The 108331-nt window shown below is 69.5% G+C and carries 119 protein-coding genes, 1 tRNA gene and 4 pseudogenes (1 of these 124 cut by a window edge); 61 read left to right on the forward strand and 63 right to left on the reverse strand.

Annotated elements, in window-relative coordinates; genetic code table 11:
- Together V6S85_RS15745 and V6S85_RS15750 are read left to right on the forward strand one after the other, a co-directional pair.
- On the forward strand, positions 1 to 80 hold an 80-nt coding region (locus tag V6S85_RS15745; protein ID WP_334349648.1), incomplete at its 5' end, for a hypothetical protein.
- Positions 77 to 1054, forward strand: coding sequence for an NAD-dependent epimerase/dehydratase family protein (locus V6S85_RS15750; protein WP_334349514.1), 978 nt, complete (start codon positions 77 to 79; stop codon positions 1052 to 1054). The genes V6S85_RS15745 and V6S85_RS15750, both read left to right, overlap by 4 nt.
- 4 nt (positions 1055 to 1058) lie before the next feature.
- Here V6S85_RS15750 and V6S85_RS15755 read toward each other — a convergent pair whose 3' ends face one another.
- The 4 genes from V6S85_RS15755 to V6S85_RS15770 all read right to left on the reverse strand — a co-directional run bounded on the left by V6S85_RS15755 (position 1059) and on the right by V6S85_RS15770 (position 4522).
- Positions 1059 to 1949: an SDR family NAD(P)-dependent oxidoreductase gene (locus tag V6S85_RS15755; RefSeq protein ID WP_334349515.1), complete on the reverse strand. Its 891-nt coding sequence runs from the start codon at positions 1947 to 1949 to the stop codon at positions 1059 to 1061.
- A gap of 89 nt (positions 1950 to 2038) precedes the next feature.
- Positions 2039 to 2257, reverse strand: a complete 219-nt coding sequence (locus tag V6S85_RS15760; protein WP_116567806.1) for a hypothetical protein — start codon at positions 2255 to 2257, stop codon at positions 2039 to 2041.
- A gap of 21 nt (positions 2258 to 2278) precedes the next feature.
- The gene (locus V6S85_RS15765) at positions 2279 to 3187 is read right to left on the reverse strand and encodes a WecB/TagA/CpsF family glycosyltransferase (RefSeq protein ID WP_116567804.1); all 909 of its coding nucleotides are present in this window, start codon (positions 3185 to 3187) and stop codon (positions 2279 to 2281) included.
- A 336-nt stretch (positions 3188 to 3523) separates the two neighbouring features.
- Positions 3524 to 4522 carry an NADPH:quinone oxidoreductase family protein gene (locus tag V6S85_RS15770; RefSeq protein WP_334349517.1) on the reverse strand — a complete coding sequence of 333 codons (999 nt, stop codon included), beginning with the start codon at positions 4520 to 4522 and terminating at the stop codon, positions 3524 to 3526.
- A gap of 68 nt (positions 4523 to 4590) precedes the next feature.
- On the opposite strand from V6S85_RS15770, the gene V6S85_RS15775 reads away from it, so the two are divergent.
- The 5 genes from V6S85_RS15775 (at position 4591) to V6S85_RS15795 (ending at position 7673) form a co-directional block, all read left to right on the forward strand.
- Entirely contained in the window at positions 4591 to 5469 is an 879-nt protein-coding gene (locus V6S85_RS15775) for an isoaspartyl peptidase/L-asparaginase family protein (protein ID WP_334349518.1), read from the forward strand.
- A 90-nt stretch (positions 5470 to 5559) separates the two neighbouring features.
- Entirely contained in the window at positions 5560 to 6549 is a 990-nt protein-coding gene (gene galE, locus V6S85_RS15780) for a UDP-glucose 4-epimerase GalE (RefSeq protein WP_334349519.1), read from the forward strand.
- A gap of 55 nt (positions 6550 to 6604) precedes the next feature.
- Complete coding sequence (locus V6S85_RS15785) at positions 6605 to 7150, forward strand: SRPBCC family protein (RefSeq protein ID WP_116567796.1); 546 nt, start codon at positions 6605 to 6607, stop codon at positions 7148 to 7150.
- Positions 7147 to 7581: a thiol-disulfide oxidoreductase DCC family protein gene (locus V6S85_RS15790; protein WP_334349520.1), complete on the forward strand. Its 435-nt coding sequence runs from the start codon at positions 7147 to 7149 to the stop codon at positions 7579 to 7581. Before V6S85_RS15785 ends, V6S85_RS15790 begins: the two co-directional genes overlap by 4 nt.
- A complete protein-coding gene (locus tag V6S85_RS15795) occupies positions 7578 to 7673 on the forward strand; it encodes a DUF4166 domain-containing protein (RefSeq protein WP_243410551.1) in 96 nt (31 codons plus the stop codon). The genes V6S85_RS15790 and V6S85_RS15795 overlap by 4 nt, the downstream gene beginning before the upstream one ends.
- Here V6S85_RS15795 and V6S85_RS15800 read toward each other — a convergent pair.
- The 8 genes from V6S85_RS15800 to V6S85_RS15835 all read right to left on the reverse strand — a co-directional run bounded on the left by V6S85_RS15800 (position 7670) and on the right by V6S85_RS15835 (position 14152).
- Positions 7670 to 8593, reverse strand: coding sequence for a glycosyltransferase family 2 protein (locus V6S85_RS15800; protein WP_101716376.1), 924 nt, complete (start codon positions 8591 to 8593; stop codon positions 7670 to 7672). The genes V6S85_RS15795 and V6S85_RS15800 overlap by 4 nt on opposite strands.
- A 1-nt stretch (position 8594) precedes the next feature.
- Positions 8595 to 10571, reverse strand: coding sequence for a threonine--tRNA ligase (gene thrS / locus V6S85_RS15805; protein WP_116567792.1), 1977 nt, complete (start codon positions 10569 to 10571; stop codon positions 8595 to 8597).
- A complete protein-coding gene (gene yidD / locus V6S85_RS15810) occupies positions 10568 to 10822 on the reverse strand; it encodes a membrane protein insertion efficiency factor YidD (RefSeq protein ID WP_101713535.1) in 255 nt (84 codons plus the stop codon). Before yidD ends, thrS begins: the two co-directional genes overlap by 4 nt.
- 53 nt (positions 10823 to 10875) lie before the next feature.
- Complete coding sequence (locus V6S85_RS15815; RefSeq protein WP_116489026.1) at positions 10876 to 11337, reverse strand: iron-sulfur cluster assembly scaffold protein; 462 nt, start codon at positions 11335 to 11337, stop codon at positions 10876 to 10878.
- Positions 11334 to 11804, reverse strand: coding sequence for an SRPBCC domain-containing protein (locus V6S85_RS15820; RefSeq protein ID WP_116567788.1), 471 nt, complete (start codon positions 11802 to 11804; stop codon positions 11334 to 11336). Before V6S85_RS15820 ends, V6S85_RS15815 begins: the two co-directional genes overlap by 4 nt.
- Positions 11805 to 12053: 249 nt before the next feature.
- The gene (locus tag V6S85_RS15825; RefSeq protein WP_334349521.1) at positions 12054 to 12554 is read right to left on the reverse strand and encodes a DinB family protein; all 501 of its coding nucleotides are present in this window, start codon (positions 12552 to 12554) and stop codon (positions 12054 to 12056) included.
- A gap of 237 nt (positions 12555 to 12791) precedes the next feature.
- Positions 12792 to 13433 carry a 3-oxoacid CoA-transferase subunit B gene (locus V6S85_RS15830; protein ID WP_116567784.1) on the reverse strand — a complete coding sequence of 214 codons (642 nt, stop codon included), beginning with the start codon at positions 13431 to 13433 and terminating at the stop codon, positions 12792 to 12794.
- Complete coding sequence (locus V6S85_RS15835; protein WP_334349522.1) at positions 13433 to 14152, reverse strand: CoA transferase subunit A; 720 nt, start codon at positions 14150 to 14152, stop codon at positions 13433 to 13435. The genes V6S85_RS15830 and V6S85_RS15835 overlap by 1 nt, the downstream gene beginning before the upstream one ends.
- Positions 14153 to 14260: 108 nt before the next feature.
- Between V6S85_RS15835 and kefF the strand changes: the two genes are divergently transcribed.
- Genes kefF through V6S85_RS15850 form a run of 3 tightly spaced genes read left to right on the forward strand, consistent with a single transcriptional unit; the run spans position 14261 to position 17616 of the window.
- Positions 14261 to 14854 (forward strand): glutathione-regulated potassium-efflux system oxidoreductase KefF, encoded by a 594-nt coding sequence (gene kefF / locus V6S85_RS15840; RefSeq protein WP_165828835.1) that lies wholly within the window; start codon positions 14261 to 14263, stop codon positions 14852 to 14854.
- A gap of 3 nt (positions 14855 to 14857) precedes the next feature.
- Positions 14858 to 16819 (forward strand): monovalent cation:proton antiporter-2 (CPA2) family protein, encoded by a 1962-nt coding sequence (locus tag V6S85_RS15845; protein ID WP_334349523.1) that lies wholly within the window; start codon positions 14858 to 14860, stop codon positions 16817 to 16819.
- A 50-nt stretch (positions 16820 to 16869) separates the two neighbouring features.
- Positions 16870 to 17616, forward strand: a complete 747-nt coding sequence (locus tag V6S85_RS15850) for a DUF6065 family protein (protein ID WP_058348387.1) — start codon at positions 16870 to 16872, stop codon at positions 17614 to 17616.
- A gap of 90 nt (positions 17617 to 17706) precedes the next feature.
- Here V6S85_RS15850 and V6S85_RS15855 read toward each other — a convergent pair whose 3' ends face one another.
- A complete protein-coding gene (locus tag V6S85_RS15855) occupies positions 17707 to 18852 on the reverse strand; it encodes an acyltransferase family protein (RefSeq protein ID WP_334349524.1) in 1146 nt (381 codons plus the stop codon).
- A gap of 116 nt (positions 18853 to 18968) precedes the next feature.
- Here V6S85_RS15855 and V6S85_RS15860 point away from each other — a divergent pair, with 116 nt between their 5' ends.
- Positions 18969 to 19997 carry a LacI family DNA-binding transcriptional regulator gene (locus V6S85_RS15860; protein ID WP_334349525.1) on the forward strand — a complete coding sequence of 343 codons (1029 nt, stop codon included), beginning with the start codon at positions 18969 to 18971 and terminating at the stop codon, positions 19995 to 19997.
- Between the two features lie 27 nt (positions 19998 to 20024).
- On the opposite strand, the gene V6S85_RS15865 is transcribed toward V6S85_RS15860, so the two are convergent.
- Both V6S85_RS15865 and glmM read right to left on the reverse strand, forming a co-directional pair.
- The gene (locus V6S85_RS15865) at positions 20025 to 20177 is read right to left on the reverse strand and encodes a hypothetical protein (protein ID WP_164467283.1); all 153 of its coding nucleotides are present in this window, start codon (positions 20175 to 20177) and stop codon (positions 20025 to 20027) included.
- A 161-nt stretch (positions 20178 to 20338) separates the two neighbouring features.
- On the reverse strand, positions 20339 to 21685 hold the full coding sequence (glmM, locus tag V6S85_RS15870) for a phosphoglucosamine mutase (RefSeq protein ID WP_334349526.1): 1347 nt from the start codon (positions 21683 to 21685) through the stop codon (positions 20339 to 20341).
- Between the two features lie 207 nt (positions 21686 to 21892).
- Between glmM and glmS the strand changes: the two genes are divergently transcribed.
- The gene (gene glmS / locus V6S85_RS15875; RefSeq protein ID WP_116567774.1) at positions 21893 to 23725 is read left to right on the forward strand and encodes a glutamine--fructose-6-phosphate transaminase (isomerizing); all 1833 of its coding nucleotides are present in this window, start codon (positions 21893 to 21895) and stop codon (positions 23723 to 23725) included.
- A 27-nt stretch (positions 23726 to 23752) separates the two neighbouring features.
- On the opposite strand, the gene V6S85_RS15880 is transcribed toward glmS, so the two are convergent.
- Positions 23753 to 25105 carry a metallophosphoesterase gene (locus V6S85_RS15880; RefSeq protein ID WP_334349527.1) on the reverse strand — a complete coding sequence of 451 codons (1353 nt, stop codon included), beginning with the start codon at positions 25103 to 25105 and terminating at the stop codon, positions 23753 to 23755.
- Between the two features lie 244 nt (positions 25106 to 25349).
- Positions 25350 to 26348 carry an aldo/keto reductase gene (locus tag V6S85_RS15890; RefSeq protein WP_116567770.1) on the reverse strand — a complete coding sequence of 333 codons (999 nt, stop codon included), beginning with the start codon at positions 26346 to 26348 and terminating at the stop codon, positions 25350 to 25352.
- A 124-nt stretch (positions 26349 to 26472) separates the two neighbouring features.
- Between V6S85_RS15890 and V6S85_RS15895 the strand changes: the two genes are divergently transcribed.
- The gene (locus tag V6S85_RS15895; protein ID WP_334349528.1) at positions 26473 to 27372 is read left to right on the forward strand and encodes a LysR family transcriptional regulator; all 900 of its coding nucleotides are present in this window, start codon (positions 26473 to 26475) and stop codon (positions 27370 to 27372) included.
- 92 nt (positions 27373 to 27464) lie between these two features.
- The gene (locus V6S85_RS15900) at positions 27465 to 29333 is read left to right on the forward strand and encodes a pilus assembly protein TadG-related protein (RefSeq protein ID WP_116567766.1); all 1869 of its coding nucleotides are present in this window, start codon (positions 27465 to 27467) and stop codon (positions 29331 to 29333) included.
- Between the two features lie 81 nt (positions 29334 to 29414).
- On the opposite strand, the gene V6S85_RS15905 is transcribed toward V6S85_RS15900, so the two are convergent.
- Complete coding sequence (locus V6S85_RS15905) at positions 29415 to 30350, reverse strand: isopenicillin N synthase family dioxygenase (protein WP_334349529.1); 936 nt, start codon at positions 30348 to 30350, stop codon at positions 29415 to 29417.
- 165 nt (positions 30351 to 30515) lie between these two features.
- Between V6S85_RS15905 and V6S85_RS15910 the strand changes: the two genes are divergently transcribed.
- On the forward strand, positions 30516 to 31208 hold the full coding sequence (locus tag V6S85_RS15910; RefSeq protein ID WP_116567815.1) for an OmpA family protein: 693 nt from the start codon (positions 30516 to 30518) through the stop codon (positions 31206 to 31208).
- A gap of 74 nt (positions 31209 to 31282) precedes the next feature.
- Positions 31283 to 31789: a prolyl-tRNA synthetase associated domain-containing protein gene (locus V6S85_RS15915; RefSeq protein ID WP_334349530.1), complete on the forward strand. Its 507-nt coding sequence runs from the start codon at positions 31283 to 31285 to the stop codon at positions 31787 to 31789.
- A 9-nt stretch (positions 31790 to 31798) separates the two neighbouring features.
- Here the strand turns inward: V6S85_RS15915 and V6S85_RS15920 are convergent, their stop codons facing one another.
- Positions 31799 to 32251 (reverse strand): hypothetical protein, encoded by a 453-nt coding sequence (locus tag V6S85_RS15920; RefSeq protein WP_334349531.1) that lies wholly within the window; start codon positions 32249 to 32251, stop codon positions 31799 to 31801.
- Between V6S85_RS15920 and V6S85_RS15925 the strand changes: the two genes are divergently transcribed.
- The 3 genes from V6S85_RS15925 to V6S85_RS15935 are packed head-to-tail and all read left to right on the forward strand — an operon-like array spanning position 32250 to position 34027.
- Positions 32250 to 32411 (forward strand): hypothetical protein, encoded by a 162-nt coding sequence (locus V6S85_RS15925; protein ID WP_165828833.1) that lies wholly within the window; start codon positions 32250 to 32252, stop codon positions 32409 to 32411. The genes V6S85_RS15920 and V6S85_RS15925 overlap by 2 nt on opposite strands.
- A complete protein-coding gene (gene trxA, locus V6S85_RS15930) occupies positions 32402 to 33310 on the forward strand; it encodes a thioredoxin (protein WP_116567758.1) in 909 nt (302 codons plus the stop codon). Before V6S85_RS15925 ends, trxA begins: the two co-directional genes overlap by 10 nt.
- Before the next feature lie 60 nt (positions 33311 to 33370).
- A complete protein-coding gene (locus V6S85_RS15935) occupies positions 33371 to 34027 on the forward strand; it encodes an LON peptidase substrate-binding domain-containing protein (protein WP_116567756.1) in 657 nt (218 codons plus the stop codon).
- A 4-nt stretch (positions 34028 to 34031) separates the two neighbouring features.
- Here the strand turns inward: V6S85_RS15935 and V6S85_RS15940 are convergent, their stop codons facing one another.
- Together V6S85_RS15940 and V6S85_RS15945 are read right to left on the reverse strand one after the other, a co-directional pair.
- Positions 34032 to 34430, reverse strand: a complete 399-nt coding sequence (locus tag V6S85_RS15940) for a DUF805 domain-containing protein (protein ID WP_334349532.1) — start codon at positions 34428 to 34430, stop codon at positions 34032 to 34034.
- Positions 34431 to 34508: 78 nt separating this feature from the next.
- The gene (locus V6S85_RS15945; RefSeq protein ID WP_334349533.1) at positions 34509 to 34916 is read right to left on the reverse strand and encodes a hypothetical protein; all 408 of its coding nucleotides are present in this window, start codon (positions 34914 to 34916) and stop codon (positions 34509 to 34511) included.
- Between the two features lie 108 nt (positions 34917 to 35024).
- On the opposite strand from V6S85_RS15945, the gene V6S85_RS15950 reads away from it, so the two are divergent.
- Complete coding sequence (locus tag V6S85_RS15950) at positions 35025 to 35231, forward strand: Trm112 family protein (protein ID WP_058348402.1); 207 nt, start codon at positions 35025 to 35027, stop codon at positions 35229 to 35231.
- 15 nt (positions 35232 to 35246) lie between these two features.
- On the opposite strand, the gene V6S85_RS15955 is transcribed toward V6S85_RS15950, so the two are convergent.
- Complete coding sequence (locus V6S85_RS15955) at positions 35247 to 36500, reverse strand: UbiH/UbiF/VisC/COQ6 family ubiquinone biosynthesis hydroxylase (RefSeq protein ID WP_334349649.1); 1254 nt, start codon at positions 36498 to 36500, stop codon at positions 35247 to 35249.
- A 371-nt stretch (positions 36501 to 36871) separates the two neighbouring features.
- Here V6S85_RS15955 and V6S85_RS15960 point away from each other — a divergent pair, with 371 nt between their 5' ends.
- The 3 genes from V6S85_RS15960 (at position 36872) to V6S85_RS15970 (ending at position 39412) form a co-directional block, all read left to right on the forward strand.
- Positions 36872 to 37900, forward strand: coding sequence for an aspartate-semialdehyde dehydrogenase (locus V6S85_RS15960; RefSeq protein ID WP_116567748.1), 1029 nt, complete (start codon positions 36872 to 36874; stop codon positions 37898 to 37900).
- A gap of 153 nt (positions 37901 to 38053) precedes the next feature.
- Positions 38054 to 38971, forward strand: coding sequence for an EamA family transporter RarD (rarD, locus tag V6S85_RS15965; protein WP_334349534.1), 918 nt, complete (start codon positions 38054 to 38056; stop codon positions 38969 to 38971).
- Positions 38972 to 39082: 111 nt separating this feature from the next.
- Entirely contained in the window at positions 39083 to 39412 is a 330-nt protein-coding gene (locus V6S85_RS15970) for a hypothetical protein (RefSeq protein WP_116567744.1), read from the forward strand.
- A 169-nt stretch (positions 39413 to 39581) separates the two neighbouring features.
- On the opposite strand, the gene V6S85_RS15975 is transcribed toward V6S85_RS15970, so the two are convergent.
- Positions 39582 to 40721, reverse strand: coding sequence for a serine hydrolase domain-containing protein (locus tag V6S85_RS15975; RefSeq protein WP_334349535.1), 1140 nt, complete (start codon positions 40719 to 40721; stop codon positions 39582 to 39584).
- A 73-nt stretch (positions 40722 to 40794) separates the two neighbouring features.
- Between V6S85_RS15975 and V6S85_RS15980 the strand changes: the two genes are divergently transcribed.
- Complete coding sequence (locus V6S85_RS15980) at positions 40795 to 41706, forward strand: 2-hydroxyacid dehydrogenase (RefSeq protein WP_334349536.1); 912 nt, start codon at positions 40795 to 40797, stop codon at positions 41704 to 41706.
- A 66-nt stretch (positions 41707 to 41772) separates the two neighbouring features.
- Here V6S85_RS15980 and V6S85_RS15985 read toward each other — a convergent pair whose 3' ends face one another.
- Positions 41773 to 42621: a PfkB family carbohydrate kinase gene (locus tag V6S85_RS15985; protein WP_116567737.1), complete on the reverse strand. Its 849-nt coding sequence runs from the start codon at positions 42619 to 42621 to the stop codon at positions 41773 to 41775.
- Positions 42622 to 42766: 145 nt separating this feature from the next.
- Positions 42767 to 44158: an adenosylhomocysteinase gene (ahcY, locus tag V6S85_RS15990; RefSeq protein ID WP_116489057.1), complete on the reverse strand. Its 1392-nt coding sequence runs from the start codon at positions 44156 to 44158 to the stop codon at positions 42767 to 42769.
- Between the two features lie 362 nt (positions 44159 to 44520).
- Here ahcY and V6S85_RS16000 point away from each other — a divergent pair, with 362 nt between their 5' ends.
- Complete coding sequence (locus tag V6S85_RS16000) at positions 44521 to 46611, forward strand: AsmA family protein (RefSeq protein WP_334349537.1); 2091 nt, start codon at positions 44521 to 44523, stop codon at positions 46609 to 46611.
- A 9-nt stretch (positions 46612 to 46620) separates the two neighbouring features.
- Here the strand turns inward: V6S85_RS16000 and V6S85_RS16005 are convergent, their stop codons facing one another.
- Positions 46621 to 48114, reverse strand: a complete 1494-nt coding sequence (locus tag V6S85_RS16005) for a CYTH and CHAD domain-containing protein (RefSeq protein WP_334349538.1) — start codon at positions 48112 to 48114, stop codon at positions 46621 to 46623.
- A 107-nt stretch (positions 48115 to 48221) separates the two neighbouring features.
- Between V6S85_RS16005 and bioB the strand changes: the two genes are divergently transcribed.
- From bioB to V6S85_RS16020, 3 genes are all read left to right on the forward strand, one after another.
- On the forward strand, positions 48222 to 49250 hold the full coding sequence (gene bioB / locus V6S85_RS16010) for a biotin synthase BioB (protein WP_334349539.1): 1029 nt from the start codon (positions 48222 to 48224) through the stop codon (positions 49248 to 49250).
- 259 nt (positions 49251 to 49509) lie between these two features.
- Positions 49510 to 52263: a M16 family metallopeptidase gene (locus V6S85_RS16015; RefSeq protein ID WP_334349540.1), complete on the forward strand. Its 2754-nt coding sequence runs from the start codon at positions 49510 to 49512 to the stop codon at positions 52261 to 52263.
- A gap of 114 nt (positions 52264 to 52377) precedes the next feature.
- Positions 52378 to 53163, forward strand: coding sequence for an alpha/beta hydrolase (locus tag V6S85_RS16020; protein WP_334349541.1), 786 nt, complete (start codon positions 52378 to 52380; stop codon positions 53161 to 53163).
- A 96-nt stretch (positions 53164 to 53259) separates the two neighbouring features.
- Here V6S85_RS16020 and V6S85_RS16025 read toward each other — a convergent pair whose 3' ends face one another.
- From V6S85_RS16025 to V6S85_RS16045, 5 genes are all read right to left on the reverse strand, one after another.
- Positions 53260 to 53538, reverse strand: coding sequence for an HPr family phosphocarrier protein (locus V6S85_RS16025; RefSeq protein ID WP_058348727.1), 279 nt, complete (start codon positions 53536 to 53538; stop codon positions 53260 to 53262).
- Positions 53535 to 53939 (reverse strand): PTS sugar transporter subunit IIA, encoded by a 405-nt coding sequence (locus V6S85_RS16030; RefSeq protein ID WP_058348726.1) that lies wholly within the window; start codon positions 53937 to 53939, stop codon positions 53535 to 53537. Before V6S85_RS16030 ends, V6S85_RS16025 begins: the two co-directional genes overlap by 4 nt.
- 75 nt (positions 53940 to 54014) lie before the next feature.
- On the reverse strand, positions 54015 to 54449 hold the full coding sequence (locus V6S85_RS16035) for an HPr kinase/phosphorylase (RefSeq protein ID WP_334349542.1): 435 nt from the start codon (positions 54447 to 54449) through the stop codon (positions 54015 to 54017).
- On the reverse strand, positions 54446 to 56125 hold the full coding sequence (locus V6S85_RS16040; RefSeq protein WP_116567723.1) for an ATP-binding protein: 1680 nt from the start codon (positions 56123 to 56125) through the stop codon (positions 54446 to 54448). The genes V6S85_RS16035 and V6S85_RS16040 overlap by 4 nt, the downstream gene beginning before the upstream one ends.
- The gene (locus tag V6S85_RS16045; RefSeq protein ID WP_058348723.1) at positions 56094 to 56807 is read right to left on the reverse strand and encodes a response regulator transcription factor; all 714 of its coding nucleotides are present in this window, start codon (positions 56805 to 56807) and stop codon (positions 56094 to 56096) included. Before V6S85_RS16045 ends, V6S85_RS16040 begins: the two co-directional genes overlap by 32 nt.
- Before the next feature lie 230 nt (positions 56808 to 57037).
- On the opposite strand from V6S85_RS16045, the gene V6S85_RS16050 reads away from it, so the two are divergent.
- The 3 genes from V6S85_RS16050 to V6S85_RS16060 all read left to right on the forward strand — a co-directional run bounded on the left by V6S85_RS16050 (position 57038) and on the right by V6S85_RS16060 (position 59509).
- Entirely contained in the window at positions 57038 to 58744 is a 1707-nt protein-coding gene (locus V6S85_RS16050; RefSeq protein ID WP_116489066.1) for a hypothetical protein, read from the forward strand.
- A 67-nt stretch (positions 58745 to 58811) separates the two neighbouring features.
- Positions 58812 to 59123 (forward strand): EthD family reductase, encoded by a 312-nt coding sequence (locus V6S85_RS16055; RefSeq protein ID WP_116567721.1) that lies wholly within the window; start codon positions 58812 to 58814, stop codon positions 59121 to 59123.
- 74 nt (positions 59124 to 59197) lie between these two features.
- Positions 59198 to 59509, forward strand: coding sequence for an EthD family reductase (locus tag V6S85_RS16060; protein ID WP_334349543.1), 312 nt, complete (start codon positions 59198 to 59200; stop codon positions 59507 to 59509).
- 31 nt (positions 59510 to 59540) lie between these two features.
- On the opposite strand, the gene pseC is transcribed toward V6S85_RS16060, so the two are convergent.
- Together pseC and pseB are read right to left on the reverse strand one after the other, a co-directional pair.
- The gene (gene pseC, locus V6S85_RS16065; protein ID WP_334349544.1) at positions 59541 to 60692 is read right to left on the reverse strand and encodes a UDP-4-amino-4,6-dideoxy-N-acetyl-beta-L-altrosamine transaminase; all 1152 of its coding nucleotides are present in this window, start codon (positions 60690 to 60692) and stop codon (positions 59541 to 59543) included.
- A complete protein-coding gene (gene pseB, locus V6S85_RS16070; RefSeq protein ID WP_101716424.1) occupies positions 60689 to 61729 on the reverse strand; it encodes a UDP-N-acetylglucosamine 4,6-dehydratase (inverting) in 1041 nt (346 codons plus the stop codon). Before pseB ends, pseC begins: the two co-directional genes overlap by 4 nt.
- Positions 61730 to 61847: 118 nt before the next feature.
- Between pseB and V6S85_RS16075 the strand changes: the two genes are divergently transcribed.
- Positions 61848 to 62252, forward strand: coding sequence for a hypothetical protein (locus tag V6S85_RS16075; RefSeq protein WP_334349545.1), 405 nt, complete (start codon positions 61848 to 61850; stop codon positions 62250 to 62252).
- Here V6S85_RS16075 and V6S85_RS16080 read toward each other — a convergent pair.
- The gene (locus tag V6S85_RS16080) at positions 62249 to 62719 is read right to left on the reverse strand and encodes a nucleoside deaminase (RefSeq protein ID WP_334349650.1); all 471 of its coding nucleotides are present in this window, start codon (positions 62717 to 62719) and stop codon (positions 62249 to 62251) included. The genes V6S85_RS16075 and V6S85_RS16080 overlap by 4 nt on opposite strands.
- A gap of 103 nt (positions 62720 to 62822) precedes the next feature.
- On the opposite strand from V6S85_RS16080, the gene V6S85_RS16085 reads away from it, so the two are divergent.
- Entirely contained in the window at positions 62823 to 64094 is a 1272-nt protein-coding gene (locus V6S85_RS16085) for a pseudouridine synthase (protein WP_116567712.1), read from the forward strand.
- Positions 64095 to 64159: 65 nt separating this feature from the next.
- On the opposite strand, the gene V6S85_RS16090 is transcribed toward V6S85_RS16085, so the two are convergent.
- Together V6S85_RS16090 and V6S85_RS16095 are read right to left on the reverse strand one after the other, a co-directional pair.
- On the reverse strand, positions 64160 to 64861 hold the full coding sequence (locus V6S85_RS16090) for a CDP-alcohol phosphatidyltransferase family protein (RefSeq protein ID WP_334349546.1): 702 nt from the start codon (positions 64859 to 64861) through the stop codon (positions 64160 to 64162).
- Positions 64858 to 65238, reverse strand: coding sequence for a hypothetical protein (locus V6S85_RS16095; protein WP_116489074.1), 381 nt, complete (start codon positions 65236 to 65238; stop codon positions 64858 to 64860). The genes V6S85_RS16090 and V6S85_RS16095 overlap by 4 nt, the downstream gene beginning before the upstream one ends.
- A 71-nt stretch (positions 65239 to 65309) precedes the next feature.
- Between V6S85_RS16095 and V6S85_RS16100 the strand changes: the two genes are divergently transcribed.
- Positions 65310 to 66296 carry a phosphatidate cytidylyltransferase gene (locus V6S85_RS16100; RefSeq protein ID WP_334349547.1) on the forward strand — a complete coding sequence of 329 codons (987 nt, stop codon included), beginning with the start codon at positions 65310 to 65312 and terminating at the stop codon, positions 66294 to 66296.
- Between the two features lie 12 nt (positions 66297 to 66308).
- Entirely contained in the window at positions 66309 to 66980 is a 672-nt protein-coding gene (locus V6S85_RS16105; RefSeq protein WP_116567704.1) for a lysophospholipid acyltransferase family protein, read from the forward strand.
- A 7-nt stretch (positions 66981 to 66987) separates the two neighbouring features.
- Here the strand turns inward: V6S85_RS16105 and V6S85_RS16110 are convergent, their stop codons facing one another.
- Entirely contained in the window at positions 66988 to 67932 is a 945-nt protein-coding gene (locus V6S85_RS16110; protein WP_116567813.1) for a CPBP family intramembrane glutamic endopeptidase, read from the reverse strand.
- 141 nt (positions 67933 to 68073) lie between these two features.
- On the opposite strand from V6S85_RS16110, the gene V6S85_RS16115 reads away from it, so the two are divergent.
- The 3 genes and pseudogenes from V6S85_RS16115 to V6S85_RS26620 form a co-directional block, all read left to right on the forward strand.
- The gene (locus tag V6S85_RS16115) at positions 68074 to 68715 is read left to right on the forward strand and encodes a TMEM175 family protein (protein ID WP_334349548.1); all 642 of its coding nucleotides are present in this window, start codon (positions 68074 to 68076) and stop codon (positions 68713 to 68715) included.
- On the forward strand, positions 68715 to 69278 hold the full coding sequence (gene rsmD / locus V6S85_RS16120) for a 16S rRNA (guanine(966)-N(2))-methyltransferase RsmD (RefSeq protein WP_334349549.1): 564 nt from the start codon (positions 68715 to 68717) through the stop codon (positions 69276 to 69278). The genes V6S85_RS16115 and rsmD overlap by 1 nt, the downstream gene beginning before the upstream one ends.
- A pseudogene (locus tag V6S85_RS26620) lies at positions 69241 to 69433 on the forward strand (hypothetical protein); the annotation flags it as partial. The gene rsmD and the pseudogene V6S85_RS26620, both read left to right, overlap by 38 nt.
- A 13-nt stretch (positions 69434 to 69446) precedes the next feature.
- Here the strand turns inward: V6S85_RS26620 and V6S85_RS26625 are convergent.
- Positions 69447 to 70058 carry a hypothetical protein gene (locus V6S85_RS26625; RefSeq protein WP_442885673.1) on the reverse strand — a complete coding sequence of 204 codons (612 nt, stop codon included), beginning with the start codon at positions 70056 to 70058 and terminating at the stop codon, positions 69447 to 69449.
- Between the two features lie 155 nt (positions 70059 to 70213).
- Between V6S85_RS26625 and V6S85_RS16130 the strand changes: the two genes are divergently transcribed.
- The 6 genes and pseudogenes from V6S85_RS16130 to V6S85_RS16150 all read left to right on the forward strand — a co-directional run bounded on the left by V6S85_RS16130 (position 70214) and on the right by V6S85_RS16150 (position 75585).
- Entirely contained in the window at positions 70214 to 70858 is a 645-nt protein-coding gene (locus V6S85_RS16130; RefSeq protein ID WP_334349550.1) for an HAD-IA family hydrolase, read from the forward strand.
- A 29-nt stretch (positions 70859 to 70887) separates the two neighbouring features.
- Positions 70888 to 71175, forward strand: a complete 288-nt coding sequence (locus V6S85_RS16135) for a 4a-hydroxytetrahydrobiopterin dehydratase (protein ID WP_334349551.1) — start codon at positions 70888 to 70890, stop codon at positions 71173 to 71175.
- A 24-nt stretch (positions 71176 to 71199) separates the two neighbouring features.
- Positions 71200 to 71337 (forward strand): annotated as a pseudogene (locus V6S85_RS26630) (hypothetical protein); the annotation flags it as partial.
- Between the two features lie 90 nt (positions 71338 to 71427).
- Positions 71428 to 72213, forward strand: coding sequence for an SDR family oxidoreductase (locus V6S85_RS16140; protein WP_334349552.1), 786 nt, complete (start codon positions 71428 to 71430; stop codon positions 72211 to 72213).
- 285 nt (positions 72214 to 72498) lie between these two features.
- Positions 72499 to 73704, forward strand: a complete 1206-nt coding sequence (locus V6S85_RS16145; RefSeq protein ID WP_334349553.1) for a DUF418 domain-containing protein — start codon at positions 72499 to 72501, stop codon at positions 73702 to 73704.
- 153 nt (positions 73705 to 73857) lie between these two features.
- Positions 73858 to 75585, forward strand: a complete 1728-nt coding sequence (locus V6S85_RS16150; RefSeq protein ID WP_334349554.1) for an alkaline phosphatase D family protein — start codon at positions 73858 to 73860, stop codon at positions 75583 to 75585.
- A gap of 249 nt (positions 75586 to 75834) precedes the next feature.
- Here the strand turns inward: V6S85_RS16150 and V6S85_RS16155 are convergent, their stop codons facing one another.
- Together V6S85_RS16155 and hisI are read right to left on the reverse strand one after the other, a co-directional pair.
- The gene (locus V6S85_RS16155) at positions 75835 to 76461 is read right to left on the reverse strand and encodes a LysE family translocator (RefSeq protein ID WP_334349555.1); all 627 of its coding nucleotides are present in this window, start codon (positions 76459 to 76461) and stop codon (positions 75835 to 75837) included.
- On the reverse strand, positions 76448 to 76870 hold the full coding sequence (gene hisI / locus V6S85_RS16160) for a phosphoribosyl-AMP cyclohydrolase (protein WP_116569697.1): 423 nt from the start codon (positions 76868 to 76870) through the stop codon (positions 76448 to 76450). Before hisI ends, V6S85_RS16155 begins: the two co-directional genes overlap by 14 nt.
- Before the next feature lie 75 nt (positions 76871 to 76945).
- Here hisI and V6S85_RS16165 point away from each other — a divergent pair, with 75 nt between their 5' ends.
- From V6S85_RS16165 to V6S85_RS16185, 5 genes are all read left to right on the forward strand, one after another.
- The gene (locus V6S85_RS16165) at positions 76946 to 77830 is read left to right on the forward strand and encodes a DUF817 domain-containing protein (protein ID WP_334349556.1); all 885 of its coding nucleotides are present in this window, start codon (positions 76946 to 76948) and stop codon (positions 77828 to 77830) included.
- A gap of 209 nt (positions 77831 to 78039) precedes the next feature.
- Positions 78040 to 78333: a hypothetical protein gene (locus V6S85_RS16170; RefSeq protein ID WP_116569675.1), complete on the forward strand. Its 294-nt coding sequence runs from the start codon at positions 78040 to 78042 to the stop codon at positions 78331 to 78333.
- Positions 78320 to 78580, forward strand: a complete 261-nt coding sequence (locus V6S85_RS16175) for a hypothetical protein (RefSeq protein WP_116569674.1) — start codon at positions 78320 to 78322, stop codon at positions 78578 to 78580. Before V6S85_RS16170 ends, V6S85_RS16175 begins: the two co-directional genes overlap by 14 nt.
- Complete coding sequence (locus tag V6S85_RS16180; protein ID WP_165829047.1) at positions 78577 to 78753, forward strand: hypothetical protein; 177 nt, start codon at positions 78577 to 78579, stop codon at positions 78751 to 78753. Before V6S85_RS16175 ends, V6S85_RS16180 begins: the two co-directional genes overlap by 4 nt.
- Positions 78754 to 78945, forward strand: coding sequence for a hypothetical protein (locus V6S85_RS16185; protein WP_116569673.1), 192 nt, complete (start codon positions 78754 to 78756; stop codon positions 78943 to 78945). It begins immediately after the preceding gene.
- Between the two features lie 145 nt (positions 78946 to 79090).
- Here V6S85_RS16185 and folE read toward each other — a convergent pair whose 3' ends face one another.
- The gene (gene folE, locus V6S85_RS16190; protein WP_116569672.1) at positions 79091 to 79726 is read right to left on the reverse strand and encodes a GTP cyclohydrolase I FolE; all 636 of its coding nucleotides are present in this window, start codon (positions 79724 to 79726) and stop codon (positions 79091 to 79093) included.
- A 194-nt stretch (positions 79727 to 79920) separates the two neighbouring features.
- On the opposite strand from folE, the gene cysS reads away from it, so the two are divergent.
- Positions 79921 to 81312, forward strand: coding sequence for a cysteine--tRNA ligase (gene cysS, locus V6S85_RS16195; RefSeq protein WP_334349557.1), 1392 nt, complete (start codon positions 79921 to 79923; stop codon positions 81310 to 81312).
- A gap of 204 nt (positions 81313 to 81516) precedes the next feature.
- Here the strand turns inward: cysS and V6S85_RS16200 are convergent, their stop codons facing one another.
- Complete coding sequence (locus tag V6S85_RS16200; protein ID WP_116569671.1) at positions 81517 to 83100, reverse strand: ArnT family glycosyltransferase; 1584 nt, start codon at positions 83098 to 83100, stop codon at positions 81517 to 81519.
- Between the two features lie 188 nt (positions 83101 to 83288).
- Here V6S85_RS16200 and V6S85_RS16205 point away from each other — a divergent pair, with 188 nt between their 5' ends.
- The 3 genes from V6S85_RS16205 to aguB all read left to right on the forward strand — a co-directional run bounded on the left by V6S85_RS16205 (position 83289) and on the right by aguB (position 87766).
- The gene (locus V6S85_RS16205) at positions 83289 to 85727 is read left to right on the forward strand and encodes a TonB-dependent receptor (RefSeq protein WP_116569670.1); all 2439 of its coding nucleotides are present in this window, start codon (positions 83289 to 83291) and stop codon (positions 85725 to 85727) included.
- Positions 85728 to 85873: 146 nt separating this feature from the next.
- Complete coding sequence (locus tag V6S85_RS16210) at positions 85874 to 86878, forward strand: agmatine deiminase family protein (RefSeq protein ID WP_334349558.1); 1005 nt, start codon at positions 85874 to 85876, stop codon at positions 86876 to 86878.
- A gap of 6 nt (positions 86879 to 86884) precedes the next feature.
- Complete coding sequence (aguB, locus tag V6S85_RS16215; protein ID WP_334349559.1) at positions 86885 to 87766, forward strand: N-carbamoylputrescine amidase; 882 nt, start codon at positions 86885 to 86887, stop codon at positions 87764 to 87766.
- A gap of 72 nt (positions 87767 to 87838) precedes the next feature.
- Here aguB and V6S85_RS16220 read toward each other — a convergent pair whose 3' ends face one another.
- The 5 genes and pseudogenes from V6S85_RS16220 to V6S85_RS16235 form a co-directional block, all read right to left on the reverse strand.
- Complete coding sequence (locus V6S85_RS16220; RefSeq protein ID WP_334349561.1) at positions 87839 to 88588, reverse strand: HIRAN domain-containing protein; 750 nt, start codon at positions 88586 to 88588, stop codon at positions 87839 to 87841.
- A gap of 1 nt (position 88589) precedes the next feature.
- Positions 88590 to 89279: a HipA domain-containing protein gene (locus tag V6S85_RS16225; protein WP_334349562.1), complete on the reverse strand. Its 690-nt coding sequence runs from the start codon at positions 89277 to 89279 to the stop codon at positions 88590 to 88592.
- The gene (locus V6S85_RS16230; RefSeq protein WP_334349563.1) at positions 89257 to 89754 is read right to left on the reverse strand and encodes a hypothetical protein; all 498 of its coding nucleotides are present in this window, start codon (positions 89752 to 89754) and stop codon (positions 89257 to 89259) included. Before V6S85_RS16230 ends, V6S85_RS16225 begins: the two co-directional genes overlap by 23 nt.
- An 18-nt stretch (positions 89755 to 89772) precedes the next feature.
- Positions 89773 to 90075 (reverse strand): annotated as a pseudogene (locus tag V6S85_RS26635) (DUF6538 domain-containing protein); the annotation flags it as partial.
- A tRNA-Ala gene (locus tag V6S85_RS16235) sits at positions 90037 to 90112 on the reverse strand. The pseudogene V6S85_RS26635 and the gene V6S85_RS16235, both read right to left, overlap by 39 nt.
- 241 nt (positions 90113 to 90353) lie before the next feature.
- Here V6S85_RS16235 and V6S85_RS16240 point away from each other — a divergent pair.
- From V6S85_RS16240 to V6S85_RS16250, 3 genes are all read left to right on the forward strand, one after another.
- Positions 90354 to 90668: a YggT family protein gene (locus V6S85_RS16240; protein ID WP_116569667.1), complete on the forward strand. Its 315-nt coding sequence runs from the start codon at positions 90354 to 90356 to the stop codon at positions 90666 to 90668.
- A 10-nt stretch (positions 90669 to 90678) separates the two neighbouring features.
- Positions 90679 to 90966, forward strand: a complete 288-nt coding sequence (locus tag V6S85_RS16245) for a DUF167 family protein (protein WP_334349564.1) — start codon at positions 90679 to 90681, stop codon at positions 90964 to 90966.
- A 170-nt stretch (positions 90967 to 91136) separates the two neighbouring features.
- Entirely contained in the window at positions 91137 to 92897 is a 1761-nt protein-coding gene (locus tag V6S85_RS16250) for an ATP-binding protein (protein WP_334349565.1), read from the forward strand.
- Here V6S85_RS16250 and V6S85_RS16255 read toward each other — a convergent pair.
- From V6S85_RS16255 to V6S85_RS16270, 4 genes are all read right to left on the reverse strand, one after another.
- Complete coding sequence (locus tag V6S85_RS16255) at positions 92894 to 93322, reverse strand: very short patch repair endonuclease (protein ID WP_334349566.1); 429 nt, start codon at positions 93320 to 93322, stop codon at positions 92894 to 92896. The two genes, V6S85_RS16250 and V6S85_RS16255, sit on opposite strands and share 4 nt — an antisense overlap.
- A complete protein-coding gene (locus tag V6S85_RS16260; RefSeq protein ID WP_334349567.1) occupies positions 93319 to 94521 on the reverse strand; it encodes an FAD-dependent oxidoreductase in 1203 nt (400 codons plus the stop codon). The genes V6S85_RS16255 and V6S85_RS16260 overlap by 4 nt, the downstream gene beginning before the upstream one ends.
- Before the next feature lie 7 nt (positions 94522 to 94528).
- Complete coding sequence (gene cysK, locus V6S85_RS16265; RefSeq protein ID WP_334349568.1) at positions 94529 to 95515, reverse strand: cysteine synthase A; 987 nt, start codon at positions 95513 to 95515, stop codon at positions 94529 to 94531.
- Positions 95516 to 95691: 176 nt separating this feature from the next.
- The gene (locus V6S85_RS16270) at positions 95692 to 96819 is read right to left on the reverse strand and encodes a DNA cytosine methyltransferase (protein WP_334349569.1); all 1128 of its coding nucleotides are present in this window, start codon (positions 96817 to 96819) and stop codon (positions 95692 to 95694) included.
- Positions 96820 to 96867: 48 nt separating this feature from the next.
- Between V6S85_RS16270 and V6S85_RS16275 the strand changes: the two genes are divergently transcribed.
- Positions 96868 to 97335 (forward strand): COG3650 family protein, encoded by a 468-nt coding sequence (locus tag V6S85_RS16275; protein ID WP_334349570.1) that lies wholly within the window; start codon positions 96868 to 96870, stop codon positions 97333 to 97335.
- Positions 97336 to 97407: 72 nt separating this feature from the next.
- Here the strand turns inward: V6S85_RS16275 and V6S85_RS16280 are convergent, their stop codons facing one another.
- Positions 97408 to 97545, reverse strand: coding sequence for a hypothetical protein (locus V6S85_RS16280; RefSeq protein ID WP_162839360.1), 138 nt, complete (start codon positions 97543 to 97545; stop codon positions 97408 to 97410).
- Positions 97546 to 97631: 86 nt separating this feature from the next.
- Between V6S85_RS16280 and V6S85_RS26640 the strand changes: the two are divergent.
- A pseudogene (locus V6S85_RS26640) lies at positions 97632 to 97814 on the forward strand (hypothetical protein); the annotation flags it as partial.
- Between the two features lie 3 nt (positions 97815 to 97817).
- Here V6S85_RS26640 and V6S85_RS16285 read toward each other — a convergent pair.
- A complete protein-coding gene (locus tag V6S85_RS16285) occupies positions 97818 to 98123 on the reverse strand; it encodes a hypothetical protein (protein WP_334349571.1) in 306 nt (101 codons plus the stop codon).
- Between the two features lie 163 nt (positions 98124 to 98286).
- Positions 98287 to 98766: a cupin domain-containing protein gene (locus tag V6S85_RS16290; RefSeq protein WP_334349572.1), complete on the reverse strand. Its 480-nt coding sequence runs from the start codon at positions 98764 to 98766 to the stop codon at positions 98287 to 98289.
- Between the two features lie 76 nt (positions 98767 to 98842).
- Between V6S85_RS16290 and dapE the strand changes: the two genes are divergently transcribed.
- Entirely contained in the window at positions 98843 to 100006 is a 1164-nt protein-coding gene (gene dapE, locus V6S85_RS16295; protein WP_116569659.1) for a succinyl-diaminopimelate desuccinylase, read from the forward strand.
- 37 nt (positions 100007 to 100043) lie between these two features.
- Positions 100044 to 100964, forward strand: a complete 921-nt coding sequence (locus tag V6S85_RS16300; protein WP_116569658.1) for a glutaminase — start codon at positions 100044 to 100046, stop codon at positions 100962 to 100964.
- Positions 100965 to 101330: 366 nt separating this feature from the next.
- Here the strand turns inward: V6S85_RS16300 and truA are convergent, their stop codons facing one another.
- Both truA and fmt read right to left on the reverse strand, forming a co-directional pair.
- A complete protein-coding gene (gene truA, locus V6S85_RS16305; RefSeq protein WP_334349573.1) occupies positions 101331 to 102074 on the reverse strand; it encodes a tRNA pseudouridine(38-40) synthase TruA in 744 nt (247 codons plus the stop codon).
- Positions 102074 to 103000: a methionyl-tRNA formyltransferase gene (fmt, locus tag V6S85_RS16310; protein ID WP_334349574.1), complete on the reverse strand. Its 927-nt coding sequence runs from the start codon at positions 102998 to 103000 to the stop codon at positions 102074 to 102076. Before fmt ends, truA begins: the two co-directional genes overlap by 1 nt.
- Before the next feature lie 137 nt (positions 103001 to 103137).
- On the opposite strand from fmt, the gene V6S85_RS16315 reads away from it, so the two are divergent.
- Complete coding sequence (locus V6S85_RS16315; RefSeq protein ID WP_101716925.1) at positions 103138 to 103494, forward strand: cell surface protein; 357 nt, start codon at positions 103138 to 103140, stop codon at positions 103492 to 103494.
- Between the two features lie 9 nt (positions 103495 to 103503).
- Here V6S85_RS16315 and V6S85_RS16320 read toward each other — a convergent pair whose 3' ends face one another.
- From V6S85_RS16320 to V6S85_RS16350, 7 genes are all read right to left on the reverse strand, one after another.
- A complete protein-coding gene (locus V6S85_RS16320; RefSeq protein ID WP_334349575.1) occupies positions 103504 to 103953 on the reverse strand; it encodes a DUF805 domain-containing protein in 450 nt (149 codons plus the stop codon).
- 27 nt (positions 103954 to 103980) lie between these two features.
- Complete coding sequence (locus V6S85_RS16325) at positions 103981 to 105261, reverse strand: leucine-rich repeat-containing protein kinase family protein (protein ID WP_334349576.1); 1281 nt, start codon at positions 105259 to 105261, stop codon at positions 103981 to 103983.
- A 7-nt stretch (positions 105262 to 105268) separates the two neighbouring features.
- Positions 105269 to 106114, reverse strand: coding sequence for a 2,3,4,5-tetrahydropyridine-2,6-dicarboxylate N-succinyltransferase (gene dapD, locus V6S85_RS16330; RefSeq protein ID WP_116488286.1), 846 nt, complete (start codon positions 106112 to 106114; stop codon positions 105269 to 105271).
- Positions 106111 to 106776 (reverse strand): pyrimidine 5'-nucleotidase, encoded by a 666-nt coding sequence (locus V6S85_RS16335; RefSeq protein ID WP_116569653.1) that lies wholly within the window; start codon positions 106774 to 106776, stop codon positions 106111 to 106113. Before V6S85_RS16335 ends, dapD begins: the two co-directional genes overlap by 4 nt.
- 1 nt (position 106777) lies before the next feature.
- Positions 106778 to 107692, reverse strand: a complete 915-nt coding sequence (gene argB / locus V6S85_RS16340) for an acetylglutamate kinase (RefSeq protein ID WP_116488288.1) — start codon at positions 107690 to 107692, stop codon at positions 106778 to 106780.
- A gap of 77 nt (positions 107693 to 107769) precedes the next feature.
- Entirely contained in the window at positions 107770 to 108066 is a 297-nt protein-coding gene (locus V6S85_RS16345) for a SemiSWEET family sugar transporter (protein ID WP_116569652.1), read from the reverse strand.
- Positions 108066 to 108331, reverse strand: the 3' portion of a protein-coding gene (locus V6S85_RS16350; RefSeq protein WP_116569651.1) for a response regulator. The gene runs 199 nt beyond the window's last position; the window shows 266 of its 465 coding nt (coding positions 200-465); the start codon falls outside the window, past its right edge; the stop codon is at positions 108066 to 108068. Before V6S85_RS16350 ends, V6S85_RS16345 begins: the two co-directional genes overlap by 1 nt.

Here is a 108331-nt window from a genome sequence, read left to right on the forward strand (position 1 = left end):
TCGACCTGCGCAACGTCTACAAGCCCCACGAAATGGTCCGCCACGGCTTCACCTACGCCTCGGTGGGGCGCGGGGCGTGAGCGCGGGTCCCGTCATCGTCACCGGCGCGGCCGGCTTCATCGGCATGCACGTGGTCGAGCGCCTGCTGGACCGCGGCGAGACGGTGATCGGCGTCGACGTCTTCAACGCCTATTACGACCCGGCCCTGAAGGCCGCCCGCGCCGCGCGCCTGGAGGGCCGCCCGGGCTTTGAGATGATCCGCATGGACATCGCCGAGCACGAGGCGCTGCTGGCTCTGGTCACGTCGTCGGGCGCCAGGCGGATCGTCCACCTGGCCGCCCAGGCCGGGGTGCGCTACTCGATCGACAACCCCTTCGCCTACGAGCGCTCGAACCTGGCCGGCCACCTGTCGGTGCTGGAGGCTTGCCGCCACGGCGGCGTCGAGGCCCTGGTCTACGCCTCGTCGAGCAGCGTCTACGGCGAACGGCCGCTGGCCGGCGAGGGCTTCAAGGAAACCGATCCGGCCGAGGCCCCGGTGTCGCTGTACGCGGCCACCAAGCGCTCGTGCGAACTGCTGAGCCAGAGCTACGCCAGCCTCTACGGCTTCCCGCAGGCGGGCCTGCGGTTCTTCACGGTCTATGGCCCCTGGGGCCGGCCGGACATGGCCTATTTCAGCTTCACCCAGAAGATCCTGCGTGGCGAGCCGATCGAGGTGTATGGCGAGGGCAGGATGGCTCGCGACTTCACCTATATCGACGACATCGTCGACGGCATCGTCGGCGTGCTCGACAACCCGCCGCCGCGCGGTGGGCACGAGGTCTACAACATCGGCGACAGCAACCCCGTCGGCCTGATGGACATGATCGCCGCCCTGGAGGCCGCCATCGGTCGCCAGGCGGAGAAGGTCTTCCTGCCAATGCAGCCGGGCGACGTGCCGGCCACCTATGCCGACGTCTCGAAACTGCACGCCCTGACAGGCTACAAGCCGAAAGTCGGCGTCGAGGAAGGCCTCCAGCGCTTCGCGGCCTGGTACGCCGACTTCTACGGCCGCTAGCCCCCTACTCCGCCGCCTGCCCCGCGATCATCGCCGCGCGCATGCCCTCGGCCTGCTCGGGCGAGACGCCCATGGCCGCCAGGATCGGCGAAGGCGTGCGCGTGTCCCAGCTGCTGCGCGGCCCGATGGTGATCCCGCCGTCGACGACGATGTGCGTGCCGCTGACGAAGGCGCTGTCGTCGCTGGCCAGGTAGAGGGCCGCGGCGGCGATGTCCTCGGGCAGGCCAGCCTTGGCGATCGGCTGAATCTTGGGACCGACCTCGGCGACGCGGGCGGCCATCTGGTCGGCGACTTCACGGGGAAGACCGATCGAGGCGCCGAAGATCGAGGTGGCGATCAGGCCAGGGCAGATGGCGTTGACCCGCACGCCCAGCGGCGACAGTTCGGCCGCCGCGCAGCGGGTCATGTGGATCACCGCCGCCTTGGCCGAGGAATAGGCCAGCGGCCCGAAGCCCGCCTGCAGGCCGGCGATCGAGGCGGTGTTGATGATCGAGCCGCCGCCGCGGGCCCGCATGGCCGGCAGGGCGTGCTTCATGCCCAGCACCGGGCCGCGCAGCAGCACGGCGAAGGTGGCGTCCCAGGCCTCGCCGGTCATGTCGGCCACGCCATTGTGGGCGCCGCCGTGGCCGGCGTTGTTGAACAGGATGTCGAGCCCGCCGAAGGCCCGCGTCGCCAGGCCGATCGCGGCGGCGATGTCGTCCTCGACCGTGACGTCGCAGCGCGAGAAGCGCACGGCGTCAGCAAAGCGCTGCTCGAGGATCGCGCCCTTTTCGGCCTGCAGGTCGGCGGCGACGACCTTCGCGCCCTGGGCGACGAACAGTTCGACGGTTCCCAGGCCTATGCCCGAGCAGGCCCCGGTGACGACGGCGACCTTGCCGTCCAGACGTCCGCCCATGCGGCATCCTCCCTTTTGGCGCGCGGCCTCTGGAAGCGGGCCGCTTAGCGCGGGAGGATCATGGGACGGGCGGCCGCGAGCGGCCAGCCTTACGCTGCGTCAGCGGCCGAGGCGCGGCCGAACGGCGAACGGCCCTGCGCGGGCCGGCGGACGACCAGGCTGAACAGCAGCCACAGGGCGCACGGAACCAGCATCACCGCCCAGGCCAGGACGAGGCCGGCCAGGCCGAAGATGGCGCAGACGCGCTGCCAGGCGTTGGGCTGCTCGGTGGCGCGGCGACGCGGCTTCTTGTCGATCTTCAAACCCATGGGTCCCCCACGGACGTCAGGTTAAGGCTTGAGCGCGAGATCGGTGGCGCGCCGGTAGGCGGCCTCCGGAGGAACGGCGTTCTTCTTTTTGCCCGGCTTCAGCTGCCGCGCAAGAGCCCTGCGCGCGTCGACCATGGCCGGACCGAACAGGTGCCAGGGCTCGACGCAATAGCGGGTGAACAGCCGCTCGGGATCGGCCATCAGCCGGAACAGCCACTCCATGCCCACCTGGCCCATCCAGCGCGGCGCGGCCAGCTGCACGCCGGCCTCGTAGTCGAAGGCGCCGCCGACCGTGAAGCCGACGCAGGGGTCGAGCTTCTTGTGGTTCTCCAGCAGCCACTTCTCCTGGCGCGGCATGCCCATGCCGACGAACAGGATGTCGGGCTTGTAGGCCTTGATCTTGGCGACCACCGCCTCGTTTTCGGCCGAACCGTCCGTGACGTCGAAATAGCCCTGGTGGCTCTCGACCCGGGCGCCTGGCCAATCGCGGCGGATGTTTTCCAGCGCCTTGTCGGCCACGCCAGGGGCGCCGCCGACGAAGAACACCTTCCAGTTCTCCTTGGTCGCCCGCGCCCAGAAGTCGTTGCGCCAGTCGAGATAGGTGCAGCGATGGAAGCGGCGGCTGGCCCGGCCGACGATGCGCGCCCAGAAGATCAGCGGCACGCTGTCGACCTCGATCAGCTCGGCGGCCTTGAAGAAGTCGACGACCTGCGGGTCCTTCTGCAGCAGGTAGAGGCTGTGCAGGTTGTGATTGGCGACGATCGCGCCCTTGCCGCCCGCGATCCGGCCCGCCACGAAGTGGAAGACCTCTTCCGGGCGCACGAGATCCATCTCGCCCCCGAGCACCTTCACGCGCTCCTCGGGTCGACGGTTCATGCGGTAAGGGCGGCGCGCCTCCACGGGAAACGCGTCGCGAGCAGGAAGGAACATCTGAACGCCGCCTCCGACTATTCGAAGAGCAGCAATAGCCCAGGTGACCTAACCGCTTTGCTAAGGGACGTCCTTACCGACCGTTTAACCGTATGATTTTACTGTTGTTTCAGAACGGGACGGCAGCGGGGTGATTTGCGAAGGCTTAACCACGACCTTCCCCGTCATCCTTGCCGAAGCGTAGCGGAGAGCCGGGACCCAGGGGCCGCCCCACGACGCCGACCGAGCGGACGGGCAGCGGCGATTAACGCCGCACCCAGTCGCCTGGATCCCGGATAACGGCTGCGCCGTTTCCGGGATGACGCAGTCGGTGCGAGGCGACGTTAACGGAGCCCCCTACTCCACCGTCACCACGACCTTGCCCATGGCCTTGCGGCTGGCCAGGTGGGCGATGGCGTCGCCGGCCTTTGCCAGGGGGAAGCGTTCGGAGACGTAAGGCCTGATCCTGCCGGCGGCGTAGAGGTCCATCAGCTCGCGCACATTGGCGGCGTGACCGGCCGGGTCGCGGGCCACGGCCGCGCCCCAGAACACGCCGACGATGTCGCACGACTTCAGCAGGGTGAGGTTCAGCGGGATCTTCGGGATGCCCGACGGGAAGCCGATCACCAGCATGCGGCCGCCCCAGCCGGCGGCGCGGATGGTGGCTTCGGAATAGTCGCCGCCGACGGCGTCATAGGCCACGTCCCAGCCATTGGGGCCGCAGGCGGCCTTCAGCTGGTCGGCCAGGGCCTTCTGGCCGTCCTTGTCGAAGGGGCCGCGGGCGTAGACGACGCCGGCGTCTGCCCCGCGCGAGATGGCGAGATCGACCTTCTCCTGGCTGGAGGCGGCGGCGATGACCCGCGCGCCCATGGCCTTGCCCAGCTCCACCGCCGCCAGTCCCACGCCGCCGGCCGCGCCGAGCACCAGCAGGGTCTGGCCGGGCTTGAGGAAGCCGCGATCCTTGAGGGCGTAGTACGAGGTGCCGTAGGTCAGGATGAAGGCCGACGCCTCGTCGAAGGGCATGGCGTCGGGGATCGGCGTGCAGCGGGCGGCCTCGACGGCCAGCTTGTCGGCCATGCCGCCCCAGCCGGTGGACGCCAGCACCCGCTGGCCGACCGACAGGCTGGTGACGCCCTCGCCCAGGGCCGCGACCACGCCCGAGACCTCGCCGCCCGGGGCGAAGGGACGCGTGGGCTTGAACTGGTACATGTCCTGGATGATCAGCAGGTCGGGATAGTTGACCCCGCAGGCCTTGACGTCGATCAGCACCTGGCCGGGCGCGGGGACCGGATCGGGCAGTTCCTCCAGCACCAGGGTCTCGGGGCCGCCGACCACCTTGCTGAGCACCGCCTTCATCTCGCTTCTCCCAGTCTCTTTGTTTAGAAGGCCGACGCTAGCGCAGGCGCGACGACCGAGAAAGCCAAATGTCAAACAAACGTTTTACCCTCGCCCTGCACGGCGGCGCCGGCGCCAAGCGCGGCCATGACTACTCGGTCGAGATCGCCCACATGCGCGGCCTGATCGAGGCCGGCCGCGACCGGCTGGCGGCGGGCGCTCCAGCCCTGGACGTGGTGGTCGAAACGGTCGCGGCCCTGGAGGCCTCGGGCCTCTACATCGCCGGCAAGGGCGCCTCGCCCAACGCCGACGGCGAGTACGAGCTGGACGCCAGCCTGATGGACGGCGCGACCAGCCGCGCCGGCTCGGTGGCGGCGCTGCAGGGCTTCGCCAGCCCGATCCGCGCCGCCCGGGCGGTGATGGACCAGACCCCGCACGTGATGCTGGCCGGCGAGGGCGCCATGGCCTTCGCCCGCGCCCAGGGCCTGGAGACGATCACCGATCCGGAGACCTACTACACCCGCGCCGGCGCCTTCGAGGACAACGCGCCGCCAGGCGGGCTGCCCACCGGCACCGTCGGCTGCGTGGCCCTGGACCGGGACGGCCGCCTGGCCGCCGCCACCTCGACCGCCGGCGTGTTCGGCAAGCTGCCCGGCCGCGTGGGCGACAGCCCGATCATCGGCGCGGGCGCCTGGGCCGACGGCTGGGCGGCGGTGTCGTGCACCGGCCAGGGCGAATACTTCATCCGTACGGCCGTGGGCGCGCAGATCGCCCATCGCATCCGCTTCGGCGGCCAGGACCTGGACGAGGCCGCCGCGGGCGCCATCCAGGGCGTCGCCGAACTGGGCGGGCACGGCGGCCTGGTGTCGGTGGACCGCGACGGCAACGTCGCCATGCCGTTCGCCTCCAGCGGCCTCAAGCGCGCGGCCCTGATGCCCGACGGCACGATCCTGGCCGAAGCCTTCTGATCGAACCTTCCCCCTTGACCCCGCCCGGCCCCACGCCAAGAAGGGAGCCGGGGCAACCTGCGGACTCGTAATGGAAATCGGAGCGCGACCTTGAGCCAAGCCATCCTCGTGGCCGGCGGCGCGGGCTATATCGGCTCGCATACCTGCCTGCGCCTGGCCGAGGCCGGCTACACGCCCGTGGTCTACGACAACCTGTCGAACGGCTGGAAAAGCTTCGTCCAGTGGGGGCCGCTGGAAGTGGGCGACATCAACGACGCCGCCCGCCTCGACGAGGTCTTCGCCAAGCACAAGCCCGTGGCGGTGATCCACTTCGCCGCCTTCATCGAGGTGGGCTTCTCAATCGCCGAGCCCGGCCCGTTCTACGGCAACAATGTCGGCGGCGCGATCACCCTGATCGAGGCCGCCCGCCGCGCGGGCGTCGACAAGCTGGTGTTCTCGTCGACCTGCGCCACCTACGGCGCGCCGGTGCGCGTGCCGATGGACGAAAACCATCCGCAGGCGCCGCTCAATCCGTACGGCCGCAGCAAGCTGATGGTCGAGGAAATCCTGCGCGACATGGACCGCTACAAGGACTTCCGCTCGGTGGTGCTGCGCTACTTCAACGCCGCCGGCGCCGATCCGGAAGGCCGCATCGGCGAGAGGCACGAGCCCGAGACCCACGCCATCCCCCTGGCCATCGCCGCGGCGCGCGGCGAGCGGGACAAGTTCATGCTGTTCGGCAGCGACTACGACACCCGCGACGGCACCTGCATCCGCGACTACGTCCACGTGCTGGACCTGGCCGACGCCCACGTCTCGGCGCTGAAGTGGCTGCTGGACGGCAAGCAAAGCACGGCCTTCAACCTGGGCACCGGCGAGGGCACCTCGGTGCGCGAACTGGTGGCGGCGGTCGAGCGGCGCTCCAACCGTCACTTCCCGCTGGAGACCGTCGCCCGCCGCGACGGCGACGCCCCGATCATGGTGGCCGACAGCGACAAGGCCCGCGCCCTCCTCGGCTGGACCCCGCGCTACGGGCTGGACGACATCATCCAGCACGCCTGGGCCTGGCACGCCAACGGCGCGACCACGCTGAAGCGGTGAGCCGAAGCGCGAAAGCGGCTTTCCGGCGGGGGTGGAAACCCTCTAGCCTGGGTTCATGCATGGCCTGGCCCTCGCCCTGATCTGGCTGGCCGCGACGCCCCCGGCGGTCGCGGGGGACGGCGTGGCGGCCAGGGTCCGGGCCGGCGCCGACGGGCGCGGCGAGGTTCGGGCCGCCATCGACATCCCCGCCCCGCCCGACCGCGTGTGGCGCACCATCCTCGATTGCAGCCTGGCCGCCCGCATGACCCCCAGCGTCAAGCGCTGCACGGTGCTGGAACGCTCGCCTGACGGCCGGACCGAGACCCGCGAGCACTGGATCAAGCGCGGCCTGTTCTCGCCCATGCTCCGCTCGGTGTCGCGGCTGGAGCTGGAGCCTGGCCGACGCATAGGCTTCCGCTGCATCGGCGGCGACATCGACGACTGCGAGGGCCAGTGGCTGCTGAGCCCGCTGGACGAAGGGACCGCCACCCGGGTGGTCTACGAGAACAAGGTCAGCGCCCCGTTCGGCCTGCCGGCGGGCATGGCGGCGGCGGCCATGCGGCGCGATGTGCCCGCCGCCCTGCAGGCCCTGAAGCGCGAATGCCTGGAGCCCCGCCGATGAGCGCGCCCATCATCGGGTCCGAGCCGCTGTGGCTGTTCGACGGGGTCTGCAACCTGTGTTCGGGCTCGGTGCGGGCGGTGCTGGCCATCGACCGCAAGGGGATCATGCGCTTCACGCCGATCCAGTCGGACTACGGCCGGGCCCTGGCGATCGCCCACGGGATCGACCCGGACCATCCGGCCAGCTTCCTCTATCTCGACGGCGGCCGGGCGCTGGAGAAGAGCGCCGCGATCCTGGCCCTGCTGCGCCGCCTGGGCGCGCCGTGGTCATGGCTGGCGGCCGTGGTCGGCCTGGCGCCCAAGGCCTGGCTGGACGCCGGCTACGACTGGCTGGCCGCCAACCGATACCGGCTGATGGGCAAGCGTACGACCTGCATGGTCCCGACGCCGGCCCAGCGGGCCCGCTTCGTGCTGGAGCCGCCGGCGACATGAACGAAGGCCGCTTCCGCGTTCTGGTCGCCCATCCGTGGCTGGGCGTGATCTTCGGCTATGCCGGACGGCTGGACCGGCCGATCGGGACCTAGCCCTTGCGCAGGCGCGCGTTGATGGCGGGCCGGCAGACCGACAGGCCCAGGATCAGCGGGGCCAGCATCACCGCCAGCACGTAGCGCTGGATGTTGTCGGCCCGCTTGATGAAGTAGCGCGCCAGGCCCACGCCCTTGTGGAACTCGACCTTGACCGGATGTTCCAGGCTGGTGTGGCCCAGGTGGATGACCCGCGCGTTCGGGTGGAACAGCACCTGGCCGCCGGCCTGGCGGGCGCGCCAGCACAGGTCGACGTCCTCGACGTGCAGGAAGTAGCCCTCGTCGAAACCGGCCAGGGAGTCGAAGTCGGAGCGTCGCAGGGCGAAGCAGGCGCCCGAGATGGTGGGCATCTGGGTCGGCTCGGCCGGCAGCGGCTCGTGCTCGCGGTGGATCTCGAAGCGCTTGAAGCGCGCCACCTTCTGGCTCAGCTGCGAGAGGCTGAGCAGGGTGGTGACCGGCGTCACCTCGCCGCGACGACCGCCGCGCTGCTCGGTCCCGTCGATGTTCATGACCCGCGCGCCCATCACCGTCGGCACCGGCTGGCCGCGGAAGGCCGAGACCATGGACGGCACGCAGTCGGGCTGCAGGTTGGCGTCGGGATTGAGGAAGATCAGGTATTCGCCCTGGGCCACCGAGGCGCCCAGGTTGGCGCCCTTGGCGAAACCGACATTGCCGTGGCCCTGCACCAGCTGGACGCGCGGTTCGGTCAGGCCCAGAGCCCGCAGCATGTCGACGTCTTCCGGCGGCGAGCCGTTATCGACGATGACGAACTCGTCGACCATCGGCTCGGCCAGCACGTGGCGGATGCTTTCGACCAGCGCCTCTCCCGTCCAATAGACGACCATCACCACCGAGACCAAGGGCTTGGCGGGACGCGCGCCTGCGGCGAGCACCGTGAAGGACGGGAGAATGCTGTTCATGTCAGACCTGGACAGGCTCCCGCGTGGATTGCGGCGCGCGGGCGCGAGCGAGGTCGGGGGGCGTGGCTTCCTGGACGAGCACGGACAGCGCTTCGTCGAGCGAGAGGATCTGCTGACCCTCGCCGCCCAGGCGCCGCAGGGCCACCTGGCCCGTCTCCGCTTCCTTACGTCCGACCACCGCGATCACAGGAACCTTGGCGAGGCTATGCTCGCGAATCTTGTAATTGATCTTCTCGTTACGCAGGTCGACCTCCGCGCGCAATCCCATGGCCGTCAACCGCTCGACGACAGTGCGCGCGTAATCGTCAGCGTCCGACGTAATCGTCGCCACAACGATTTGCGTCGGCGCCAGCCAAAGCGGCAGGTGGCCCGCATAGTTTTCCAACAGAATACCGATGAACCGCTCGAACGACCCCAGGATCGCGCGATGCAGCATCACCGGCCGCTTCTTGGATCCATCCTCGGCAACGTACTCGGCGTCCAAACGTTCCGGCAGGACGTAGTCGAGCTGCAGCGTGCCGCAGGTCCACTCCCGGCCGATGGCGTCCTGGACGATGAAATCCAGCTTGGGCGCGTAGAAGGCGCCGTCGCCCTCGGCGATGACCGGCTCGACGCCGGCCAGGCGCGCGGCCTCGGCCAGCATGCCCTCGGCCTTGTCCCAGAACTCGTCCGAACCGGCGCGCAGTTCCGGACGCGTGGCCAGCGCGATGTATTTGGTGGTCATGCCGAGATCGGCATGGATCATCTGCGCCAGGCGAATGAAGCGCTCGGTCTCCTCGACGATCTGGTCCTCGCGGCAGAAGATGTGGGCGTCGTCCTGGGTGAAGGCGCGCACCCGCATCAGGCCGTGCAGGGCGCCCGACGGCTCGTAGCGGTGGCAGGCGCCGAACTCGGCCATACGCATCGGCAGCTCACGATACGAGCGCTGGCCGACGTTCCAGATCTGCACGTGGCCCGGGCAGTTCATCGGCTTGAGGGACAGGATCTCGCCTTCGACCGTCTCGCAGACGAACATGTTGGCGCGGTACTTGTCCCAGTGGCCCGAGTTCTCCCAGAAGGTCTTGTCCAGGACCTGGGGCGTCTTGACCTCGATGTAGCCGGCGCGGTCGAGGCTGCGGCGCATGTAGGCTTCGAGGTTCTGCCAGAGCTTCCAGCCCTTCGGATGCCAGAAGACCATGCCCCGGCCTTCTTCCTGCATGTGGAAGAGGCCAAGCGCCTTGCCCAGCTTGCGGTGATCGCGCCGCTCGGCTTCCTCGATGCGCTTCAGATAGGCCTCGAGATCGGCTTCCGAGGCCCAGCTCGTGCCGTAGATGCGCTGAAGCTGGGCGTTGTTCTGGTCGCCGCGCCAGTAGGCGCCGGCCAGCTTCGTCAGCTTGAAGGCCTTGCCCACGTGCTTGGTCGACGGCAGGTGCGGGCCGCGGCAGAGGTCCTTCCAGTTCCCCTGGCGATAGACCGTGATCGTATCCGTGCCCGGCAGGTCGCGGATGATCTGGGCCTTGTACTGCTCGCCGATCTCGTCGAAGTGCTTGATGGCCTCGTCGCGGTCCCAGACCTCGCGCGTGATCTTCTCGTCGCGGTCGACGATCTCCTTCATGCGCTTTTCGATCGTCGCCAAGTCGTCCAGGCTGAACGGCTCGTCGCGGGCGAAGTCGTAGTAGAAGCCGTCCTCGACGTTCGGGCCGATCGTCACCTGGGTGCCGGGGAACAGCTCCTGCACGGCCTCGGCCAGCACGTGGGCGGTGTCGTGGCGAATGGTGTCGAGAGCCTCGGGGGCCTCGCGCGTCAGGATCTCGAACTTGCGTTCGCCGGTCAGCAGGTCGGGCGTCAGGGCGCGGTCGAGGTCGAGCACCTGGCCGTCCAGCTTGATCAGCAGGGCCTTCTTCTCGAGCGACTTGGAGATGGCCGCGGCCACGTCCCGCCCCGTCGAGCCGTCGGGGTACTGACGGGAGGAGCCGTCGGGGAAAACCAGATCGATCATTCTTCACACATCCACTTGCGCGGCTCGCGCGGCGGAGGCGGCGGGTCGTACCCCCAGCCCCCGAACGGATTGCATCGGCAAATCCGTCCCAGCGCGAGCCAGGACCCCTTGGCGGGTCCGTGATCCTTGAGCGCCTGGGCCGCATACTCCGAACAGGTCGGCAGATAGCGGCACTGGCGCCCGATGAGAGGCGAGAGCGTCAACTTGTAGGCGCGCAGGCCGAAGTCGACGACGCGGTGATAAAGGCTCATGCCGGCGCTTTCGCGAACGGAGTCGGGCACTTATCGCACCCGCGAGAAACCGATCAAGCGGCGCCGGCGCGGCTAGTTCGCGTTTGGGTCGCCCCTGTGGCCTTCCGGACAGCCTCGACCGCGGCCTCGAACGCCAGAAGCGTCGATGCGTGACGGGCGGGATAGTCCTTGACCGGCTCCAGCACGGCGAGCTCCGCAAAGCGGCCCGCAGGGTGCGGACCGTTCGTTTTCAGCATAGCGGCCAGGGCGTCGCGGGCCAACTCAAGTTCGGCAAGATCAGCCCCGATCACGTGGGCGCCCAGCACAGCGGCGCTGGCCTGGCCCAGGGCGCAGGCGCTGACCTCCTGGGCGAAGTCGGCGACCTTGCCGTCCTCGACCACGACGTCGACGATGATCCGGCTGCCGCACAGCTTGGCCGTGCGATCGGCGCTGGCGTCCGGCGCGGCCAGGCGCCCGGCCCGCGGCATGTTGGCCACGAGGTTGAGGATCCTGGCGCTGTAGAGATCGTCGATCATCCGACTTCAGATGGGGCGACCGCGCGCGCTTGCCAGAGGGCCTCGGCGCGATCACGCACCGCCTCGCCCATGGCCGTGAAGGCGCTCTTCAGGGCGCGGCGCTCGTCCTTGGAGATCCACTTGACCAGGAAGCCCATGAACAGCTCGCCGTTCGAGAACGTCGCGCTCTCGGGGCCCATGTTCTCGACCTCGAGATAGCGGATGGCCGTGACGAAGCCGCCCAGGCGCTGGGAGCGCCAGTGCAGCTGCTCGAACGGCACCCAGTCCTGGACGACCGGCTGGATCACCTTGACCGGGCGATCGCCGATGGCCTCTTCCAGGGTCAGGGCGGTGCCGATCTTCAGCTGGCCGGCGGCCTTGACGTAGAGCGGGTTCCACTCGTGCCAACGCTCGAACTCGGACACGACTTCCCAGACGATCTCGGCGGGGGCCTGGACCCCGATACGGTGCTCGACGGCGCGTTTCATGCTCGCGATCTAGCACATCCAGGGGGTGGAGCTACAGGCGTGAATTGAGGGGGCGAAGTCTCTTGGCGCTCTAATCCGCCCTCCCCCTCTCCCGTCATTCCCGCCCTTGTGGCGGGAAGCCCTCCATCAGCCGCAAGGGCCGGGGGTGGCGGACTGCCAAGCAGTCCGCCGGCGCTTCACATGCGAGCGGAACCAGGGGTTCCCGCCACAGGGGCGGGAATGACGGGAGTTATGGGGTACGCTAACGCCTCAGGCCCCGGCCTCGCGCTGGTAGACCGGCAGGTCGAGCGACGGGGTTTGCAGCCCCGCCTGGCCGATCAGGTCGTGGGCCTGGCCGCGGTGATGGGTCTGGTGGTTGAAGAGGTGGGCCAGGGTCTTCCACAGCGGCCCGACCACCTCGACGCCGTCGGCCTTGCGGGTCCAGCGGAACTCGCCGGCGCAGGCCTCGTCGGCAAGGCCGGCGATGTAGGCGACCAGGGCCGCGTCCTCGGCCGTCCGGGCAGCGCGCAGCTCGGCGAGATCCGTGAACAGCAGCGTGTCGAGGCCGTAGGACGGCAACGGCGTTCCGGCCAGGCGCGCCGTCCAGATGCGGTCGGTGACCAGCAGGTGGTTGAGGGTCCCGGCGATCGAGCCGAAGAAGCCGCCCCGCTCGGCGGTGAAGGCGCCCGGCGGCAGGGCCTCGCAGGCGTCGAGCATGCGGGCGTTGGCCCAGGCGTTGTAGCCGGCCATCAGGGTGAAGTAGTCGCGCATGGGTCGGCTCCGAACGCGGGCGGGTTGCGGACGCCCGACGGGAACCCTCTCTCTTTGAGAGAGGGAGGGGCCCGCCGCGAAGCGGTGGGAGGGTGAGGGGTAACGGCTTCCCAGGACGAGGCGCCGTCAAACGCCCGCGCTAGCTACAAGGCCCGAGACCTTCCTGCAAAGGGTGAAACCTCTCACCCTCCCACACCTTTCGGCGTGGGCCCCTCCCTCTCTCTCAGAGAGAGGGAATTAGAGAGCCACCTCGAACACGGCCTCGGTCTTGGCCTTGACCTCGTCGACCGACACGCCCGGGGCCAGCTCGATCAGCTTCACCGGGGTCTTGCCGCGGTTGATCTCGAAGACGCCGAGCTCGGTGATCAGCAGGTCCACGACGCCGGCGCCCGTCAGCGGCAGCGAGCAGGCCTTCAGCAGCTTGGGCGCGCCCGACTTCTCGCAGTGGTCCATCACCACCACCACGCGCTTGACGCCGGCCACCAGGTCCATGGCCCCGCCCATGCCCTTGACCATCTTGCCGGGCACCATCCAGTTGGCGAGGTCGCCGGTCTCGGAGACCTGCATGCCGCCCAGGATCGACAGGGCGATGTGGCCGCCACGGATCATGGCGAAGCTGTCGGCCGAGCTGAAGTACGAGCTGCTATCCAGCTCGGTGATCGTCTGCTTGCCGGCGTTGATCAGGTCGGCGTCCTCTTCACCCTCATAGGGGAAGGGACCCATGCCCAGCATGCCGTTCTCGCTCTGCAGCGTCACGTGCATGCCCTCGGGGATGTAGTTGGCCACCAGGGTCGGGATGCCGATGCCGAGGTTGACGTAGAAGCCGTCGCGCAGCTCCTTGGCGGCGCGGGCCGCCATCTCGTCGCGGGTCCAGGCCATTACGCGGTCTCCTTGGCTTCGCGGGGACGCGTGGTGACGCGTTCGATGCGCTTCTCGAACCTGGCGCCCTTGATCAGGCGGTCGACGAAGATGCCGGGGGTGTGGATGTTGTCCTTGTCGAGCGCGCCGATCTCGACCAGATCCTCGACCTCGACGACGGTGGCCTTGCCGGCCGTGGCCATCATCGGATTGAAGTTGCGGGCGGTCTTTCGGTAGACGAGGTTGCCCTCGGCGTCGGCCTTCCAGGCCTTGACGATCGACAGGTCGGCGGTCAGGCCGCGCTCCATCACGTACATCTCGCCGTCGAATTCGCGGGTTTCCTTGCCCTCGGCCACCAGGGTGCCGTAGCCGGTGCGCGTGAAGAAGGCCGGGATGCCCGCGCCGCCGGCGCGGATGCGTTCGGCCAGCGTGCCCTGCGGATTGAACTCCAGTTCGAGCTCCCCACTCAGGTATAGCTGTTCGAACAGCTTGTTCTCGCCCACATAGGACGAGACCATCTTCTTGATCTGACGGTTCTCCAGCAGGATGCCCAAGCCGAATCCGTCGACCCCGCAGTTGTTGGAGATGACCGTGAGGTCCTTGACCCCCGTCTCGCGGATCGCCGCGATCAGGTTTTCGGGAATGCCGCAGAGACCAAAGCCCCCGGCCATGATGGTCATGCCGTCGAACAGCAGACCCGCCAACGCTTCTGCGGCGTCGGATTTCACCTTGTCGACCATGCTTCCTCCCGGAGCGACGTTCGCCGACTGCTCTCGCCCGCCGGCCGGAGAAATTCAAGCCTTGATGAATAAATTTTCCCGTCATGCGACCACGGTAGGCGATTACGCGTGACCAGCGACCCTAACACCCCGATCGTGACGCCCGCCACCGCCGGCGCCCTGCTGACCCTGGCGCATCCGGCGCTTGAACGCTCGCGCGCCAACCGCGCCCTGGCCAAGGCGGCCAAGGCCCTTTCCGGCGTCACCTTCCACGATCTGTACGAGACCTATCCGGACTTCTCGATCGACATCGAGACCGAGCAGCAGAAGCTGGTCGACCACGACATCATCGCCTTGCAGTTCCCGCTCTTCTGGTACTCGCCGCCGGCCCTGATGAAGGAGTGGCTGGACCTCGTCTGGCTGCACGGCTTCGCCTACGGGCTGGGCGGCGACGCCTTGGCCGGCAAGCGCCTGTTCGTGGCCTGCACCACCGGCGGACCAGCCCAGGCCTATCACGCCAAGGGCTACAACCGCTTCACCCTGGACGAATTCCTGCGGCCGCTGGAGCAGACGGCCTATCTGTGCGGCATGGTCTGGGAGACGCCGTTCGTGGTGCATGGGGCGGCGATGAAGGACGACGAGCAGCTGAAGGCCGAGGCCCTGCGCTACCAGGCGCGGATGTCGGCCCTGCTGGCCGCCGACCACGCGGCCGAGGGAGCGTAAGCCATGGAACCGTTCCTCAAGCAGACCCTCGTCTATCTGGGCGCGGCCGTCATCTCGGTGCCGATCGCCAAGCGCCTGGGGCTGGGCTCGGTGCTGGGCTACCTGATCGCCGGCGTGCTGATCGGCCCGGCCATGCTGTCGCTGGTGGGCGAGCAGCACGACGTCATGCGTTTCGCCGAGTTCGGCGTCGTCATCCTGCTGTTCCTGATCGGCCTGGAGGTGCGCCCCTCCACCTTGTGGGAGATGCGCAAGACGATCTTCGGCCTGGGCGGCGCCCAGGTGGTGGGCACGGCCCTGGCCGTGGCCGTCGTCGGCTACCTCCTGAGCCTGCCCTGGCAGACGGCCCTGGCCGTGGGCCTGGTTTTGGCCATGTCGTCGACCGCCATCGTGTTGCAGACCCTCGACGAGAAGGGCCTGCGCCAGGGCCCGGTCGGCCGCGCCGCCTTCGGCGTGCTGCTGCTGCAGGACCTGGCGGTGATCCCGATGTTCGCCCTCCTGCCGCTGCTGGCCACGGTGGCGCCCGACGCCCATGCCAGCGACGCCGGCGGCCATGGCGCCAGCCTGATCTCGCACCTGCCGGCCTGGGCGCAGGGCCTGGCCGTGCTGGGCGCGGTGGGCGTGGTCGTGGGCAGCGGCCGGTTCGTCGTGCGGCCGATCTTCCGCTTCATCGCCGAGGCCCGCCTGCGCGAGATCTTCACCGCCGCGGCCCTGCTGATCGTGGTCGGGGTCGCGGGCCTGATGCAGTCGGTGGGCCTGTCGCCGGCGCTCGGCGCCTTCCTGGCCGGCGTGGTGCTGGCCGAGAGCGAGTTCCGCCGCGAGCTGGAGACCGACATCGAGCCGTTCCGCGGCCTCTTGCTCGGCCTCTTCTTCATCACCGTGGGCGCCGGCATCGACCTGACCCTGATCGCCCGCCAGCCGCTGACCCTGATCGCCCTCGTGCTGGGCCTGATGGTCCTGAAGTTCGCGGTGATGTTCGGCATCGCCCGCATCGCCGGCGCGCAGGGCCGCAGCGCCGCCGCCGTGGCCACCGCCCTGGCCCAGGGCGGCGAGTTCGCCTTCGTGCTGCTGAGCTTCACGGTCGGGGCCGGCGTCATCGGCGCGGACCTGGCCGCCCTGCTGACCGCCACGGTCGCCGTCTCGATGGCCCTGACGCCGGTGGCCATGATCCTCTACGAGCGCATCGCCGAGCTGGCGAACGCGGCCATCCCCGACGTCGAGCCGGAGGCCCCGCAGTTCGATGAGGGCGAGCCCGACATCATCATCGCCGGGTTCGGGCGGTTCGGGCAGATCACCGGCCGCCTGTTGCAGGCCAACGGCTTCAAGTCGACGGTTCTGGACAGCGACATCGAGCAGATCGAGCTGCTGCGCCGCTTCGGCCGTCGGGTGCACTATGGCGACGCCACGCGCCTGGATCTGCTGCGCGCCGCCGGCGCCGAGCACGCCCGGATGCTGATCGTCGCCCTGGACGACCGCGAGAAGACCGCCGAGCTGGTGGAGACGGCCCGCCGGGCCTTCCCCAACCTGATCATCCTGGCCCGCGCCTGGGACCGCCGCCACGCCTACGACCTGCTGGCCAACGGCGCCGACGCGGTGGAGCGCGAGACCTTCGAGGCCGCCCTGGCCCTGGGCTCGACAGCCCTTCAGAAGCTGGGCTTCCGGGCCCACAAGGCCTTCCGCGCCACCTCGTTCTTCCGCCGCCACGACCGCAAGACCTTCGAGGATCTCAAGCCGATGTGGGGCCAGGAAGAGGCCTACATCCTGGCCTCGCGCGACGCGGCCCAGACCATGGACCGGCTGCTGGCCGCCGACCTGGCGCGCATGCGTCCGGGCGAGGCCGGCGGGGCCTGGGACACGGCCGCCCGCGACGAGGAGCTGCGGAAGCTGGCCCAGCGCAAGGGGGGCGCGGGCGGAGAAGCCGAACCGGCCGACGCCGACGGCTGGACGGGAACGCCTCCGCAGGGCTAGAGCAGGGAAAAGGGCCGGGTTCGGCGCAAGAAGCACGGGAAAGAAGCGGCATGTATCTGGAGTGCTATCCCACCGAGAGCCGGCCGCCCGAGATCGTGCCGGGGCGCCCGCAGCGGGCCTGGATGGACAACTTCGCCGACCGCCACCCCTATCGCTGCCTGCCGCTGACCATGGCCAACACCACCGGCTGGGAGATCCTGTGCCCGGTCGGCTTCGAGGCCACCTGGAACGGCGGGATCCACCAGAACGACATCACCTTCAAGAGCGACCACCCGCACCCGGGCTTCGACGACTTCGTCAAGTCGCACTTCTCGCGCGGGACGATCACCTTCCACACCGGCTATCTGTTCCGCACGCCGCCGGACTGGCTGATCTGGACCATGGGCCCGCCCAACCACATCAAGGACGGCATCCAGCCGCTGGCCGGCCTGGTCGAGACCGACTGGCTGCCCTTCCCCTTCACGATGAACTGGGTCTTCACCCGCCCCGGCACTGTGAAGTTCGCCAAGGGCGAGCCGTTCTGCTTCATCACCATGATCCAGGACAAGCCGCTGGAGACGGTGCAGCCGGTGATCCGGCACTTCAACTCCAACCCCGACATGCGCAAGCAATACGACGTCTGGGCCGAGAAGCGCGGCGAGTTCAACGCCCGCATCGCCGCCCGCGACCCGGCCGCCACCAAGGAGGCCTGGCAGCGCTTCTACTTCAAGGGCGAACTGCCCGAGGAGATCGAGGCTCCCGCGCCCAAGAGCCACGTCAACAAGCGCCGCCTGAAGGCCCCGAAGATCGGGTTCTGAGGCCTCTTCCTCTTTCCTCCCGTCAATCCCGCCACAAGGGCGGGAATGACGGGCGCTTGGGATGGCGGTATTGCTTCCCAGCTCAGCTTCCTACCCCCGCCGCAGCAGCCTGCCCGCCAGCCACCGGCGAACCGGCTCGTCATAGAGCTTGAGGCAGGCCCAGGCGATCGCCACCGCCGCCACGAACACCGCGACCCCGACCAGAGCGCCCTGGGCGGCCGGGATCTTCTTGTCCACGACCCAGCCGGTGTAGATGTAGATCAGCGGATAGTGGGTGATATAGAGCGGGTAGGACAGGTCGCCGAAGAAGCGGGCGATGCGCACGCTGGGGCCGTCGACGTCCTTCTCGCCCGCGCCGATGGCGACGATCAGCGGGAACAGCAGGATCACGCAGGCCGCCTCGTACAGGCCGTTGACCCACAGCCGCTCGGGCCCGCCGAAGCGCGGCAGCGACAGGGCCGCGATCAGCAGGACGCTGCACACCGCAAAGCCGTGACGGACCTTGATCCGCTTGCCCAGGCGCATCAGCAGCACGCCGGCGAAGAACGGGAACATCACCCGGGTCAGGCCGATGTGGACGCCGCTGAGGTTCAGCGCCCAACCGCCGATGACGTCGCCGCGCGGGCCCAGCACCAGCAGGCCAATGAGGGCCAGGGCCGACACCGCCACCAGCGCGCCGAGCCAGCGGTTCGAAAGCTTCCGCAGGCCGACGGCGTAGAGGAGGTTGGCGAGGTACTCGTAGAACAGCGACCACTGCGGGCCGTTCAGCGGATAGATCTCGCCCCAGCCGCGGATCTCGGCCGACGGGGCCATCGGGATCATCAGGAAGCCCAGCAGCATCACCCCGATCACCTGCCAGACGGTGACGGTGTCGAGCTTGGGGAACAGCGACCAGTGCTGGAAGGCCAGCAGGGCCGCCCCGATCAGGCCGCCGACGATGATCATCGGCTGCAGGCGCACCAGGCGCCGCTTGTAGAACTGCCACTGGCCCATGACGCTCCAGCGGTCGTCATAGGCGTAGGCGACCACGAAGCCCGACAGCAGGAAGAAGAAGTCCACCGCCAGGTAGCCGTGGTTGATGATCTGCTTGTGCGGGCTGCCGCCGGAATAGGCCTCGAACAGGTGGAAGGCGACAACCATCAGGGCGGCCACGCCCCGCAGGCCGTCGAGGATCACGTAATGGCTCTTGGCGGGCGCTGTGGCGTTGGTCGAGGTCGCGGCGGCGGAAGATGTCATGGGCAAGCTTCGCTGATGATGAGTCACGACGAAGCGTTGTTGGGTTTATCGTTAAACTACAACCCTCTTTAGGAACGCCGTTTCGTGGGCCTTCCAATCTCCAGGACCTGACGACCATGCAGCGCTCCAGGCGCCCCCGCGAACGGGCCAGGGTGACGATCAGGGAGGTGGCGGAAAAGGCCGGCGTCTCGGCCATGACCGTGTCGAACGTCTTCAACGGCACGGGCAAGTTCTCGGCCGGGACCCGGGATCGGGTGATGGCCGCCATCGCCGCGCTGGGCTACGTGCCGAGCTCGGCCGCCCGTCGGCTGGTCGGCGCCGCGCCGGCAAGGGTGGGCCTGCTCTATGCCGGGGTCGACAGCATGTTCATCCACGCCGTGCTGGCCGCCGCCGCCGTGGCCAGCGCCGAGCGCGGGCTGCAACTGATCACCCGCAAGGCCGGCTCGCCGGCCGAAGCCCTGGAGGTCGCCCGTTCGCTGCAGCGCTCGGGCGCCGACGCGCTGCTGCTGCTGCCGCCGTTCGACACGGTGCTGAGCGGCTGCGCCGAGTTCGCGGCGCTAGGCCTTGTCACGGCCTCGATCGCCACCGCCGCGCCCCTGCCGGACATGATCACCGTGCGCATCGACAACCGCGCGGCCTCCTACGCGATCACCGAGCGGCTGGCGGCCAAGGGCCGGCGCCGGATCGCCGTCATCGCCGGCCCACAGGACCATTCCGACAGCGTCGAGCGCCTGGAAGGCTGCCGCGCGGCGCTGGCGGCCCACGGCCTGTCGCTGCCAGATGACCTGGTGGTCGAGGGCCGCTTCACCTTCGAGTCCGGCCTCGCCGCGACCGAGCGGCTGCTGGCGCTGCCCCAGCCGCCCGACGCCATTGTCGCGGCCAATGACGACATGGCCGCCGGCGCCCTGTGGGTGGCCCATCGCCTGGGTCTGGCCCTGCCCCGCGATCTGGCCGTGGCCGGCTTCGACGACACGCTGCTGGCCACGCGCGTCTGGCCGCCCCTGACCACGGTGCGCCAGCCGATCGACCGCATGACCGGCCGGGCCCTGGATCTGCTGCTGGACGCGCTGCGCCGACCGCCCGGCGAGGGTCCGCCGGCCGACGTGCTGGAAGCCTATGACCTGGTGGAGCGCGCCTCGGCCTGAGGCGCGGAAGAACCCTCGGACCTCGCCTCAGAGGTTCAGCAGAAGCCGGCTGGCCCCGTAGGCCGTCGCCAGCCAGAACAGCGCGCTGAACGCGCCGCCGAACAGCATGGCGCGGCGGAACTCGCGGCTGTGCAGAAGGCCGGGCGCGGCCGGAGGCCGCGAACCATGCGTATGGAACACCTTGTGTTTCCTCCGTGGCTCGGCGCCGTGGGGGCTCGCGCCGTTAACCACGGGAAGACGATGTCACGAAACTGACGAAACACAACCTGAGCCGTCGCCTTTTAGGCGGGTTTCAGCCGCTTTTTCGCCCAAGTTCGTGCAGGCACACGGAATATTCGTGCTCAGACGGCCTTCACCGCCGCGGCGATGTCGCCGACCACCTTGCGCACCAGGGCCGGGTCGTCGCCCTCGGCCATGATGCGGATCAGCGGCTCGGTGCCCGAGGCCCGCACGACGATGCGCCCGGCCCCGTTAAGGCGGGCCTCGCCATCGGCGATGGCCTCCTTGACGGCCTTGGCCTCTAGCGGCTTGCCGCCGGCGAAGCGGACGTTCTCCAGGAGCTGCGGCACGGGTTCGAACTGGCGGGCCAGGGCGCTCATCGGCCTGCCGCTCTCGACCATCACCGACAGCACCTGCAGGGCGGCGATCAGGCCGTCGCCCGTGGTCGAGAAGTCCGACAGGATCAGGTGGCCCGACTGCTCGCCGCCAACGTTGAAGCCGCCCTCGCGCATGCGCTGCATGACGTAGCGGTCGCCCACCGAAGTGCGCTCCAGCGTCAGGCCCAGCCCGCCGAGCTGGCGCTCGAGGCCCAGGTTCGACATCACGGTGGCCACGACGCCGCCGCCCTTCAGCGCGCCGGCCTTGGCGAAGGCGGCGGCGATGATGGCCATGATCTGGTCGCCGTCGACGACGAGGCCCTTCTCGTCGCAGATCACCAGGCGGTCGGCGTCGCCGTCGAGCGCGATGCCGATGTCGGCGCGATACTCGCGCACCAGCTTGGCCATCGCGTCCGGATGGGTCGAGCCGCATTCCTCGTTGATGTTGGTCCCATCGGGCGTGACGCCCAGGCTGATGACCTCGGCGCCCAGCTCGTAGAGCGCGGTGGGGGCCACCTTGTAGGCCGCGCCGTTGGCGCAATCGATGACGATGCGCAGGCCCGACAGGGACAGGTGACGCGGGAAGGTCGCCTTGACGATCTCGACATAGCGGGCCTGGGCGTCGTCGATGCGCTTGACGCGGCCGAGGTCGCGCGGGGCGGCGAGACCTTCCTGCAGCCCCTCGTCCATCAGGGCCTCGATCTTCAGCTCCTGCTCGTCCGACAGCTTGTAGCCGTCGGGGCCGAACAGCTTGATGCCGTTGTCGGCGAAGTTGTTGTGCGAAGCCGAGATCATGATGCCCAGGTCGGCGCGCATCGAGCGGGTCATCATCGCCACGGCCGGGGTCGGCAGCGGGCCGAACAGGCGCACGTCCATGCCCACGCTGGTCAGGCCCGCCACCAGGGCCGGCTCGATCATGTAGCCCGACAGACGGGTGTCCTTGCCGATCACCACCAGGTGGCGGCGGTCGTCCTGCGAGCGGAACAGCTTGCCGGCCGCCAGGCCGACGCGCAGGGCGACTTCGGCGGTCATCGGGTGCTTGTTGGCCTGGCCGCGGATGCCGTCGGTGCCGAAATAGGCGCGCTTGCTCATGGTGATGGTCTTCGTCGCTGTCGGGTCGCTGTGTGAATCGGAGCGACGCCCATATAGAGCGTCTTGGAAGTCTCGTACGGACCGCGAAACGATCCGAAATGCAGATTTACGTCGCCGGTCCCTGCACGAGTGCTAAAGGCCGCGCTCGAAATATCCCGTGCTGGTAGCAATAGTCCTCCAGGCGCGTTCTACAAAGGATCATGTCCCATGTGCGGCATCATCGGCATCGTCGGTAAGGCCCCCGTCGCCGAGCGTCTGGTCGAGAGCCTCAAGCGGCTCGAATACCGGGGCTACGACTCCGCCGGCGTGGCCGGCGTGGTGGGCGCGCCAGGAAACGGCAAGGTCGAGCGCCGTCGCGCCAAGGGCAAGATCAAGGCCCTGGAAGAGGTGCTGACCGCCGAGCCGCTGGTCGCCACGACCGGCATCGGCCACACCCGCTGGGCCACCCACGGCGCGCCCAACGTCGCCAACGCCCACCCCCATCACGCCGGCCGCGTGACCCTGGTGCACAACGGCATCATCGAGAACTTCGCCGAGCTGAAGGCCGAGCTGGCCGCCGCCGGCCGCACCTTCGAGAGCGACACCGACACCGAGGTGATCGCCCACCTGATCGACGCCGAACTGGCCACGGGCCTTTCGCCCATCGACGCCTTCAAGGCCACCCTCGATCGCCTGACCGGCGCCTACGCCCTGGCGGTGCTGATCGAGGGCGCCGAGAACCTGGTGCTGGGCGCCCGCCGCGGCAGCCCGCTGGTGGTCGGCGAGGGCCAGGGCGAGATGTTCCTGGGCTCGGACGCGCTGGCCGTTGGCCCGTTCACCAACCGGGTGATCTATCTCGACGAGGGCGACTACGTGGCCCTCGACCATGACAGCGCCAGGATCTTCGACGCCTCGGGCGCGGCGGTGACCCGTCCTGTCCGGGTGGTGCCGACCAGCGCCGTGATGATGGAGAAGGGCAACTACCGCCACTTCATGGAAAAGGAGATCCACGACCAGCCCGAGGGGTGCCAGCGCACCATCGCGGCCTATGTGGACGCCCTGACCAGCAAGACCGCCATCCCCGGCGACGTCGATTTCGCCAAGCTGGAACGCATCCAGATCGTCGCCTGCGGCACCTCCTACATCGCCGGCGTCGTCGGCAAGTACCTGATCGAGCAGCTGGCCGACCTGCCGGTGGATGTCGAGATCGCCTCGGAGTTCCGCTACCGCCAGCCGGCCCTACGGCCGGGCGCCCTGGTCGTGGCCATGTCGCAGTCGGGCGAGACCGCCGACACCCTGGCGGCCCTGCGCTACTGCAAGGCCAAGGGCATGAAGAGCGCCGTGGTGGTCAACGCCACGGAGTCGACCATGGCCCGCGAGGTCGACGTGGTCTGGCCGATCCACTGCGGGCCGGAGATCGGCGTGGCCTCGACCAAGGCCTTCACCGCCCAGGTCAGCGTGCTGACCGCCATCGCCGTGGCCGCCGCCAAGGCGCGCGGGACCATCGACGCGGCCGAGGAGCAGCGCCTGGTCAAGGTGCTGCTGGAGGCCCCGCGCCTGATCGCCGAGGCCATCCACCTGGAGGGCGCGATCAAGGAGATCGCCACCGAGGTCGCCAAGGCCCGCGACGTGCTCTACCTGGGCCGCGGCCCGATGTCGGCCCTGGCCCTGGAAGGCGCGCTGAAGCTGAAGGAGATCAGCTACATCCACGCCGAGGGCTACGCCGCCGGCGAGCTGAAGCACGGCCCGATCGCCCTGGTCGACGACCAGACGCCGATCGTGATCCTCGCGCCCTATGACAGCTGGTTCGAGAAGTCGGCCTCGAACATGAGCGAGGTGATGGCGCGCGGCGGCCAGGTGATCTTCATCACCGACACCCAGGGCGTGAAGCACGCCCCCGAGGGCGCCAAGGTGGTGGTCACCGCCCCGGCCAGCGACCCGCTGGTCTCGACCCTGGTGATGTCGGCCCCGATCCAGCTGCTGGCCTACCACGTGGCCGTCATCAAGGGCGCCGACGTCGACCAGCCGCGCAACCTGGCGAAATCGGTGACGGTGGAATGATTGCACCTCTCCCAGGGGGAGAGGTGTTCAGGACGCCAGCCCCGCCAGGATCGACGGCTTCACCTTCAGGTCGGTGTCGCTGAACACCAGGTCCTCGCGGCCGAAATATTCGTGCTGGCGGCCCGCGCACCAGTCGGTGGTGACCATGGTCGGGTGGGTCTTGTCGGGACGGGTGGGGCCGCTGGCGTAGGCGAAGTCGCCAGTCAGCCTGTCGAACGGGAAGCCGCGGTCCTGGTCGGTGCGGGTGAGGATGTTGGCGAGGGTCTTTGCGTCGACCTGCGCCTTCACGATCCTGCCGTCGAAGCGCACCACGGAGTCGTAGGCGTAGCGCGAAAGCTCGCCGGCCGGCAGGCCCATGCCCAGGGTCGTGTGGCCCATGAAGCCGATATCGGCGCCGGCGGCCCTCGCCATCAGGCCGGCGACATGGCGGCCGGTGTCGCCCAGCGACAGGGCCTTGGGGATCCTGGCGACCACCGCCTGCTCTTCCGGCGTCAGCTGGGCGGCCAGCGTCGCCTTGACCCGGCGGGCCAGGGCCTGGTCGGCGGGGCCCCGCGGATCGACCACGACGCGGGAGATGCGGATCGGGTCGACCTTGCGGGCGCGGTCGATGGTCGCCACCGTCAGCGGCTGGCCCCAAGCGCCGGTGTGGACGTAGCGGCTGGTCCCCTGCGCGTGCTCGACGGTCACGTGGTTGTGCCCGCCCAGGAACAGGGTGCGCTCGGGAAGCCCCGCCAGCAGCGGGCGGTCGGCAGGCAGGCCCGCATGGCTCATCACCACCAGCATGCCGTCATCGGGCGGCGAGGCCGGCAGGTTGGCCTGGGCCCACGGCGTCGGCGCGGGAATGGCGAGGTCGGGGCGGATGGCCTTGGGATAGGTGTCGATCGAGTTGGTCGCCCAGCCGATCAGGTGAACCGGGAAGCCCAGGTCGAGCGTGGCGCGCGAAGAGGCCACAGGGCGGCCGGTGCGCTTGTCGACGATGTTGCTGACCACGGTGATGCCCAAGGCGCGGGCGCGGTCGGCGGCCGCGGCGATGTCCTCCACCAGGTCGGCGTCGTGGTTGCCGATGTTGATGACCGTCGGCGCCAGCCTGGCCACCGCCTCGAGGAAAGCCCAGTCCAGCGCGCCGTCGGTGCGCTTGGCCACCACGTTGCCGGCCTCGAACAGGTCGCCGTTCAGCAGGATCAGGCTGGGGGCTGCGTCGCGGCGGACGATGCGGCGCATGGCCTCAAGCAGGGCCGGGGTGATCCCGTAGGCCGAGTGCAGGTCCGACAGCATCAGCACCTTGGCCCGGCCGACAGCGGCGCCGGCGCTGGGACCGAAGGACAGCGTCATGGCCGCGGCCGCGCCGCCCAGCACCATGCGCCGATTGAAACCGTTCATGCCGAGCCTCCGCGAGTATCGGGGCCCTGCCTAGAGGCTGTCGGCCTCGGAGGGAACCGTCGAGACCCAGATCAGCGCGCTTTCCCCTCACTCCCGTCATTCTCGCCCTTGTGGCGAGAAACCCTGGTTCGGCTGATACCGGATGCGCCAGCGGCGTGCTGAGCACGCCGCCCTTCCTGCCCTTGCGGCTGACAGAGGGGTTCCCGCCACAAGGGCGGGAATGACGGGAGGGGTGGGAGTCCCCTCACTTCTCGCTGTCGAGGTGGGCCATCATCGCCGGGGCGTAGCGCTCGCCGGCCGCCGCGCCCTTGGGCACGGCCGCCTCGATGGCCGCGAGATCCTCCGCCGTCAGGACGACGTCGAGGGCGCCCAGGGCCTCGGCCAGGCGGTCGCGGCGGCGGGCGCCGACCAGGGGGACGATGTCGTCGCCGCGCGAGGCGACCCAGGCGATGGCGATCTGGGCGACGCTGACGCCCTTGCCGTCGGCCACCGCCCGCAGGGTCTCGACCAAGGCCAGGTTGCGGTCGAGGTTCTCGCCCTGGAAGCGCGGGGAGTAGACCCGGAAGTCGCGAGCGCCGCGCTGGCCGTCCTTGCTCCAATGGCCGCTGATCAGGCCGCGCGACAGCACGCCGTAGGCCGTCAGGCCGATACCGAGCTCGCGCAGGGTGGGCAGGATGGCGTCCTCGATCCCGCGCGAGAGCAGCGAGTACTCGATCTGCAGGTCGCAGATCGGGGCGACAGCGGCGGCGCGGCGGATGGTGTCGGCGCCAACTTCCGACAGGCCGATATGGCGGATGTAGCCGGCGTCACGCAGCTCGGCCAGGGCTCCGATCGTGTCCTCGATCGGCACGTCTGGATCCAGGCGCGAGGGGCGATAGACGTCGATGTGGTCGACCCCCAGCCGGCGCAGCGAGTAGGTCACGAAGTTGCGGATCGCCTTGGGCCGGCTGTCGAAGCCGAGGAAGGCGCCGTCGGGGCCGCGCAGGGCGCCGAACTTGACGCTGATCACGGCCTTGTCGCGGTCCTGGCCCCGCAGGGCCTCGCCGATCAGCATCTCGTTGTGGCCCATGCCGTAGAAATCGCCGGTGTCGAGCAGGGTGATCCCGGCCTCCATGGCGGCGTGGATCGTGGCGACCGCCTCGGCGCGGTCGGCGGGGCCATAGAGGTCGTCGGACATGCCCATGCAGCCGAGGCCGAGGGCCGAGACGGAAGGACCAGTGTTTCCGAGCTTGAGCGTGCGCATGCGGGATCTCCTTGGAGGCGCGGCGCGGGGGAGCGGCCGCGGGTGTGGACAAGCCGACTATGACCTTGCGCGACCTGTGCGATAATCCGACCAACGGCGCACGGGCCGTTCGGAATTTCGCACAATGGCCAGTCCCGACCTCGCCGATCTCGACGCCTTCGCCGCCGTGGCCCGGGCCCGCAGCTTTCGCGGCGCGGCGGTGGGGCGCGGGGTCTCGCCCTCGTCGCTGAGCGAGGCGGTGCGGCGGCTGGAGACGGCGCTGGGCGTGCGGCTGCTCAACCGCACCACCCGCAGCGTCACCTCGACAGAGGCCGGCGAGCGGCTGCTGGAGCGCCTGGCCCCGGCCCTCGCCGACGTGGCCGGGGCGCTGGACGCGGTGAACCAGTTCCGCGACAGCCCGACCGGAACCCTGAAGCTGAACGTGCCCATCGTGGTGGCGCGCCTCGTCCTGCCCGACATCGTCGGCCCGTTCCTGAAGGCCAATCCCGGGATCACCCTGGAGATCACCGCCGAGGACAACTTCGTCGACGTGCTGGCCGCCGGGGCCGACGCCGGGGTGCGCTATGGCGAGCGGCTGGAGAAGGACATGATCGCCGTGCCGCTGTCGGGTCCGCAGCGCTACCAGGCGGCCGCTTCGCCGGCGTTCCTGGCCCGGCACGGAACGCCCCGCCATCCGCGCGACCTGTTGTCGCTGCCGTGCATCCGACACCGGTTCTCCAGCGGCGCGATCATCGTCATGGAGTTCGAGAAGGACGGCGAGATCGTGCGCATCGCCCCCGACGGGCCGCTGATCTCCTCGTCGATGGAGCTGGAGTTGCGAGCCGCCGAGGAGGGCCTGGGCGTGATCGCCAGCTTCGAGGGTTTCCTTGCGGCGTCGGTGGCCGCGGGCCGGCTCGTGCCGATCCTGGAGGACTGGAACCCGCCCTTCGAGGGGCCCTTCCTCTACTATCCCAGCCGCCGCCACATGCCCGCGCCGCTGCGGGCCTTCATCGATTTCATCCGGGCCCGGCGGCTGGAAAGCTGAACCTTCCCCGGAAATCTCAATTTTCAGCGCGTTTGCCGCCTGTTCACCGTCGCCTGCCATGCTCGACGCGAAAGAACGAGGGGCCACCGCCGATGATCGTCCGCAGCCGCACCGCCGCCCGCCTGGGCGGGGCGCTCGTCCGCGCCGCTGCCCGCCTGCGCGGGTTCCGGTCAGACCGGCGCGGCGCCCTCGCCGTCTGGGTGGCCGTGGCCCTTATCCCGCTGTGCCTGCTGGTGTTCGGCGTCTTCGACCTCAGCCGCATGAGCGTCGAGCGCCGGCGCCTGCAGGACTCCCTTGACGCGGCCACCCTGATCGCGGCCCGCTCGACCGCCACCGACACCGCCACCCTGACCACGCTCGGCAAGGCCGCCCTGACCGCCGAACTGGGCCAGGCCGCGACCACCTCCAGCTTCGTGGGTTCGACCAACGGCAAGCAGGTGACCGGCACCGCCAGCTTCACCTTCGACCCGATCATCCTGGGCCTGATCGGCAAGGACAAGCTGACGGTCGGCGCCCAGTCGGTGGTCGTCCGCGCCGCCAACAACCTCGAGATCGCCCTGGTGCTCGACATCACCGGCTCGATGGCCGGCACGCGCATCAGCGACCTGAAGACGGCCGCCACCGACCTGGTGGACATCGTCGTGCAGGACATCCAGGAGCCCTACTATTCCAAGGTCGCCATCGTGCCCTATTCGATGGGGGTCAATGTCGACACCTATGCCGACGCGGTGCGCGGCGCGATCCCGAGCTCACCCCTGGCCACGGCGGCCTGGAACACCGGCGTGACCAAGACGGTGTCGAGCTTCACCGGCAACACGACCTCGCCCGTGGTCACCACCTCGAGCGCGCACGGCCTGGCGGTCAACGACTACGCCATGGTGTTCGGCTCCAACCAGAGCAGCATGAACGGCAAGGTGCTGAGGGTGACCTCGGTCGCCTCGACCACCAAGTTCACGGGCGCCAACCAGTCGGGCACGTCGGTCACCGCCGGTTCCAGCGGCTCGGTCTACAAGTGCCTGAACTCGAGCTGCACGTTCGTCTTCACCAGCAAGGCCAGCCACGTCTTCCAGACCGGCGACCAGCTGAAGCTGACCGGGATCACGGGCGTGACGACGCTCAACAGCGCCGTCCCGACCATCACGGCGGTCTCGGGCCTGGCCATGACCACCAACCTCTCGCCCACCGCCAGCACGAACTACGTCACCACCACCGCCGGCGCCAACGGCACGGCGACCTGCCAGAGCACTTCGCGCAGCGACATCAGCTGCGCCAACCTGAACTTCACCAACGCCAGCGGCAGCGCCAAGACCCAGGCGATCAGCACCTGCGTCACCGAGCGCACCGGAACCTACGCCTATACCGACGACGCCCCGACCACCGCCCTGGTCGGCCGCAACTACCCGGTCTCGAGCAACCCCTGCCCGGCGCCGAAGATCACCCCGCTGACCTCCGACCGCACGGTGCTCAAGAACCAGATCTCGACGCTGGACGACGGCGGCTCGACCGCCGGCCAGATCGGGCTGGCCTGGGGCTGGTACATGGTGTCGCCGAACTTCGCCTACCTGTGGCCCAGCGCCAGCCAGAAGCCGGCCGCCTATGGCACGGCCGAGACCATGAAGATCGTCGTGATGATGACCGACGGCGCCTTCAACACCCCCTATTGCAAGGGCGTGATCGCCGCCAACGCCGGCTCGGGTTCGGGCTCGGCCTCCGATCACATCAACTGCAACGCCACCAACGGCGACGCCACGGCCCAGGCCAAGGAACTGTGCACCAAGATCAAGGCCAAGAACGTGATCGTCTTCACGGTCGGCTTCGACGTCGACTCCACCGCCAAGTCGATGCTGACGACCTGCGCCACCAAGACCAGCCAGGCCTACTTCCCGGCCACCGGCGGCGAGCTGAAGACCGCCTTCAAGTCGATCGCCCAGGAGATCTCGGCCCTGCGCATCGCCAAGTAGCGGCCCCTGCCGGAGCGAGCATGAAAAAGGCCCCGTCCTCATGGACGGGGCCTTCGTCGTTTCGGAGCCGGCGCTCGCCGATCAGGCCAGCTTGATCTCGCGCAGGCGCTGCTGGAGGAACTCGTCGGCGGTGATCGATTCCGGATAGCGGTCCGGGTTCTGCTCGGTCACGCAGTTGGGCAGGGTCTTGATCTCATAGTCCGACGCGAAGTGCAGGAAGAACGGCGTCGAGTAGCGCGGCAGGTGGCGGCGCTCGGGCGGCGGGTTCTGCACGCGGTGGATGGTCGAGGGCAGGACGTGGTTGGTCAGGCGCTCGAGCATGTCGCCGATGTTGATGACGATGCAGCCCGGGGGCGGGTTGATCGGCAGCCACTCGCCGTTGCGGTCGAGCAGTTCCAGGCCGCCCTCTTCCGCGCCGAGCAGCAGGGTGATGGTGTTGATGTCGCCGTGGGCGCCGGCCCGCACGCCGGTGGCGTCCTGCGGGATCGGCGGATAGTGCAGCAGGCGCAGCACCGAGTTGCCGTTCTCGACGGTCGGCTTGAAGAACTCGCGGTCGAGCTTCAGGTAGGTGGCGATGGCCTCCAGCACCTTGCCGCCCATGCTGTCGAGCGCGCTGTAGAGCCAGCTTACGTCATGCTTGAAGGCCGGGATCTCGGCCGGCCAGACGTTGTCGGCCATGGTGGCGCGGAAGCGGTGGCCGGGCGGCAGGTCGCGGCCCATGTGCCAGAATTCCTTCAGGTCGTAGTGCGTGGCGCCCTTGGCGGTCTCGACCCCGAACGGAATGTAGCCGCGCGCGCCGCCCTTGACCCCGGCGTACTGCTTCTTGATGTCGACCGGCAGCGCGAAGAAGGCCTTGGTGTCGGAAATGGCCGCGTCGATACGATCCTGCGGCAGATCGTACTCCGACAGCACAGCGAAGCCATAGCGCTCGAACGAAGCGCCCAGCTCCTGGGCGAAGCGCGCGAAGTCCTTGCTGTAGAGGGTGAACGAGATGGGCTCGATGGCGGATGCGGACACGGTTGGCCTTCGAAGTTAGTAAGACGGGCCTTACTACACCCAACAGGCGGCGGAACGAAGGCCGTTCATTCCCCGCTCATCTGGTTTGTCGGAACTTGACCATAAACAGGCGCGTTTGCCCGGCTTAAGTGTAGCATCGGCATGAACAACGACAGGATCGACGCCATGACGACCCACAAGAACGCGTTCCGCGCCGCCGCCCTCGGGGCCCTGCTGATCGGCGCGGGCGCGATGACGGCCTGCACCACCACCGATCCCTACACGGGCATGCCGGTGCGCAACAACACCGGCACCGGCGCCCTGGCCGGCGCGGCCGGCGGCGCCCTGCTGGGCTACCTGACCAACACCAACAAGGGCGAGCAGGGCCGCAAGAACGCCCTGATCGGCGCGGGCATCGGGGCCCTGGCCGGCGGCGCCGTCGGCAACTACATGGACCGCCAGCAGGCCGACTTCCGCCGCAGCCTGGAAGGCTCGGGCGTGATGATCCGCCGCAACGGCGACCAGATCGTGCTGGTCATGCCCAGCGACGTGACCTTCGCCGTCGACAAGTCGGACGTGCAGCCGCAGTTCACCCGCGTGCTCGACGACGTGGCCCGCACGCTGAACGCCTATCCGCAGACCACCATCGACGTCGTCGGCCACGCCGACAGCACCGGCCCGGACGACTACAACCAGGCCCTGTCGGAACGTCGCGCCGGCTCGGTGGCGGGCTACCTCACCGGCCCCGGCCGCGTGCTGCCCGACCGCGTGTTCGTGGCCGGCCAGGGCGAGCGCCAGCCGATCGCCTCCAACGACACCGCCGAGGGCCGCGCCCAGAACCGCCGGGTCGAGATCATCCTGCGCCCGCTGACCCAGTAGTCGGCCGGCAGGATCGCCGTTGAAGGGGCGGGGCGGCTTGACCAGCGGCCCCGCCCTTCGCTTTACAGGGGCCCATGAAGACCCGCGCCGACCTCATCGCCTTCTTCGACGCCCACGACGTCGACCACGCCACCCTCGACCACCCGCCGGTGTTCCGCGTCGAGGAGGGACTGGAGATCAAGAAGGCCCTGCCCGGCGGCCACACCAAGAACCTGTTCCTCAAGGACGCCAAGGGCCAGCTGTGGCTGATCTCGGCGCTCGGCGAGACGGCGATCGACCTGAAGAAGCTGCACCACGTGATCGGCTCGGGCCGGCTGTCGTTCGGCCCCGAGACGATGATGGTCGAGACGCTGGGCGTCACCCCCGGCTCGGTCACCGCCTTCGGCCTGATCAACGACCAGGACCGCAAGATCCGCTTCGTGCTCGACAGGGCCCTGGCGGAGGCCGATCCGGTGAACTTCCACCCGCTGAAGAACGACGCCACCACGGCCGTCAGCCAGGCCGGCTTCCGCCGGTTCCTGGCCGCCCTGGGCGTCGAGCCGATGATCGTGGACTTCGAGGCGATGGCCGTCGTCGGCTAGCGCGCTTTTCTAGCGCTGCGGCCCGACCCGGAACCGCAGGCACGCCCCGCGGGCGCGCACGCTCGGCTCACCCGTGCAGTCGACATCGACGCTGGCCGGACGCAGCGCCGTCAGCTTGCGGCCCGCCGGGGTCGTCAGGCAGTCGGCCAGGGTCTTGGCCATCTTCTCAAGCTCCACGGTGTGCGTCGCCCGGGCGTAGCCGTCCCACAGGACGGTGCGCGCCTCGTCGGGCGTCGAGGGCGAGCCGGCCAGGACGGCGTACATGTAGGCCTGTCCGTCGACCTCGTCGGCGGGCCAGAAGAACACCGCCTCGTGGCTGTCGGCCGGCGGGGTGGAGCCGATGAAGGCGTAGAGGGGCTCGCACGCCACCGGCTTCTCCGCCGCCGACGCCTGCCCGGCCAGGCAGAACGCCGCCGCCCCGAGCAGGCTCAAGGACAGGCGAAGTGGAAGACGACGGGCCATGTGGATCCTGGTGGGACGCCCCTTGCGGGCGGCGCGCACCATCGCCGCCAAACGCCTTCGGGGCAAGAAGGCGCAGCCGCCGATTGCGAACCGGCTCGCCAAGGACCATCTTGCGGCGCTGAGCGTCCGCGCACGAGAGAAGAAGCAGTCATGTCCCTGATCGGTGAAAAGCCGGCCCCCATCCCGGCCGGCGGCAAGAGCGAACACATCAAGGACGGGACCGACGCCAGCTTCATGGCCGACGTCATCGAGGCCTCGAAGACCCAGCCGGTCATCGTCGACTTCTGGGCCACCTGGTGCGGCCCCTGCCGCCAGCTGACCCCGGCGCTGGAAAAGGTGGTCACCGCCGCCAAGGGCGCGGTCAAGCTGGTCAAGATCGACGTCGACAAGAACCCGGGCTTCGCCGGCCAGTTGCGCGTGCAGTCGATCCCGACCGTCTACGCCTTCGTCGACGGCCAGCCGGTGGACGGCTTCCAGGGCGCCCTGCCCGAAAGCCAGATCCAGCAGTTCGTCGACCGCATCTCGGGCCCGCCCGAGGCCGGCGCCGTGGACGAGCTGCTGGCCATGGCCAAGGAGAGCCTGGAACTCGGCGACCTGGGCGGCGCGGCCCAGGCCTTCGCCCAGGTGCTGCAGATGGAGCCCGACAACATCAAGGCCCTCGGCGGCCTCGCCCGCTGCTACCTGGCCGGCGGCGACGCCGATCTCGCCGCCGAGATCGTCGCCCGCGCCCCCGACAACGCCAAGGACCCGGACCTGGAAAGCGTGCGCGCGGCCCTCAAGCTCGCCGAAGCCGCCCCGTCCGAGACCGCCGCCTTCGAACAGCGCCTGGCCGCCAACGCCGACGACCACGAGGCGCGGCTGGAACTGGCCAAGGCCCTGGCCGGGGCCGGCCATCTGGACGCGGCCTGCGACCAGCTGCTGACCATCATCGAGCGGGATCGCAGCTGGAACGACGACGCCGCCCGCAAGCAGCTGCTGACCGTGTTCGAGGCCGCCGGCCCGACCTCGGAAGTGGCCAAGCAGGGTCGCAAGCGCCTGTCGTCGATCCTGTTCAGCTAGGACTTGAAGGACCCGTTCCGCCGGGACAAGCGTTCAGAACACCCAGTCAAGGAGGCCGCCATGCCGGGCGTATACCGGAAGACCCTCGACCTGCCGCTGGTGATCCCCGTGTTCCCACTGGACGGGGCCCTGTTGCTTCCCGGCGGCCAGCTGCCGCTGAACATCTTCGAGCCGCGCTATCTCAACATGCTCGACGACGCCATGTCGGGCGAGCGGATGATCGGCATGGTCCAGACCCGGCCGGGCGGCGATATCACCCGGCCCGCCCTGGCCCCGATCGGCTGCGCGGGCCGGGTGACCAGCTTCGCCGAGACCAGCGACGGCCGCTACCTGATCACCCTGACGGGCGTGGCGCGGTTCCGGGTGGGCGAAGAGCTGCCGGCGCGCACGCCCTATCGCCAGGTGCGGGCCGACTTCACGCCCTTCGACCTCGACCTGCGCGAGGACCAGCAGGAGGCGGTGGGCGACGCAGCCCCGCTGCTCAACGCCCTGCGCCGCTATCTCGACCACCGGGGCCTGGCCATCGACTGGAGCGAGGCCCAGGCCGCGCCGTCCGACGCGCTGATCAACAGCCTGGCCATGGCCCTGCCGTTCGATCCGCTGGAGAAGCAGGCCCTGCTGGAGGCCCGCACCATCGCCGATCGCCGCAGCACCCTGGTGGCGCTGCTGGAGATCGACGCCGCCCAGGACGACGACGAGCCGCCCTCGGTGCAGTAGGGGATCAGGCCGCGGCGCCGGCTCCGGCGGCCTTGGGCTGGGGCGGCCCGAAGCGGTTGTCGCCGGCCGTACCGTCCTGCAGGACGAAGACGATCAGCACCGCGACCCCGCCCGGCGCGAGGTTGAGCAGCAGCCACCAGCCGCTGCGGTCGATGTCGTGCAGGCGGCGGATGGTCACCGACAACGCCGGGATCGCCAGGAACAGGCCGACATAGGGCAGCAGCGAGGCCGGCTTATGGGGCGGCAGGCCCCGCAGGCCGTCGGCCAGCCCCCAGGCCATGCTCCAGACATAGCTGGGCAGAAGCGCCAGGGTCAGGGACAGCAGCAGGAATTGCAGGAACTCCGACCGGTCCGACCGCCCCTTGAAGTCGGCGAACCGGATCAGCGCCTTGAACATCGACATCGCGAGCCCTCCGTTTACCACTACCCATGGTAGCAAAGCGAAGGACGCTGAAAAGCCCCTGGGGGCGAAGGCCGTCGCCTAGGGCTTCACTGCATCCCAGGCGGCCACCTGGTAGCCGTTCTCGGACAGGCACTGCCCCATGGCGGCCTTGTGCCGCTCGTCCAGCGCCGCGCGCACGCCCTTGGAGCCCTTGGCCTTGTCGTAGGGGACCTTGAGCACCAGGCCCGTGGCGCCCGGCTGCAGGTCGCGGGCCGTGGCGCTGGCCGGATGCACCTTGAAGCCGCTGGTCTTGCCCGCGCGCACCTCGTCGCGGCACGAGACGAAGGTGCTGGCGAAGGCCTTCTCGTCGCTGGCCCCCGTGGACAGGCGCGGGCTGTAGGCGTTTTCGCCGCCGCCCGGGGAGCCGCCCAGGGAGCCGCAAGCGGCCAGGGTCAGGGTGCTGGTGGCCACGGCGGCGGCCAGGAAGGTCCGTTCGATGGCGGTCATGTCGCTGTCCGGGATCGTTGTTATCGCTTCTGCGACAACCACGAGCCCGCGCGAGAGGTTCCGGCGGCGGGGCTTTCCCAATCGGCCGGCCGGCTCTAGAACAGCGCCATGACTGCTGCTCCTCCGCCCCCGCCCGTCGACGTCGATCCGCGCCTGCTGGAGGTGCTGGTCTGCCCGGTGACCCGCGCGCCGCTGTTCTACGACCGCGCCCGCGGCGAACTCGTCAGCCACACGGCCAAGCTGGCCTATCCGATCCGCGACGGCGTGCCGATCATGCTGCCGGAAGAGGCCCGCAGCCTGGCGGACGGGGAGTAAGAACGAAACCTCTCCTTATAGGAGAGGTGAGCCCCTAAGCAGCTTCGGCAGGTCGCCCACGCCGCCGCCGGCCTCGTGCATGAAGAACCGGCGCGCCGGGGCGATGCGGTTGACCGCCGCCATGCCGATCCCACGCGCGGCCCGCAGCAGCGGATTGTCGTTCGAGAACAGGCGCACGAAACCGTCGAAGGCCAGGGCGTTGGTGACGTTGTCGAACCGGCGCCAGCGGGCGTAGCGCTCCAGCGTCGCCTCCGCGCCGATGTCCTCGCCGTTGCGGATCGCCTCGACCACCACCTCGGCCAGGGCCGCGGCGTCCTTGAGGCCAAGGTTCAGGCCCTGCCCCGCGATCGGGTGCACGCCGTGGGCGGCGTCGCCGATCAAGGCCAGGCGCGGCGCGGTGAGCCGCTCGGCCAGCGACAGCGACAGCGGATAGACGAACACCGGCCCGGCCATCTCGACCTCGCCCAGGAAATCGCCGAACCGGCGCATCAGGTGGGCGTGGAAGGCTTCGGGGCTGGCGTGGCGCAGGGCCTCGCCGCGCGCGGTGCTCTCGGTCCAGACCAGGCTCGCGCGGTTTTCGGTCAACGGCAGGATGGCGAACGGGCCGCTGGGCAGGAAATACTCGTGCGCCACCCCCTCGTGCGGGTGCTGCATCCTCACCGTGGCGACGACGCCGCTCTGGCCATAGCCCCAGCCGATGTCGCCGATGCCGGCGGCCTTGCGCAGGGCGGAGTTGCGGCCCTCGGCGCTGACCGCCAGCGGCGCGCTCAGCACCCGGCCGTCGGTCAGGGTGACACGGGCGCCCGAGGCGTCGACCTCAAGCCCCGCCGCGCCGGCCGGGGCGATGACCTCCAGGCCCTTGTCCAGCGCCGTCTTCGACAGCGCCGCGCGGATCTGGCGGTTCTCGATCAGGTAGCCCAGGGGCTCGCCTTCCGAACGGTCGGCGATCTCGCCGCTGTCGAAGCGCAGGAAGAAGGGCGACGGCTTGCCCGAGGCCGCGCCCGGCGCCTTGCCGTCGGTGACCAGGATCTGCTCGATGCGCTGGGCGTGCGGGGCCAGGGCCTCGCCCGCGCCGATCGCCCGCCACTGGCGGAACGACGAATAGGCGATCGCCGAGGAGCGGCCGTCGAAGGTCGGCGCCAGCTGGGCGTCGAAGGGCTGCGGATCGACCAGCAGCGGCTTGACGCCGCCGGAAGCGAGGGCGAGCGCCAGGGTGGTTCCGGCCATGCCGGCCCCGGCGATGATGACGTCGGCGTCGTGCTTGCGCATGGCGTGGGTATGCGCCCGGCGCGGGCTCGCTGTCCAGTTGGACGAAGCGTCCGGGGTCCCCATCTTCTCCCGTCATTCCCGCCCTTGTGGCGGGAACCTCTCTGTCGGCCGCAAGAGCGGGTGGGGCGGATCGCCGGCGATCCGCTGGCGCCTCACGCGTCAGCTGAACCAGGGGTTCCCGCCACAAGGGCGGGAATGACGGGAGTTAAAATGGACGCCGCGCCGTCCAGCCGCCACCTTTGCAAGATTTTCCCACGAAACGCGGCCATTCGCCGCCGACTTTGAAAAACCATGCCCTTGCCTACCCGCGTTACCAGGCGTAACGGGACGGCGCATTTCCCCTTGTCGGGGCTGAAAGATTGGAGACTGCGATGGGTTACCGGGTCGCCGTGGTCGGCGCCACGGGCAACGTGGGCCGCGAGATGTTCAACATCCTCGAGGAAGTGAAATTCCCCGTGGAGAAGATGCACGCCATCGCCTCGCGCAAATCCATCGGCACCGAGGTCTCGTTCGGCAGCCAGATCATCAAGTGCGAGGACCTGGAGCAGTTCGACTTCTCGAAGGTCGACATCGTGCTGATGAGCGCCGGCGGCTCGATCTCGGCCGCCTGGGGCGAGAAGATCGGCGCGGCCGGTCCGATCGTCATCGACAACTCCAGCCACTTCCGGATGGACCCGGACGTGCCGCTGGTGGTGCCGGAAGTGAACCCGGACGCCGTCAACTCCATCCCCAAGAACATCATCGCCAACCCCAACTGCTCGACCGCCCAGCTGGTGGTGGCGCTGAAGCCGCTGCACGACGAAGTGCCGATCAAGCGCGTGGTGGTGTCGACCTACCAGTCGGTTTCCGGCGCGGGCAAGGAAGGCATGGACGAGTTGTGGGACCAGACCAAGGGCGTCTTCGTCCTGGGCGCGCCCGAGCCGAAGAAGTTCACCAAGCAGATCGCCTTCAACGTCATCCCCCACATCGACGTCTTCATGGACGACGGCTTCACCAAGGAAGAGTGGAAGATGACCGTCGAGACCCAGAAGATCCTGGATCCGGCCATCCAGCTGGTCGCCACCTGCGTGCGCGTGCCGGTGATGGTGGGCCACTCGGAGTCGATCAACATCGAGTTCACCGGCCCGCTGGACGAGGACGACGCCCGCGAGATCCTGCGCGACGCCGAAGGGATCGTCGTGGTCGATAAGCGCGAGAACGGCGGCTACATCACGCCGAAGGAAGCCCAGGGCGAATTCCCGGTCTACGTGTCGCGCATCCGCAAGGACCCGACCGTCGAGCACGGCATCGCCCTCTGGTGCGTCGCCGACAACCTGCGAAAGGGCGCGGCCCTGAACGCCGTGCAGATCGCCCAGTTGCTGCACGACAAGGGCCTGATCAAGCAGAAGACCCTGGCCTAAGACGACTTCCCCCGTCGTCCTTCCGCCAGCGGAGGGACGACGGGAGCCGCCTTTCGGCGACACTTCGCACCCTTCCGCAAAGCGCGGGCCCGCAAGATGTGGGCGGACGCCGGGATCCCCATCTGTCAGATCCCTCCGCGAAAGGTGCGGTCCATGACTTCCAGTACTGTTGGCAGCGCGAACGGCGACGCGCGTTCGGCCTATCTCGCCGGCGTCGGCTGCTATCTGCTCTGGGGCTTCCTGCCCCTCTATTTCCACACGCTGTCGATCATGGGCGTCACCTCGTTCGAGATGATCGCGCACCGGACGCTGTGGTCGGTGATCTGGGCCGGGGGCCTCGTTCTGCTGGCCAGGCAGGGCGGCCAGGTGGCGCAGGTGCTGCGCCAGCCCAGGACGCTGGGCATCCTGCTGCTGTCGACCCTGGCCATCTTCGGCAACTGGACGATCTACGTGGTGGCGGTGAACGCCGGCCGGGTGATCGAGGCCAGCCTCGGCTACTACATCAACCCGCTGATGAACATGGCGGCCGGCGCCCTGCTGTTCCGCGAGCGGATGAGCACCGAGGGCAAGGTCGCCATCGGCCTGGCCGCGATCGGCGTGGCCATCCAGACCATCGCCCTGGGCCACCTGCCGCTGGTGTCGCTGGGCCTGGCGCTCAGCTTCTGCATCTATGCGATCCTCAAGAAGCAGGTGAAAGCCGACGCCCAGACGGGCCTGTTCATCGAGTGCGCCTACCTGGCGATCCCGGGATTGCTCTATGTCTGGCACTTGCAGGCCTCGGGGGCCGGACACTTCACCCAGGACGCCCGGACGGCGATCCTGCTGCTGGCCGCCGGCCCGGCCACGGTCGTGCCGCTGGCCCTGTTCGCCTGGTCGGCCCGCCGCCTGCCGCTGAGCGCCATGGGCTTCCTGCAGTTCATCGCCCCGACGTTGCAGTTCCTGCTCGGCGTGTTCCTGGGCGAGGCCTTCACGCCGCTGCGAGCGCTGTCGTTCGTGTTCATCTGGCTGGGCGTGGCCGCCTTCGCCTACGGCGCCTGGAAGCGCACGCGCACGGCGCCGGCCGCGGCCTGAACCGTCGCGGCCGACAGACGTTGGTCAATTTGTCGCACCGCCGCCGGCCCTTAAGCCGGCGGCAAGACGCGCTGCGTCAGGTATGGCGACAGACTTAATGCTGGGGGAACCATGTCCACGGAAACCATCACCACGCCCGATCTGGCCGCCGTGCTCGAGGCCCTGTCGGTCGAGATGTCATTGGCCGCCGAGGCCTGCGGCCACCTGGACAGCGCCCTGGGCAAGATCCTCGAGAACACCCCGCCGGAATCGCGCCTGGCCGTGATGCAGGAGCTGCACACGGTCGACCACCTGGCCCAGCACATCACCGCCATCACCGACTTCACCAGCAAGCTGGTGCAGGCCGCCCCGGACGGCGTGCCGCTGCCGGTGCAGGAGGCGCTGAGCACCATCACCCTGGGCGCGGTGGCCGAGCGGCTGCGGGGGCGGCTGGGGCTGTAAAGCCCTTCCCCATAAACTCCCGTCATTCCCGCCCTCGTGGCGGGAACCCCTCTATCAGCCGCAAGGGCGGAAGGGGCGGCGTGCCGAGCACGCCGCTTGAGCCTCACGTGCGAGCGGAACTAGAGGTTCCCGCCACAAGGGCGGGAATGACGGGCGGATAGGGCGAGGCCTACAAGCTCGCGTACGCCGCCCTGATCAAGCTCACAGCACGCGGGTCGCCGATCAGCTCGTTGCCCTGGCGGTTCATCACGTACGAGCCCGAGACGCCGGTCTTCGGATCGGCGAAGGCGCAACTGCCGCCCCAGCCCGAGTGGCCGAAGGCGTCGGCCGTCGGGCCATAGAAGAAGTTGGGCGTGTTGCGCATGAAGCCCGCGCCCCAGCTGATCTGGTAGGGCAGCACGAGGTCCTGGCCGGCGATGCGCTCGGCGCGGGCCTTCTCCATGGTCTGCGGCGACAGGATCTTCACGCCGTCCAGCGTGCCGCCGCTGGCCAGGGCGCCCATCAGGCGCGCCAGCGAATGGGCTGTGGCGTGGCCGTTGGCCGAGGGGATCTCGGCCCTGCGCCATTCGCCGGTGCCGCGGCCGCCGGGCGCGGCCCACTTGGTCATGAAGGCGGCCTTCACCGCATCGTTGATCTCGCCGAACTTCGGGAAGGCGGTCGGCCGCATCAGGTCGGCGCAGCGGTGATGTTCGCTGTCGGGCAGGCCGATCCAGATGTCGAGGCCCAGCGGCTGGGCCAGGTCTTCGCGCAGCGCCGTGCCCATGGTGCGGCCGTCGACACGGCGGAAGATCTCGCCGGCCGTGAAGCCGAAGGTCACCGGGTGATAGCCGCTGGCCGAACCGATCGGCCACAGCGGAGCCATCGCGGCCAGCTTCGCGGTCGTCGCCTGCCAGTCGAACCAGATGGCCGGATCGACCTCGTCGAGGAAGCCGGACAATCCATCCTGGTGCGACATCACCTGGCCGACCGTGACGTCCTGCTTGCCGGCCTGCGCGAACTCCGGCCAGACCGAGGCGACGGTCTGGTCGTAGGAGAGCTTGCCCTGGTCGACGAGCCGCGCGACCAGCAGGGCGGCGATCGCCTTGGTGGTCGAGAACAGCGGCGTCAGGGTGTCGGGCCCGAAGGCGACCTGATGCTTGCGGTCCGCATAGCCGGCCATCAGGTCGACCACCACCTCGCCGTCGACGGCCAGGGTGAAGCGCGCGCCAAGCTCCCCGCCGCCTGGCGAAGCCGGATCGAAATTGGCCTCGAAGGCGTCGTAGACCTGGGCGAACGGGGCGGGGCAGACGCCGGTGATGTCGAGGCTCATGAAGTTTCGTCTAGCCCGGCGGGCCGGGGTTTGTCATCCGAAGGACAGTGCAACGCGTAACCGGAGCCCGCCGATGAAGCCCGACGTCCTGCAACTGAAGGCCCTGTCCCCGCAGCTCGAGGCCGGCCTGGAAGCGGCCTATACGGTCCACCGGCCCTATCGCGCCGCCGATCCGGACGCCCTGATCGGCGAGGTGGCGGGCAAGGTGCGGGCCGTGGTCACCGGCGGCGACCTGGGCGTGCCCGCCGAGCTGTGGGATCGCCTTTCGGCCCTGGAGATCGTCGCCGTGCACGGCGTGGGCCTCGACAAGGTCGACCTCGACATCGCCGCCGCGCGGGGCGTGATCGTGACCACCACGCCCGGCGTGCTGACGCAGGACGTCGCCGAGCTGGCCATCGGGCTGTGGCTGTCGCTATCCCGCCGGATGGTCAGCGCCGACCGCTACGTGCGCGAAGGCCGCTGGCCCAGGGGCGAACGCCTGCCCCTGGCGCGGCGGGCCACGGGGCGGACGGTGGGGATCCTGGGCCTTGGCCAGATCGGCCGGGCCATCGCCGACATGGCGGCGCCGTTCGCGGGCCAGATCGCCTATCACAGCCGCCGGCCGGTCGAGGCCGCCCCGTACGCCTACCACGCCAGCCCGCTGGACCTGGCCAGGGCGGTCGACGTGCTGTTCCTGGTCACGCCCGGCGACGCCGGTCCGCTGGTCGACGCGGCGGTGCTGGAGGCGCTGGGTCCGGACGGCCTGCTGGTCAACGTCGCGCGCGGCTCGGTGGTCGACGAGGCGGCCCTGGTGGCCGCGCTGGCGGACGGGACGATCGCCGGCGCGGGCCTCGACGTCTTCGAGGACGAGCCGAACGCGCCGGCCGCCCTGCTGGCGATGGACAACGTGGTGCTGCAACCGCACCGCGGCAGTGCGACGGAGGAGGCCCGCTCGGCGATGGCGGCGCTGGTGCTGGAGAATTTGGAGCGGCATTTCGGGAGGTGAGCCGCGCCCTCTCAAAAACTTCCCGTCATTCCCGCCCTTGTGGCGGGAATGACGGGAGGTAGGGGCTTACGCCAGCCGCTCGATCCGCACGGTCGGCGAGGTCTGCTTGATGCGGGCGGCCATGGCCACGATCGGCAGTTCGGGCGCGTTCCAGATGTTGGCGGCGGTGACGGTCTCGGCCACGCCGCCGACGGCGCGGGCCAGGCCGTAGGACAGGGTCTGGCCTTCCAGGATCGAGGCGGCGAACAGGGCGGTCAGCAGGTCGCCGGTGCCGCTGGGCGAGCGCTCGGCCTTGGCGTGGGCGGCCAGCCAGGCCTCCTTGCGGTCGGCATAGACCACGCCGATCTCGTTTCCGCGCTGCACCGACGAGACGATCACCGGCTTGTTCAGCAGGCGGGCGGCGCGCACGGCCCCGACCGGATCGCGCACCTCGGCCCCGGTCAGGCGCTGCAGCTCCCAGGCGTTGGGGGCGACGATGTCGGCGCGCGGGATCAGGTCGGCGGCAATGGCGTCGGCCACCTCGGCCGGCACGTAGAGGCCCTTGCCGGCGTCGCCCATGGTCGGGTCGACGATGATGGTCGGCTTGCGGCCCGAGGCGCCGTCGCGCGGCGCGGCGCGCACGGCGTCAATGGCCCGGGCGGCGGCGCGCACCTGGGCGGCGCTGGCGAAATAGCCGGTAATGACGATGTCGGTCAGGCCGAACAGGCCGTTGGCCTCCAGCCCGTCGAGCATGCCCTCGACCACCTCGATCGGCACCGGCGCGCCGCCGGGAACGCCCCAGCCGGGATGGCGGCCGAACAGCACGGTCGGCACGACCATGGTGTCGATGCGAAACTGGGTCAGGGCCGCGGCCTGGGCGGTGGCGCCCACCTGGCTGCCGGCGACATGGCTGGAAATGAGGAGCGCGAGCGGCATGGCCAAAGCGATTAGCCGAGCCGACAGAACTTGAACAGGGCGTCACGACGGCAAAACCGAGACCGCTCGTCCCCTGGTCGAAACCGGCACGAAAAAGCCCGCTCCGAAGAGCGGGCTTTCCTTGGATCGCCTGTCGGCCGACCGCTTAGTAGCGGTAGTGGTCCGGCTTGAACGGACCGGCTTCCGGCACGCCGATGTAGTCGGCCTGTTCCTTGTTCAGCTTCGACAGCTTCGCGCCGAGCTTTTCGAGGTGCAGGAAGGCGACCTTCTCGTCGAGGTGCTTGGGCAGGGTGTAGACCTCGTTCTTGTACGCGGCCTTGTTGGTCCACAGCTCGATCTGGGCCAGGGTCTGGTTGGTGAAGCTGGCCGACATCACGAACGAGGGGTGGCCCGTGGCGTTGCCCAGGTTCACCAGACGGCCTTCCGACAGCAGGATGATCTTCTTGCCGTCCGGGAATTCCACGTGGTGGACCTGCGGCTTGATCTCGTCCCACTTGAAGTTCTTCAGGCCGGCGACCTGAATTTCCGAGTCGAAGTGGCCGATGTTGCAGACGATGGCGTTGTTCTTCATCCGGCGCATGTGGTCGACGGTGATGACGTCCTTGTTGCCGGTCGCCGTCACGTAGATGTCGGCCTTGTCGGCGACGTCGTCGAGGGTCTGGACCTCGTAGCCTTCCATCGCCGCCTGCAGGGCGCAGATCGGGTCAATCTCGGTGACGATCACGCGGGCGCCGCCCTGGCGCAGCGAGGCGGCCGAGCCCTTGCCCACGTCGCCGTAGCCGCAGACCACCGCGACCTTGCCCGACAGCATGACGTCGGTGCCGCGACGGATGGCGTCGACCAGCGATTCACGGCAGCCGTACAGGTTGTCGAACTTCGATTTCGTGACGCTGTCGTTGACGTTGATGGCCGGGAACGGCAGGTCGCCCTTCTGAGCCATCTGGTACAGGCGGTGCACGCCCGTGGTGGTCTCTTCCGAGACGCCGCCGATGGCGTCGCGGATGGCGGTGTAGAAGCCCGGCTTTTCGGCCAGGTAGCGCTTCATGACGGTGAAGAGCGCTTCTTCTTCCTCGTTCTGCGGGTTGTTGAGGATCGACGGATCCTTCTCGGCCTTCGGGCCCAGCACGCACAGCAGGGTGGCGTCGCCGCCGTCGTCGAGGATCAGGTTCGGGTAGCCGCCGTCGTGCCACTCGAAGATCTTGTGGGCGTATTCCCAGTACTCGACCAGGTTCTCGCCCTTGAAGGCGAAGACCGGGATGCCGGCGGCGGCGATGGCGGCCGCGGCGTGGTCCTGGGTCGAGAAGATGTTGCACGAGGCCCAGCGGACCTCGGCGCCCAGGGCCGTCAGGGTCTCGATCAGCACGCCGGTCTGGATCGTCATGTGCAGGCTGCCGGCGATGCGGGCGCCCTTGAGGACCTGCGCGGGGCCGTATTCGGCGCGCGTGGCCATCAGGCCCGGCATTTCGGTCTCGGCGATGGCGAGTTCCTTGCGGCCGAAATCGGCGAGCGAGATGTCCTTGACGATGTAGTCGGCCACGGGCGGCTCCTGGATCGGGGGAATGTCTTGACCGCTGTATAGCGCGGGCGGCGGACAGTGGCAAATTGACATAAAGATTTCCTTATGTCCGCGAGCCCATGAAACGGGCAGACGCCAATACGCGTGACGGGAGAACTGGCGTGACCCTTGCGGACCAGGGCGGCTCTAGTGCCAATGTGGGATGTGGGGGATTATCGATATGCGTTCGCCGAGCCGGCCTTTCTTCAAGGCCTATGAAGTCGTGGCCATCGTGGCCTTCGTGATCGTGGCCGCCGTCGTCGGCAGCCTGAAGCTGGTCTACTGAAACCAGCCGGACGGACCGTCCAGGGAACGGAACGCCGTTCGCCGCGCGTTGTAGACGGATGCCGGAAGGTTCCGTTTCGACACCGCCGCCGCCGACCAGCCCCGGGCGCAAGCCCGGCGCCCTCTGGCGCGCCCTGCCGCGATCGGCCCGCTGGGGCATCGGCGGCGCCCTGCTGATCCTGGCGGCGATCGTCGCCTTCTTCGTCTGGTTCGACTGGAACATGCTGCGCGGGCCGGTCGGCCGCTTCGCCTCGGCCCAGCTGAAGCGCGAGGTGCGGATCGACGGCGACCTGCGCGTCCATCCCTGGTCGTTCTCGCCCAAGGCCGAGGCCTACGGCCTGTTCCTGGGGCAGCCGGACTGGGCGCCCAAGACCGGTCCCCAGGCCGGCCACATGGCCCGCGTCGACCGAGTGGCGGTGCAGATCAAGCTGCTGCCGCTGCTGAAGGGCGACGTCATCCTGCCGCTGGTGGCGGTCGACCGTCCCGACGTGCGGCTGCTGCGCGAGGCCTCCGGCCGCGCCAACTGGACCTTCGGCGATCCGAACAAGAAGCGCACCAAGCCGCTGAAGCTGCCAGCCATCCAGCACTTCGTGATCAACGAGGGCGCCCTGCGGGTCGAGGATCGCCAGCGCGACGTGCTGTTCACCGGCACGGTCAGCTCCAACGAGCACGCCAGCGGCGACGGCAAGGGCCGCTTCGTGCTGGAGGGCAAGGGCACGTACAACCGCTCGCCGTTCCTGGCGCGGGTGACGGGCGGCCCGCTGCTGAACATCTCGCCCAACCGCCCCTACCCGTTCGACGCCGAGGTCAGCGCCGGCGCGACGCGGGTGTCGGCCGAGGGCTCGATCACCAAGCCGTTCGATCTGGGCCGGTTCGAAAGCAACCTGACCGTGGCCGGCAGCGACCTCAACCGCCTCTATGGCCTCACCGGCCTCACCCTGCCCAACACCCCGCCCTACAAGATCAGCGGCCACCTGACCCGCAAGGGCGGCCGGTTCGACTTCCAGAAGTTCTCGGGCCGTATCGGCGACAGCGACGTCAACGGCGACCTCTTCGTGCTGGTCGACCGCGAGCGGCCCTACCTGGAGGCCGACCTGCGCTCCAAGCGCCTGGACTTCGACGACCTGGGCAGCCTGGTCGGCGCCGCCCCCGCCACGGGTCGCGGCGAGACAGCCTCGGCCGGCCAGAAGGTCGAGGCCGGCCAGCGCGAGGCCACCGGCCGCATCCTGCCCGACGCCACCTTGCAGACCGATCGCGTGCGGGCCATGGACGCCAAGGTCACCTACCGCGCGCTGGCGGTGAACGCCCCCAACCTGCCGCTGCAGAAGGTCCGGCTGGACCTGACCCTGGACAAGGGCGTGCTGAACATGGACCCCATCGCCTTCACCTTCTCGCGCGGCGACCTGGCCGGCAAGGTGCGGCTGGACGCGCGCCCCAACACGCCCGTCACCGACCTCGATCTGCGCCTGACCAACGCCAAGCTGGAGGACTTCATTCCGCTGAAGACCGCCGGCAAGCCGGCCATCGAGGGCGGCATCGTCGCGCGGGCCAAGCTGCGCGGGGTCGGCAATTCGGTGCATCGCGCCGCGGCCTCGTCGAACGGCACCGTGACCCTGGTCGCGCCCAAGGGCCAGGTGCGCCAGGCCTTCGCCGAACTCCTGGGCGTCAACGCCTCCAAGGGCCTGCTGATGCTGCTGTCGAAGGACGCCAAGGAGACCAGCCTGCGCTGCGCCGTGGCCAGCTTCGACGTGAAGGACGGCGTCATGCGGGCCGACAAGATCATCGCCGACACCGGCGTGGTCGTCGCCAAGGGCGAGGGCACGATCAACCTGAAGACCGAGCGCCTGGACCTGCGCATCGAGGGCGACAGCAAGAAGCCGCGCCTGGTGCGCCTGTTCATTCCCATCGAGATCAAGGGTCCGCTGGGCAAGCCCGACATCGATCTCCAGCCCGGCGGCGCCATCGCCCAGGGCGGCGTGGCCGCGGCGCTGGGCTCGCTGCTCAGCCCCCTGGCGGCCATTCTGCCGTTCGTCACCCCCGGCCTGGAGAAGGACGCCGACTGCGCGTCCCTGGTGGCCGAGGCCCGCGGCGACGGCGTGGCGGTGCGCACCACCCAGACGACACAGGCCAAGCCGAAGAAGGGCGAGTAGCCCGGCCGTTCACCAGAACGGCTTGAGGTCCTTCATCTCCGATAGCGCGGCCTTGGCCTCGCGCATCAGCTTGCCGGTGGCCTCGGGCGCGGCCGAGAGCGCTCCGGCGGCGTAGGCGGCCTGGGGGTCGCCGTCGGCCAGGGCGGCGTCGCGGGCCAGGCTCGCGCCCAGCGTCTGGTCGTTCAGGCCGCCCAGCGTATCCTGCAGGTCGCGGGCGGCGGCTGACCACCGCTCCAGCCGCTTGGGATGGTCGGGAAACAGCGGGGCCAGGGCGTCGATGGCGTAGCGCAGACCCTTGCCGCGGATCCGCAGGCGGTGGCGGTCCTCGGCGTCGAGCGCCTCCAGGTGTTCGCCGCGCTTGAGCACGTCCTTCGACAGCGCCCTGAGCCGGTCGGCCGCGAAGGCCTTGGCGGGGGTTCCGCGCGCCTCGACGCGCTCGGGATCGGCCAGCCAGTCGCCGGCCTCCAGCCAAGCGGCGATATCCAGCGCCAACGGGCCGAAGCGGGCCGGCGCGGCGGCGTCCAGGGCGCGGGCGTAGGCCGCCTGTTGGGCCTCGACCAGGGCCTTGCCCAGCGCGGCCAGCCCCTCGACCGGCTGCGGATCGGCCTCGACGGCCGGACGCCAGGTCCCGGCGATATAGACATCGAGGTCGCGGGCCGGCCCCAGGGCGTCGGCCATGACCTTCAGCGCGTCCAAGGCTGGCGTCGCCGCCAGCTTGCCGGTGACGGGACGGAAGAGCTTGAGCAGCGCCCGCAGGCGGCGGGCGGCGACGCGCAGCTCGTGCAGCGCCTCGGGACCGGGCAGGTCGACCAGGGCCTCGGCGGCGACGCACAGCCGACCCAGCGCGGTGTTGCCCAGGGCCTGGAAGGCCTCGGCGGCGGTCATGCCGCGGGTCAGGACGGCGGCTTCGCGGCGGGCGCCGGGCGCCTCGCCCAGGGCCAGGGCGTAGCCGCGCTCGGCCTTGCTGACCAGCGACAGGCGCAGCGGCGCGTGGGCCATCAGGTCGCGGGCCAGGTCGAACAGGGCGGCCGGCTCGCCGGTCTTCAGTTCGAGCTCCAGTTCGTTGACGACGGTGCGGTCGGTCCCGGCCTGCAGCTCGCCGCGATCCAGGGCCGCCTCGATCACCGCGCCGGCGTGCTCGACGAGGCGCAGGGTGCGTTCGACCTTGGCGGCGAAGACCGGGGCCAGGACATCGCCGTTGACGATGCGCCCGGCCGGGGTCTGGTCCAGCAGGTCACGGTCGGGACCGGGACCCGAAACGGGCGCCTCCCACTCGCCGCGGGCGAAGACGCCGCCGGCCGAGGCCGATTTCAAGGTCTGCTTGCGGCCGCCGTCGCCGTCGCGCACCCGCAGGCCGAAGCCCGCCCGGCGCAGGGCGTGGTCGGCGGTGTCGTAATAGGTGGCGTCGAGCCGACGCACCACGCCGTCAGCGCCCAGCCGGGCCAGGATCGCGTCGGAAGCCTCCGGGGCGATCAGGAACTTCAGTTCGATTTCGCGGTCCATGATCCGACTATAACCACCCTGCAGGCGTTTGGCTTCCGCAACGCAACATCGTGCGGATGCGCGGGCCGTCTTGCCATTCTGATCGCCCAAGTTCAAACCTGCGCGCCATGACGCCGATCAACATCTCCGCACAGCCCCGCCACGACTGGACCCTCGATCAGGTCGAGGCGCTGTTCGCCCTGCCGTTCATGGAGCTGGTGTTCGAGGCCGCGCGCGTGCACCGCGCCTGGTTCGACCCCTCCGAGATGCAGCTGTCGCAGCTGCTGTCGGTCAAGACCGGCGGCTGCGCCGAGAACTGCGGCTACTGCAGCCAGAGCGCCCACTTCAAGACCGGCCTGAAGGCCGAGAAGCTGATGGAGCCGGCCGTGGTGATCGCCAAGGCCAAGGCCGCCCGCGACGGCGGCGCCCAGCGCTTCTGCATGGGCGCGGCCTGGCGCGAGCTGAAGGACCGCGACCTGCCCAAGCTGGCCGAGATGATCGGCGGGGTGAAGGCGCTGGGCCTGGAGACCTGCGCCACCCTGGGCATGCTGACCGCCGAACAGGCCAAGCAGCTGAAGGACGCCGGCCTCGACTACTACAACCACAACCTCGACACCGGCCCCGACTACTACAAGGACGTCGTGACGACCCGCACCTACCAGGAGCGCCTCGACACCCTGGCCTATGTGCGCGACGCGGGCATGAGCACCTGCTGCGGCGGTATCGTCGGCATGGGCGAGACCCGCCGCGACCGCGCCGGCCTGCTGCACCAGCTGGCCACCCTGCCCGCCCACCCCGACAGCCTGCCGATCAACGGCCTAGTGCCGATCAGCGGCACGCCGCTGGGCGACCAGATCCTGGCGGAAGGCGAAAAGGCGATCGACTCCATCGAGTTCGTCCGCACCATCGCGGTCGCCCGCATCGTCTGCCCCAAGGCCATGGTCCGCCTGTCGGCCGGCCGCGAAGGCATGAACCGCGAGCTGCAGGCCCTGTGCTTCCTGGCCGGCGCCAACTCGATCTTCGTCGGCGGCAAGCTGCTGACCACCCCGCTGCCCGACATGGACGACGACAGCCGCCTGTTCCACGACCTCGACCTCAAGCCGATGGTCATGGTGAAGGCCGAGGTGGCGGCTCCGGAGGCTGTGCCGGCCGAATAGGCTCGCGCCTCTCTTATTCCGTAAAATCCCCGCGAAAGCGGGGACCCAGGTGTTTTATCGTCGAGCGCCGCGGGTTGCAGAAAAAGCCTGGGTCCCCGCTTTCGCGGGGATTGGGCGGGATAGGGTTACGAACGAGCTCCAACCCGTTTCTGGACGAAATTTAATGAAGGCGGGCCCGGCGCTCGCTTGTCCCGGATGCCCCGCAACCTATGGTGCGGGGCATCTTCGCTTTTACGCGAAAACCTATTCGGGGCTCTTCATGAAGCTGTTCGCCTCCGCCGCCGTCGCGGCGTTGCTCCTCGCCAACCCGGTGCTCGCGCAAGCCGCGCCCAAGCCGTCCGCCAAGGTCACGGGCCAGCTGGCCCAGCTGCCCAGCGTCGACATTCCCTATACGAAGTTCACCCTGGCCAACGGCCTGACCGTGATCGTCCACGAGGACCACAAGGCCCCGATCGTGGCGGTCAACGTCTGGTACCATGTCGGTTCGAAGAACGAGCCCAAGGGCCGCACGGGCTTCGCCCACCTGTTCGAACACCTGATGTTCAACGGCTCGGAGAACTTCAACGACGACTGGTTCAAGGCGCTGGAGAAGCTGGGCGCCACCGACATGAACGGCACCACCAACGAGGACCGCACCAACTACTTCCAGAACGTGCCGACCGCGGCCCTGGACCAGGTTCTGTGGCTCGAGAGCGACCGCATGGGCCACCTCGTCGGCGCCATCGACAAGGCCAAGCTCGACGAGCAGCGCGGCGTCGTCCAGAACGAGAAGCGCCAGGGTCAGAACCAGCCCTACGGTCAGGTCTGGGACGTCGTCACCGCCAGCACCTACGACGCCGACCACCCCTACGGCCACACGGTCATCGGCGAGATGGAAGACCTGGACGCCGCCTCGCTGGACGACGTGAAGGACTGGTTCAAGAAGTACTACGGCCCGGCCAACGCCGTGCTGGTGCTGGCCGGCGACATCACCCCGGCCGAGGCCAAGGCCAAGGCCGAGAAGTACTTCGGCGACATCCCCTCGGGCCCGCCGGTCATGCGCCAGAAGGCCTGGGTGGCCAAGCGCACCGGCAGCCAGCGCGCCGAGATGCAGGACCGCGTGCCGCAGTCGCGCATCTACAAGGTGTGGAACATCCCGCAGTACGGCACGGCCGAGTCCGACTACCTGGCCCTGCTGGGCGACGTGCTGGTCTCCGACAAGACCTCGCGCCTCTACCAGCGCCTCGTCTACACCGACCAGATCGCCACCAATGTGGGCGCCGGCGTCTCCGACAGCGAGATCGGCAGCCAGTTCGTCGTCACCCTGACCGTCAAGCCGGGCGGCGACGTCGCGGCGGTGGAAAAGGCCTTCGACGAGGAATTCCAGCGCCTGCTGCGTGACGGGCCCACGCCCGAGGAAGTGGCCAAGGTCCGCACCCTGACCCTGTCGAACTTCGTGCGCGGGGTCGAGCGGATCGGCGGCTTCGGCGGCAAGTCCGACATCCTGGCCGAGAGCCAAGTCTATCTGGGCTCGCCCGACGCCTACAAGACCAGCCTGGAGCGCGTCCGCGGCGCCACGGCGGCCCAGTTGCAGGCGGCCGGCAAGGCCTGGCTGACCGACGGCGACTTCACCCTGACGGTGACGCCGTTCCCGACCTACACCACCACGGCCGGCGCCGACCGCAAGACGATGCCCGAGGCCGGCCCGACCAAGGCCCCGGCCTTCGTCAAGCTCGAGCGCGCCACCCTGTCGAACGGGATCAAGGTGATCCTGGCCGAGCGCCACGAGACCCCGCAGGTCCGCCTGGGCATGCTGTTCGACGCCGGCGTCGCCGCCAGCGCCGGCGACAAGGCCGGCCTGACCAGCATCACCACCAGCATGCTGACCGAAGGCACCAAGAACCGCGACGGCCTGACCATCAGCCGCGAACTGGCCCAGCTGGGCGCCGGGATCAATTCGGGCAGCGGCCAGGACTTCACCCAGGTGACCCTGAACACCCTGACCACGACGCTGGACCCGGCCCTGGCCATCTATGCCGACGTGCTGAAGAACCCGGCCTTCAAGCCCGAGGACCTCGACCGCCTGAAGAAGCAGGCCATCGCCGGGGTGCAGCAGGCCAAGCAGAACCCGCAGGCCATGTCGAGCCGCATCCTGCCGGTGCTGACCTACGGTCCGGGCTCGCCCTACGGCCAGCTGACCACCGAGGCCTCGCTGGCCTCGATCAGCCGCGACGACCTGGTGCGCTTCCAGACCACCTGGCTTCAGCCCAAGGACGCCACCCTGGTGGTGGTGGGCGACACCACCATGCAGGCCCTGCTGCCCAAGCTGGAAGCCCAGCTGGGCGGCTGGACGGGCGCGCAGAGCAAGACCAAGGCCCCGGTCCAGGCCCCGCCGAGCAAGGGCGCGGTCTATCTGATCGACAAGCCTGGCGCCCAGCAGTCGGTGATCGCCGCCGGCAACCTGCTGCCGCCGCGCGACCCGAACGACCAGGCCGCGATCGACGCGTTCAACACCCTGTTCGGCGGCGACTTCGTCTCGCGCCTGAACATGAACCTGCGCGAGGACAAGCACTGGTCGTACGGCGCCTTCTCGGGCGTGCGCGACGCCCGCGGCTCGCGCCTGTTCCTGATCCGCGCGCCGGTGCAAACCGACAAGACCGCCGAGTCCTTCACCGAGGCCCGCAAGGAGCTGACCGACATCATCGGTCCGCGCCCTGTCACCCCGGCCGAACTGGCCAAGGCCCAGAACAGCCTGACCCTGTCGATGCCCGGCAACTGGGAGACCGGCGACGCCGTGGCCGACTCCATCGGCGAACTGGTCAACTACGGCCTGCCCGACAGCTATTTCGACGAGTACCCGGCCGACGTGCGGGCGGTGAGCGTCGAAAGCGCCACCGCCGCCGCCAAGAAGGCGATCAAGCCGGACGAACTGGTCTGGGTGATCGTCGGCGACCGCGCCGTGATCGAGCCGAAGCTCAAGGCCCTGAAGCTCGACATCAAGGTGATCGACGCCGACGGCAAGCCGGCCCAGTAGGGGCCGGTCGAAACGACAGACGCGAAGGGCGGTCCTCACGGGCCGCCCTTTTCGTTTGGCTAGAGGCGCGGGCGCCGCGATAAGCCGCCAGACAGTCCGACCAGGAGACGTGCCGTGCAGCAGCCGACCGAGATCATCGTCCTCAGCGACGGCCCGGCCAACGTCATCGAGGGCGCCTGGCCCGACCGCACGATCGACGTGGTCGCCCGCGCCGAGCTGCACGCCTTCCGCGTCGAGGCGCCCAAGGGCCGGGTCCTGGTCTGCGCCGGCGGCGGCTATCTGCGGCTGATGCACGACCGCGAGGGCGTCGAGGCGGCGCTTTGGCTGAACGGCCTGGGCTACGACGCCTATGTGCTGGCCCATCGCCTGCCGGGCGCGGCGAGCCCGGACGGGGTCTGGCCCTTCGACATCGCCCTGACCGACGGCCTCGCGGCGCTGGCCAAGATCCCGACCGACCTGCCGCGCTTCGTGCTGGGCCTGTCGTCGGGCGGGCACCTGGCCGGAACCCTGGCCTGCCAGCCGGGCGCGGACCTCTCCGGCGCGCTGATCGCCTACGCCCCGATCAACGCCAACCACCGCGACTACAAGGCCCCGGCCGGCAAGCCCGACTATCCGCCCGTGGAAAAGCAGGCCTTCTACGACGCCTGGCCGATCGGCGTCGCGGCGCAGCCGCATGGCGTTCCGGCCTGCCCGGTGTTCCTGGCCTACGCCCTGCTGGACGAGGTCGTGCCGGTCGAGCACGCGCTGAACTTCATCACGACCGCCCGCGACCTGAAACTGGATCTCGACGCCCACGTCTTCGGCCAGGCCCCGCACGGCTTCGCCCTGCGCGAACTGGCCGGCACGCAGGGGTCGTGGCCGGAGCTGGCGGCGCGGTGGATGGCGGCGAAGGCGGGGTAGAGGCTCGCGCGCCCCAACTCTCGTCATTCCCGCCACAAGGGCGGGAATGACGAGATAACTAGGACAGGTTCGGAGGCGCCCCTGACCTGAGCCGCCCTACCGCTCCTCGTCGAAGCGATTGCCGACCAGTTCGACCAGGGCGTCGACGGCGGCTTCGGCCTCGGGGCCCTCGGCGGCGATGTCGATCGTGGAGCCGATGCCGGCGGCCAGCATCATCAGGCCCATGATCGAGCGGGCGTCGACGCTTGAGCCCTCGCGGGCGACCTTGACCTCGGCGTCGAAGCCGGAGGCCAGCTTGACGAACTTGGCCGAGGCCCGGGCGTGCAGCCCGCGCTCGTTGATGATCTCGACCGTGGCCGTCGCCGTTCGACTCATTTCTCTCCCGCCAGCACGTAGGAGGCCACGGAGATGTATTTGCGTCCAGCCTCCTGGGCGTGGGCGACGCAGGCGTCCAGGTCGTCGCGGGTGCGCACGCTGGCCAGCTTGATCAGCATCGGCAGGTTCAGGCCGGCGATGACCTCGGCCTTGGTCTGCTCCATGACCGAGATGGCCAGGTTGCTGGGCGTGCCGCCGAACATGTCGGTCAGCAGGATGACCCCGGCGCCGTCGTCGACGGCGGCGCAGGCCTTCAGGATGTCCGACCGGCGACGCTCCATGTCGTCTTCCGGCCCGATGCAGATGGCCTTCACCGCGGTCTGCGGCCCCACCACATGCTCCATGGCGGAAACGAATTCCTCCGCCAAACGCCCGTGCGTGACGATCACGAGCCCGATCATGCCTGGTCTCTCAAACGGGATCCCCTTCGCCCGATACGGCAGGGAGGCGCCGCGCGGGTCGCCTTGATACGCTTGTTAGGGGGCGACTCCAAGATGCTCCAGCATCCTGGCGATCTTCGCGGGCGCGGCGGGCTCGAGCGGCCACAGCTCGAAAGCCGGCAAATCCAACCCCAGAAGGCGTTCCATGCGGGTCTGGGGCAGGCGTTCGATCCGCGCCGGATCGTCGACGCAGCGCGCCAGGAGGGTGATTTCGGCGAACGGCAGGGCCGGTTCGGGGACGATCCCGAAGCCGCGAACCTCGATCAGGCCCTTCAGCGGATCAGGCGCACGGCCATAGAGCCGCCCCTCCGACACGAAGGTCACCACCCGGTCGTCGGCCACCAGCCGAAAGCCCGCCTCCAGCGCCCGCAGGGCCAGGTCGCTCTTGCCGGAGCCGGAAGCGCCCTCGATCAGCACGCCGCGCCAAAGCCCGCCAACGCGCCTGGCCACCAGGCCCGCGTGGCGGATCACTCGCGGCCTCCGTGGTGGTGGTGGCCGTCGCGGCCATGATGGCCGTGGGCGTGGCCGTCGCGGTGCTCGGGCAGCTCGACCACGAACCGGGCCCCGATCACCTGGCCGGCCTCGTCCTGGCGGTTCTCGGCGTGGATCCGGCCGCCGTGCGCCTCGACGATCTGGCGGGCGATCGACAGCCCCAGCCCCGAATTGCCGCCGAACGCCCGGCCCTTGGGCCGCGAGGTATAGAAGCGCTCGAAGATGGTCTCAAGATTGTCGGGCGGAATGCCGGGACCGTCGTCGTCGATCGTGACGACCAGCCGGCCGTTCTGGCGGACCAGCCCGATGCGCACCTCGCCGTCGCCGGCGCTGAACGAGCGGGCGTTGTCGATCAGGTTGCGGAACACCTGGCCGACCGGGATCTCGCGGGCCATCACCCGCGACGCCCCCGTCGGCGTGCCGGTCAGGCGCACGCGGACGCTGAACGGCGGCTCCTCGCCCCGCACCTGGGCCTCGTAGATGCTCACCGCCTCGGTCAGCAGGCGGGAAAGATCGATCGGCTTGGGCAATTCGCGCGACAGCTCGGCGTCGAGCCGCGAGGCGTTGGAGATGTCGGTCACCAGCCGGTCCAGGCGCCCGACATCCTGCTGCAGGATGCCCAGCAGGCGTTGTCGGGCCTTGGCCTCGGTGACCAGGTCGAGGGTCTCGATGGCCGAGCGGATCGAGGTCAGCGGGTTCTTGATCTCGTGGGCCACGTCGGCGGCGAAGCGCTCGATGGCCCCCATCCGCTCGGACAGGGCCTCGGTCATCTCTTCGAGGGAGCGCGACAGGTCGCCGATCTCGTCGTTGCGGCGCGAGATGTCGGGCAGGCTGATGGCGCGCGCCCCTTCCAGGCGCACGTGGTCGGCGGCCCGGGCCATGCGCAGCACCGGCTGGGCCACCAGGCGGTGCAGCAGCACGGACGACACCAGCACCGCGCCCACCGCCACCAGCACGAACGGCAGCAGGGCCTTGCGCTCGGCGCCGATGATCTCGTCGACGTCGCCGGCCTCGACGGTCAGCACGCCCAGCACGGCGCGGACGTGCTGGATCGGGATCGACACCGACACCACCCGCTCGCCGTTCTCGGCCAGGCGCACCTGCTTGACGGTCTCGCCCATGCGGGCGCGCTCGATCTCCTGCTCGAACTCGGCCTTGGCCCGCTCGAGGGCGCGCGGCTTGGCGTCCTTGTCTTGCAACGAAAGTTTGAAACCGTTGTCCCCCGACTTGCGGGCCGGCGGCAGCACCTTCCACTCGACCCGGTCCTCGACCAGGTAGGAATCGGCCAGCAACCGGCCCTCGCCGTCATAGAGGCGGGCGCGCTGGGAATGGCCGCTGAAGAACGACTGCAGGATGTCGTTGGCCGCCGCCACGTCGAGCGCCGGCTCGGGCTCGCCCACGGTGGCGGCCCGTTCGATGATGTTGGCGATCAGCTCGCCCTGGGTGCTGAGGCTGTCGATGCGGGCGTTGATCAGGCCGCTGCGCAGCTCGTTGAGCACCAGGGCCCCGACCACCAGGATGGCCAGGGCCAGCAGGTTCAGGCCGATGATCAGCCGCCCCAGCCGCGAGGCGCGCGGCCAGGTCAGCCGCCGCCGGTCGCGCGGCTCGGCCTCGGGCCCGACCTCAGGCTTCGCGGTAGCGGTAGCCGACGCCATACAGGGTTTCGATGGAATCGAACTCGGGGTCCACCTGGCGGAACTTCTTGCGCATCCGCTTGATGTGGCTGTCGATCGTGCGGTCGTCGACATAGACCTGATCGTCGTAGGCGGCGTCCATCAGGTTGTCGCGGCTCTTCACGAAGCCGGGACGCTGGGCCAGCGATTGCAGCAGCAGGAACTCGGTGACCGTCAGGCGCACCGGCTTGCCGTCCCACAGGCTGTCGTGGCGGGCCGGGTCGAGCGTCAGCTTGCCGCGCTTCATGACCTTGGAGCCCGCCGCGCCGGCCGGGCCGGGCGCGGCCGGGTCCTCCTCGTCGGGACGGGCCCGGCGCAGGACGGCCTTCACGCGTTCCAGCAGCAGACGCTGGCTGAACGGCTTGTGCATGTAGTCGTCGGCCCCGAGGTTGAAGCCGAGGATCTCGTCGATCTCGTCGTCCTTCGAGGTCAGCATGATGACCGGCGTCTCGGACGACTGGCGCAGGCGGCGCAGCACTTCCATGCCGTCCATGCGGGGCATCTTGACGTCGAGGATCACGAGGTCCGGCGGATTGCTCTCCACCGCCTCGAGACCCGAGACGCCGTCGTAATAGGCCTTCACCGTGTGGCCATGGCTCTCCAGGGCCAGGGAGACCGAAGCGACGATGTTCTCGTCGTCGTCGATGAGCGTGATCTCGGCCAAGCCGTCTAGTCCTCCGAATACCTTCCAGGTGATCCTATCGACCACCGCGCTCCGCTACAACGCGCGGAGCGGCCAAGCTTTCCATCTGGCCTTTTCAAACTCTATTGCGGCCGGGGCGTGGCGGGCTTGGACACAGTTGCGGCAGCGGCGCCGAACGATGGTCTTCGCCTTTCAACCTCGCCTTAAGGTCTCGCAAGTCATAGTCACGATCCAGGAGCCCCATAAAGCCCATGAGCGACCAGGTCCATTACGAGCTATTCGTGCGCCGCAAGGTCGGCGCGCAATGGACTCTGGACATGGCCACCGAGATCCGCAGCCACGCCCTGGCCCAGGCCGAGGAAGTGCTGAACTCGGGGCGCGCGGTCGCCGTGCGGGTCTCGAAGGAGACCCTGGATCCCGAGACCCGCGAATACCGCTCCATCTCGATCTTCACCAAGGGCATGGTCGACGGCGGCAAGCCGAAGAAGCCGGTCGAGGAGATGGAGCCGCTGTGCGTGCAGCCGGCCGACCTCTACACCGCCCATGCCCGCGACCGCATCGGCCGCCTGCTGGAAAGCTGGCTGCAGCGCCACAAGGCCACGCCGTTCGAGCTGCTGCACCGTCCCGACCTGGTCGAGAAGCTGGAAGCCTCCGGCACCGACCTGCAGCACGCCCTGCAGAAGATCGCCATTCCCGAGGCCGAGGCCCGGGGCATGTCGGTCCATGAGCTGATCCGCAACTTCCAGGGCCTGGTCGAGCGCTCGGTCGCCAACCTGATGAAGGCCTTCAAGAAGGGCCAGCTGCCGGACCTCGACAAGGAAGGCTTCGCGAAAGCCGCCGAGCGCCTGGCCGCCGACCCCGACCGCGCCTTCCTGCTGGGGGCCGGCGTCGCCGCCTCGATCGCCCCGGCCAAGGACTGGAGCGAGAAGATCGCCCGCCTGCTCGACCTGGCCGACGCCGCGCCGACCGAGCCCAAGGCCCGCGCCGCCGCCCTGGCCGCCATCGAGACCCCGCTCGCCGAGATCATCGGCTCCAAGGCCGGCATGGCCGACCTGCTCAACACGGCCGACGACCTGGGCGCGACCCTGGCGGCCATGACCCGCCTGGCCGGCGGCTCGCAAGTCGAGATGCTGATCAAGGTCGAGGCCAGCGTCCGCAACTGCATGCCCGAGCTGTCTGGCACCGCCAAGCGCCTGGGCCAATGGCTGTGCGGCGACAACTTCCCGACCGTCCGCGCCTCGATCGCCCGCCGGGTGCTCAAGGAGCTGAACGGCGTGCGCCGCCTCAAGCCGACCGACGCCGAGAGCGAGATCGAGCACCTGCGCGCCCTGGCGATGAGCCTGACGGCCGCCGCCGGCCGCATCCTGCCGGCCGAGGACATCACCGCGGCCTTCACCACCCGCTCCAAGACCCTGCTCAACGGCGACTTCATCGAGGCCCTGCTGGGCCGCGACCGCTCGGCCCGCGAAGAGGTCGTCATGCTGATCCGCCTGGCCGAGAACGTCATGGGCGCGGTCAACAAGCGCCACGCCGCCCGCTGGCTTTCGGCCAACATCCAGGCCATGCGCTTCGAGAAGGAGATGCGCCAGGGTCCCGACACCCCGTCGGTGAAGCTGGCCGCCCTGGCGGCGTTGCAGAAGTCGCTGACCCGGTCGGGCCTGGTGGTCGAGGACTATGGTCCGCTGTGCGCCAAGCTCGGCGACGTCGGCGGCATGGTCGAGGCCGACGCCCGCCTGCTGTCGCTGCTGGTCCGCGCGCCTGCCCCCCTGCCCCAGCGCCTGGCGCTGCTGGCCAAGCTGGCGACGGGCGAGGCCGGTCCCACCGGCCCGGTCGCCGACCGCGCCCGGCTTGAGGCCCTGAAACTGGCCCGCGCGCCCGAAGCCCGCGAACAACTGGCCGCCAGCCCCGAGACCCTCGACCTGCTCAAGGGCCTGGTGCAGCAGCAACAGGCGGCCTGAGGCCCCTTCCAAGCTTGTCCGCGACCTGACGCGTCCCCAAATCCGTGGCCCCAACACGGAGCCCGACATGGCCGTCTTCAGCGTCTTCTATCCCGCCCACGAGGGCGCGAAGTTCGATCACGACTACTACAAGGCGGTCCACATCCCGCTGGCGCAGAAGGCCTTTGGCCCGACCGGCCTCGTCGACACCCGGATCCTGCGCGGCGTGCCCGGTCCCGACGGCTCGCCGCCGCCTTTCGTGGCCATGGTGCACCTGACCTTCCGCGACGCCGCGGCCTTGCAGGCCTCGCTGGGCGGCCCCGAGGCCCCGGCCGTCCAGGCCGACGTCGCCAACTTCACCGACATCACGCCGGTGATCCAGATCAGCGTCGAGCCGTAAGGCGCCTGCAAGCTTGACCGGCGGGCGCGGGCGGCCGATCTGTCGCTCTCGCCCACCGCCGCCCGGAACCCATCATGGCCTTCATCAGCATCGTCTATCCGGCCCGCGACGGCGCCCGCTTCGACCACGACTATTACGCCCAGACCCACATCCGCATGGTGCGCGAGGCCTTGGCGCAGACCGGCCTGCTCGACGCCCGGGTCTATCGCGGGGTGTCGACCCTGGACGGCGGCCCGGCGCCGTTCGTGGCGATGGCGCACCTGACCTTCCGCGACGAGGCCGCCATGCGCGCCTGCCTGGAAAGCCCCGCCGCGCCCGGCCTGCACGCCGACGTGGCCAACTTCACCGACATCGCGCCAGTGATCGAGATCTACGCGGCGGGGTAGCCCTCAAGAACCTCTCCCTATGGGAGAGGCTTTATAGAGAGAGCGCCTTCGCCAGCGCCTCGACCACCCGCTCCGGATCCTCGTCGGACATCCCCGGATAGAGCGGCAGCGTCAGGCAGCGGTCATACCAGGCGTCGGCGCCGGGCAGGTCGGCCAGGCCATACCGGTTCACGTAGTAGGGCTGGCGGTGCACCGGGATGTAGTGGACCTGCGTGCCCACCCCTTGCGCCTTGAGGCTTTCAACCACGGCCGCGCGGCTGGTCATCGCCGCATCGAAGTCGATCAGCACGGTCAAGAGGTGCAGGGCCGGGTCGGACCAGCTCGGGCTGGCGGCCAGCCTGACCAGCGGCGACAGCAACGCCTGGTAGCGCGCCGTCAGCGCCCGCCGGCGCTCGACGAAGCGGTCGAGCTTGGCCAGCTGCGAGATCCCCAGGGCGCACAGAACGTCGGGGATGCGGTAGTTGAAGCCCAGCTCCGGCATCTCGTAGACCCAGGGCTCGGCGCCGGCCGGACGCACCATGCCATGGCCGCGCAAGGATCGGGCCTTGGCCGCCAGGGCCGCGTCGTTGGTGGTCAGCATGCCGCCCTCGCCGGTGGCGAGCGTCTTGACCGGGTGGAACGAGAAGCTGGCGAAACTCGAATAGGCGCAGTCGCCGACCGGATGGGCCTCGTTGCCGAAGGTGGCCACCGAGCCCAGGGCGTGCGGCGCGTCCTCGACCAGCACCGCGCCGGCGGCGCTGGCCATGGCCTTCAGCGCCGGCAGGTCGCAGACATCGCCGCGCAGGTGCACCGGCAGCACGGCCCGCACGCGACGGTCGCCGACGCGGGACAGGGCCTCGGCCAGGGTGTCGGGGGTCATCAGGCCGCTGTCGGGATCGACGTCGGCGAACACCACCTCGGCCCCGGCGTAGCGGGCGCAGTTGGCGGTGGCCAGGAAGGTCACCGACGGGGCGATGCAGACGTCGCCTGCGCCGACGCCCAGCGCCATCATCGCCAGGTGCAGGGTCGCCGTGCCGTTGGAGACGGCGATGGCGTGCTCGGCCCCGACCTTGGCCTTGAAGGCCGCCTCGAAGGCCTCGACGGTCGGGCCTGTGGTCAGGAAATCGGCGCGCAAAGCTTCGGCGACAGCCGCGATGTCGTCGTCCTCGATCGTCTGCCGACCGTAGGGGAGGAAGCCGCTCATCGCGCGGCCTTCTCCTCCAGCATGGCCAGCAGGCCTTCTGGCGAGAGCCAGTCGTGATTGTTGTCGCTGCTGTAGGAGAAGTCTTCCGCCACCCGCTTGGCGCCGTCGGCTTCGGAATAGGGCTCGCGGCCAAACTCGGCGAAGTTGGGCTCGATGGCGAAGCGGTCGTCGAACTCCACCGTCGAGCGGGCGTCGTCGGCGCTGATCATGATCTCGTGCAGCTTCTCGCCCGGCCGGATGCCGATCACCTTGACGCCCGCGCTCGGCGACATGGCCTTCACCAGGTCCGGCATGGCCATGGACGGGATCTTGGGCACGAAGATCTCGCCGCCGCGCATCAGGTTCAGCGACGACAGCACGAAGTCGACGCCCTCGTTCAGCGTGATCCAGAAGCGGGTCATGCGCGGATCGGTGATCGGCAGCTCGGTCGCGCCCTGGTCCAGCAGGCGGCGATAGAGCGGCACGACGCTGCCGCGCGAGCCCACCACGTTGCCGTAGCGCACGACGCAGAACCGGGTGCCGATGTCGCCCGACAGGTTGTTGGCCGCCACGAAGGTCTTGTCCGACGCCAGCTTCGTCGCGCCGTAGAGGTTGGTCGGGTTGCAGGCCTTGTCGGTCGACAGGGCCACCACCTGCTTGACGTGGTTGTTGAGGCTGGCCCACACAACGTTCTCGGCGCCCAGCACGTTGGTGTGGATGCACTCCGACGGATTGTATTCGGCCGCCGGCACCTGCTTCAGCGCCGCGGCGTGGATGACGATGTCGACCCCGCGCAGGGCCAGGGTCAGGCGCTCGCGGTCGCGCACGTCGCCGAGGAAGAAGCGCAGCTTGGCGAAGTCGGCCTCGTCGAACTGCTCGCGCAGCTCCAGCTGCATGTCGCTCTGCTTCAGTTCGTCGCGCGAATAGATGATGACCTTGCGCGGGCTCGACCGCTTCAGCACCGTCTCGATGAACCGGCGTCCGAACGAGCCAGTGCCGCCGGTGACCAGGATCACCTTGCCGTCAAGGTCGAGGGATTGCGGTGAAAAGCGTCCCAAGATCAGCCTCCTCGCACCCGCCGCGCGCGCATCTGACGCACGGGGAATCTAGGTTAACGCGTTTGTGCGGCGCCAGACGTAAAGAGGACGTCAACCACGACGGGTTATGCGGAAGGCCATGCGCCGCACCCTCGCCCTCCTCGCCGCCGTCCTGACGCTCGCCGGTCTTTGCGCCTCGCCCGCCCAGGCCAGCGGCGGCGAAGCCAAGAAGGAGGCGCCGCCGACCTATTTCGCCCTGCCGACCATCACCGCCACGGCCATCCGCCGCGACGGCCGCAAGGGCGTGATGACCCTGGAGACCGGCATCGAGGCCAAGGACCCCAAGGTCATGGAGCACGCCCAGGCCTCGACCCCGCGCCTGCGCGCGGCCTTCGCCCAGGTGCTGATGACCTACGCCTCGGGCCTGCGCCGGGGCACGCCGCCCGACCTCGACTACATCGGTTCGGAAATGCAGAAGGCCGCCGACCGGGTGCTGGGCAAGAAGGGCGCGCGCGTCCTGCTCGGCTCGGCGATGGTGAACTAGCCCGCCGACTTGCCCTTGCGCCGCGCGCGGAAGAAGCCGCGCAGCAGGTCGGCGCTTTCCTGCGCCATCACCCCGCCCGTCGTCTCCGGCCGCCAGTGGCAGGTGGGCTGGGCGAAGAACTTCGGGCCGTGGACCACCGCCCCGCCCTTGGGATCGTCGGCCCCCCAGACCACCCGGCCGATGCGGGCATGGCTGATCGCGCCGGCGCACATGGCGCAGGGCTCCAGCGTCACCACCAGGGTCAGGTCCGTCAGCCGGTAGTTTTCCAGCTTCGCCGCCGCCAGCCGCATGGCCGCGATCTCGGCGTGGGCCGTGGGATCGTGCGCCGCGATCGGGCCGTTGCCGGCGCGCGCGATCACCTCGCCCGTCTTCGGATCCAGGATCACCGCCCCGACCGGCGTCTCGCCCCGCTCGGCGGCCGCGCGGGCCTCGTCGAGGGCCAGGGCCATGGCGTCTTCGTCGGTGATGGCGGGGCCTCCGGCTGCGAGGCTTGATCCTATGGCGGTTCGGCGCCATCACCACAAGCAGCCCATCGTGATGATGCGCCCCTCCCATCGAAGGACCAAAGGCATGACCGACAAGTACCAGCCCGCCCTGCACGACGCCGTCGAGCATGATCCGGACGCCGAGGGCGGCGAACGCGTCGCCAAGGCCCTGGCCCGCGCGGGCGTGGCCTCGCGGCGCGAGGTCGAGCGGCTGATCGAGGCCGGCAAGGTCGTGCTGAACGGCCAGGTGCTGACCACCCCGGCCGTGCGGGTGTTTCCCGGCGACCTGCTGGTCGTCGACGGCAAGCTGGTCGAGGACCGCCAGCCGACCCGCCTGTTCCGCTATCACAAGCCCACCGGCCTGGTGACCACCCACAACGATCCGGGCGGCCGCCCCACCGTTTTCGGCGCCCTGCCCAACGGCCTGCCGCGGGTGATTTCGGTCGGCCGCCTCGACCTCAATTCCGAGGGCCTGCTGCTGCTGACCAACGACGGCGAGCTGTCGCGCGCCCTGGAGATGCCGCAGAACGCCTGGACCCGCCGCTATCGCGCCCGCGCCTTCGGCCACGCCACCCAGGAGACGCTGGACAGGCTGAAGGACGGCACGACCATCGAGGGCGTCCGCTACGGCCCGATCGAGGCCCGCCTCGACAAGGCCCAGGACAAGGCCGGCGGCGGCCGCAACGTCTGGATCACGGTCACCCTGTCGGAAGGCAAGAACCGCGAGGTCCGCAAGGTGCTGGAGTCGGTCGGCCTGAAGGTCAACCGCCTGATCCGCCTGTCCTACGGCCCGTTCGCGCTGGGCACGCTGCAGGCCGGCCAGGTCGAGGAGGTCGGCCCCCGGGTGATCCGCGAGCTGCTGACCGGCGTCATCGCCGACGAGAACATGCCCCAGGGCGACAAGCCGCAGTTCGTCGGCGTCGCCGATCCGCTGTACGCGCCGGGCGTGGCCAAGGACGGCGAGCGCCTGCGCGGCGGCGAGGTCCAGCGGCGCGCGCCGTCGGGCCGCGCGCCGCAGATCGCCACGCCCAAGGTCGAGGAGCCCAAGAAGGTCTACAAGGCCGGCTGGGCCAAGGCCAAGATCCGCACCGACGGCCACAAGTCCAAGACGCACAAGCCCAAGTCGATCGACACCAAGTTCGTCACCGAGGCCCCCGGGCGCGGCAAGGGCCCCGCCAAGCCGGGCGCGAAGGGCGCGGCGACCAAGGGCGCGGCCGGCAAGCCGGGCGCCCGCCCCGCCGGCAAGAGCGCCCCGCAAGGCGCCACGCGCGGCAACGTCGCCCCGGCGCGTTCGGCCAAGCCCGCGAGCCAGCGCCCGACCGGCGGCAAGCCCGCCCCGCGCGGCCCGAAGCGGTAGCGAAAACCGCCTTCCTGGGCCCTCGCCACGAGGGCGAGGGAGGCAATCTGGTTGCGGCTTCCGCCCTAGCGCCGATCGGCCAGCCGCTCGGCCAGGGTGCGGGTGCGGCGCACGACGGTGACCAGGGTTCCGACCGCGATCACGGCCAGGCCTACGGCCAGCACCTCGCCCCGTCCGCGCCACAGCGGCTCGAAGGCGGCGATCGCGCAGGTCGCCGTCAGGGCGGCCATGCGGTGCGGCTTGGCCATGGGGCCCGAGAAGTCGGCGGGGAAGCCCAGGCCTCGGCCGAGCTCGCGGACATAGGCCGTCAGCATGGCAAGGGCCGCGCAGATCCAGCCCAGGGCCGGGCCGCCGGAAAAGCCCGCGCTCATCGCGCCGTAGCCGGCCCCGACCAGAAACAGAACGTCGGCGACACGGTCGGGCAGCTCGTTCCAGATCGGACCGTAAGGGCTGGCGCGGCCATGCTCCACCGCCACCATGCCGTCGAGCAGGTTGCAGGCCAGGCGCAGCTGCACGCAGGTCGCCCCCAGCACCAGGCACAGCGAGCGCCAACCGTCCTCGACCCCGCCGCTGGCCGCCAGCAAGGCGCCGCCCAGCACCGCGAAGGCCAAGCCCAGGCCCGAGATCACATCGGCGCTGACGCCCTTGCCGGCGATGGCGGCCGCCAGGCGCCCGGCCCAGGCCGCGCCCCGCGTCTTCAGCGGCCGGCGATTGGTCAGGTCGGGAGCCGCTGTCTCTGGAGCGGCGGTCTCGGGAGCATCGGTCATGGCGCGGTCTTCCTCCGGTCGGCGACCAGGCGGGCGTTGTAGGCGATGGCGTAGAGCGTCGACATCGTCCAGGGAAAGGCGATCGTCGCCAGAAGTTCCGGCGTGCCGATCAGCCGGTGGACGATGGTCAGGGTCGCCAGGATGGCGCTGGCGGTGATCGCCGGCGGCAGGGCCAGGGCGACGAGGCCCGAGAACCGTCCATCCAGCCGCTCCAGTGTCTTCTTCAACAGCGCCGTCAGCCCGGCCGACAGCAGCCCTTGGGCGATCGCCGCTCCCCACACCAGGCCATGGGCGTGGTTGGCCCACAGGGTCCAGCCGCCCATCAGCAGGAAGCCGAAGGCGGCGTGGACCAGGCTGGAACGCAGCAGGCGCGACATCGACGAAAACTCCCCGGCTCGTAACCGCCGGCAACTAGGCTATACCGGGAGTAGTGCGAACGGGAGCGTCCATGGATTTCGTCGGCGATCTGACCGGACACGCAGGCCGCTTCCTGGCCGCCCAGCCCAGACCCCTGCTGGCGGGCCTTGCCGGCGTGGTGGTCCTGCTGGGCGTGGCCAGCGCCATCGCCGCCGTGCTGCCGCGCCTGAAACCGGGCAAGTCGTACGAGGAGTTGCGGCTGCGCATCGTCTCGTGGTGGGGGATGGTGGCGCTGCTGGCCGGGGCGCTGCTGCTGGGCTGGCAGGCGACTACCGCCGTCTTCGCCTTGATCTCGTTCCTGGCCCTGCGCGAGTTCCTGTCGCTGGCCGTGCGGCGGCGCGAGGACCGGCCGGCGATCCTGGCGGCCTATGGCTGCCTGCTGGCCGCCTACGGCTTCATCTTCGCCGACCGCTACATGTTCTACCTGGTGTTCATCCCGGTGTGGGTTTTCCTGGGCCTGCCCGCCCTGATGGCCCTGATCGGCCAGACCAAGGGCTATCTGGCCAGCGCCGCGACCTTCCACTGGGGCCTGGTCACCTGCGTCTACAACCTGGGTTTCGTCGCCTTCCTGATGCGCGTGCCGCCGAGCGAGAACCTGCCGGCCGGCGCGGCGGGGCTGGTGTTCTTCCTGCTGCTGGCCACCGAGTTCAACGACGTCGCCCAGTATGTCTGGGGCAAGCTCTTCGGCCGTCGCAAGATCCTGCCCAGCGTCAGCCCCAACAAGACCTGGGAAGGGTTTCTGGGCGGCTGGATCACCACCGCCGCCCTGATCTGGTTCGTCGGTCCGGTGTTCACGCCGCTGTCGGGCCATGGCCTGGCCATCGTCGCCTTCGTGCTGCCGGCGGCGGGCTTCGCCGGGGACGTGACCATGAGCGCCATCAAGCGCGACATCGGCGTCAAGGACACCTCGCACGCCATCCCCGGTCACGGCGGGGTGCTGGACCGCGCCGACAGCCTGACCTTCACCGCCCCGCTCTACTTCCACCTCATGGCGCTGTTCGCGCTGGGCCGGTTCTGATCTAGTCGTCCCGTGCGCCTGCTCCGCTTCCTCCTGCTCGTCCTGGTCGCCCGGCCGCTGGCCCTGTTCATGACCGGGGCCGACGTCTCCGGCCGCGAGCGCCTGCCGCTGAAGGGCCCGGCGATCATCGCCGCCAACCACGCCAGCCATGTCGACACCCTCTTGATGCTGTCGATCTTCCCGTCGCGGGCGGTGTCGAAGCTGCGGCCGGCCGCGGCGGCCGACTATTTCCTGCGCGACCCGGTGATCGGTTGGTTCTCGCGCCACGTGATCGGGATCGTGCCGGTGGCCCGCAGCAAGGCCGGCCGCCGGGCCGCATCGGGCGAGAGCGAGGACGTGCTGGCCCCCGCCCGCGCCGCCCTGGCGGCGGGCGAGATCGTCCTGGTCTTCCCCGAAGGCACGCGCGGCGACGGCGCCAGCGACGCCATGGGCCAGCTGAAGGGCGGGGTCGCCCGCCTGGCCGAGGCTTTTCCCGACGCCCCGGTGATCCCGGTCTGGATCCAGGGCGCGGGCCGGGTGCTGCCCAAGGGCGCCAGCGTGCCGGTGCCGCTGAACTGCGCGGTGCTGGTGGGCGAGCCGGTGGCCTGGACCGGCCGGCGGGGCCCGTTCATGGACGCCCTGCGCGAGGCCATGCTGGCCCTGAAGGAACAGGCGCCGCCGCTGCGCTGGTCGGACGAGCCTTGATCGCTCTCTAGGCCGTCGCCACTCCGGCCCAGCGCGACAAGCGCGGGGTGCGGGCCACCAGCTCGGCCAGGCCGACATAGATGCCCAGCATCACCACGCAGATCGGCAGCACCTCCCAGCGGAAGGGGTGCGGCGGCTCGGGCGCCAGGCTCATGGGCTGCAGGAACAGCACGATGACGATGTTGTTGGCGGCGTGGGCGCCGACCGCGAACTCGACCCCGCCCAGCCGCAGGGTGGCCCAGGCCAGGCCGATCCCCAGCACCGCCCGCACCAGGAAGGCGTCGGGGTTGGGGTCGAAGTGGATGGTCGAAAAGGCCGCGCCATTGATCAGCAGGATCAGCCACACCCGATGGGTGAAGGCGCCCGTCAGCTTGAGCAGCCAGCCGCGGAACACCAGTTCCTCGGCCGCCGCGGCCAGCAGCAGCAGGCCGACGGCCCCGGCGGCGTGGACGAGCCGGCCGTCGAGCGTGGAAGTCAGGGTCAGGATCGGCATGGGCGGCGCGTGCGGGTCCAGGCGCGCGCTGGCCGCCAGCAGCGGTCCGACGGTCACGGCGAACAGGGCAAGGCCCAGCAGGGTCAGGCGCCAGCGATAGACCGGCGCGCTGGTCAGGTAGCTGCGCAAGCGGCGCTCGTGCAGCAGGGCCGCGACGCCGGCGAAGGCCACGGCCATGCCGCCGTTGGTGGCCGTCAGCAGGCACAGCACGAACAGCAGGGTGATCAGGTCGAGGGCGGCGGCTTTCGGGTTGGTCAGGGACTTGAACAACGCCACGGCCTGGTCGAAGCCGCCGTCCAGCAGGCCGGTGAACAGGGCCATGACGAAGACGCCGCCAATCACCGCCGCCAGTATCGCCGCCACGAACCCGACAGGCAGGCTCAGCAGGACGCGCCCGATGCGCCGGTCAGCCGGCGTCAGGTCGTCCAGAAACGCCGAACGTCTCACGTCCTCGAACACGACCGCCCAATCCCACACAGCACCCGCCTCCTCGCTAATCGGCCGCGAGGCGAAGGAAAAGAGGTTTCGAGCAAAGTCCGCCCACGACTTGCCGTCTCGCGGCAATGACGGCACACATCGGCGGTTGTCGATGGGGGTTTCATGAGCAAGACCGAGCACGCGGCGGACGATCGCCACCTGCACCGCCTGGTGCTGTTTTCCGACGCGGTCTTCGCGATCGCCATCACCCTGCTGGCCATCGAGATCCACCCGCCCGAGCACTGGCATGGCGTGGCCGACCTGTTTGGCCAGATGGGCCACAAGCTGTGGGCCTATGCCGTGAGCTTCGCCGTGATCGGCGTCTACTGGATCAGCCACCGGCGGATCTTCGCCCGCCTGCGCGCCGCCAACGGCGTGCTCGACGTGCTGAACCTGGCGGCGCTGGGCCTGATCGGCATGCTGCCCCTGGCTACAGAGCTCCTGTGGGAGCACGCCTCGGGCGAGGCCACCCTCGTCTATGTCGGCCTGGTGGCGGCGATCGGCGTCGCCCTGTCGGCGGTCTGGGGCTATGCGGCCTTCGCCGGCGAGCTGGCCGGCCCGGTCCATCGCGGCGAGGCGCTGTTCACCCTGGCCCGCACGGCGATCGCGCCCGGCCTGATGTGCGGCCTGATCCTGTTCAGCCTGAACCATGTCTGGGGCCTGATCCCGCTGGCCGCCGCCATCGCCGCCTTCGTGGCCGGCGGCCGCTTCATGCGCCGCCGGGCCGCCGGCGCCGCCGAGACCACCGAGGAGGCCGCGGCCTGATGCGCATCGTCTCGGGCCAGTATCGCGGCAAGGCCATCGCCACCCCGCCGGGCGACGCCACCCGCCCCACCTCCGACCGCGCCCGCCAGGCCGTGTTCAACATTCTCGAGCACGCCGCCTGGGCGCCGGAGCTGCATGGCGCGCGGGTGATCGACGTGTTCGCCGGATCCGGGGCCCTGGGTCTCGAGGCGATCTCGCGCGGCGCCGTCAACTGCCTGTTCGTCGAGGCCAACGAGGCCGCGCGCGGGGCGATCCGCCAGAACATCGACGCCTTCGGCCTGTTCGGCCAGACCCGTGTGCACCGCCGCGACGCCACCGACCTGGGACCCCGCCCGGCCAGCGCCGGCGCGGCCTTCGACATCGCCTTCCTGGATCCGCCCTACGCCAAGGGCCTGGGCGAGAAGGCCCTGGCCGAACTGGTCGCCGGCGGCTGGCTGGCCCCGAACGCGATCGTGGTGTTCGAGCGCGGCGTCGGCGAACCCGACCCGGTGCTGGACGCCTTCGAAACCCTGGACGCCCGCGACTATGGCGCGGCCCGGGTGCTGTTCCTGCGACTGCTGTAGCGCGCCACAATCTACCCGCTCGTCATTCCCGCCCTTGTGGCGGGAACCTCTCTGTCAGCCGCAAGGGCGGACGGGGCGGACTGCAAAGCAGTCCGCTTGCGCTTCACGTGCGAGCGGAACCAGGGGTTCCCGCCACAAGGGCGGGAATGACGGGAGAAGTAGAGAGCCCTACGGCTGCTTGCCCGGCCAGACCAGGAAGCCGTACTCGTCGCGGCCGGCCGAGGTCCAGGTCGCATAGCCGTAGCCGCCCTGGGACGGCGGCGGATAGGCGGCGTAGTCGTTGCTGTCGTAGCGGCTTTCGCGGCTGTACTCGTAGCCCTCTTCCTGGCGCGAATAGCCCTGGGCATAGCCGCTTTGGGCGTAGCCGCCGTGGGCATAGGCCGGCGGCGCGTAGCCCGGGCCGTCGTCGTGACGGCGGCTGTAGCGGTCGGGGGCGTAGTCCGGCTGCGGCGGGGGCGGCGGGAGATAGGCCTGAGGCGGCGGCGCGCCACGGTCATCGATCCGCAGCGGCGGGCGGCCATAGCTCCAGCGGTCGAAGTCGCTCCAGCCGCGCTCGCCGTCGTCGCACTCCACCCGCTCCCAGCGATAGGCGCCGCCGGGACCGGTGACACGGCGGTTGACGCATTCGCCAGGCCGGGTGTCTGGCGGCAGGATCTCGGGATCGACCGGCAGGTTCGAGCGGTCGGGCGGGCCGCCGGCCAGGCCGTAGCGATCCGCGGCGAGAACCGGCGAGGCCAGGGCGATCCCGGCGGTGAAAGCGATGAGAACGATGTGGCGCATGGGGGATACTCCAGGCGGCCAGTAGACCAGAGCCCGGCGAGCCGCGCGCGCTTATTCGCCATGAAGGCGAGCTTAACCATTGTTCGACGTGGCTTTTCCCCGGCCGTATCCTCGCCTAGAGTGATTTCAAACAATTGTTCGTGACGGGCAGGCGCATGGCGATCGAGGCGGTGATCTGGGATTTCGGCGGGGTGTTCACCACCTCGCCCTTCGAGGCCTTCCGCCGCTACGAGGCGCGCAATGACCTGCCGACCGACTTCATCCGCGGCGTCAACGCCGTCGATCCCGACACCAACGCCTGGGCGCGGTTCGAGCGGGCCGAGATCGACGCGGCGGCCTTCGACGCCCTGTTCCTGGAGGAATCCGCGCGCCTGGGCCACGCCGTGCCGGGGCGCGACGTGCTGCCGCTGCTGTCGGGCGAGATCCGCCCCCGGATGGTGGCGGCGCTGAAGGCCTGCAAGGCGCGTTTCAAGGTCGGCTGCATCACCAACAACGTACCGGGCGCGGGGCACGGCGCGGGCATGGCGTCTTCCGCGGAGAAGGCCGCCGCCGTGACCGAGATCCTGGGCCAGTTCGACGCCCTGATCGAAAGCTCCAAGGCCGGGGTGCGCAAGCCCGACCCGCGCATCTACGCGATGATGTGCGACCTGCTGGGCGTCGCGCCGGGATCTTGCGTCTACCTCGACGACCTGGGGGTCAACTGCAAGCCGGCGGCCGCCATGGGCATGGTCGCCATCAAGGTCTCCGGCGAAGACCAGGCGCTGGCGGAGCTTGCGGCCGCCACCGGATTGTCGTTCTGAAGAAGCTGCCGTTTCCAGGAGCCTTCCGCATGACCGCCCCCGCCAAGATCGGCGCCCCCGCCGCCCTCGCCCAGCTCCAAGGCTGGAGCGCCGCCGAGGGCAAGGACGCCATCGAGAAGACCTTTCGCTTCGCCGACTTCAACGCCGCCTTCGGCTTCATGACCCGCGTGGCCATCGAGGCCGACAAGCGCGACCACCATCCGGAGTGGTTCAACGTCTACAACCGCGTCGAGGTGACCCTGACCACCCACGACTGCGATGGGGTCAGCGAACGCGACGTGCAGTTGGCGACGTTCATGGATGAGATCGCGGGGTAGGCGGCGCGCGCGCCACGTCCCCAACTCCCGTCATTCCCGCCCTTGTGGCGGGAACCCCTCTGTCAGCCGCAGGTGCTGGTGGGGCGGATCGCCGGCGATCCGCTGGCGCTTCACGTGTCAGCGGAACCAGGGGTTCCCGCCACAAGGGCGGGAATGACGGGACAATAGAGCGAAGCTCTCGACGGCGAACACCCCTTCCCCTCCCCGCGCATCCAGTTCAAACTAATGTTTGAATTACAGGGAGGACGCCGAATGGCGCAGACCACGGGCCGGGTCGCCGGCAAGAAGGCCTTCATCACCGGCGCGGCCCAGGGCCTGGGCGCGGCGGCGGCGCGCAAGCTGGCCTCGGAAGGCGCCAAGGTCGCCCTGGCCGACATCAATGTCGACGGCGCGAAAGCCGTGGCCGCCGAGATCAACGCCGCCCACGGCGCCGGCACGGCCTTCGCCTACGCCCTCGACGTCACCCAGGAAGACCAGTGGATCGCGGCCCTGGAGGCCGCGGCGGCCGACCTGGGCGGGATCTCGGTGCTGGTCAACAACGCCGGCGTCGCCGGCGACAAGCCGCTGGAGCAAATGGAGTTCGACCTCTGGAAGAGGATCATGTCGATCAATGTCGACAGCGTCTTCCTGGGGGCCAAGCACGCCCTGACCCACATGCGCGCCCACCAGCCGGGCTCGATCGTCAACATCAGCTCGATCGCCGGCCTGATCGCCAACCACAATTCGCCGGCCTACAACGCCTCCAAGGCCGGGGTCTGGCTGCTGTCCAAGAACATCGCGCTCTACTGCGCCAAGCTCGGGCTCGACATCCGCTCGAACTCGATCCACCCGACCTTCATCGACACCCCGATCCTCGACCCGCTGAGCCAGCGCCTGGGCAAGGACGAGGCCCACGCCAAGCTCGGCCGGCAGATCCCGCTGGGCCACATCGGCGAGCCCGACGACATCGCCAATGCGGTGCTCTACCTGGCCAGCGACGAGAGCAAGTTCATGACCGGCGCCGAGCTGAAGCTCGACGGCGGGATCTCGGCGATGTGATCCCTCCTCCCTTCTCCCCTTGCGGGAGAAGGTGTCGGCGAAAGCCGACGGATGAGGGGTCCCTCTCCCCTTGCGGGAGAGGGTGGCCCCCGCGAAAGCGGGGGTCGGGTGAGGGGTCTCTCAGAAGTCAAACGCCGCGACAGCCGATCCGCTGTCGCGGCGTTTTTCGTTCGTGCGACCCCTCATCCGTCGACTGCGTCGACACCTTCTCCCGCAAGGGGAGAAGGAGATGCTGACGCCGCCCGCGACGCAGGCCACCATCCCCCGCCGAATCCCGGGGGATCCATGGCCGCTGACAAAGACCGCATCATCCTGCTCGACGCCCTGCGGGGGCTGGGCGTGCTGGGCATACTGCTGTGCAATGCGCCGGGCTTCGCCTTTCCTATGGCGCTCAGCGACAGCGTCCGCGCCTGGCCATTCGGGACGGGTCCCGAGACGATGTCGGTGTGGCTGGTCACCCAGTGGCTGTTCCAGCGCAAGTTCGTCACCCTGTTCTCGATGCTGTTCGGGATCTCGATGTTCCTGGTCGGCGGCGAGAAGGGGCCCGTTTCGCAAGGCGGGGCGGGGAAGGGCGGGGTGCTGTATCGGCGCCTGGGCTGGCTTCTGGTGTTCGGGATCGTCCACGGCTTCGCCATCTGGTGGGGCGACGTGCTGCTGAGCTACGCCCTGGCCGGCTTCGCCGTGGCCCAGGCCCGCTCGTGGCCGGCCCGCAAGCTGCTGTCCTGGGGGATCGGCCTGTGGATCGCCTTCAGCCTGCTGATCATCGGCGGGCTTTCGGCGCTGGCCTTCTCGCCCCCCGCCGACCTCGCCGTCGAGACCGCGCGCGAGGCCGCCCAGGGCGCGGCCGCCATCTCCGCCTATCGCGGCGACTTCATGCAGTCGCTGGCCATCAACGCCGGCGAGCGGCTGGAGAACCTGCCCTACGAGCCGATCATCTTCCTGCTGACGACCGCGCTGATGATGATCGGCCTGGGCGCCTACAAGAAGGGCGTGTTCACCGGTCAGGCCTCTGGGCGGACCTATGGCGTGCTGATCGCCGTCGGGCTCGCGGCCCTGGCCCTGGTTGGCTGGCCGCATTTCGCCTTCGTGCTGAACGGCATGCAGGAGCGCGACCTGCGCCTGGCCGAGGGCCTGCAGACGGTCACCGCGCCGCTGACCACCCTGGCCTATGTCGGGCTGATGGCGCTGGCGGCGCGCTCGACGGGTTTCTGGCGCAAGATTCCCGCCGTCCTGGCGCCGGTCGGCCAGATGGCCTTCACCAACTACATCGCCCAGTCGCTGGTGATGACCGCCATCTTCTACGGCGGCCGGGGCCTTGGCCTCTATGCCCGCCTCGACCGCCCGGCCCTGGCCCTGATCGTCGTCGCGCTCTGGATCGCCCAGGTGCTGTGGTCGCGCTGGTGGCTCGCGCGCTTTTCCATGGGCCCGCTGGAGTGGATCTGGCGGCGGCTGTATCGCGGGCCGACGCGGTTGCGGCGCGCTGCTTCCTGAATGCCCGTCATTCCCGCCCTTGCGGCGGGAATGACGGGCGGACGGGGGCGGAGGATCTCTTCCCCGAATAACCACGTGCGTCATAAGGTTGTCGCGGGCCGCCGCTAACGCCACCGCAAGACGTCGCGGGCGTCCAGTCGGGGAGTGCGTTGCATGAAGATCGATCGTCGCGGGCTTCTGGCCCTGCTCGGCTCCGGCGCGGCCACGCCGGTCGCGGCCGCCGCGTCCAAGACCTTCGACGGCGAGGTTCGCTTCGCCCACGGCCTGGCCTCGGGCGATCCGCTGGCCGACCGGGTGATCCTGTGGACCCGCGTCACCGCCGACAAGGCGACCGCCCCCGTCGCCCTGCGCTGGGAGGTCGCGACCGACGAAGGCTTCAAGGCCATCGTCGCCCAGGGCCAGGTCCAGACCGACGCCGGCCGCGACTGGACGGTCAAGGTCGACGCCGCGGGCCTGAAGCCGGGCACGGACTATCACTTCCGCTTCCGTCCGCTGAAGGCCGGCAAGCCGGTCGGCGAGGGGATCACCGGCCGCACCCGCACCCTGCCGCAGGGTTCGGTGAAGGACGTGGTCCTGGCCGTGGCCTCGTGCTCGCTCTATCCGAACGGCTACTTCAACGCCTATGACGCCATCGCCAGGCTGCCGCGCGTCGACGCGGTGCTGCACCTGGGCGACTACATCTACGAGTACGGCGGCGGGCCCAAGGACTACGGCATGAGTTCGCCGGTCGCCGCCCAGCGCCAGCCGGATCCGCCGCACGAGATCGTCAGCCTGTCGGACTACCGCCGCCGCCACGCGATCTACAAGACCGACCCGATGCTGCAGGCCGCCCATGCCCGCGCGCCGTGGATCGTCGTCTGGGACGACCACGAGACCGCCAACGACAGCTGGGTCGGCGGGGCCGAGAACCACGATCCGGGCTCTCTTGGAGTGAATGGGGGCGAAGGCGACTGGGCCGCGCGCAAGGCCGCCGCGCTGAAGGCCTATTACGAGTGGATGCCGATCCGCGAGCCCTCGGCCGGCTCCCTGCCGGAAGCCGCCTGGCGCCGCTTCCAGTTCGGCGACATCGCCACCCTCCTGATGGTCGAGACCCGCCTCACCGCCCGCACCGAACAGTTGGACTACGCCAAGGACCTTGCCTTCACCGCCGACGGCAAGCCGCAGGTCGAGGCCTTCGTGGCCAAGTGGAAGGACCCCGCCCGCCGGATGATGGGCGAGGGCCAGGAGCAGTGGCTGGCTCGCGAGGTCGACGCCTCGGTCAAGGCCGGCACGGCCTGGCAGGTGCTGGGCAACCAGGTGGTCATGGCCCGCGTCGCCGCCCCCAACCTCAAGGCCACGATGGGCGCGGAGAAGTTCGACGCCATGGTCGCGGCCCTGCCCGACTACGCCAGGGGCCGGGTGGCCAAGAGCGTGGCCATGTCGGCCTTCGACATCCCGTCCAACCTCGACGCCTGGGACGGCTATCCGGTCGACCGCCAGCGGGTCTACGACATCTTCAAGGCCAGCAAGGCCGCCCCGATCGTGCTGGCCGGCGACAGCCACATGTTCTGGGCCAACGAGCTGTGGGACGACGCTGGATCCACCCGCGTGGCGGCCGAGTTCGGCGCCACCTCGATCACCTCGCCCGGCTATGGCGACCTGATGCCCGGCGCCCCGATCGGCGAGGCCTTCGTCCAGCGCAATCGCGAGGTGAAGTACGCCCACCCCAGCGCCAAGGGCTTCGTCCTGCTGACCCTGGAAAAGGGCCGCGCGACCGGCGAGCTGGTGGCGGTGTCGACCATCCTGTCGACCGACTACACGACCAGCGTGCTGAAGACCTTCGTGGTCACCCCGGCGGATGGCGGCGGGGTCAAGGCGCTATCCGAAATCCCTCTCTCATAGAGAGAGGGAGGGGCCCGCGCCGAAGGCGTGGGAGGGTGAGAGGTTACAGCCTGCCAGACCCACGCGCGGCGATCATGTCGCCCGTCGTTATCCAGGGTCGGCGCCGACTCTCTCATTGCGGGCTCCTGAGCCTTCCAGCCCTTGGCCATCGCAACGGAAGGGATCGAGTTTTTTGGCAAGGGTGAAACCTCTCACCCTCCCACCGCTTCGCGGCGGGCCCCTCCCTCTCTCTAAGAGAGAGGGTTTGTATCAGCGCCGCTCCAGCGCCAGCCGCAGGCCAAACGCGATGAACACGCCGCCGCTGATGCGGTCGAGCCAGCGCACCACGGCCGCCTCGCGCAGCAGGCCGGCCAGCGGCGCGGTGGCGGCGATGAGCAGGCCGGACCAGGCCAGGCCCAGCAGCACGTGGATCCCGGCCAGCATCGTGCCGAACACTGCGGGACTCGCGCCAGCGGGCGTGAACTGCGGCAGGAACGAGATGTAGAACACCCCGACCTTGGGATTGAGCAGGTTGGTGAACAGCCCCCGCCGGAACGAGTCGCCCAGGCCGCCGCCGGTGGGCGACACCGCGCCCGGCTCGAAGCGGTCGCGGGGCTTCCACAGCATCTTGACGCCCATCCAGACCAGATAGGCCGCGCCGGCCCACTTCAGGGCGGTGTAGGCCAGCTCCGAGGCGGTCAGCAGCGCCCCGGCCCCGAAGGCCGCGGCCATGCCCCAGACCAGGCAGCCCATCCCGATGCCCATGGCCGCCGCCGCCGCCCGGCGCGGGCCTTCGGTGGCGGCGCTGCGCAGGACCAGCGCGGTGTCGAGGCCCGGCGTGATGGTCAGAAGGCTGGCGGCCAGGGTGAAGGCCAGCAGGGCCTCAGGCGTGGTCATGGACGTGCTCTTCTTCCCGCTCGACCAGCTGGCCGTTCTCCCAGACCCGATAGAAGCACGAGCGGAAGCCCACGTGGCAGGCCCCGCCGTCGCCCTGCGGCCGCACCTTGATGACCACGGCGTCCTGGTCGCAGTCGATGCGCACCTGCGTGACGATCTGCAGCTGGCCGCTGGTCTCGCCCTTCTTCCACAGGCCGTTTCGCGAGCGGCTGAAATAGTGGGCCACGCCCGTGTCCAGCGTCAGCTTCAGGGCCTCGTCGTTCATCCAGGCCAGCATCAGGATCTCGCCGGTGTCGGCATGCTGGGCCACCGCCGCCACCAGGCCGTTGGCGTCGAAGCGCGGGGCCAGGGCGACGCCCCGTTCCAGGGCCTGCTTGTCGGGGGCGGCGGGGAAGATCTGGCTGGTCATCAAAGACATATGGCGCAAAGGGGGCAGTTCAGGCTAGCCTCCGCGCACCGGCGGGGGACGGGAACGACAGGGACGATGGACCTCAAGTCCAGGATCAAGGATGGCGTGGCGGCGCTGGACCGCCGGGCGCGTCCGTGGGCGCAGCGCTCGAAGGCCAACAGCTGGGCCTACGAGTTCCTGCTGTTCGGCCTCAAGCAGGCCTGGGCCTGCCTGTTCGGCGGCCTGATGCTGGTGCTGCTGGTCGGCACCTATCTGTTCTGGCCGCATGACGCGGCCCTGGCCCGCTACGACTTCCTAGTCATCGCCTCGGTCGCCATCCAGGCCCTGCTGCTGCTGCTCAAGCTGGAGCGCTGGGACGAGGCGGCGGTGATCGCCATCTTCCATCTGGTCGGCACGGCCATGGAGATCTTCAAGACCGCCCATGGCTCGTGGATCTATCCCGAGGCCAGCGTGCTGCGGATCGGCGACGTGCCGCTGTTCACCGGCTTCATGTACGCCTGCGTGGGCAGCTATATCGCCCGCATCTGGCGACTGTTCGACATCACCTTCATCCGCTACCCGCCGTTCTGGAGCGCCCACGTCCTGGCGGTGCTGATCTATGTGAACTTCTTCACCCACCACTACGTCACCGACATGCGGCTGGGGCTGTTCGCCCTGTCGGCCCTGCTGTTCGGCCGCACCTGGTTCGTGTTCACGCCCGACCGCGTCCAGCGCCGGATGCCGATGCTGCTGGGCCTGATGCTGGTGGCGCTGTTCATCTGGCTGGCCGAGAACCTGGGCACCGCCGCCGGCGCCTGGATCTATCCCAGCCAGCGCGAGGGCTGGCACATGGTGCCGATCGAGAAGCTGGGCGCCTGGTACCTGCTGATGACCATCAGCTTCGTGCTGGTCAGCCTCGTCCACCGCCCGCTCGACGCCTGCGTCGAACGCCTGCGCGAAGGCATCCGGGCGGCGGCCTGATCGCCGGAGAAACTTCGGCGGGGACGGCCTGGACGTGCTATAAAGGGTCATGCGCCGGAGAGCGCTAGACGAGGTCCCGTTCGCGGCGCTCTCGACCTGCTCGGCGATTTGTCGATCCCATCCGTTTCTGTTCATCGCCGCCGGCGTCCGGCGCGAAACCCCCGTTGTCGGGGGCGCGACGACGCCTGCGACGCGCCTGGAGGACGTTCATGTCCCACCCCAAGACGATCGACGAGCGCCCGCCGCGTCTGTCGCGCGACCTGCGCCTGCTGGCGCTCTCGGAGGCCTTGCGCCGCTACGCGGTCAGGCTCCAGCCCGACGTCAACGCGGCCGGCCTGCTGGCGCACCGCGCCCTCGCGGCGGCCTTCGCCAGACCGGTGAGCCCGGGCGGCGAGGCGGCCGGGGCCATGGAGGCTGGGCTGCGGGACCATGTCGACCGCAATCTGGTCGACGACGGGGCCAAGGCGTCCTCGAGGTCGGCGGCGCCCCATGACCGATCGTGATCCTCCCCGTCGCCCGCCCTTCGGCCGTCACGACTACGAGTTGACCTATGGCTGGCGGGACGAGGCGCTGAACGTGACCATCGGCGGCAAGCTGGCGACGCCGCCCGTGATCGGCGACGTCTACACGCTGGGTTCGCCGGGCGGCATCCAGGACTTCACCGTGGTGCATCTCAGTCGCGAGGGCGGCCGTGGCTGGCTGGCCCGCTGCACCGCCACGCCCGACGACGGCCATGGAGGCGAGCGGTGAGCGACGATCTCGACCAACTGCGACGCGAGAACGAATACCTCAGGCGCCGGAACGCCCAGCTGCAGGCCGAGGCCTCGGACCTGGCCAGCGAGGTTCTGCGGCTGCAGCAGCATCTCGGCCGCCTTGCGGTGCGCGCCGCCACGGCGCCCAATCCCCTGTCGGGAGGACAATAGATGGATCTGCCGCCCCAGCACGTCTCCGCCCTGCGCAACCTGGCGCGCAAGAAGCTCGGCCACGATGTCGACTGGATCAACATTTCCGACGCGCGCGCCCTCACCGACCAGGGCCTGGCCGAACGCGGCCGCACCGGCTGGGTGATCACCCGGGCCGGCGAAGCGGCGCTGTCGGAGCACGAGCGGGGTTAGCGCCAGATCCTCTCCCTCTGGGGGAGGTGGCCCAAAGGGCCGGAGGGGGGACGTTTTCAGCCGTCGTGGCGTTGGCCGATTTCGCGGCCACACCCCCTCAGTCGCTTGGCGACAGCTCCCCCAGAGGGGGAGCATCTTTGCGACCTTACTTCCTCACCAGGTCCATGAACCGCTGCTGCAGGACCTTGTCGGTCTTGAACACGCCGCGGAACTGGGTGGTGATGGTCGAGACGTCGTGGTGGTGCACGCCGCGGGTCGACATGCACTGGTGCTCGGCGTCGATCAGCACCGCCACGCCGGCCGCCGAGAGGTGATCCTCGATGGCGTCGGCGACCTGCATGGTCATGGTTTCCTGCGTCTGCAGGCGCTTGGCGAAGATCTCGACCAGGCGCGCCAGCTTCGACAGGCCCACGACCTTGCCGGTGGGCATGTAGGCCACCCAGGCCTTGCCCAGGAACGGCGCCATGTGGTGCTCGCAGTGGCTCTGCACGTCGATGCCGCGCAGCATGACCATGTCGTCATAGCCCTGCACGTCCTCGAAGGTGCGCGACAGCTCCTTGGCCGGATCGCCGTGATAGCCGGCGAACCACTCGCCATAGGCGTCGACCACGCGCTGGGGCGTGTCGAGCAGGCCTTCGCGGTCGGGGTTGTCGCCCGCCCAGGCCAGCAGCGTGCGCACGGCGGCCATGGCTTCGTCGCGGGTGGGGCGCTGGGCGGGTTCAAGATCAAGACCGGTGTCGTCAGAGCCGATCAGGGTTCGCTCGCGGGTCAGGGCGTCCATGTTTTCGCGGGGTTTCTTTCCACGGGCTGAGTTGCGCCAGGACGCCTGTCGTCCTGGAATTACGCGTGCCACCCGTTAAAGGGCGCGCCCTTCACGTCGTTAAAGACGTGGTTCGAAGGCGCGCACCTCGCTATATGGGTCCGGTTTTTCGTTCCGACAACACCCTTCCGCTGCGTCAAGGCGACCGACTTTTCATGACCATCAGGCTCTACGACACCATGGCGCGCGAGAAGCGCGACTTCGTTCCCGCTGATCGCGACCGGGTGACGATGTATGTCTGTGGACCGACGGTCTACGGCTACGCCCACATCGGCAACTTCCGTCCGGTGGTGGCCTTCGACGTGCTGTTCCGCCTGCTGCGCCACGAGTTCGGCGACGAGGCGGTGGTCTATGCGCGCAACGTCACCGACGTCGACGACAAGATCAACAAGAAGGCCGCCGACGAGGGCGTCGAGATCAAGGTCATCACCGACCGCTATCTCGAAGCCTATCACCAGGACGCCGATGCGCTGGGAGCCCTGCGCCCGACGCTGGAGCCCAAGGCCACCGACCACATCGGCGCCATCGTCGAGATGATCGGCAAGCTGGTCGACAATGGTTCGGCCTACGCCGCCGACGGCCACGTGCTGTTCGACACCCAGAGCTTCCCCGACTACGGCCAGCTTTCCGGCCGGCCTCTGGACGAGATGATCGCCGGCGCCCGCGTCGAGGTCGCGCCCTACAAGCGCCACCCGGCCGACTTCGTGCTTTGGAAGCCCTCCAAGGAGAACGAGCCGGAGTGGGAAAGCCCCTGGGGCGCGGGCCGTCCCGGCTGGCACATCGAGTGCTCGGCGATGATCGACAAGCAGCTGGGCCTGCCGATCGACATCCACGCCGGCGGCATCGACCTGCAGTTCCCCCACCATGAGAACGAGGTGGCGCAGGGCCGTTGCGCCCACGGGCTGCCGACCTACGCCCGCTACTGGATGCACAACGGCTTCCTCGACATGGCCGGCGAGAAGATGTCCAAGAGCCTGGGCAACGTCATCATCCCGCACGAGCTGGTGAAGACCGTGCCGGGCGAAGTGGTGCGCTGGGCCCTGCTGAGCGCCCACTATCGCCAGCCGCTGGACTGGACGCCCGAGCTGCTGGACCAGAGCCGCAAGTCGCTGGACCGCCTGTACGGCGCCCTGCGCCGCGCCAAGGACGTTACCCCCGACCAGGCCGTCGAGGCCCCGCAGGAGGTGATGGACGCCCTCTGCGACGACCTCAACACCCCGGCCGCCGTCGCCCGCCTGTTCGAGGTCTCCAGCGCCATCGAGAAGGCCGTGACCGCCGGCGACCTGACCGAGGTGGCGATCCACAAGTCGCGCCTGCTTGAGGCCGGCGCCCTGATGGGCTTCCTGCAGGCCGATCCCGACAGCTGGTTCGAAGGCGACGCCTCCGACGAGCTCAAGGCCCAGGTCGAGGACCTCCTGGCCCGCCGCGTCGCCGCCCGCGCCGCCAAGGACTGGACCGCCGCCGACGCCATCCGCGGCGAACTCGACGCCCTGGGCGTGGTGGTCATGGACAGCCCGACCGGCGCCACCTGGCGGATGAAGGACTGAGCCTCGAGATGCTCCCCCTGAAGGGGGAGCTGTCGGCGCAAGCCGACTGAGGGGGGAAGTAAGCGCGGAACCTCCCCCTCTGGGGGAGGCGATCGCGCAGCGATCGGTGGGGGGCGTGTTCTCGAACCCGCCGACGCTGCGGCAGCTGAAAACGTCCCCCCTCCGGCCCTCTGGGCCACCTCCCCCAAAGGGGGAGGATCTCGATTACCGCGCCGTAGATCCCCCGTTCTCCGGATCGGGCGGCAGGCCCGTCTTCGGATCGCGCGGAACCGGCGCGAAGCCCTCGGCGATGAACAGGTCGGTGCGGCGGTTGCGCTTGGCGTCCAGGCGCACGCGGACGATCTCGTCGCCCGAGTGGGCCTTGAAGTCCTGCTCGATCTTCGACCGGTAGACCCCCTCCAGGCTGGCGACCAGCGCCCGGCGACCGTACTCGGCGGTCAGCGGGGCCTCGGTCTCGGCCTGGTTCTGCGGATGGGCCTCGTGCACCCAGATGCGCAGCGGCGGGGCGCCGAACGTGCCCCAGTAGTCGCGGCCGTAATAGGCCGCCACGTTGAACAGGAAGCGGTCGTCGACGGCCACGGCGCTCACGCCGACACCGGCCTGCTCCTCGCGGGCCCGGTCGATGATCGCCTGCACCGTCTGGTCCCAGCCGCGCACCCGCTTGAAGCTGTTGGACAGGCCGATGTTGTCGGCCAGGCGCGGGTTGGTCAGGCAGGCCAGGAACAGGCCCGCGAACGCGCCCTGCACGGCCAGGCCCGCGATCAGCCACTTGCGCGCGCCCCAGCGCATCATCCAGCCGGCCGCCAGCACCGAGCCGGCGACATAGGCGGCGGCGGCCCAGTTGGCGTTGGCGCGGCTGACGAAGGCCTGGCCGGCCACGGTCAGCAGCGGCGGCAAAGCAAAGCACAGCAGCAGCACGTCGGCGGGTTGCAGCTTGCGGCGCGCCGCCAGCACGATCCCGCCGCCCAGCAGCACGCCGAAGGGCAGGGGGCCGAACACCCCGAACTGCGAGCCGATGAACTCGACCAGCTCACGCGGGTTGAACAGCGAGTGCGAGCCCCAGTTGGCGTTGGCGGCGGTGTGCTCGACCGTGGCGAACTTGTGGGCGGCGTTCCAGATCACGTTCGGCGCGAAGACGGCGATCAGTACGCCGAAGAAGGCCAGCGCCATCGGCCAGGTCCACACCTTGCGGGCCTCGCGCGACAGCGCCAGGTGCGCGCCGATGCTGGCTAGCACGTAGACCGCCGCGTACTTCGACAGGAAGGCCAGCCCCAGCGCCGCGCCCAGGCCGGCGGCGACCAGCAGGCGCTTGCGACCAGCCTCCGCGGCCGGCAGCGAGACATAGGCCCAGATCGTCAGGGCCAGGAAGAACAGCAGGGGCGCGTCGGTGCCGATCACCGCCGACGACAGGGCCACGCCGGGCATCAGCGCGTAGACGGCCGCGGCCGCCAGACCGGTCCAGCCGCCGTAGAGCCGGCGGGCGATGCGATGGAGGACGAGGGCCGTGGCGCCGTGCAGCAGCGGCGCGCCGACCCGCAGCCAGGCCTCGGCGTCGCCGCCGATCTGGGTGGTCAGCCAGATCACCCACGCCACCATCGGCGGCTTGGAATAGTAGCCGAAGTCGAGGGTGCGCGACCAAAGCCAGTATTGGGCTTCGTCCGGGTACAGCTCCAGCGGCGTCGAAAAAATCGCCAGAACCCGGACGATCGTCAAAAGCCCGACCGCGATCACGGTCAGGCGCCAGGCGCGGGCTTCGGAATCCAAGGCGGGCAAGGCGGTAGCGGTCATGCCCTCTCCTTAGCCAAGTAAGTGAAATCTGACCAATCGTTCCGCAAACGACCGTCGTTGTGGCAGTTTCTGGGCGATCGTGGCGTTTCCGTCACCAAACCTTCGAAATGTTTCGCTAAACCCCCGGAACGATGCGGATTGATGCTCACCTTTAGGGCTCGCGTCAAAGAATGAGGGGATCCTTCGATATGAACACGAAAAAAATCGCCTGCCTGGCGTCGACCGCGCTGGTCGGCAGCCTGCTGGCGGCGACCGCCGCTTTCGCCCAGTCGACCGGTTCGTCGGAAGTCGACCAGGTCGTCGTCACCGCCGCCCGCGCTCGGGCCATCGCCGGCCAGGTCCAAGAAACCCTGCCGAAGTCGCGCGCCACGATCGACGGCGCGTACCTGCAGAACCAGGCCACCGGCCAGAACATCTTCCAGTCGCTGAACCAGCTTCCGGGCGTCAGCTTCACCAACAACGACCCGTACGGCTCGTCGGGCGGCAACCTGCGCCTGCGCGGCTTCGACGGTAACCGCGTCTCGGTGACCTTCGACGGCGTTCCGCTGAACGACACCGGCAACTACGCCGTGTACCCGAACCAGATGCTGGACCCCGAGCTGATCAGCCGCGCCAGCGTCAACCTGGGCGCCACCGACGTCGACAGCCCGACCGCTTCGGCCACCGGCGGCACCATCAACTACACCACCCGTCTTCCGGGCACCGAAGCCGGCGGCATCGCCACCGCTTCGTTCGGCTCGAACAACTATCACCGCGGCTTCCTGATGCTGGAAAGCGGCGAAGTCGGCCCGCTCGGCACCCGCGTGTTCGTCGCCGGCAGCTACCAGAAGTACGACAAGTTCAAGGGGCCGGGCGAACTCGAAAAGAAGCAGTTCAACGCCCGTATCTACCAGCCGATCGGCGACAACGGCGACTTCGTCAGCCTGGCCGCCAACTACAACATCAACCGCAACAACAACATCCGCGCCCTGACGCTGTCGGACTTCCGTAACTTCGGCAAGGACTACGACTTCGACGCGACCTGCCCGGCCGCCAGCGCCGGCAACTGCGCCAACTTCTACGGCCGCCAGGTCAACCCGTCGAACACCGGCAGCATCCGCGGCGCCGGCCTGTTCCACGTCGCCGAGAACCTGCGCCTGACCGTCGACCCGTCGTTCTCCTACACCCTGGCCGACGGCGGCTCGCAGCTGGGCACGATCAGCGAAACCGACGGTCGCGTCCGCGGCACGCGCTTCGGCTCGATCACCGGCTTCGACCTGAACGGCAACGGCACCACCACCGACACCGTCGCCTTCTTCGCGCCGTCGGTCACCAACACCCGCCGCTACAGCCTGACCACCTCGCTGATCTGGGACATCAACCCCCAGAACCGCATCCGCGTGGCCTACACCGGCGACTACGGCCGTCACCGTCAGACGGGTGAATTCACCTACCTGAACCCGGATGGCACCACGACCAACGTGTTCGGCGGCAAGGAAGGCCACGGCAAGACCGTCGCCACGGCCGACGGCAGCTTCCTGCGCAACCGCGACCGTTTCTCGATCGCCCAGCTGAACCAGGTCGCGGCCGAATACGTCGGCAAGTTCTACGACAACCGCCTGGTCGTGAACGCCGGCCTCCGCGCCCCGTTCTTCAAGCGTGAACTGAACCAGTTCTGCTACACGACCAACGCCTCGACCCTCCCGGGCGTCGTCACCGGCTTCAACGTGATCTGCACCACGCAGACCCCGAACGCCGCCGCCGCCGACGGTTCGGTCACCTTCGGCACCTCGGCCACGAAGTACATCGCGCCGTGGGCCGCCACCGTGAAGTACGACAAGGTCCTGCCGAACGCCGGCCTGACCTTCCAGGTCGCGCCGGGTCACTCGATCTACACCAGCTACGCCGAGGGCTTCTCGTCGCCGCGGACCGACAACCTCTACACCGCGACCCTGGTCAACGGTAAGGGCGCGCCGGCCGACACCCAGCCGGAAACCACCCGCACCTTCGACCTGGGCTACCGCTACGCCTCGGGCCAGCTGCTGGCCACCGTCGCGGCGTGGAGCACGAAGTACAAGAACCGCATCGTGCAGTCGTACGATCCGGACCTGGGCATCAGCATCGACCGCAACGTCGGCGACGTCGACGCCTTCGGCCTGGACACCCAAGCCGCCTGGCGCGTGGCCGACTACCTGACCGTCACGGCCTCGTACTCGTACAACAACAGCGAGATCCAGTCGGACCTCGTCAACGGCGCCGCCGCCGGCAACGTCCTGCCGCTGAAGGGCAAGCAGATCGTCGAAACCCCGACGCACACCTTCGGTGGTCGTCTGGACTGGAACATCACCGAGGCGCTGCACTTCGGCGTCCAGGGCAAGTTCACCGGCGACCGCTTCTCGACCGACGTGAACGACGAAGTCGCTCCGCACTACACCGTGTGGGACCTCGACGTGCGCTACGACCTGCCGTTCGCCGAGCGCACCTACGCTCAGCTGAACATCACCAACCTGTTCGACGAAACCTACTTCGGCTCGATCAGCTCGCGCACCAACGCCCTGCCGGTCACCGGCGTCTCGGGCGTCGGCGCTCCGACCTACTACATCGGCGCTCCGCGCACCGTGCAGCTGACCCTGCGCACGGAGTTCTAAGACCCGCCGCATCCTCGGGTGCGATGGGAAGGGCGGCTCCTCGGAGCCGCCCTTTTTCTTTTGTCGCAGCAATTTGCTAGAAGGCGCGCTTGACCCCCGGGCCATCCGGGGCCATCTGCGCCCCTCGTTTTGACCAGGTTTCGAAAATGACCCTCACCGTTCCCGCCGAGTGGGCTCCGCACCGCGCCATGTGGCTGGGCTTCCCGAGTCATGGCGAGCATTGGAAGGAAGACCTCGAGCAGGCCCAGAAGGAGGTCGCCGACCTCGCCCGGGCGCTGGCTGGTCCCGGCGGCGAGCGCGTGCGCCTGATGGTCGTCGGCGACGAGGCCGAGGCCGCCGCCCATGCCCTCCTGGCCGACACCAGCGTCGAGATCGTCCGCGGCCAGTTCGGCGACATCTGGCTGCGCGACACCGGCCCGATCTTCACCGAGACCGCCCAGGGCGCCTCGGCGGCCGGCTTCAAGTTCAACGGCTGGGGCGGCAAGTACGAGCTGGAGGGCGACGACACCGTCGCCGAGCAGATCGCCGCGGCCTCGGGCGCGCCGCTGGTCCGCAACGACTTCGTGCTCGAAGGCGGCTCGCTCGACCACGACGGCCTGGGTACGGTGCTGACCACCCGTCAGTGCGTGCTGAACGACAACCGCAACCCGGGCATGGACGAGGCCGCCATCACCGCCGCCTTCGCCGCCTCCATGGGTATCAAGAAGGTGCTGTGGCTGGGCGATGGCCTGCTCAACGACCACACCGACGGCCACGTCGACAACCTGGCCCGCTTCGTCGCGCCGGGCGTGGTGGCCTGCCCGATGGCCTTCGGCGCCGACGACCCCAACGCCGAGGTCTATGCCGAGACCGCCCGCCTGCTGGGCGCGATGACCGACAGCCGCGGCTCGCCGCTGCAGGTCGTGCGCATCCCCTCGCCGGGCCGCATCCTCGATGAGGACGGCGAGCCGATCCCGGCCTCGCACATGAACTTCCTGATCGCCAACGAGGCCGTGATCGTCCCGATCTACGCCGAGGAGTCGGGCGCCTTCGCCGTCGAGGTGATCAAGGGCCTGTTCCCCGAGCGCCAGGTCATCGGCCTGCCCTCGACCGCGATCCTCACCGGCGGTGGCTCGTTCCACTGCATCAGCCAGCAAGAACCCGGGGAGTAAGTCGACATGACCCGCACGCTCAGCGTCGCCGCCATCCAGACCTCCTACGGCCTCGACCTCGAGGCCAACATCAAGAAGACGGAAGCCTTCATCCGCGAGGCCGCCGCCGGCGGCGCGCAGGTCATCCTGCCGTCCGAACTGTTCCAGGGTCCGTATTTCTGCGTCACCCAGGAAGAGCGGTGGTTTGCTGAAGCGCATCCGTGGCGCGAGCACCCGGTGGTCAAGGCCATCGCCCCCCTGGCCGGCGAGCTGGGCGTGGTCATCCCGATCTCGATCTTCGAGCGCGAGGGTCCGCACTACTTCAACAGCCTGGTGATGGCCGACGCCGACGGCTCGATGCTGGGCCTCTACCGCAAGAGCCACATTCCCGACGGCCCCGGCTATCAGGAGAAGTATTACTTCCGTCCGGGCGACACCGGCTTCAAGGTCTGGGACACGCGTTTTGGCCGCATCGGCGTCGGCATCTGCTGGGATCAGTGGTACCCCGAGGCCGCCCGCGCCATGGCCCTGATGGGCGCCGAGGCCCTGTTCTACCCCACCGCCATCGGCAGCGAGCCGCATGACCCCACCCTGATCACCACCAAGCCGTGGCAGCGGGCGATGCAGGGCCACGCGGTCAGCAACGTCATCCCGGTGATCGGCGCCAACCGCATCGGCTTCGAGCCGTGGGAGAACTATCCCAACGGCGGCCAGACCTTCTACGGCTCGTCCTTCGTCGCCGACCATCGCGGCGACCTGGTCAGCGAACTGGGAACCAGCGACGAAGGCCTCGTCACCGGGACCTTCGACCTCGACTACCTGACCACCCACCGCGCGGCCTGGGGCTTCTTCCGCGACCGCCGCCCGGACCTCTACACCAGCCTGGCGGGCCCGCGCCCGACGGCGTGAGCGGGGAAGATCGAGATTACTGAAAGGGCGGGGGAGACCCCGCCCTTTTTCGTGGGTGGTATTCTTTGGGGGCTAAGCCGCCTCTTGGTTTTGGAGGGGCCTGACACTCAGAAACGCGAAGGCGCGAGGCTTATCTGGCGTGCCATTGAGCCTGAGAAGCCAGACCCTAACATCGCGCGACCGCAACCACTGTCCGACAACGGGCGCTTGGAGGCGATTAACGTGGCCGATGAGCTCACCATCGGCTTCGATCCGGATAGCGTTTGCATCATGCTCATTGGCTGGGTCGGGGACCAGCTTTAGCTCAACGCCCTCAACAAGGCGCTCTCTACATTCGACATTGTGCCGGTGACCGGCGATCTCGAAGACCAGATCGCGCCGCTCTTGTTCTGGAGCGAGCGGATCGACCAGGGAGAAGCCGTCGCCCGGGAGACGAGCTTCGGTCAGGCCCAGAAGCGCAAAGTCGCTCAGTTTCGAGGTGGGACCCATGCGGAAATGGGCCAGATAGCGTGGGAAATCGGGGCGCGTCCGGGGGGGGATCCGGCGCATGAATGCGTCGAGCACCCCGCTGGTGAAGGCGCCGGGGTGAGCAACGTCGAAAGCCGGATAGCCAAGATAGCCCGCCGACCGCAGGTCCCCGGGCGTGCGGCCGCTGTTCAAGTGGATGAACTCTGAACCATCGAAGTAGCGAAACTGCCCGCCAGAGGGGGATCTGCTGAGTTCGCCGACTGCCCAACGGACGCGGTCCTTCTGCTCGACAGGTGCCTGCCAAGCCAGGATGAGCCGGTCAGGCTCTCCAACATGTTCGATCCAGTGCTCCATCTCAGGCTCCAATCGCCGCAGCGATAGCATCTCGGCGCGCCTTCACTTGGGCGGTGACGAATTCACCGCGGGCCTGCGAGAACGGAATTGGGAAGTCGAACCGTGCCGCCCAATCGATCACGCTATCGATCCGCGAATCTTCTAACTGAATCACGTTCCTCATTGCGCCGCCAGAGGCTCCATAAACGCGATAGTACTGGTCACATAACGCAACGTGTTGTGCGCTCGCATCGTTGCCGGAGAGCCACCCGAAGTGATGGCGCCCTCGCGTGATGAACTCAGTTAGGCGCCCGGGGTTTGCGTAACGGCCTAGGTCACTGTCGCGGACGATGAAGCCAAGGCTCGTGCCGTTATCAAATGCGGGTGCCAGAGCGTACTTCGCTTCGCCCGGCGTCGATTGGTCGACCAAAAAACCCCAATTTTCCGAATGCCGGTCAGTGTTGCCAATCAAGGCATCGAAGGCGATCGTCCGGCTCCACCAGCTTTTCCAGTCCGGCACTTGATGTTTGCGCGTGAGTTGGACGTTGTCGTGGAGGCTTCCACGGCGCTGGTCGACTTGCATGTTTAGGCCCTGAAAGCGCTCTATGGCGTGGACGAAGCGCACAGGCGGCTCCCACTGATAGTCGAAGAAGAATTCGATCAGAACGCCCGGAATATTCAAGAGTGGATCATAGGCGATAACGAGCGGCATCCCGCTCTCCCATGGCGCGCCAAAGGTCGTCGTGGGCGCGCATCATCATCAGCCCGGCGGTTTCGAACTTCGCGCTGAACTCGTCGATTGGAATGCCGAGACGGGTGAACAGCGCCTTCACGTGCTCTTCCGCGACCTCTTCGTCTTCATCGTCCACCCGTTGGGGCGCACCGGAGAAGACCTTCTTCCGACCTGCGAAGCGGAGATCGCGGTCAGAGACGTCGCGAACGACGTACTCGTTCTGGCCGATCTCTTCGAACGGGTCGATGTCCGCCGCCGCCAACTCCTCAAACGTCACGCGACGCAAGATGCTGTCGGGCTTCCAAGCCGGCTCCCGCTTAAGCACGACGCCTGCGTAGATCACATCCTCGGGGGCTTCTCGAAGGTAAGCGTCCTCTTCGAGTTCCGCCTTCAACCACGCATCGATAAGCGACTGCACTTCGGCGCGATCCACGCGCTCAACGTTCTGAAACATGAGGCGCTCCAGATCGCGCCAGAGCCTTTCCGTCAAGTGCAGCGCGCGTGTCGCTCGCTGTCGTGCGGAAGCCGGAGAGGGCGTTCGAAGCGACCGCCACAGTTCCGCTCGCCCAACCAGGGTTCGAAGATGTCGAGGGACGCTGATGCGGAAGTAGTAGATCGAACCACGTCGGACGACGTTGGTGGAGAGAGACATCGTAACAGCCTGTCGTAACAGTGCTGTCCGGATCGATTTTAGGGAGGTCGCAAACCCAAGCCGCTCAAGCGGTTTGGCGGTCCTTGGTGGAGCCGAGGGGAATCGAACCCCTGACCTCCTCATTGCGAACGAGGCGCTCTACCATCTGAGCTACGGCCCCAAGGAAGCGCGGAGATACGGTGGCCGGGAGCGTCCGTCAAGCGGCAGTTGCGAGGCCTCGTGAAAACAGCGCGGCCTTGCCAGGGCGGGCGGGGGCGGGCAAGAAGCGGGGAGCTGGAGCCCGCCTGGTCCCGACGGTTCGTCGAAACCGGACCGGCGGCTTCAAATCCGACATCCGGAGCATGGCGGGCGGCGAAAAGCGCCCATACATTCGTATCGCCACGCTCTAGCCTGGAACCCACATGGCCCCGCTGATCAACTTCGTCTTCTTCATCCTCGGCTCGCTTCTGGAGCTGCTCAAGTGGGCGGTGATCATCAGCGCCATCATCAGCTGGCTGGTGGCGTTCGACGTCATCAACCTGCGCAACCAGGCGGTCTATTCGATCAGCCGCTTCCTCGACGCGGTGACCCGTCCGCTGCTGGCCCCGCTGCGCCGGGTGATCCCGCCGCTGGGCGGCGTCGACATCACCCCGATCGTGCTGATCCTGATCATCGTCGGCGTGCAGAGCTTCCTGCTCGAGCCGCTGCACCGGACCATGCTGAACATCCTCGGCTGAGCCCGCGCGCGTGACGTCCGCCGTCCTGGCCGTGCGCCTGACCCCGCGCGGCGGGCGCGACGCCATCGACGGCTGGGCGGCCGACGCCGACGGCCGGCCCTATCTGAAGGTGCGGGTCAGCGCCCCGCCGGTCGAGGGCGAGGCCAACGCCGCCCTCGTCGCCCTGATGGCCAAGCGCCTGGGCCTGTCGCGCTCGGCCGTGCGCGTGGCCGGCGGCGCGACCGCCCGCCTCAAGCGCCTGGAGATCGAGGGCCTGTCGCCCGAGGATCTCGACCGCCTGCTCGGCGTTCCCGGCTGACCGTTTCCCGGGCGGGGGTGCGACCAATCGCCCGGCAGCCCCTTACCGTCCTCGCCAAGCCCCGCTTCGGCGTGCCATTGAGAGAATGGCGTTCTTTCACGCCCTTTTAGCGTCTGTCGCCCATAGTGCGGGCAAGAAATTCCAGGTTTCGGGCCAGCGGGGGCCGCGCCATGAGCGCCAGGGCCATTAACGTCAAGGATCGGCAAGCGGCGATCGTGCACGCCGCCGCGGCGCGGCGGGGCAATGTCTACCTGCGCCTGGTCGCCACCTTCTCCATCGCCGCCATCCTGCACGTCTTCATCGGCATGACATGGGTCTGGGCCTGGGCGGCGGTCTACACCGCGGCGCAGCTGTTCGAGCTGTGGCTGTTCCGGAAGCTGAAGGCCGCGCCCGAGCGCTTCCTGACCGGCTGGCGGGCCTGGTCGCTGGCGATCATGCCGGCGGTCACCTCGATCATCTTCGGGGCCCTGGCCCTGCCTCTGTTCGCCTCGCACCAGCGCTTCGCCCCCACCCTGGGCGGCATGCTGCTGGCCGGAGCGCTGCTCAACGTCATCGTCGTCAACGTCAGCCTTCGGTCGGCCACCCTGGCGGCGGCGGCGCCCCATGTCGTCTACCTGCTGATCGCGCCGTTCATCGGCCGGGCGGCCAATCCCGAGGCTCCGCTGGCCAACGCCCTCTGGTTCGGGGTGCTGCTGCTGATCGTCTCGGTCACGGTCGCCGCCCGCACCCTGGAGGCCGCGCTGAGAGCCGAGGAGGCCGCCAAGGCCGAGGCCGAGCGCCGCCGCCACGAGGCGGAAGAAGCCGTGGCCGCCAAGAGCGCCTTCGTGGCCATGATCAGCCACGAGCTGCGCACCCCGATCAGCGCCATCCTGGCCGGCGCGGCGCGCCTGCACAGCGAGGTTCCCGAGGCCAGCGCCAAGACCCACGCCCAGCTGATCGCCGACGCCGGCGGCATGATGCGCACCCTGCTCAACGACCTGCTGGACTTCTCGCGGCTGGAGGCCGGCCGCATGGCCGTCGAGCGCGCGCCCTATGACCTGCGCCAGGCCCTGGCCGACACCCTGCGCCTGTGGCGGCCAGAGGTGCAGAAGAAGGGCCTGCGGCTGCGCATCGAAGGAGCCGCGGGCCTGCCACGCTGGGTGTCGGGCGACGCCCTGCGCCTGCGCCAGGTGCTCAACAACCTCTTGTCCAACGCCATCAAGTTCACCGAGCGCGGCGAGGTCGCCGTCAGCCTGGCCGCCCATCGCCAGGGCGAGGGCTGGACGCTGGAGATCGCCATCGCCGACACCGGCCGGGGCATCGAGCCCGAGGCCATGCCGCGCCTGTTCACCCCCTTCGACCAACTGACCGCCGAGGTCGTGCGCCGGCACGGCGGCTCGGGCCTGGGCCTGGTGATCAGCCGCGAACTGGCCCGGCTGATGGGCGGCGACATCACCGTGGCCAGCGAGGGCCTGGGCAAGGGCGCGACGCTGCGCCTGACCGTGCGGGTCGACGAGGCCCAGGCCCCGCCGGCCCCGGCCAGCGCCGCCTCGATCGCCGGGGCGCGGGTGCTGGTGGTCGACGACCACGTGGTCAACCGCCGCGCGGTCGAGCTCGTCCTGCAGACCTTCGGCGTCACGCCGGTGCTGGCCGAGTCCGGCGAGCGGGCCCTGGAGCTGCTGGGCGCGGGCGGCTTCGACGTGGTGCTGATGGACGTCTACATGCCGGGCCTGGGCGGGCGCGAGACCACCCGCATCCTGCGCGGCGAGGCCGGCCCCAACCGCGAGGTGCCGGTGATCGCGGTGACCGCCTCCTCGACCTCCAAGGACTGGGACGCCTGCCGCGCCGCGGGCATGGACGCCCACGTCGCCAAGCCCATCGACCCGGCCCAGCTGCACGCGGCCCTGGTCGAGGTGCTGTCGAGCCCGCCGGCCCGCACGGCGGCGGCTTAGAGGCCCCTCTCCCCATGGGAGAGGGTCGCCTTCAGCCGCTCCACCAGCGCGGCCTCGTCCTTCATCTGGCATTCCCAGATCGTCTCCACCCGCCAGCCGGCCGTGGTGAGCGCCGCCTCGTTGCGTTCGTCGCGGGCCTTGTTGCGGGCCACCTTGGCCAGCCAGTAGTCGCGGTTGGCCTTGGGCACGCGCGATCCGCGCGCGCAGTCGTGGCCGTGCCAGAAGCAGCCGTGGACGAAGAACAGCAGCTTTCGTCCCGGCATCACCAGGTCGGGCGAGCCGGGCAGGTCCTTCCGGTGCAGGCGATAGCGCGCGCCCAGGCTCGTCAGCAGCCGCCGCAGGGTCTTCTCCGGCGTGGTGCCGGTGCTCTTGACCCTGGCCATCACGGCCGAGCGCTTGGCCGGGTCGAAGACGTCGGTGGTCATGGCCTCGTAACGCGCGGGAAGCGGCCCAGGCGCAGCGTGCCGGTCAGGAGCCGCACGCCAACCTGCTTGAAGCCCGGCAGGCGCGAGGTCGGGGTGAACGCGAAGGTGCGAACCGCCGGCCAGAACCAGCCGCGCGACTGGAACAGCGGCGTCAGCGCCTTGGAGGCCAGCTGGTAGAGGCCGGTATGGCGCCGCCGGTCGGCCTGCCAGCCTTTCAGCGCGGCGGGCGAGGGCGTCGCGGCCAGCCGGTCGGCCAGCTCCACGGCGTCGACCAGGGCCAGGTTCCCGCCCTGGCCCAGCTGCGGGCTGGTGCCATGGGCGGCGTCGCCGATCAGGGCGCAGGCCCCGGCGTCCCAGCGGCCCACAGAGACGTCGCGATAGATCGCCCGGGAAAAGCCGCTCCAGTCGTCGTGGCCGGCGAAGGCCTCGGCGAGCCGCGGCCACAGCGGGGCCAGGCGCCGGTCGCGCCAGGCGGAGAAGTCGCCAGCCAGGAAATCGTCCATGCCGGCTACCGGAACCGACCAGAACACCGCCGTGCAGTTCTCCTCGCCGCCTGGTCCCCGGCCCACGGGCAGGGCGCCGCACATCACCTCGGCCCGGTGATAGACCTGCCGCAGGGCGCCGGCGAAGCGGCCGTCGGGGTCGGCCAGGTTGGTCCACACCGCGCCCCACGGATAGACCGGGGCGCGGGCCCTGGGCCTTAGCGCCGGGCGCAGCGCCGAGGCCGAGCCGTCGGCGACCAGCACGATGTCGAAGGGGCCGAAGGCGCGGCCGGCCGCGTCGTGCAGCACGGGCCGCGCCGTGTTCTCCAGCCGGATGATGCGGGCGCCGGTGACGATCTCCACCCCGGCCGGGGCCAGGGGCGCGTGCAGGGCGTCGAACAGGGCGGCGCGGTGGATGCCCACGCCGTGCGCCCCGGGCCGCCAGTCGCCGTAGTCGAGGGCCATCACCCGGCGGCCCCGGCTGTCGTGGCCGATCAGTTCCTGCACCGGCGCGCCGGCGGCGCGGACGGCGTCTTCCAGCTGAAGCGCACGCAGGGCCGCCAGGCCGGTCGGCTGAAGCAGCAGGCCAGAGCCCACCGGCCGAGCCTGCTCGAACGCCTCCAGCAGCGTCACGGCATGACCGTGGCGGGCGAGCGCGAGGGCGGCGGCCATGCCGCCGACCCCGCAGCCGACGATGCCGACCTTCAAGGTCGGCACGCGGGTCTTACAGCCCCTCGAACAGGGCGGTCGAAAGGTAGCGTTCGGCGAAGCTGGGGATGATCGCCACGATCAGCTTGCCGGCGTATTCGTCGCGCAGGGCCAGGTCGAAGGCGGCGGTCAGGGCCGCGCCCGAGCTGATGCCCACCGGCAGGCCTTCGGTGGACGCCGCGCGGCGGGCCATGGCGAAGGCGTCGTCGTTGCTGACCTGGACGATGTCGTCGATGACGCCGCGATCGAGGATCCCCGGCACGAAGCCCGCGCCGATGCCCTGGATCTTGTGCGGACCCGGCTGGCCGCCCGACAGCACGGCGCTGGCTTCCGGCTCGACGGCCACCATCTTCAGGCTCGGCTTGCGGGCCTTCAGCACCTGGCCGACGCCGCTGATCGTGCCGCCGGTGCCCACGCCCGAGACCACGGCGTCGACGGCGCCGGCGGTGTCGTTCCAGATCTCTTCCGCGGTCGAGACGCGGTGGATCAGCGGGTTGGCGGTGTTTTCGAACTGCTGGGGCATCACCGCGCCGGGGGTGGCGTCGACGATCTCCTGGGCGCGCGCGACGGCGCCGCGCATGCCCTTCTCGGCAGGGGTCAGCTCCAGCTTGGCGCCGAGCAGCAGCAGCATCTTGCGGCGCTCGATCGACATGCTTTCCGGCATCACCAGGGTCAGCTTGTAGCCCTTGGCGGCGGCCACGAAGGCCAGGGCGATGCCGGTGTTGCCGCTGGTCGGCTCGACGATCGAACCGCCGGGCTTCAAGAGGCCCTTGGCCTCGAGGTACTCGATCATGGCCACGCCGATGCGGTCCTTGACCGAGGCCAGCGGGTTGAAGAACTCGAGCTTGGCCACGACCTCGCCCTTGGGCTTCAGCTCGGCCGACAGGCGCGGCAGGCGGATCAGCGGGGTGTCGCCGACGGTGTCGATGATGGAGTCGTAGATCTTGCCCCGGCCGGCGCGCTTGAAGCGTGCGGCGTCGTACAGGCTGGAAGCGTCGTCCATGATGATCTCTCGGGGATGAAAAACAGGCCCTTGGGTGATCTCCACCTTAGAGCCTGCCGAGTTCAGATGGAAACCATCTGAACTCGACTAGCAGGCTCTAGATTAGAAAACCTCTGAGCAAATTGGGCGGTCGCCCAATTTGCTCGGGAGGCCGTGGGGATTTGCCTGTCAGCGACCTATTCGGCCGCCAGGGCCGCAGTTTTCCTGGCAGCCAATGGAGTCAGGAGGTGCTCGGCCAGCCAGCGCACGGCCGGGGCGGCCACGCCGTCGCCGATCACGTGCAGGCCCGCCGTGGCGCTTTTCGGCAGGGCGTAGCCGTCGGGCAGGCCCATCAGCCGGGCGCCTTCGCGCGGGCTGACCAGGCGCGAGCGAACGGCGCCCTTGTCGATCACCAGCAGCGTCTGGCGCGAGGAGCCGCCGCGCGGGGTGCGCAGGCAGCCGGCCAGGCCGTCGAACCTCACCTCGGCCCGCTGTTCGCCGCCGCGCATGCGCCGGAAGACGCCGCCGACCGCCCGCTCACCGCTGGCGATCCGGGCGTCCACCGAGGCGCGGTGGGCCGGGGCCATCAGCTCCAGCAGGGCCTGGGTGGCCTCGTCGCTGCGCCATTCGACGGCGTCGTCTGGCTCCAGCACGGTGGAAAGGTCAGTGTTGCGGGCCGGCGGGGCGGGCAGGGCCCACCACAGCCAGCGATCCTTCAGCGCCTGGGGCAGGCGGGCTGCGGCCTCGCGCACGGCGCGGCTGTGGAAGGGCCCCTGGCCGGTCAGGCCGTCGGCGGCGGCGCGGGTGGCCACCACGAACACGCGCGGCCGCGACTGCGGGGTGAAGTGGGCCGCGTCGATCTCCAGCGCGCCGAACCGGTAGCCCTGGTCGGCCAGGGCCTGGCAAAGGGCGGTGAAGTCCTCGCCGCGATGCGAGGTCAGAAGGCCGACGACGTTCTCGATGACGATCGTGGTCGGGGCGCGGCCCTCGTCCTCCAGCGCCTCGATCAGCCGCCAGAAGCCGAAGAAGGCCGACGAGCGCCCGCCGTGCAGGCCCGCCCGGGCGCCGGCCAGGCTGAAGTCCTGGCAAGGGCTCGAGGCCCAGGCCAGGTCCGCCTGCCCCGGCAGATCGGCCGCCTCCAGCTTGAAGACGTCGCCGGTGTGGAAGTGATCGTCCGCGCCTTCGAAGTTGGCGCGGTAGGTCTGGGCCTTCACCGGGTCGAAATCGTTGGCGAAGGCGCAGGTCCAGCCTTCGCCGAGGCCGATGCGGGCCATGCCGCCGCCGGCGAAGAATTCATAGAAGACGGGGCGGGCGTTGTGATTCATCGTGCTTGGCAGATTAGCTTGAGCCGCCGCTTCGAGGATAGCGCCCGCATGATCCGATCCACCGCCGTCGTCGTCGCCTGCGTGCTGCTGGCCGGATGCGGCGATGGTCCGCTGGGCGCCGCCGAGGGCGCGGCTTCCGCGCCCGCCGACGCTCCGGCCGGTCTCGCCGCCGGTCCCGACTACGCCGGCGACTTCGATCTGGTGGGCACCGAGCCCTTCTGGGCCGGCAAGGTGCGCGGCGAGACGATCACGCTGGACCGCATGGAGGGCGGGGCGGTCGCCATGCCCAATCCCGGCGTGCGCATCGACGGCGAGCAGGGCGTCTGGGACGCCGAACAGCCGGGCGAGGCCGGGGCAGAGGGTCATCGCCTCGTCTTCCGCCTGACGCCGCAGCCGTGCTCGGACGGCATGTCGGACCGCGTGTTCAGCCACGCGGCCGAGGTCTGGCTGGACGGAACCACCTTCAAGGGCTGCGCGGCGCGAACCGAGGACCTGGCGCGGCAGGGGCGGCCTTAAGCGCCCATTCCACCCACGTTCGTCATCCCGGGCGAAGGACCGCTCCGGCCGGGAAGGGGAGAAGGGGCGGCCTCAGCCGCCCTTGATGTCGATGGTCTCGATCTGCGACTGGGTCGCCTCGGCCTTGTGGGAGCGGCCGGGGATCGGCAGCAGCAGGCCGACGGCGATGGCCGCGACGATGGCGAGAGCGATGAGGGCCTTGGCCGCCATGGCGTGTTTCTGGTCCGTTTCGGGTCTGTAAATTCAGCGCCCGTGCCCGACATATGGTTCCGCCCGCGGAGCTTGCAAGGGCGCCGATGAACGGCGGTACGCGGGTCCTTCTCCCCTTGCGGGAGAAGGTGTCGGCGACAGCCGACGGATGAGGGGTCTCTCAGACCTGGACCTGTTCGCCCAGCCGTTCGGCCGTTGCGGCGGCGCCGGTCTTCGACCCCTCACCCGACCCGCTGCGCGGGCCACCCTCTCCCGCAAGGGGAGAGGGCCGCTCACAGCCGCCCGCGCGCCCCGCCCTTCAGGGCGTCGATCTTGCGTTCGGGACGGGGCGCGGTTTCCGCCTCCGGCGTCGGGAGGGACCAGCCGCCGGCCGGCCGCGCGGCGCGCTCGGGCGGCAGGGCCTGGACGATCTTGCGCACCGTGCCGGCCATCTGGCCCAGCAGCCGCACCTTTTCGGACGCCTTGCGGAACGCCTCGCGGTCGAGGCCCTCCTCTATCGCGACCCAAAGCTCATCCATCGCCGCCATCAGCCGCTGCTGGATCTTCGCGCACCAGGCGCGGGAGGTTTCGCTGGTCATGCCTGGAAGCATGGGGCCGGTTTGAGGGTGTCGGATAAGAAACGTGCGTTTTCGTATAGGGCGTTGAATTCGTTGAGAGTGAGGCGGAAATCGGCGGGGATGGACCTTCTCCCTATGGGAGAAGGTGAGACAGGGAGGGCTGTGGATAACTTTGCGCCGTTCCCTACCGCTTGCGCCCGCTCTGCGCCACGTACGGCGTTCCGTCCCGATGGCGGTAGGTCTCCTCGCCAGGATGGATGACGAGATCGAGGTCCGGATAGTCGCAGCCGTCCTCCTGCGGGCGGCGCGAGCCCATCTCCAGCAGCACGGCGGGCTTGTCGGAGCGGTTCTGGATCTGGTGGCCGTTGGGCACGCCCGCCTTGAAGCCCGCGCAGTCGCCGGCCTTGAGGATCGTCTCGCCCCCATTCTCGACCAGCACCACCTCGCCCTCGACCACCCAGACGAACTCGTCCTCCGCCGTGTGCCAGTGGCGCTGGCTGGACCAGGTTCCGGGCTCCAGCCGCATCAGGTTGACCCCGAACTGGGTGAGGCCCGCCGCGTCGCCCAGCTTCCAGCGCTTGCGCGCCCGGCAGGGCTGGTCGAAGGGCGCGGGATAGGCCGTGCCGTGACGTGTGGGCGCCTGGTCGATGTCGATCTTGGGCATGGTCGGCCTTGCCAGAAACTGGGGAAGTATCGTGCTGGATTTGCGTCCCGCCAATGGGAAGCCTAAAGCCTGCAACATGACCAGCCCCGCGCCCGTTTCCGTCAGCATCGACCCGGTCGAGCTCGCCCAGGCCCTGATCCGCCGCCCGTCCGTCACCCCCGCCGACGAGGGCGCGATGGACGTGCTGCAGCGACAGCTGGAAGGCCTGGGTTTCGACTGCCGGCGCATGAAGTTCGGCGAGATCGAGAACCTCTACGCCAAGCGCGGGACCGCCCGGCCCAACCTCTGCTTCGCCGGCCATACCGACGTGGTGCCGGTGGGCGACGACGCGGCCTGGACCGCCGGGCCGTTCGAAGCGCAGATCAAGGACGGTGTGCTCTACGGTCGCGGCGCGGTCGACATGAAGTCGGCCATCGCCGCCTTCGTTTCGGCCGTCGCCCATACCGAGGAGGTCCCCGGCTCGATCAGCTTCCTGATCACCGGCGACGAGGAGGGCGTGGCCGAGGACGGCACGGTCAAGGTCGTCGAGGCCCTGGCCGCCGAGGGCGAGGTCATCGACCACTGCATCGTCGGCGAACCCACCAGCGCCAGCCTGCTGGGCGACATGGTCAAGATCGGCCGGCGCGGCAGCATCAACGCCTGGATCGCCGTCGACGGCCGCCAGGGCCACGTGGCCTATCCGCATCGCGCCGCCAACCCGATCCCGGTGATGATCGACATCCTCTCGCGCCTGCAGAGCCGGGTGCTGGACGAGGGTTATACCGGCTTCCAGCCATCGAACCTGGAGATCACCACGGTCGATGTCGGCAACCCGGCCACCAACGTCATTCCCGCCAGCGCCAAGGCCCGCATCAACATCCGCTTCAACCCGGCCCACAAGGGCAAGGACCTGGCCGCCTGGATCGAGCACGAGTGCCGCGAGGCCGCCGAGGGCTTCTCGGGTCGCGTCGAGGCCCTGTGCAAGATCAGCGGCGAGGCGTTCCTGACCGAGCCGGGCCCCTTCACCGACGTCATCGTCGGCGCCGTGGGCGACGCCACCGGCCGCGTGCCCGAGCTGTCGACCACCGGCGGCACCAGCGACGCCCGCTTCATCCGCGCCCTCTGCCCGGTGGTCGAGTTCGGCCTGGTCGGCTCGACCATGCACCAGGTCGACGAGCGCGTGCCGGTCGAGGAAGTCCGCCAGCTGGCCGGCGCCTACACCGCGCTGATCCGGCGGTATTTCGAGGCGTTTTCGGGCTGACCGCCGTTGGTGGTCTGAGGGAGCGGACGGCCGCGCCATGAACGAGCTCTCCATCGACGAAGTCCTCGCCGAGGTCGCCGTGCTGGTGAAGCCGCACTTCGGCAAGGGCCGCGCGGCCGACTACATCCCCCAGCTGGCCGGCGTGCCGGGGTCGAAGTTCGGCATGGCCGTGCGCACGGTCGACGGCGGCGAGCATGTGATCGGCGACGCCGACGAGGGCTTTTCCGTCCAGAGCATCACCAAGGTGCTGTCGCTGGGCCTGGCGCTCAACCGCATCGGCGACGAGGTCTGGACCCGGGTGGGCAAGGAGCCCTCGGGCACGCCCTTCAATCACCTCTCCCTGCTGGAGGCCGAGGGCGGCTTTCCGCGCAACCCGTTCATCAACGCCGGCGCGCTGGCGGTGACCGACATCCTGCTCGACAAGGTCAAGGACCCCGCCGCCCTGGTGCGCGGCTTCGCCGGTTTCCTCGCCGACGACCCGGTGGAGATCGACGAAGCGGTGGCCGCCTCCGAGCTCGACAACGCCTGGCAGAACCGGGCCATCGCCAACCTGATGCGCGGCAAGGGCACGGTGCGCCACGATCCGGAAGCCGTGGTCGCCGCCTATTGTCGCCAGTGCGCCCTGACCATGAGCTGCCGCCAGCTGGCTCGCGCCTTCCTGCCGCTGGCGGCCGGCGGCTTCTCGCCCGTGGTCGAGGAGACGATCTTCCCGGAACGCCTGACCCGGCGCCTCAACGCCCTGCTCCTGACCTGCGGCATCTATGACAGCGTCGGCAGCTTCGCCTATCGCGTCGGCCTGCCGGCCAAGAGCGGGGTCGGCGGCGGCATCGTCGCCGTCGTGCCCGGCAAGGCGACGGTCGCCGTCTGGTCGCCGGAGCTCGACCGGTTCGGCACCTCGGTGGTGGGGGCCAGTGCGCTGGAGGCGTTCAGCCAACTGACCAACTGCTCAGTGCTGTAGAGCCCCCTCCTATTCTGCCGTCATTCCCGCCACAAGGGCTGGAATGACGGGCGGATCAAGAGCCTTTGACCCAGATCAAGGCGCCCCGTCCCGCACCGACGCACCCTCCATCCGTTCCCCGATGGAGCCCGCCATGCCGATCGCCCAGCTCGCCTATCTCGGTTTCGTCCTCGCCGCCTTCGGCGTGTTCATGCTGGCGCTGGGGGCGGTCTGGATCGCCGAGCGGGTCTCCAAGGACTGACGCCTTTCGAGCGCCCCGGTCCCCTCCAACCCCGGGGCTTTCGTCCGGAGGCCGATGTCGGTCGCCTCCGGTTCCTCGCGGCCTTCGCCGGATGTCGAGCCGGTGGAGGCCGCGGGCCCTAGCCTTCAGTCCTCGTAGCCCACGCCCACCAGGTAGAGGCCGTCGGCCGGGGCCACCGGCCCGCAGGCGCGGCGATCCCTGGCCTCCAGGGCCTTCTTCACGTCGCCCGGCTCCCAGCGGCCCGCGCCCACCTCGACCAGCGTCCCGGTCATCGAGCGCACCTGCCGGTGCAGGAACGACCGCGCCTCGAAGTCGAGGTGGATCTCCTCGCCCACCCGCCGCACGCGGGCCACGTCGAGGGTCTTCATCGGGCTCTGGGCCTGGCAGTGCATGTCGCGGAAGGTGGTGAAGTCGTGCAGGCCGACCAGCGCCTGGGCCGCCGCATGCATGGCCTCGTGGTCGAGGTCCTTCTTCATGTGCCAGACCTTGCCCTTGTCGAGGGCCGGCGGGGCGCGGCGGTTGAGGATCCGGTAGAGGTAGCGCCGCTCGTTGGCCGAAAAGCGCGCGTGCCAGCCCTCGGGCGCGACGGCCGCGTCCAGGATCGACACCGCCTCGCGGGTCAGGTGGGCGTTCAGGGCGTTCATCACCGTCTGGGCCGGCCAGTCGCGCTCGAGGTCGACATGCACCACCTGGCCCGTGGCATGCACGCCGGTGTCGGTGCGGCCGGCCGCGGCGATGCGCAGCTCCTGGCCGGAGAAGGCCTTCACCGCCGCCTCGATCGCCCCCTGCACGCTGGGCAGGGTCGCCTGGGCCTGGAAGCCCGAATAGGGACGGCCGTCGTACTCGACGAGGAGGCGGTAGCGGGGCATCAGGCCAGGACCGTCCCGGCCGCCAGCGGGAAGCCGCGCACGAAGACCTCGGCCTCCTGCACGCCCTTGCCCTCGCGCTGGGCCTTGAGCAGGCGCACCGCGCCGTCGCCGCAGGCGATCAGCAGGGCGTCGTCCAGCACCGTCCCGGCAGCGCCGTCGGCGTCCTCCACCTTCGACAGCAGGGCCTTCACCCGCACCGGACCCTTGTCGGACGGGGCCTCGAACCAGGCGCCGGGGAAGGGCGACAGGCCGCGGATGTGGCGGTCGACCTCGGCGGCGGGCCGCGTCCAGTCGATGCGGGCCTCGGCCGGCTTGATCTTCCTGGCGTAGGTGACGCCATCCTCGCTCTGCGGGGTCTCGACCGCGCCGCCGCGCTCGATGGCGGCCAGGGCCACGGGCAGCAGGCGCGCGCCGACGGCGGCCAGGCGGTCGTGCAGGCTGGCCACGGTGTCCAGCGCGTCGATGCGCACGCTCTCCGACAGCAGCACCGGGCCCTCGTCGAGGCCCTCGCTCATCCGCATCACCTGGACGCCCGTCACGGGATCCCCGGCCATGATCGCCCGCTGGATCGGCGCCGCGCCCCGCCAGCGGGGCAGCAGGCTGGCGTGCAGGTTGAAGCAGCCGAGCTTCGGCGCGTCGAGCACGTCCTTGACCAGGATCTGGCCGAAGGCGACGACGACGGCGGCGTCGAGGTCCAGGGCCTTGAAGGCCTCGATCTCCTCGGCCGTCTTCATCGAGACCGGCGTGCGCACCGGCAACCCCAGGCCTTCGGCGAAGGCGTGGACCGGCGAGGGCTTCAGTTCCTGGCCGCGGCCGCGTGGGGCCGGGGGCTGGGAATAGACACAGGCGATCTCATGGCCGCTGGCGACCAGCTCGGCCAGGCAGGCGACGGCGAAATCGGGAGTTCCGAGAAAGGCGATGCGCATGGCGGGGGTTTAGCGGTCGTAAGCCCCGGGGGAAAGCCGTGCGGGCGCCAGAGTCGGAACCTCGACCTTGGCCGCGCCGTTCTCTGCTCGACCTGTATCAACCAAGATCGTCGCCAAGATCGTCGGAGGAACACCAGATGCGCACCCTCGCCCTGATCGCCGTCTCGGCCCTGGCCCTGTCGGCCGCCGCCTGCTCGGACCAGCACGCCCAGCAGATCAAGGAAGGCGCCAGCGCCGCCGGCCAGGACATCAAGGACGCCGCCAACGAGATCAAGAACGACCCGGATGTCAAGGAAGCCGGCACGGCGCTGAAGGAAAGCAGCAAGGAGACCGCCGCCGAGCTGAAGGCCGCCGCCGGCGACGCCGTCGACGCGGCCAAGGTGGCCGGGGCCAAGGCCGGCGACGCCGCCCAGGAAGCCGGCAAGGACATCACCCGCGAGAGCAAGGAAGCCGGCTCGGCCGCCAAGAAGGAAGTCCACGAGGCCACCCGCTAGGGAGCTCCCTCAGCGGCGCGCGGGCTCGACCCCATAGCGGTTGTCGCCCCGCGTGCCGCGCAGGAAGCCCAGCTCCACCCACGCCCAGATCGACAGGGCCAAGGCCGCCAGGGCCAGCAGCGGCGCGGCCAGGATCAGCACGGAGTCGCCCGCATAGAGCCCGCTGGCCAGGCCGCTGAGCGCATAGGGGCCGACGGCGAAGACGGCCATCCACCAGGCCGTCTTGCCGCGGTCGTGCAGCCGGCGCACCGCCACGCAGACGCCGGCCGCCAGCACCGGCAGGAACAGCAGGCACGGAACCACGCCCAGCCAGCCGCCGGCCTGGGTGGCCAGCACCGTCAGGGTCAGCACCAGGGCGGTGGCCAGGGCCAGCCCCGCCTGCGTGCGCCAGTAGTCCAGCCGCGAGGCGCGGCCGGAGAGGGCGAAGATCGGCTTCAGTCGGTGGAGAAGGTCCCGCATGCGGCGACTAGAGCCTGCATCGGGCGATCAGGAAAGGGCCGCCAGGATCTCGGCCATCGACGGACGCGCCGCGCCGTCGGGCTGGACGCAGGCCGCCTCCAGCGCGCGCAGGGCCGCCGGAGCCTGGCCGTCGACGCGGTCCAGCAGTTCGCCCAGCAGCAGGCCGAAGGCCCGCACGTCCAGCGGCGTCCAGCGGCCTTCCTCGCCGGCCGGCAGGAAGGCCGCCGCGCCGAAGTCGCTGAGCACGGCCGCGCCCGTGTCGCCGTCCCACAGCACGTTGTGGGCGTAGAGGTCGCCGTGCTGCAGGCCCCGCCCGTGCAAGCGCGCCGCGCCGGCGGCCACGTCGCGGGCGATGCGGCGGGCCGCGTCGAGCGGGAAGGCCAGGTCCGGGGCATAGACGTCGCGGCTACAGCTTTGCGCGCTGGGCGGGCCGGCCAGGACGCGCCAGCTCTCCGGCAGCAGCGGCATCAGCAGGCCCTCGGCGCCGTCGGGATGGCCCTCGATCCGGCCCAGGGCTCCCGTCAGGTTCGGATGCTCGCCGGCGGCCAGGCAGGCGGCCATCTCGCGCTCGGGCAGGCCATCGCTGGTCATGGTCCCGCGAAACAGCTTCAAGGCCGCCGGGCGGCCGTTCCAGGCGGTCTCGAAGACGTCGCCCGAGGCGCCGCGCCCCAGCGGGCGACCCAGCGACAGCGTGCTCCAGGCGACGGGCGGCGCGGCGAACCCCGTCGCGGTGTCGAACGGATTGCCGGCCCAGGCCAGCCAGGCCAGCGCCGGCAGGTCGGCCAGCCAGCCGGGCAAGGCCGGCAAGCGGTTGGCGGCGACGCGCAGCAGTTCCAGGTTCGACGCCCCCGCCAGGCTTTCCGGCAGGGCGGCCAGGCGGTTGCCGGCCAGCATCAGTTTCTGAAGCGCAGGGCGTTCGCCCAGGGCGGCCGGCAGGGTCTCGATGCGGTTGTCGGTGAGGGTCAGCCAGCGCAGGGCCGGCGACAGCGCCTCGCCGGGGATCTCTTCGATCCCGCAGCCACGAAAGCCGACCTGGCTCAGGGCTGGCAGGTCGCCCAGAGCCTCCGGCAGCGCGCGAAACGGCGCGCCCGAGGCGAACAGCACCTTCAGCCGCTTCAGGCGGGAAAAGTCATGGGGCAGGGCCGAAATCCGGGTGGCGCCGATGTCCAGCACCTCCAGCGTGTCGGCAAGGGCGAAGACCTCCGGCGGGACCTGCGAAAGGTCCGCGCCGGAAAGGTCCAGCCTGGTCGCGCCGGCCAGGTCGCCGGCGCGCAGGGCGGCCAGTGTCTCGTCAACGGCCGCCCCCATCGCGCGATCAGTCGCGCAGCAGGTCGTTGATCGAGGTCTTCGAGCGGGTCTGGGCGTCGACCGTCTTGACGATCACGGCGCAGTAGAGGCTCGGGCCGCCGTTCTTGTCGGGCAGGCTGCCCGGCACCACGACGCTGTAGGGCGGCACCTTGCCGACGTGGATCTCGCCGGTCTTGCGGTCGACGATCTTGGTCGAGGCCGACAGGTAGACGCCCATCGACAGGACCGAGCCCTCGCCGACGACCACGCCCTCGACGACTTCCGAGCGGGCGCCGATGAAGCAGTTGTCCTCGATGATGGTCGGGTTGGCCTGCAGCGGCTCCAGCACGCCGCCGATGCCGACGCCGCCCGACAGGTGGACGTGCTTGCCGATCTGGGCGCACGAGCCGACCGTCACCCAGGTGTCGACCATGGTGCCCTCGTCGACGAAGGCGCCGATGTTCACGAACGACGGCATCAGGATGACGTTCTTGGCCACGTGCGAGCCGCGGCGGACGATGGCGCCCGGCACGGCGCGGAAGCCGGCGGCCTCGAACTGCGGGGCTTCCCAGCCGTCGAACTTGTTGGGAACCTTGTCCCACCACGGACCGACGCCGCCGCCGAGCGTGCCGGCGCGCATCACGCTGTTGGGGTTCAGGCGGAACGACAGCAGCACGGCCTTCTTCAGCCACTGGTGGGTGGTCCACGCGCCGTCGATCTTTTCCGAGACGCGGGCCTTGCCGCTGTCGAGCAGCAGCAGGGCCTCTTCCACGGCGGTGCGGACCGGGCCGGTGGTGGCCGTCGAGACGCCGTCGCGGGCTTCCCAGGCGGCTTCGATCTCGGTCTGCAGGTCGGCGAGGGTCAAGGCGGTCATTGGTCGGATCCCTTCAGGCGCGCCGAGCTCAGGAACCCGGCGAGGTCGTTGGTGCGGTGATGGACGTGTTCGGAGGTCGACGCGGCCGCGTGGGCGCCGACCAGGACGGTGGTCATGCCCAGCCGCGCGGCGGGGACGAGGTTCTTCTCGCTGTCCTCGAAGAAGGCCGTGGTCGGCGGATCGATGGCGTGCAGCTTGGTGATCTTGTCGAAGGTCGCCAGCGAGGGCTTGGGGATGTAGTCGGCCGTCTCGATGGCGAAGACGTCCTCGAACAGCTCGCGCAGCCCCAGGTGTCCCAGCACCCGCTCGGCGTGGCCCAGCGAGCCGTTGGTGAACACCAGCCGGCGGCCGGGCAGGACGGCGATCGCGTCATGCAGCGCCTGGTCGGGGACAAGGTTCTCCATCGACACGTCGTGCACCTCCTCCAGGAACTGGGCGGGGTCCATGCCGTGATAGGTCATCAGCCCGGCCAGGGTGGTGCCGTGCTCGAGGTAGTATTTCTTCTGCAGCGCCCGGGCCTCTTCGCGGGGCAGGCCCGTGAAGCGCTCGACGAAGTCGGTCATCCGGCCCTCGATCAGGCCCATGAACTGGGTCTCGGCCGGATAGAGGGTGTTGTCGAGGTCGAACAGCCAGGTGTCGACGTGGGTGAGGTCCACCATCAGATCACTTCGAGATCAGCGTGCCCGCGCCGTGCTCGCTGAACAGTTCGACCAGCATGGCGTGCGGGCGGCGCCCGTCGAGGATGACCACGGCTTCGACGCCGCTCTCCACGGCGTGGATGGCGTTCTCGAGCTTGGGGATCATGCCGCCGGTGGCCACGCCGTCGGCGATCAGCTGGCGGGCCTGCTCGATGGTCATCTCGCGGATCAGCTCGCCGTCGGCGTCCAGCACGCCCTTGATGTCGGTCAGCATCAGCATCCGCTTGGCCTTCAGGGCGCCCGCCAGGGCGCCGGCGACCGTGTCGGCGTTGATGTTGAAGGTCTCGCCCTGCTCGGACACGCCGATCGGGGCGATCACCGGGATGTAATCGGTTTCCGAGGTCAGCAGCGCCTGGATCAGATGCGGATCGACCTTGGTCGGCTCGCCCACGAAGCCCAGGTCGACGGCCTGCTCGATGTTGCTGTCCGGATCCTTCTTGGTCCGGGTCACCTTCTCGGCGGTGATCAGGCGGGCGTCCTTGCCCGACAGGCCCACGCCGCGCACGTCGGCCTCGGCGCCGGCGAGCGTGATCCAGTTGGCGATTTCCTTGTTGATGGCCCCCGACAGGACCATCTCGGCCACTTCCATCGTGGCCTCGTCGGTGACGCGCAGGCCGTCGATGAAGGTCGACTTGACGCCGGCCTTGTCGAGCATGCGGCTGATCTGCGGACCGCCGCCGTGAACCACCACGGGGTGCACGCCCAAGAGCTTCAGCAGCACGGCGTCGGCGGCGAACAGCTTGGCCACCTCTTCCTGGCCCATGGCGTGGCCGCCGTACTTGATCACGACCGTCTCGCGGTCGTAGATCTGGATGTAGGGCAGGGCCTCGGCCAGGGTCTTGGCGGTGGCCCAGCCAGCTTCCTCGGCGACGTTGGTCAAAGGCGATGGTCCTGGTGCGCGAAAATAGGCGCGCCTCGATAGCGGACCCCGCCCCCCCTGTCACCCTTTGACTAGGTTCACTCTTTGACGTCGTTCCCGGATCGTCCGCGCCCGTAGCGCCATTTGAGCGCGAGCACCGCGGCCGACATCGCAAGGCAGGCGAGGTTGGACAGCGCCACCGGCCAGGCCTTGATCATCAGGCCGTAGGCCAGCCAGCAGGCAAACCCCGTCACGGTCACCACATAGGTCCGCAGCGACACCGACGAGGCGTCCTTCTCGCGGACGATCTTGACGATCTGCGGGGCGAAGCTGGTGATCGACAACAGGGCCGCGGCGGTCCCGACGAAGACGGCGACCGGGTGGACGTCGGCCATCAGGCCGAGCGCGGCATTTCGGTCAGGCCCCAGAGCTGGGCATAGGCGGGGGCCAGCTCCAGCCCGGCGGGCGGCAGGCCCGGCGCATGGCCCTCTCTCAGGCAGACGGCCAGATAGGCCAGGGCGGTCTTCACGCCATGCTCCGAATAGGGCTTGCCGATCACCCCGCAGGCGCCGGCGAAGTCGTCCGGCAGGCGCTTGACGTTGGCGGTCATGAACAGGGCCACGCAGCCGCAGTCGTCGTGGATCCTGCGCACCACCTCCA

The organism is Caulobacter sp. CCNWLW153 (genome assembly GCF_036889365.1).
Lineage (GTDB): Bacteria > Pseudomonadota > Alphaproteobacteria > Caulobacterales > Caulobacteraceae > Caulobacter > Caulobacter radicis.

Coding starts and splice junctions, on each gene's coding strand:
- V6S85_RS16345 (WP_116569652.1), bottom strand. CDS start 108,066: ATGGCCGACGTCCACCCGGTCGCCGTCTTCGTCGGGACCGCCGCGGCC.
- V6S85_RS26625 (WP_442885673.1), bottom strand. CDS start 70,058: ATGCGCCACATCGTTCTCATCGCTTTCACCGCCGGGATCGCCCTGGCC.
- V6S85_RS15940 (WP_334349532.1), bottom strand. CDS start 34,430: ATGTCGATGTTCAAGGCGCTGATCCGGTTCGCCGACTTCAAGGGGCGG.
- V6S85_RS16185 (WP_116569673.1), top strand. CDS start 78,754: ATGGATCTGCCGCCCCAGCACGTCTCCGCCCTGCGCAACCTGGCGCGC.
- V6S85_RS16300 (WP_116569658.1), top strand. CDS start 100,044: ATGAACGAGCTCTCCATCGACGAAGTCCTCGCCGAGGTCGCCGTGCTG.
- V6S85_RS15770 (WP_334349517.1), bottom strand. CDS start 4,522: ATGAAGGCGGTGCTCAGCAAGGTGGTCGGCGGCCCCGAGACCCTGGTG.
- truA (WP_334349573.1), bottom strand. CDS start 102,074: ATGCCCCGCTACCGCCTCCTCGTCGAGTACGACGGCCGTCCCTATTCG.
- V6S85_RS16240 (WP_116569667.1), top strand. CDS start 90,354: ATGGCCCCGCTGATCAACTTCGTCTTCTTCATCCTCGGCTCGCTTCTG.
- V6S85_RS15765 (WP_116567804.1), bottom strand. CDS start 3,187: ATGTTCCTTCCTGCTCGCGACGCGTTTCCCGTGGAGGCGCGCCGCCCT.
- rarD (WP_334349534.1), top strand. CDS start 38,054: ATGACTTCCAGTACTGTTGGCAGCGCGAACGGCGACGCGCGTTCGGCC.
- V6S85_RS16050 (WP_116489066.1), top strand. CDS start 57,038: ATGAGCGACCAGGTCCATTACGAGCTATTCGTGCGCCGCAAGGTCGGC.
- V6S85_RS15960 (WP_116567748.1), top strand. CDS start 36,872: ATGGGTTACCGGGTCGCCGTGGTCGGCGCCACGGGCAACGTGGGCCGC.
- bioB (WP_334349539.1), top strand. CDS start 48,222: ATGACGCCGATCAACATCTCCGCACAGCCCCGCCACGACTGGACCCTC.
- V6S85_RS16040 (WP_116567723.1), bottom strand. CDS start 56,125: ATGGCGTCGGCTACCGCTACCGCGAAGCCTGAGGTCGGGCCCGAGGCC.
- V6S85_RS16170 (WP_116569675.1), top strand. CDS start 78,040: ATGTCCCACCCCAAGACGATCGACGAGCGCCCGCCGCGTCTGTCGCGC.
- V6S85_RS16000 (WP_334349537.1), top strand. CDS start 44,521: ATGCCGGAAGGTTCCGTTTCGACACCGCCGCCGCCGACCAGCCCCGGG.
- V6S85_RS16090 (WP_334349546.1), bottom strand. CDS start 64,861: ATGACCGATGCTCCCGAGACCGCCGCTCCAGAGACAGCGGCTCCCGAC.
- V6S85_RS16145 (WP_334349553.1), top strand. CDS start 72,499: ATGGCCGCTGACAAAGACCGCATCATCCTGCTCGACGCCCTGCGGGGG.
- V6S85_RS16225 (WP_334349562.1), bottom strand. CDS start 89,279: ATGCCGCTCGTTATCGCCTATGATCCACTCTTGAATATTCCGGGCGTT.
- V6S85_RS16075 (WP_334349545.1), top strand. CDS start 61,848: ATGCGCCGCACCCTCGCCCTCCTCGCCGCCGTCCTGACGCTCGCCGGT.
- V6S85_RS16175 (WP_116569674.1), top strand. CDS start 78,320: ATGACCGATCGTGATCCTCCCCGTCGCCCGCCCTTCGGCCGTCACGAC.
- V6S85_RS15785 (WP_116567796.1), top strand. CDS start 6,605: ATGCATGGCCTGGCCCTCGCCCTGATCTGGCTGGCCGCGACGCCCCCG.
- V6S85_RS15915 (WP_334349530.1), top strand. CDS start 31,283: ATGAAGACCCGCGCCGACCTCATCGCCTTCTTCGACGCCCACGACGTC.
- V6S85_RS16115 (WP_334349548.1), top strand. CDS start 68,074: ATGAGCAAGACCGAGCACGCGGCGGACGATCGCCACCTGCACCGCCTG.
- V6S85_RS15900 (WP_116567766.1), top strand. CDS start 27,465: ATGATCGTCCGCAGCCGCACCGCCGCCCGCCTGGGCGGGGCGCTCGTC.
- V6S85_RS15755 (WP_334349515.1), bottom strand. CDS start 1,949: ATGGGCGGACGTCTGGACGGCAAGGTCGCCGTCGTCACCGGGGCCTGC.
- V6S85_RS16275 (WP_334349570.1), top strand. CDS start 96,868: ATGATCCGATCCACCGCCGTCGTCGTCGCCTGCGTGCTGCTGGCCGGA.
- V6S85_RS15790 (WP_334349520.1), top strand. CDS start 7,147: ATGAGCGCGCCCATCATCGGGTCCGAGCCGCTGTGGCTGTTCGACGGG.
- V6S85_RS16290 (WP_334349572.1), bottom strand. CDS start 98,766: ATGCCCAAGATCGACATCGACCAGGCGCCCACACGTCACGGCACGGCC.
- cysS (WP_334349557.1), top strand. CDS start 79,921: ATGACCATCAGGCTCTACGACACCATGGCGCGCGAGAAGCGCGACTTC.
- glmM (WP_334349526.1), bottom strand. CDS start 21,685: ATGAGCAAGCGCGCCTATTTCGGCACCGACGGCATCCGCGGCCAGGCC.
- cysK (WP_334349568.1), bottom strand. CDS start 95,515: ATGGACGACGCTTCCAGCCTGTACGACGCCGCACGCTTCAAGCGCGCC.
- V6S85_RS16130 (WP_334349550.1), top strand. CDS start 70,214: ATGGCGATCGAGGCGGTGATCTGGGATTTCGGCGGGGTGTTCACCACC.
- V6S85_RS15850 (WP_058348387.1), top strand. CDS start 16,870: ATGTATCTGGAGTGCTATCCCACCGAGAGCCGGCCGCCCGAGATCGTG.
- V6S85_RS16085 (WP_116567712.1), top strand. CDS start 62,823: ATGACCGACAAGTACCAGCCCGCCCTGCACGACGCCGTCGAGCATGAT.
- V6S85_RS15980 (WP_334349536.1), top strand. CDS start 40,795: ATGAAGCCCGACGTCCTGCAACTGAAGGCCCTGTCCCCGCAGCTCGAG.
- V6S85_RS16210 (WP_334349558.1), top strand. CDS start 85,874: ATGACCCTCACCGTTCCCGCCGAGTGGGCTCCGCACCGCGCCATGTGG.
- V6S85_RS15795 (WP_243410551.1), top strand. CDS start 7,578: ATGAACGAAGGCCGCTTCCGCGTTCTGGTCGCCCATCCGTGGCTGGGC.
- V6S85_RS15775 (WP_334349518.1), top strand. CDS start 4,591: ATGTCAAACAAACGTTTTACCCTCGCCCTGCACGGCGGCGCCGGCGCC.
- V6S85_RS16155 (WP_334349555.1), bottom strand. CDS start 76,461: ATGACCACGCCTGAGGCCCTGCTGGCCTTCACCCTGGCCGCCAGCCTT.
- V6S85_RS15945 (WP_334349533.1), bottom strand. CDS start 34,916: ATGACCGCCATCGAACGGACCTTCCTGGCCGCCGCCGTGGCCACCAGC.
- V6S85_RS16025 (WP_058348727.1), bottom strand. CDS start 53,538: ATGAGTCGAACGGCGACGGCCACGGTCGAGATCATCAACGAGCGCGGG.
- V6S85_RS16255 (WP_334349566.1), bottom strand. CDS start 93,322: ATGACCACCGACGTCTTCGACCCGGCCAAGCGCTCGGCCGTGATGGCC.
- V6S85_RS15985 (WP_116567737.1), bottom strand. CDS start 42,621: ATGCCGCTCGCGCTCCTCATTTCCAGCCATGTCGCCGGCAGCCAGGTG.
- folE (WP_116569672.1), bottom strand. CDS start 79,726: ATGGACGCCCTGACCCGCGAGCGAACCCTGATCGGCTCTGACGACACC.
- V6S85_RS15935 (WP_116567756.1), top strand. CDS start 33,371: ATGCCGGGCGTATACCGGAAGACCCTCGACCTGCCGCTGGTGATCCCC.
- glmS (WP_116567774.1), top strand. CDS start 21,893: ATGTGCGGCATCATCGGCATCGTCGGTAAGGCCCCCGTCGCCGAGCGT.
- V6S85_RS16055 (WP_116567721.1), top strand. CDS start 58,812: ATGGCCGTCTTCAGCGTCTTCTATCCCGCCCACGAGGGCGCGAAGTTC.
- V6S85_RS16320 (WP_334349575.1), bottom strand. CDS start 103,953: ATGCGGGACCTTCTCCACCGACTGAAGCCGATCTTCGCCCTCTCCGGC.
- trxA (WP_116567758.1), top strand. CDS start 32,402: ATGTCCCTGATCGGTGAAAAGCCGGCCCCCATCCCGGCCGGCGGCAAG.
- dapE (WP_116569659.1), top strand. CDS start 98,843: ATGACCAGCCCCGCGCCCGTTTCCGTCAGCATCGACCCGGTCGAGCTC.
- V6S85_RS15910 (WP_116567815.1), top strand. CDS start 30,516: ATGACGACCCACAAGAACGCGTTCCGCGCCGCCGCCCTCGGGGCCCTG.
- V6S85_RS16150 (WP_334349554.1), top strand. CDS start 73,858: ATGAAGATCGATCGTCGCGGGCTTCTGGCCCTGCTCGGCTCCGGCGCG.
- V6S85_RS16285 (WP_334349571.1), bottom strand. CDS start 98,123: ATGACCAGCGAAACCTCCCGCGCCTGGTGCGCGAAGATCCAGCAGCGG.
- V6S85_RS15975 (WP_334349535.1), bottom strand. CDS start 40,721: ATGAGCCTCGACATCACCGGCGTCTGCCCCGCCCCGTTCGCCCAGGTC.
- V6S85_RS15855 (WP_334349524.1), bottom strand. CDS start 18,852: ATGACATCTTCCGCCGCCGCGACCTCGACCAACGCCACAGCGCCCGCC.
- V6S85_RS15950 (WP_058348402.1), top strand. CDS start 35,025: ATGACTGCTGCTCCTCCGCCCCCGCCCGTCGACGTCGATCCGCGCCTG.
- rsmD (WP_334349549.1), top strand. CDS start 68,715: ATGCGCATCGTCTCGGGCCAGTATCGCGGCAAGGCCATCGCCACCCCG.
- V6S85_RS16200 (WP_116569671.1), bottom strand. CDS start 83,100: ATGACCGCTACCGCCTTGCCCGCCTTGGATTCCGAAGCCCGCGCCTGG.
- V6S85_RS16030 (WP_058348726.1), bottom strand. CDS start 53,939: ATGATCGGGCTCGTGATCGTCACGCACGGGCGTTTGGCGGAGGAATTC.
- V6S85_RS15895 (WP_334349528.1), top strand. CDS start 26,473: ATGGCCAGTCCCGACCTCGCCGATCTCGACGCCTTCGCCGCCGTGGCC.
- V6S85_RS16095 (WP_116489074.1), bottom strand. CDS start 65,238: ATGTCGCGCCTGCTGCGTTCCAGCCTGGTCCACGCCGCCTTCGGCTTC.
- V6S85_RS16005 (WP_334349538.1), bottom strand. CDS start 48,114: ATGGACCGCGAAATCGAACTGAAGTTCCTGATCGCCCCGGAGGCTTCC.
- V6S85_RS15845 (WP_334349523.1), top strand. CDS start 14,858: ATGGAACCGTTCCTCAAGCAGACCCTCGTCTATCTGGGCGCGGCCGTC.
- aguB (WP_334349559.1), top strand. CDS start 86,885: ATGACCCGCACGCTCAGCGTCGCCGCCATCCAGACCTCCTACGGCCTC.
- V6S85_RS15890 (WP_116567770.1), bottom strand. CDS start 26,348: ATGCGCACGCTCAAGCTCGGAAACACTGGTCCTTCCGTCTCGGCCCTC.
- V6S85_RS15825 (WP_334349521.1), bottom strand. CDS start 12,554: ATGCGCGACTACTTCACCCTGATGGCCGGCTACAACGCCTGGGCCAAC.
- V6S85_RS15760 (WP_116567806.1), bottom strand. CDS start 2,257: ATGGGTTTGAAGATCGACAAGAAGCCGCGTCGCCGCGCCACCGAGCAG.
- hisI (WP_116569697.1), bottom strand. CDS start 76,870: ATGACCAGCCAGATCTTCCCCGCCGCCCCCGACAAGCAGGCCCTGGAA.
- V6S85_RS15835 (WP_334349522.1), bottom strand. CDS start 14,152: ATGGTCGACAAGGTGAAATCCGACGCCGCAGAAGCGTTGGCGGGTCTG.
- V6S85_RS15955 (WP_334349649.1), bottom strand. CDS start 36,500: ATGCGCAAGCACGACGCCGACGTCATCATCGCCGGGGCCGGCATGGCC.
- V6S85_RS15860 (WP_334349525.1), top strand. CDS start 18,969: ATGCAGCGCTCCAGGCGCCCCCGCGAACGGGCCAGGGTGACGATCAGG.
- V6S85_RS16135 (WP_334349551.1), top strand. CDS start 70,888: ATGACCGCCCCCGCCAAGATCGGCGCCCCCGCCGCCCTCGCCCAGCTC.
- V6S85_RS16280 (WP_162839360.1), bottom strand. CDS start 97,545: ATGGCGGCCAAGGCCCTCATCGCTCTCGCCATCGTCGCGGCCATCGCC.
- V6S85_RS15920 (WP_334349531.1), bottom strand. CDS start 32,251: ATGGCCCGTCGTCTTCCACTTCGCCTGTCCTTGAGCCTGCTCGGGGCG.
- V6S85_RS16060 (WP_334349543.1), top strand. CDS start 59,198: ATGGCCTTCATCAGCATCGTCTATCCGGCCCGCGACGGCGCCCGCTTC.
- V6S85_RS15830 (WP_116567784.1), bottom strand. CDS start 13,433: ATGGCCTGGACCCGCGACGAGATGGCGGCCCGCGCCGCCAAGGAGCTG.
- V6S85_RS16325 (WP_334349576.1), bottom strand. CDS start 105,261: ATGGGGGCGGCCGTTGACGAGACACTGGCCGCCCTGCGCGCCGGCGAC.
- pseC (WP_334349544.1), bottom strand. CDS start 60,692: ATGAGCGGCTTCCTCCCCTACGGTCGGCAGACGATCGAGGACGACGAC.
- V6S85_RS15800 (WP_101716376.1), bottom strand. CDS start 8,593: ATGAACAGCATTCTCCCGTCCTTCACGGTGCTCGCCGCAGGCGCGCGT.
- V6S85_RS15820 (WP_116567788.1), bottom strand. CDS start 11,804: ATGAAACGCGCCGTCGAGCACCGTATCGGGGTCCAGGCCCCCGCCGAG.
- V6S85_RS16100 (WP_334349547.1), top strand. CDS start 65,310: ATGGATTTCGTCGGCGATCTGACCGGACACGCAGGCCGCTTCCTGGCC.
- V6S85_RS15970 (WP_116567744.1), top strand. CDS start 39,083: ATGTCCACGGAAACCATCACCACGCCCGATCTGGCCGCCGTGCTCGAG.
- V6S85_RS16270 (WP_334349569.1), bottom strand. CDS start 96,819: ATGAATCACAACGCCCGCCCCGTCTTCTATGAATTCTTCGCCGGCGGC.
- thrS (WP_116567792.1), bottom strand. CDS start 10,571: ATGATCGATCTGGTTTTCCCCGACGGCTCCTCCCGTCAGTACCCCGAC.
- fmt (WP_334349574.1), bottom strand. CDS start 103,000: ATGCGCATCGCCTTTCTCGGAACTCCCGATTTCGCCGTCGCCTGCCTG.
- V6S85_RS16205 (WP_116569670.1), top strand. CDS start 83,289: ATGAACACGAAAAAAATCGCCTGCCTGGCGTCGACCGCGCTGGTCGGC.
- yidD (WP_101713535.1), bottom strand. CDS start 10,822: ATGAGCCTTTATCACCGCGTCGTCGACTTCGGCCTGCGCGCCTACAAG.
- V6S85_RS16220 (WP_334349561.1), bottom strand. CDS start 88,588: ATGGAGCACTGGATCGAACATGTTGGAGAGCCTGACCGGCTCATCCTG.
- V6S85_RS16140 (WP_334349552.1), top strand. CDS start 71,428: ATGGCGCAGACCACGGGCCGGGTCGCCGGCAAGAAGGCCTTCATCACC.
- V6S85_RS16315 (WP_101716925.1), top strand. CDS start 103,138: ATGCGCACCCTCGCCCTGATCGCCGTCTCGGCCCTGGCCCTGTCGGCC.
- V6S85_RS15880 (WP_334349527.1), bottom strand. CDS start 25,105: ATGAACGGTTTCAATCGGCGCATGGTGCTGGGCGGCGCGGCCGCGGCC.
- V6S85_RS15815 (WP_116489026.1), bottom strand. CDS start 11,337: ATGATCGACGATCTCTACAGCGCCAGGATCCTCAACCTCGTGGCCAAC.
- V6S85_RS16165 (WP_334349556.1), top strand. CDS start 76,946: ATGGACCTCAAGTCCAGGATCAAGGATGGCGTGGCGGCGCTGGACCGC.
- V6S85_RS16230 (WP_334349563.1), bottom strand. CDS start 89,754: ATGTTTCAGAACGTTGAGCGCGTGGATCGCGCCGAAGTGCAGTCGCTT.
- dapD (WP_116488286.1), bottom strand. CDS start 106,114: ATGACCGCCTTGACCCTCGCCGACCTGCAGACCGAGATCGAAGCCGCC.
- V6S85_RS15925 (WP_165828833.1), top strand. CDS start 32,250: ATGTGGATCCTGGTGGGACGCCCCTTGCGGGCGGCGCGCACCATCGCC.
- V6S85_RS16015 (WP_334349540.1), top strand. CDS start 49,510: ATGAAGCTGTTCGCCTCCGCCGCCGTCGCGGCGTTGCTCCTCGCCAAC.
- V6S85_RS16250 (WP_334349565.1), top strand. CDS start 91,137: ATGAGCGCCAGGGCCATTAACGTCAAGGATCGGCAAGCGGCGATCGTG.